This window comes from Neoaquamicrobium sediminum (assembly GCF_013240295.1).
Lineage (GTDB): Bacteria > Pseudomonadota > Alphaproteobacteria > Rhizobiales > Rhizobiaceae > Aerobium > Aerobium sediminum.
On sequence record NZ_JABETK010000001.1, the window covers coordinates 2166464 to 2255000 of the forward strand.

112 protein-coding genes and 6 pseudogenes (2 of these 118 cut by a window edge) are annotated in these 88537 nt (G+C 62.4%); 57 read left to right on the plus strand and 61 right to left on the minus strand.

Annotation, left to right across the window (positions count from 1 at the left end; all coding sequences use genetic code 11):
• The 15 genes from HK436_RS10625 to HK436_RS10695 all read left to right on the plus strand — a co-directional run.
• Window positions 1-690, plus strand: partial view of a phage tail protein gene (locus tag HK436_RS10625; RefSeq protein WP_173189475.1) — the end only. The gene continues 2079 nt to the left of window position 1, outside the view; only the last 690 of its 2769 coding nucleotides appear in the window; the start codon falls outside the window, past its left edge; the stop codon is at window positions 688-690.
• A 14-nt stretch (window positions 691-704) separates the two neighbouring features.
• Window positions 705-1376 (plus strand): hypothetical protein, encoded by a 672-nt coding sequence (locus tag HK436_RS10630; protein ID WP_173189477.1) that lies wholly within the window; start codon window positions 705-707, stop codon window positions 1374-1376.
• Complete coding sequence (locus tag HK436_RS10635; protein ID WP_173189479.1) at window positions 1376-2137, plus strand: hypothetical protein; 762 nt, start codon at window positions 1376-1378, stop codon at window positions 2135-2137. The genes HK436_RS10630 and HK436_RS10635 overlap by 1 nt, the downstream gene beginning before the upstream one ends.
• Window positions 2134-3348 carry a WD40 repeat domain-containing protein gene (locus tag HK436_RS10640; protein WP_173189481.1) on the plus strand — a complete coding sequence of 405 codons (1215 nt, stop codon included), beginning with the start codon at window positions 2134-2136 and terminating at the stop codon, window positions 3346-3348. Before HK436_RS10635 ends, HK436_RS10640 begins: the two co-directional genes overlap by 4 nt.
• Entirely contained in the window at window positions 3345-5270 is a 1926-nt protein-coding gene (locus tag HK436_RS10645; RefSeq protein WP_173189483.1) for a WD40 repeat domain-containing protein, read from the plus strand. The genes HK436_RS10640 and HK436_RS10645 overlap by 4 nt, the downstream gene beginning before the upstream one ends.
• Before the next feature lie 60 nt (window positions 5271-5330).
• The gene (locus tag HK436_RS10650; RefSeq protein ID WP_173189485.1) at window positions 5331-5759 is read left to right on the plus strand and encodes a hypothetical protein; all 429 of its coding nucleotides are present in this window, start codon (window positions 5331-5333) and stop codon (window positions 5757-5759) included.
• Between the two features lie 4 nt (window positions 5760-5763).
• A complete protein-coding gene (locus HK436_RS10655) occupies window positions 5764-7194 on the plus strand; it encodes a WD40 repeat domain-containing protein (RefSeq protein ID WP_173189487.1) in 1431 nt (476 codons plus the stop codon).
• Between the two features lie 11 nt (window positions 7195-7205).
• Window positions 7206-7712 (plus strand): SMP-30/gluconolactonase/LRE family protein, encoded by a 507-nt coding sequence (locus tag HK436_RS10660; RefSeq protein WP_173189489.1) that lies wholly within the window; start codon window positions 7206-7208, stop codon window positions 7710-7712.
• Window positions 7688-8272: an SMP-30/gluconolactonase/LRE family protein gene (locus tag HK436_RS10665; RefSeq protein WP_173189491.1), complete on the plus strand. Its 585-nt coding sequence runs from the start codon at window positions 7688-7690 to the stop codon at window positions 8270-8272. The genes HK436_RS10660 and HK436_RS10665 overlap by 25 nt, the downstream gene beginning before the upstream one ends.
• A 13-nt stretch (window positions 8273-8285) precedes the next feature.
• The gene (locus tag HK436_RS10670; protein WP_173189493.1) at window positions 8286-9182 is read left to right on the plus strand and encodes a hypothetical protein; all 897 of its coding nucleotides are present in this window, start codon (window positions 8286-8288) and stop codon (window positions 9180-9182) included.
• A 6-nt stretch (window positions 9183-9188) separates the two neighbouring features.
• Window positions 9189-9455 carry a hypothetical protein gene (locus HK436_RS10675; RefSeq protein WP_173189495.1) on the plus strand — a complete coding sequence of 89 codons (267 nt, stop codon included), beginning with the start codon at window positions 9189-9191 and terminating at the stop codon, window positions 9453-9455.
• Between the two features lie 63 nt (window positions 9456-9518).
• Window positions 9519-9722 (plus strand): hypothetical protein, encoded by a 204-nt coding sequence (locus HK436_RS10680; protein WP_173189497.1) that lies wholly within the window; start codon window positions 9519-9521, stop codon window positions 9720-9722.
• 24 nt (window positions 9723-9746) lie between these two features.
• Window positions 9747-10832 carry an N-acetylmuramidase domain-containing protein gene (locus HK436_RS10685; protein WP_173189499.1) on the plus strand — a complete coding sequence of 362 codons (1086 nt, stop codon included), beginning with the start codon at window positions 9747-9749 and terminating at the stop codon, window positions 10830-10832.
• Window positions 10832-11161, plus strand: a complete 330-nt coding sequence (locus HK436_RS10690; RefSeq protein ID WP_173189501.1) for a hypothetical protein — start codon at window positions 10832-10834, stop codon at window positions 11159-11161. Before HK436_RS10685 ends, HK436_RS10690 begins: the two co-directional genes overlap by 1 nt.
• 135 nt (window positions 11162-11296) lie before the next feature.
• On the plus strand, window positions 11297-11758 hold the full coding sequence (locus HK436_RS10695; RefSeq protein WP_173189503.1) for a DUF1515 family protein: 462 nt from the start codon (window positions 11297-11299) through the stop codon (window positions 11756-11758).
• On the opposite strand, the gene HK436_RS10700 is transcribed toward HK436_RS10695, so the two are convergent.
• The 13 genes from HK436_RS10700 to HK436_RS10760 all read right to left on the minus strand — a co-directional run bounded on the left by HK436_RS10700 (window position 11714) and on the right by HK436_RS10760 (window position 17983).
• Window positions 11714-12028, minus strand: a complete 315-nt coding sequence (locus tag HK436_RS10700) for an EF-hand domain-containing protein (RefSeq protein WP_173189505.1) — start codon at window positions 12026-12028, stop codon at window positions 11714-11716. The genes HK436_RS10695 and HK436_RS10700 overlap by 45 nt on opposite strands.
• A gap of 352 nt (window positions 12029-12380) precedes the next feature.
• Complete coding sequence (locus tag HK436_RS10705; protein WP_312860540.1) at window positions 12381-13664, minus strand: DNA methyltransferase; 1284 nt, start codon at window positions 13662-13664, stop codon at window positions 12381-12383.
• Entirely contained in the window at window positions 13661-13867 is a 207-nt protein-coding gene (locus tag HK436_RS10710) for a hypothetical protein (protein WP_173189509.1), read from the minus strand. Before HK436_RS10710 ends, HK436_RS10705 begins: the two co-directional genes overlap by 4 nt.
• The gene (locus HK436_RS10715) at window positions 13867-14103 is read right to left on the minus strand and encodes a hypothetical protein (RefSeq protein WP_173189511.1); all 237 of its coding nucleotides are present in this window, start codon (window positions 14101-14103) and stop codon (window positions 13867-13869) included. Before HK436_RS10715 ends, HK436_RS10710 begins: the two co-directional genes overlap by 1 nt.
• Entirely contained in the window at window positions 14100-14369 is a 270-nt protein-coding gene (locus tag HK436_RS10720) for a hypothetical protein (RefSeq protein ID WP_173189513.1), read from the minus strand. The genes HK436_RS10715 and HK436_RS10720 overlap by 4 nt, the downstream gene beginning before the upstream one ends.
• Complete coding sequence (locus HK436_RS10725; RefSeq protein WP_173190108.1) at window positions 14369-14569, minus strand: DUF2312 domain-containing protein; 201 nt, start codon at window positions 14567-14569, stop codon at window positions 14369-14371. Before HK436_RS10725 ends, HK436_RS10720 begins: the two co-directional genes overlap by 1 nt.
• A 142-nt stretch (window positions 14570-14711) precedes the next feature.
• Window positions 14712-15038, minus strand: coding sequence for a hypothetical protein (locus tag HK436_RS10730; RefSeq protein ID WP_173189515.1), 327 nt, complete (start codon window positions 15036-15038; stop codon window positions 14712-14714).
• Between the two features lie 4 nt (window positions 15039-15042).
• Entirely contained in the window at window positions 15043-15474 is a 432-nt protein-coding gene (locus HK436_RS10735) for a DUF3310 domain-containing protein (protein WP_173189517.1), read from the minus strand.
• Window positions 15475-15484: 10 nt separating this feature from the next.
• Window positions 15485-15751, minus strand: coding sequence for a hypothetical protein (locus HK436_RS10740; RefSeq protein ID WP_173189519.1), 267 nt, complete (start codon window positions 15749-15751; stop codon window positions 15485-15487).
• Window positions 15752-15766: 15 nt separating this feature from the next.
• Complete coding sequence (locus HK436_RS10745) at window positions 15767-16648, minus strand: ParB/RepB/Spo0J family partition protein (protein ID WP_173189521.1); 882 nt, start codon at window positions 16646-16648, stop codon at window positions 15767-15769.
• 66 nt (window positions 16649-16714) lie between these two features.
• Window positions 16715-17086: a hypothetical protein gene (locus HK436_RS10750; protein WP_173189523.1), complete on the minus strand. Its 372-nt coding sequence runs from the start codon at window positions 17084-17086 to the stop codon at window positions 16715-16717.
• The gene (locus tag HK436_RS10755; protein ID WP_173189524.1) at window positions 17083-17823 is read right to left on the minus strand and encodes a DUF7168 domain-containing protein; all 741 of its coding nucleotides are present in this window, start codon (window positions 17821-17823) and stop codon (window positions 17083-17085) included. The genes HK436_RS10750 and HK436_RS10755 overlap by 4 nt, the downstream gene beginning before the upstream one ends.
• Window positions 17810-17983 carry a hypothetical protein gene (locus HK436_RS10760; protein WP_173189526.1) on the minus strand — a complete coding sequence of 58 codons (174 nt, stop codon included), beginning with the start codon at window positions 17981-17983 and terminating at the stop codon, window positions 17810-17812. Before HK436_RS10760 ends, HK436_RS10755 begins: the two co-directional genes overlap by 14 nt.
• Window positions 17984-18078: 95 nt before the next feature.
• On the opposite strand from HK436_RS10760, the gene HK436_RS10765 reads away from it, so the two are divergent.
• Window positions 18079-18246, plus strand: coding sequence for a hypothetical protein (locus HK436_RS10765; protein ID WP_173189528.1), 168 nt, complete (start codon window positions 18079-18081; stop codon window positions 18244-18246).
• Window positions 18247-18319: 73 nt separating this feature from the next.
• On the opposite strand, the gene HK436_RS10770 is transcribed toward HK436_RS10765, so the two are convergent.
• The 30 genes from HK436_RS10770 to HK436_RS10910 form a co-directional block, all read right to left on the minus strand.
• Window positions 18320-19198 (minus strand): hypothetical protein, encoded by an 879-nt coding sequence (locus HK436_RS10770; protein ID WP_173189530.1) that lies wholly within the window; start codon window positions 19196-19198, stop codon window positions 18320-18322.
• On the minus strand, window positions 19195-19368 hold the full coding sequence (locus HK436_RS10775; protein ID WP_173189532.1) for a hypothetical protein: 174 nt from the start codon (window positions 19366-19368) through the stop codon (window positions 19195-19197). The genes HK436_RS10770 and HK436_RS10775 overlap by 4 nt, the downstream gene beginning before the upstream one ends.
• Window positions 19365-19694, minus strand: a complete 330-nt coding sequence (locus HK436_RS10780) for a hypothetical protein (RefSeq protein WP_173189534.1) — start codon at window positions 19692-19694, stop codon at window positions 19365-19367. The genes HK436_RS10775 and HK436_RS10780 overlap by 4 nt, the downstream gene beginning before the upstream one ends.
• Window positions 19691-19894 (minus strand): hypothetical protein, encoded by a 204-nt coding sequence (locus HK436_RS10785; RefSeq protein WP_173189536.1) that lies wholly within the window; start codon window positions 19892-19894, stop codon window positions 19691-19693. The genes HK436_RS10780 and HK436_RS10785 overlap by 4 nt, the downstream gene beginning before the upstream one ends.
• The gene (locus HK436_RS10790) at window positions 19891-20076 is read right to left on the minus strand and encodes a hypothetical protein (RefSeq protein ID WP_173189538.1); all 186 of its coding nucleotides are present in this window, start codon (window positions 20074-20076) and stop codon (window positions 19891-19893) included. Before HK436_RS10790 ends, HK436_RS10785 begins: the two co-directional genes overlap by 4 nt.
• Window positions 20077-20154: 78 nt before the next feature.
• Window positions 20155-20289, minus strand: a complete 135-nt coding sequence (locus HK436_RS32360) for a hypothetical protein (protein WP_280515598.1) — start codon at window positions 20287-20289, stop codon at window positions 20155-20157.
• Between the two features lie 47 nt (window positions 20290-20336).
• A complete protein-coding gene (locus tag HK436_RS10795; RefSeq protein WP_173189540.1) occupies window positions 20337-20534 on the minus strand; it encodes a hypothetical protein in 198 nt (65 codons plus the stop codon).
• Window positions 20531-20869: a hypothetical protein gene (locus tag HK436_RS10800; RefSeq protein WP_173189542.1), complete on the minus strand. Its 339-nt coding sequence runs from the start codon at window positions 20867-20869 to the stop codon at window positions 20531-20533. The genes HK436_RS10795 and HK436_RS10800 overlap by 4 nt, the downstream gene beginning before the upstream one ends.
• Entirely contained in the window at window positions 20866-21120 is a 255-nt protein-coding gene (locus tag HK436_RS10805) for a hypothetical protein (RefSeq protein WP_173189544.1), read from the minus strand. The genes HK436_RS10800 and HK436_RS10805 overlap by 4 nt, the downstream gene beginning before the upstream one ends.
• Window positions 21117-21476, minus strand: a complete 360-nt coding sequence (locus tag HK436_RS10810) for a hypothetical protein (RefSeq protein ID WP_173189546.1) — start codon at window positions 21474-21476, stop codon at window positions 21117-21119. The genes HK436_RS10805 and HK436_RS10810 overlap by 4 nt, the downstream gene beginning before the upstream one ends.
• Window positions 21476-21946, minus strand: coding sequence for a hypothetical protein (locus HK436_RS10815; RefSeq protein WP_173189548.1), 471 nt, complete (start codon window positions 21944-21946; stop codon window positions 21476-21478). Before HK436_RS10815 ends, HK436_RS10810 begins: the two co-directional genes overlap by 1 nt.
• Window positions 21943-22497 (minus strand): DUF1643 domain-containing protein, encoded by a 555-nt coding sequence (locus HK436_RS10820; RefSeq protein WP_173190110.1) that lies wholly within the window; start codon window positions 22495-22497, stop codon window positions 21943-21945. The genes HK436_RS10815 and HK436_RS10820 overlap by 4 nt, the downstream gene beginning before the upstream one ends.
• 199 nt (window positions 22498-22696) lie before the next feature.
• Window positions 22697-22912 (minus strand): hypothetical protein, encoded by a 216-nt coding sequence (locus HK436_RS10825; protein WP_173189550.1) that lies wholly within the window; start codon window positions 22910-22912, stop codon window positions 22697-22699.
• A 103-nt stretch (window positions 22913-23015) separates the two neighbouring features.
• Window positions 23016-23303, minus strand: a complete 288-nt coding sequence (locus tag HK436_RS10830; protein ID WP_173189552.1) for an acyl carrier protein — start codon at window positions 23301-23303, stop codon at window positions 23016-23018.
• Window positions 23300-23680, minus strand: coding sequence for a hypothetical protein (locus HK436_RS10835; protein ID WP_173189553.1), 381 nt, complete (start codon window positions 23678-23680; stop codon window positions 23300-23302). The genes HK436_RS10830 and HK436_RS10835 overlap by 4 nt, the downstream gene beginning before the upstream one ends.
• Complete coding sequence (locus tag HK436_RS10840; protein WP_173189555.1) at window positions 23677-23955, minus strand: helix-turn-helix domain-containing protein; 279 nt, start codon at window positions 23953-23955, stop codon at window positions 23677-23679. Before HK436_RS10840 ends, HK436_RS10835 begins: the two co-directional genes overlap by 4 nt.
• Window positions 23952-24407 carry a hypothetical protein gene (locus HK436_RS10845; protein WP_173189557.1) on the minus strand — a complete coding sequence of 152 codons (456 nt, stop codon included), beginning with the start codon at window positions 24405-24407 and terminating at the stop codon, window positions 23952-23954. Before HK436_RS10845 ends, HK436_RS10840 begins: the two co-directional genes overlap by 4 nt.
• A 255-nt stretch (window positions 24408-24662) precedes the next feature.
• On the minus strand, window positions 24663-25178 hold the full coding sequence (locus HK436_RS10850) for a hypothetical protein (RefSeq protein WP_173189559.1): 516 nt from the start codon (window positions 25176-25178) through the stop codon (window positions 24663-24665).
• Between the two features lie 695 nt (window positions 25179-25873).
• Window positions 25874-26122 carry a hypothetical protein gene (locus HK436_RS10855; protein ID WP_173189561.1) on the minus strand — a complete coding sequence of 83 codons (249 nt, stop codon included), beginning with the start codon at window positions 26120-26122 and terminating at the stop codon, window positions 25874-25876.
• Window positions 26123-26419: a hypothetical protein gene (locus HK436_RS10860; protein ID WP_173189563.1), complete on the minus strand. Its 297-nt coding sequence runs from the start codon at window positions 26417-26419 to the stop codon at window positions 26123-26125.
• On the minus strand, window positions 26416-26874 hold the full coding sequence (locus tag HK436_RS10865; RefSeq protein WP_173189565.1) for a hypothetical protein: 459 nt from the start codon (window positions 26872-26874) through the stop codon (window positions 26416-26418). Before HK436_RS10865 ends, HK436_RS10860 begins: the two co-directional genes overlap by 4 nt.
• Window positions 26867-27109: a hypothetical protein gene (locus tag HK436_RS10870; RefSeq protein ID WP_173189567.1), complete on the minus strand. Its 243-nt coding sequence runs from the start codon at window positions 27107-27109 to the stop codon at window positions 26867-26869. Before HK436_RS10870 ends, HK436_RS10865 begins: the two co-directional genes overlap by 8 nt.
• Window positions 27110-27223: 114 nt before the next feature.
• Window positions 27224-27823 (minus strand): methyltransferase type 11, encoded by a 600-nt coding sequence (locus tag HK436_RS10875; RefSeq protein ID WP_173189569.1) that lies wholly within the window; start codon window positions 27821-27823, stop codon window positions 27224-27226.
• Window positions 27820-29157, minus strand: a complete 1338-nt coding sequence (locus HK436_RS10880) for a DUF3560 domain-containing protein (RefSeq protein ID WP_173189571.1) — start codon at window positions 29155-29157, stop codon at window positions 27820-27822. The genes HK436_RS10875 and HK436_RS10880 overlap by 4 nt, the downstream gene beginning before the upstream one ends.
• A gap of 670 nt (window positions 29158-29827) precedes the next feature.
• Window positions 29828-30028: a hypothetical protein gene (locus tag HK436_RS30525; RefSeq protein WP_206680501.1), complete on the minus strand. Its 201-nt coding sequence runs from the start codon at window positions 30026-30028 to the stop codon at window positions 29828-29830.
• Window positions 30029-30161: 133 nt separating this feature from the next.
• Window positions 30162-30467, minus strand: a complete 306-nt coding sequence (locus tag HK436_RS10890; protein ID WP_173189575.1) for a hypothetical protein — start codon at window positions 30465-30467, stop codon at window positions 30162-30164.
• Between the two features lie 387 nt (window positions 30468-30854).
• Complete coding sequence (locus HK436_RS10895) at window positions 30855-31076, minus strand: hypothetical protein (RefSeq protein WP_173189577.1); 222 nt, start codon at window positions 31074-31076, stop codon at window positions 30855-30857.
• A 989-nt stretch (window positions 31077-32065) separates the two neighbouring features.
• A complete protein-coding gene (locus HK436_RS10900) occupies window positions 32066-32611 on the minus strand; it encodes a hypothetical protein (RefSeq protein ID WP_173189579.1) in 546 nt (181 codons plus the stop codon).
• A 244-nt stretch (window positions 32612-32855) separates the two neighbouring features.
• The gene (locus HK436_RS10905) at window positions 32856-35201 is read right to left on the minus strand and encodes a bifunctional DNA primase/polymerase (protein WP_173189581.1); all 2346 of its coding nucleotides are present in this window, start codon (window positions 35199-35201) and stop codon (window positions 32856-32858) included.
• Between the two features lie 44 nt (window positions 35202-35245).
• A complete protein-coding gene (locus tag HK436_RS10910; protein WP_173189583.1) occupies window positions 35246-35521 on the minus strand; it encodes a hypothetical protein in 276 nt (91 codons plus the stop codon).
• A 149-nt stretch (window positions 35522-35670) separates the two neighbouring features.
• Here HK436_RS10910 and HK436_RS10915 point away from each other — a divergent pair, with 149 nt between their 5' ends.
• From HK436_RS10915 to HK436_RS10965, 11 genes are all read left to right on the plus strand, one after another.
• Window positions 35671-36159: a hypothetical protein gene (locus tag HK436_RS10915; protein ID WP_173189585.1), complete on the plus strand. Its 489-nt coding sequence runs from the start codon at window positions 35671-35673 to the stop codon at window positions 36157-36159.
• 139 nt (window positions 36160-36298) lie between these two features.
• Entirely contained in the window at window positions 36299-36553 is a 255-nt protein-coding gene (locus HK436_RS10920; protein WP_173189587.1) for a hypothetical protein, read from the plus strand.
• A 2-nt stretch (window positions 36554-36555) separates the two neighbouring features.
• Window positions 36556-37110 (plus strand): DUF2800 domain-containing protein, encoded by a 555-nt coding sequence (locus HK436_RS32365; protein ID WP_173189589.1) that lies wholly within the window; start codon window positions 36556-36558, stop codon window positions 37108-37110.
• Complete coding sequence (locus HK436_RS32370) at window positions 37107-37730, plus strand: DUF2800 domain-containing protein (RefSeq protein ID WP_173189591.1); 624 nt, start codon at window positions 37107-37109, stop codon at window positions 37728-37730. Before HK436_RS32365 ends, HK436_RS32370 begins: the two co-directional genes overlap by 4 nt.
• Window positions 37731-37780: 50 nt before the next feature.
• The gene (locus HK436_RS33505; RefSeq protein WP_173189593.1) at window positions 37781-38107 is read left to right on the plus strand and encodes a hypothetical protein; all 327 of its coding nucleotides are present in this window, start codon (window positions 37781-37783) and stop codon (window positions 38105-38107) included.
• Complete coding sequence (locus tag HK436_RS33510) at window positions 38095-38817, plus strand: ssDNA-binding protein (protein WP_446685677.1); 723 nt, start codon at window positions 38095-38097, stop codon at window positions 38815-38817. Before HK436_RS33505 ends, HK436_RS33510 begins: the two co-directional genes overlap by 13 nt.
• A gap of 94 nt (window positions 38818-38911) precedes the next feature.
• The gene (locus HK436_RS10945; protein ID WP_173189597.1) at window positions 38912-39577 is read left to right on the plus strand and encodes a hypothetical protein; all 666 of its coding nucleotides are present in this window, start codon (window positions 38912-38914) and stop codon (window positions 39575-39577) included.
• A 56-nt stretch (window positions 39578-39633) separates the two neighbouring features.
• Entirely contained in the window at window positions 39634-40812 is a 1179-nt protein-coding gene (locus HK436_RS10950) for a hypothetical protein (protein WP_173189599.1), read from the plus strand.
• Complete coding sequence (locus HK436_RS10955) at window positions 40778-41068, plus strand: VRR-NUC domain-containing protein (protein WP_173189601.1); 291 nt, start codon at window positions 40778-40780, stop codon at window positions 41066-41068. The genes HK436_RS10950 and HK436_RS10955 overlap by 35 nt, the downstream gene beginning before the upstream one ends.
• The gene (locus tag HK436_RS10960) at window positions 41065-42480 is read left to right on the plus strand and encodes an SNF2-related protein (protein ID WP_173189603.1); all 1416 of its coding nucleotides are present in this window, start codon (window positions 41065-41067) and stop codon (window positions 42478-42480) included. Before HK436_RS10955 ends, HK436_RS10960 begins: the two co-directional genes overlap by 4 nt.
• Window positions 42481-42768: 288 nt before the next feature.
• A complete protein-coding gene (locus tag HK436_RS10965; RefSeq protein ID WP_173189604.1) occupies window positions 42769-43461 on the plus strand; it encodes a helix-turn-helix domain-containing protein in 693 nt (230 codons plus the stop codon).
• Between the two features lie 165 nt (window positions 43462-43626).
• Here HK436_RS10965 and HK436_RS10970 read toward each other — a convergent pair whose 3' ends face one another.
• The gene (locus tag HK436_RS10970) at window positions 43627-43818 is read right to left on the minus strand and encodes a hypothetical protein (RefSeq protein WP_173189606.1); all 192 of its coding nucleotides are present in this window, start codon (window positions 43816-43818) and stop codon (window positions 43627-43629) included.
• Between the two features lie 381 nt (window positions 43819-44199).
• On the opposite strand from HK436_RS10970, the gene HK436_RS10975 reads away from it, so the two are divergent.
• Window positions 44200-45831, plus strand: a complete 1632-nt coding sequence (locus HK436_RS10975; RefSeq protein ID WP_173189608.1) for an AMP-binding protein — start codon at window positions 44200-44202, stop codon at window positions 45829-45831.
• 24 nt (window positions 45832-45855) lie between these two features.
• Here HK436_RS10975 and HK436_RS10980 read toward each other — a convergent pair whose 3' ends face one another.
• Complete coding sequence (locus HK436_RS10980) at window positions 45856-47136, minus strand: GNAT family N-acetyltransferase (protein ID WP_173189610.1); 1281 nt, start codon at window positions 47134-47136, stop codon at window positions 45856-45858.
• Entirely contained in the window at window positions 47137-48549 is a 1413-nt protein-coding gene (locus HK436_RS10985) for a lipopolysaccharide biosynthesis protein (protein WP_173189612.1), read from the minus strand.
• A gap of 173 nt (window positions 48550-48722) precedes the next feature.
• Here HK436_RS10985 and HK436_RS10990 point away from each other — a divergent pair, with 173 nt between their 5' ends.
• Window positions 48723-49493, plus strand: coding sequence for an SDR family oxidoreductase (locus HK436_RS10990; RefSeq protein ID WP_173189614.1), 771 nt, complete (start codon window positions 48723-48725; stop codon window positions 49491-49493).
• 33 nt (window positions 49494-49526) lie between these two features.
• Here the strand turns inward: HK436_RS10990 and HK436_RS10995 are convergent.
• A pseudogene (locus HK436_RS10995) lies at window positions 49527-50144 on the minus strand (FMN-binding negative transcriptional regulator); the annotation flags it as partial.
• Between the two features lie 273 nt (window positions 50145-50417).
• Between HK436_RS10995 and HK436_RS11000 the strand changes: the two are divergent.
• Complete coding sequence (locus HK436_RS11000) at window positions 50418-51449, plus strand: D-glucuronyl C5-epimerase family protein (RefSeq protein ID WP_173189616.1); 1032 nt, start codon at window positions 50418-50420, stop codon at window positions 51447-51449.
• Window positions 51450-51468: 19 nt separating this feature from the next.
• Here the strand turns inward: HK436_RS11000 and HK436_RS11005 are convergent, their stop codons facing one another.
• The 4 genes from HK436_RS11005 to secA form a co-directional block, all read right to left on the minus strand.
• Entirely contained in the window at window positions 51469-51942 is a 474-nt protein-coding gene (locus HK436_RS11005; RefSeq protein ID WP_173189618.1) for an SRPBCC family protein, read from the minus strand.
• A complete protein-coding gene (locus HK436_RS11010; RefSeq protein ID WP_173189620.1) occupies window positions 51939-52286 on the minus strand; it encodes an ArsR/SmtB family transcription factor in 348 nt (115 codons plus the stop codon). The genes HK436_RS11005 and HK436_RS11010 overlap by 4 nt, the downstream gene beginning before the upstream one ends.
• Complete coding sequence (locus tag HK436_RS11015) at window positions 52283-52975, minus strand: glutathione S-transferase family protein (protein WP_173190112.1); 693 nt, start codon at window positions 52973-52975, stop codon at window positions 52283-52285. Before HK436_RS11015 ends, HK436_RS11010 begins: the two co-directional genes overlap by 4 nt.
• 152 nt (window positions 52976-53127) lie before the next feature.
• Entirely contained in the window at window positions 53128-55857 is a 2730-nt protein-coding gene (gene secA / locus HK436_RS11020; protein ID WP_173189622.1) for a preprotein translocase subunit SecA, read from the minus strand.
• Window positions 55858-56108: 251 nt separating this feature from the next.
• Here secA and HK436_RS11025 point away from each other — a divergent pair, with 251 nt between their 5' ends.
• On the plus strand, window positions 56109-57008 hold the full coding sequence (locus HK436_RS11025; RefSeq protein WP_173189624.1) for a peptidylprolyl isomerase: 900 nt from the start codon (window positions 56109-56111) through the stop codon (window positions 57006-57008).
• Between the two features lie 59 nt (window positions 57009-57067).
• Here the strand turns inward: HK436_RS11025 and HK436_RS11030 are convergent, their stop codons facing one another.
• A complete protein-coding gene (locus HK436_RS11030) occupies window positions 57068-57694 on the minus strand; it encodes a TetR/AcrR family transcriptional regulator (RefSeq protein WP_244648871.1) in 627 nt (208 codons plus the stop codon).
• Between the two features lie 164 nt (window positions 57695-57858).
• Here HK436_RS11030 and HK436_RS11035 point away from each other — a divergent pair, with 164 nt between their 5' ends.
• The 6 genes and pseudogenes from HK436_RS11035 (at window position 57859) to HK436_RS11060 (ending at window position 61373) form a co-directional block, all read left to right on the plus strand.
• Entirely contained in the window at window positions 57859-58128 is a 270-nt protein-coding gene (locus HK436_RS11035; RefSeq protein ID WP_173189626.1) for a putative antibiotic biosynthesis monooxygenase, read from the plus strand.
• A 92-nt stretch (window positions 58129-58220) separates the two neighbouring features.
• The gene (argJ, locus tag HK436_RS11040) at window positions 58221-59462 is read left to right on the plus strand and encodes a bifunctional glutamate N-acetyltransferase/amino-acid acetyltransferase ArgJ (RefSeq protein ID WP_173189628.1); all 1242 of its coding nucleotides are present in this window, start codon (window positions 58221-58223) and stop codon (window positions 59460-59462) included.
• Between the two features lie 13 nt (window positions 59463-59475).
• Window positions 59476-60244 (plus strand): annotated as a pseudogene (locus tag HK436_RS11045) (GNAT family N-acetyltransferase); the annotation flags it as partial.
• A gap of 13 nt (window positions 60245-60257) precedes the next feature.
• A complete protein-coding gene (gene mutT / locus HK436_RS11050; RefSeq protein WP_173189630.1) occupies window positions 60258-60677 on the plus strand; it encodes an 8-oxo-dGTP diphosphatase MutT in 420 nt (139 codons plus the stop codon).
• 110 nt (window positions 60678-60787) lie between these two features.
• Window positions 60788-61111: a hypothetical protein gene (locus HK436_RS11055; RefSeq protein ID WP_173189632.1), complete on the plus strand. Its 324-nt coding sequence runs from the start codon at window positions 60788-60790 to the stop codon at window positions 61109-61111.
• Window positions 61112-61199: 88 nt separating this feature from the next.
• Complete coding sequence (locus HK436_RS11060; RefSeq protein WP_173189634.1) at window positions 61200-61373, plus strand: Flp family type IVb pilin; 174 nt, start codon at window positions 61200-61202, stop codon at window positions 61371-61373.
• Window positions 61374-61383: 10 nt separating this feature from the next.
• On the opposite strand, the gene HK436_RS11065 is transcribed toward HK436_RS11060, so the two are convergent.
• Entirely contained in the window at window positions 61384-62256 is an 873-nt protein-coding gene (locus tag HK436_RS11065) for a methyltransferase domain-containing protein (RefSeq protein ID WP_173189636.1), read from the minus strand.
• 75 nt (window positions 62257-62331) lie between these two features.
• Between HK436_RS11065 and HK436_RS11070 the strand changes: the two genes are divergently transcribed.
• From HK436_RS11070 to HK436_RS11085, 4 genes are read left to right on the plus strand one after another with little or no spacing between them, the layout of a single operon-like run.
• Window positions 62332-63117, plus strand: a complete 786-nt coding sequence (locus tag HK436_RS11070) for a ComF family protein (protein ID WP_376769158.1) — start codon at window positions 62332-62334, stop codon at window positions 63115-63117.
• A gap of 26 nt (window positions 63118-63143) precedes the next feature.
• Complete coding sequence (grxC, locus tag HK436_RS11075; protein ID WP_173189640.1) at window positions 63144-63410, plus strand: glutaredoxin 3; 267 nt, start codon at window positions 63144-63146, stop codon at window positions 63408-63410.
• 9 nt (window positions 63411-63419) lie between these two features.
• A complete protein-coding gene (locus HK436_RS11080; protein WP_173189642.1) occupies window positions 63420-64280 on the plus strand; it encodes a carbon-nitrogen hydrolase family protein in 861 nt (286 codons plus the stop codon).
• The gene (locus tag HK436_RS11085; protein WP_173189644.1) at window positions 64277-64702 is read left to right on the plus strand and encodes a DUF1178 family protein; all 426 of its coding nucleotides are present in this window, start codon (window positions 64277-64279) and stop codon (window positions 64700-64702) included. Before HK436_RS11080 ends, HK436_RS11085 begins: the two co-directional genes overlap by 4 nt.
• 12 nt (window positions 64703-64714) lie before the next feature.
• Here the strand turns inward: HK436_RS11085 and ubiG are convergent, their stop codons facing one another.
• Window positions 64715-65464, minus strand: a complete 750-nt coding sequence (gene ubiG, locus HK436_RS11090; protein ID WP_173189646.1) for a bifunctional 2-polyprenyl-6-hydroxyphenol methylase/3-demethylubiquinol 3-O-methyltransferase UbiG — start codon at window positions 65462-65464, stop codon at window positions 64715-64717.
• Between the two features lie 198 nt (window positions 65465-65662).
• Between ubiG and HK436_RS11095 the strand changes: the two genes are divergently transcribed.
• The 8 genes from HK436_RS11095 (at window position 65663) to clpB (ending at window position 76873) form a co-directional block, all read left to right on the plus strand.
• The gene (locus HK436_RS11095; protein ID WP_173189647.1) at window positions 65663-66589 is read left to right on the plus strand and encodes an ABC transporter ATP-binding protein; all 927 of its coding nucleotides are present in this window, start codon (window positions 65663-65665) and stop codon (window positions 66587-66589) included.
• Complete coding sequence (locus HK436_RS11100; RefSeq protein ID WP_173189649.1) at window positions 66586-67347, plus strand: ABC transporter permease; 762 nt, start codon at window positions 66586-66588, stop codon at window positions 67345-67347. The genes HK436_RS11095 and HK436_RS11100 overlap by 4 nt, the downstream gene beginning before the upstream one ends.
• 157 nt (window positions 67348-67504) lie before the next feature.
• Window positions 67505-68779, plus strand: coding sequence for an aspartate kinase (locus HK436_RS11105; RefSeq protein WP_173190116.1), 1275 nt, complete (start codon window positions 67505-67507; stop codon window positions 68777-68779).
• A 98-nt stretch (window positions 68780-68877) separates the two neighbouring features.
• Window positions 68878-71145, plus strand: coding sequence for a phosphoenolpyruvate--protein phosphotransferase (gene ptsP / locus HK436_RS11110; RefSeq protein WP_173189651.1), 2268 nt, complete (start codon window positions 68878-68880; stop codon window positions 71143-71145).
• 11 nt (window positions 71146-71156) lie between these two features.
• Window positions 71157-72233, plus strand: a complete 1077-nt coding sequence (gene prfA / locus HK436_RS11115) for a peptide chain release factor 1 (protein WP_173189653.1) — start codon at window positions 71157-71159, stop codon at window positions 72231-72233.
• A gap of 5 nt (window positions 72234-72238) precedes the next feature.
• Entirely contained in the window at window positions 72239-73093 is an 855-nt protein-coding gene (prmC, locus tag HK436_RS11120) for a peptide chain release factor N(5)-glutamine methyltransferase (RefSeq protein WP_173189655.1), read from the plus strand.
• A 304-nt stretch (window positions 73094-73397) separates the two neighbouring features.
• Window positions 73398-74045 carry a DUF4167 domain-containing protein gene (locus HK436_RS11125; protein ID WP_173189657.1) on the plus strand — a complete coding sequence of 216 codons (648 nt, stop codon included), beginning with the start codon at window positions 73398-73400 and terminating at the stop codon, window positions 74043-74045.
• A 221-nt stretch (window positions 74046-74266) separates the two neighbouring features.
• Window positions 74267-76873 carry an ATP-dependent chaperone ClpB gene (gene clpB, locus HK436_RS11130; protein ID WP_173189659.1) on the plus strand — a complete coding sequence of 869 codons (2607 nt, stop codon included), beginning with the start codon at window positions 74267-74269 and terminating at the stop codon, window positions 76871-76873.
• A 91-nt stretch (window positions 76874-76964) separates the two neighbouring features.
• Here clpB and HK436_RS11135 read toward each other — a convergent pair whose 3' ends face one another.
• Entirely contained in the window at window positions 76965-77879 is a 915-nt protein-coding gene (locus tag HK436_RS11135) for a LysR family transcriptional regulator (protein WP_173189661.1), read from the minus strand.
• A 105-nt stretch (window positions 77880-77984) separates the two neighbouring features.
• Between HK436_RS11135 and HK436_RS11140 the strand changes: the two genes are divergently transcribed.
• Together HK436_RS11140 and HK436_RS11145 are read left to right on the plus strand one after the other, a co-directional pair.
• A complete protein-coding gene (locus tag HK436_RS11140) occupies window positions 77985-78599 on the plus strand; it encodes a nitroreductase family protein (RefSeq protein ID WP_173189663.1) in 615 nt (204 codons plus the stop codon).
• The gene (locus HK436_RS11145; protein WP_173189665.1) at window positions 78596-79483 is read left to right on the plus strand and encodes an EamA family transporter; all 888 of its coding nucleotides are present in this window, start codon (window positions 78596-78598) and stop codon (window positions 79481-79483) included. The genes HK436_RS11140 and HK436_RS11145 overlap by 4 nt, the downstream gene beginning before the upstream one ends.
• Before the next feature lie 62 nt (window positions 79484-79545).
• Here HK436_RS11145 and HK436_RS11150 read toward each other — a convergent pair whose 3' ends face one another.
• From HK436_RS11150 to HK436_RS11170, 5 genes and pseudogenes are all read right to left on the minus strand, one after another.
• Window positions 79546-79737 (minus strand): hypothetical protein, encoded by a 192-nt coding sequence (locus HK436_RS11150; protein WP_173189667.1) that lies wholly within the window; start codon window positions 79735-79737, stop codon window positions 79546-79548.
• 43 nt (window positions 79738-79780) lie between these two features.
• Window positions 79781-80059 (minus strand): cell division topological specificity factor MinE, encoded by a 279-nt coding sequence (gene minE, locus HK436_RS11155; RefSeq protein WP_173189669.1) that lies wholly within the window; start codon window positions 80057-80059, stop codon window positions 79781-79783.
• Window positions 80056-80870, minus strand: a pseudogene (gene minD / locus HK436_RS11160) (septum site-determining protein MinD). The gene minE and the pseudogene minD overlap by 4 nt, the downstream one beginning before the upstream one ends.
• A gap of 34 nt (window positions 80871-80904) precedes the next feature.
• Window positions 80905-81639 carry a septum site-determining protein MinC gene (gene minC, locus HK436_RS11165; protein WP_173189671.1) on the minus strand — a complete coding sequence of 245 codons (735 nt, stop codon included), beginning with the start codon at window positions 81637-81639 and terminating at the stop codon, window positions 80905-80907.
• Window positions 81640-81763: 124 nt separating this feature from the next.
• Entirely contained in the window at window positions 81764-82741 is a 978-nt protein-coding gene (locus HK436_RS11170) for a nucleoside recognition domain-containing protein (protein ID WP_173189673.1), read from the minus strand.
• A gap of 119 nt (window positions 82742-82860) precedes the next feature.
• Between HK436_RS11170 and HK436_RS11175 the strand changes: the two genes are divergently transcribed.
• From HK436_RS11175 to HK436_RS11195, 6 genes and pseudogenes are all read left to right on the plus strand, one after another.
• The gene (locus tag HK436_RS11175; protein ID WP_173189675.1) at window positions 82861-83313 is read left to right on the plus strand and encodes an Lrp/AsnC family transcriptional regulator; all 453 of its coding nucleotides are present in this window, start codon (window positions 82861-82863) and stop codon (window positions 83311-83313) included.
• A 14-nt stretch (window positions 83314-83327) separates the two neighbouring features.
• Entirely contained in the window at window positions 83328-83687 is a 360-nt protein-coding gene (locus HK436_RS11180) for an MmcQ/YjbR family DNA-binding protein (protein ID WP_173189677.1), read from the plus strand.
• Window positions 83688-83789: 102 nt separating this feature from the next.
• A complete protein-coding gene (locus HK436_RS11185) occupies window positions 83790-84029 on the plus strand; it encodes a hypothetical protein (RefSeq protein ID WP_173189679.1) in 240 nt (79 codons plus the stop codon).
• A 682-nt stretch (window positions 84030-84711) separates the two neighbouring features.
• Window positions 84712-84966, plus strand: a pseudogene (locus tag HK436_RS33515) (L,D-transpeptidase family protein); the annotation flags it as partial.
• A gap of 83 nt (window positions 84967-85049) precedes the next feature.
• Window positions 85050-85223, plus strand: coding sequence for a L,D-transpeptidase (locus HK436_RS33520; protein WP_376769143.1), 174 nt, complete (start codon window positions 85050-85052; stop codon window positions 85221-85223).
• Between the two features lie 73 nt (window positions 85224-85296).
• Window positions 85297-86845: pseudogene (locus tag HK436_RS11195) on the plus strand (MFS transporter).
• A 342-nt stretch (window positions 86846-87187) separates the two neighbouring features.
• Here HK436_RS11195 and HK436_RS11200 read toward each other — a convergent pair.
• A pseudogene (locus tag HK436_RS11200) lies at window positions 87188-88537 on the minus strand (M23 family metallopeptidase) (its annotated part continues 288 nt past the right edge of the window); the annotation flags it as partial.

An 88537-nucleotide genomic window follows, 5' to 3' on the forward strand; every position in this document is an offset into this window, starting at 1 on the left:
CCAGTCGCTCCCGAACCGGGGCAAACGACTTCGGTGATCCTGCGCGAGGGTGAAGTCGAGTGGCACAACCTTCCCGACAACAGCTTCGACATCGACGTGATGGAGACCGGGCGCGGCGTCAACTTCAACGTGGAAGTGCCATCCTTTCGTGACGACTTCCGATCGTTGCAGAACATCGCCACCCCACTCCGATTGTATCCCAAGGGCTATGGCTGCGATTGGGGGTACTTCTACGGAGGCTGGCCGGGGACTCCGCTCGACCTCGTCGAAGCATGGGAGTTCCTTTACGAAGCGCATGACTGGACGGGGCACGATGCCATCGTCTCGGTCGAGGGTGACGGCTGGCTCAACTACCTTCCGGTTGCGGCGGACGCCGGTCTGAGGAAGGTCAACCTTGCGCATGACACTGCCGAGATCGAGGCCGTCGAAGTCGTTCTGATGCGTTTCAGCGGCGCTGGCGATTGGATCGGCGAACTCCGGTTCAGGATTGGCAGCGGGAACTTCGACGAATTTTCACCCGTGACGATCGTCGAGCCTCCTGACGCCGACAGCGACTTCGTGATTGCCCGTTGGGACATGACCGCGGCCCCCGGATGGAGCGGCACGTTGACTGGCCTCGAACTTCGCCTGTGGCTCCCCGAGACCGAGGCCCGCATCCAATCGATTTCACTGATCAAGGCTGAACAATGACACATCTTGCAGGAATGACGTTCGCGAAGTTCTCCCGATACTCCCACAATTGGGACCTCGGGATGAACCACAACTTCACCAAGCTCTCGATGCTGTTGCATCCGTCCGTGACTGCGCTGGTGACGAACTTGCCTGCATCGGCGGGCGAAAACGAGTGCTTCATCGAAACGTCGACGGGCCGTATCGGCATGTGGTCGAACGGCGAATGGTGGACCGTTGATCCCAAGATCGGCGTCCTGGCCTACGTCGCGGGGCTTGATCAATATTGGCAGTTCAGTCCCGACGAAGAATGGGTGCTGGCCTTCGACCTTAACGCGGACTTCGCTCCGATCGAGCGCAATCTGTCGTTCTACGCGCCGGGACTGGTGAGGCCGAATGCGCCGTTGTTCGCCTACGTCCCGACGATGGAGTTCACGCTTCCTGCCGGTGCGCCAGGCTCCCATGCAGTGCTCGACGTGGCCCCCGCAGGTGGCAATCTCATCCTCACGTTCGCCGGGGGCACTATCACTTTCCTTGACGGGCAGACCGAGGGAACGTTCTCGGTGGCCTCGGACTATGTGATCCATCCCGCCGAGACAGAAGGTATGTACGCGCAGCCGACAGTGCTGACGATCACGAGCGGTAGCACGTTCAACGCACAAGGGCTGTCGGTGTCCCTGCGCGGCAAGATCAGGGCTATCGACTGATGCCGGTTCTCATCCTCGAACGCGACTATCTCGACATTGATCGGCAGAATACCTCGTGGGAGCTTCGCAACCAGAACTACACTGGATGGGGCAACGGCGAGCACCTGTGGAACGTCGATGTCAACAACAACCTGACCTTCGCCTCGTGGTGGCAGTGGTTCGGCGTCCATAATCGCCGCCAGCCATGGGCTCCCTGGAACGTCATGTACCGCTGGTATGTGACGCCGGGGCAAGACCTTTATCATGCAGGCGGCGAGGGGGTGACACTCCCACCATTCGTCGGCGCGAAAGACTACGTTTGGGCTGACCGCACCTACATCGGATACTCGATCAGCGGGGCATGGAAGCCGATGGGCTACGTCTACCCGTGGCGTCCAATGGTCGAGGTCAGCCTGTTTTCGAGCTACCCGGTCGCGGGGGAGACGTGTTGCGCCTATGTCGTCGAGCGGGCCTTTTCGCTGACCAAGTGGGGGCCGCAGGGCGATGCTCGCTACAGCCGCTTCCGAAGCGACCGGGTGGATAGTGGCTCACGATCAATGTCGTTCGACGTGCTGGTCAACGGCGTGAAGTTCGGCACGGCAACCCATAATCGGCCAGCCGGTGCGCCACAGACATCGCGCCTTCGCCTCGACGGTCCCGCTGTCGTCGGTGACACAATCACCTTCAACGTCGGCGACGTGATCAGCATCGTCGCCCCGGCAACCATTTGGGGCACCCGATGGGCCTGCCTCTCGATCCTCGGAAAGGTCATCGTTCCATGAAGTACCTCGTCGGACGCTCGCTTCTCAATCCGCCCTATCTCGAAATCGTCGAGGTCGAGAACGACATTCCCGGCCAGTCGCTCGAAATGGTGCCGCCGCTTTTCGCACCCGCCGAGAAGCTGCGTTTCCCGCGCGACAACTCACAGATGATGGTTGCAACTAAGTTTCGTCGCGAGTTCGTGCAGGGCATCGGAAACCCGACCGAAGTCGTCCCGACCGAGGGTCTGCGCCTTATCGCACCGAACGACGCATTCGTGCTCTTCGGGGGTACAGCGACCATCGACCCGGTTCTCTATCAGCGGCGTGGCCCCGGCTACGAACGGTGGGGCATCGCCATCCCCACGGGCGAATACGTCATCACCGCCGCGTTCTCAGCGAGTAGCCGTTACCTCTTCGTCGTCACGTCCGATGACGACACAGAGGTCAAGGTTTTGCGCAGGGAGTCGACCGGCTTCGTCCAAATCCATGCGATCGACCTGGCCTTCGCTGTGGTCAATGTGTCGGTGACGGCGGGGGACGCCTACGTCATCATTGAGGGCGCTTCGGTCTTCGTGGCGCACCAGAACCTTGACTCGCAGTCGACGCCCTACCCGGCGATCCCCACCACCCCTGTCGGAAAGCTGATGGCGATCTCGCCTGACAACCGATGGTACGTGATGGATATGGGCGGCAGTGCTTCCGATCTTACTGTCTACGAACACTCGACCGGAACGTGGACCGCGCTTCTCGATCTGGACGACACAGACGGCAACAACCGCAAGGCCGCGTTCTCACCGGACGGGACGGTGCTTGAGGTCAGCTTCGCTCGCGCAGGGTCCAACTATAGCCCCGCCTTCTTCTCGGTGCAGGAGGGCACCTTTGCTGCCGCAGCCGGTCAGTTGCGGACGAACGCGGGGAACCGGGACTATCGTGGTGTGAAGTTCTCACCGGATTCCGAATACATGCTCCACGCATGGCGCGATGGGACTGGCGTCTCAACAGCCGAGCTTTTCGGCAAGACGCTGTTGCCGACGCCTCCGTTGCAGTCGCATATCAACCCATTCCCGAGAGCTTTTGCAGCAGTTGCAGCAGGGGCCTTTTCGCCGAATGGTCAGCATTTCTTGTGCGGCAGCGCCAACGTTTCGTCGGTCTTCCTCTACGACATCGTTGGTGACACGTTCGAGGAGCCGCTGCGAGCCCCATCGCACTCGGTATGGCTGGTGCCCGTGTGATCGCCTGGTCGCCAGACTCGGCGTTCGTCGCCGTTGGTTCAGCATCGTCCCCCTATCTGAAAATCTTCGAAGTTAACGCGGGGGTGTTCACCGATGTAACCCCGGCAACCGGCCTCCCGGCCAATTGGGTGAATGTCATCGAATGGTCCCCGGATGGTGAGTTCCTTGTTGTGGGAACCAATATCTCGGGCTCGTCCTACATGCACATTTATCAGCGCACGGGCAGCAGTTTCGCCGAGATTCCCGCACCTGTGACCCCGAGCACCATCCAAGGGGCAGCGTTCTCACCCGATGGCGTTCATCTTGCCATCACCGGAGCGGGGGTGGGGCACCTTGAAATATACAAGCGCTCGGGATCGACCTTCACCAAGCTTCCCGACCCCGCAGTGATGCCGACGCGCATCGGGTGGGAATGCCGGTTCTCCCCGGATGGGGAACATTTGGTCGTCACCGGAGGGACCGGCACGGGTGACTATCTCACGCTCTACACGGTCTCGGGCGACACGTTCACTCATCAGGCCGGGGCGTTCGACTTCATCCCGAACTCTCAGACGCGCCTTGCCGCCTTCACGTCTGACTCGCAATGCCTGTTCGTCTTCTCGGACACCGAGCGATTGAAGGCGTACCGGCGAAACGGTGACAGCTATGAAGTCCTGCCCGACTCCTCACCTGCGTCGGCAACGGCGCAGCCGAACATCCTGTCTCTCGATGGAGCGGACACCTTCCTTGCGGTGAATAGCTACGCCTCGTCGCACGAGATTATCATCTACAAGTATGTCGGCCTCGGCGATGCGTGGACCTACGAGCAGATTGCGATCCTCGGGACCGATGGGGCTTTTCATGAGCTTTGGGGCTTCTCGCCCGACAGCGCGATCATGCACTACGGCGCGGGAACCTCCTACGCCCACCGCGACCCTGAAAACCCCACTGTCGATCTGTCGACCGTACCTTTCGACACCGAGTATGCGGCCAGCCAGATCAACGATGTTATGTGGAGCCGAAGCGGCAATTTCGTGCTCTACAGCAACCCCGATGGCCCGAGCGTGTCGGTCAAAACTGGCGAGGCTGACGACTTCACGATGGCGAAGAACCTGAACGGGTTGTTTGTTTCGAAGTACGTTCGCGACGGGGACCAGTTGGTCGAAACCGAGTACGTGATGCACGACATCAATGCGGTTCTTACGAACCCGACCTACTCCGCAACCGGGCTGGCGTTCAGTTACTTCCTGATGGACGAGCCTGGCACCAGTGGCCGGTACATCTATGACAGTGCGGATGACAAGTTCGATCTCAAGGGGATCGACTACGACCCTCGGATGCAGGCGTCCTACATCGGTTTCTCGCCGCATGAAACGCACTTCGTCGTCACCTATCAGATGAGCGATGATGCTCACGAAATCAGGTTGTTTTCGTTCGGCAGCAACCGCGTTTACAACCTCCATGACACCGAGCTTACACCGTTCGGGCCGGTGGATATGTCGAAGTGCGATGATGTGCTCGTTGCCAACGGTGGACTGGTCAATCCCTTCACGCTGTTCTCGATTACGGACATGGAACTGACGCAGGAGCCTTTTCCTATCACGAATTGGGACAAGGAAGGCTTCATTTTCGACGTGCTGTGGATGGACGATTGCAGCGGCTTCTATGGTGTTCTCCCCGAGGAAATTATCGTGGTCGATGAAGAGGGGGAAATCATCGACGAAAGTCCCATCGAACCGCCTATCGACGAGGATGATGACCCGGAACTCGACTACATCGACGACGAGGAAGATGAGGATGATGAGCGCATCCGGTTTGACGACGGGGGCGATGGTGACGATGGGGGCGACGGCGGCGGAGTCTATCGCCCAACACCGGGCGGGCCGATCATCGACGTGACGTACCTGAACTACTCGACAGTTCATGTGAGCTATCGCCGTTAGCGTATTGAGAATTTCCACTTTTTAGGGTAGTGACCACATAGGGTTGAAAAGGAGACTCCTATGGCTGTCAGAATTTCTATTGCCGCAGCAATCGCAGCTTGCGATTCTATTGTGGCATCGATCGACGAGGGTGCGGGCGCAAACGGTACGCTGGTGATTTATGAGGGTGCGCGCCCCGCAACCGTCGACACGGCAATTGGCGCACAAGTCGCACTCGTCACTTTCGCCTTGGCGAACCCGTCCTTCGCGGCTGCACAGGACGTGTCCAACAGCGGCCATGCAACCGCCAACACTATCGACCCGGTTCAGGCCGACGCGAACGGCACCGCGCAATTCTTCCGTGTTTTCGACGCGGACGGCAACGCGGTCTTCGACGGCTCGGTCACTGACACGGGCGGCAACGGCGACCTCAAGCTGTCTTCGACGGCAATCATCGAGAACATCGACGTGACCGTGGTCTCGCTCACCGCCTCCATGCCTACGGCTTGATCCGATGGCGCAGGGCCGCACCCGACTCGCCGCCTGGTCGGCGGATGACACGCTCCGCTTCTATGAACTGACGGAGACAGGATTCTCCCAGGTCGGGGCGGTCGGCATGGCGCACGACGCAACGGCTGTCTCCGAGGGTCGTCCGCCGATCCTCGGTTTCATCAAAGACGGTCGGTTCCTCTCCGCACTGTGGCAGGTTGCCCCCACTTCGTCGGTGCGGCTCTCAGCCTTCAATATGGTTCCCGCCGAGGTCAGCAATTCCGCGTACTCGCTAAGCGGAATTTCGTTCCGAGTGGTGTCAGACTGGAATGAGCCATTCGGCTATCGGCCCTTGTTGCGTGGGGACAACACATCCGGCTACGGGTTCGCAATTGACGACGCCGCCGCCGTTACGAATACCGGCACCGAGTCCGGTTTCTCTGTCGCAAGCCGCCGCTCGCTCGCGTTCTCCCCGGATGGGCAGTTGGCGGTTCTCGGTGCCGACAGCGGGCAGAGTTCAATCCACATCGTGGATAGCCCGACTATTGGGAACCCGGCTTTCGTCCCCCTTACGACTCTGTCGGAACATCTTGCGCCGGTTGATGCCGTCTATTGGTCGGACGATGGAAACTTCTTTTTCGCGGTCGACCGTAGCGCAGGTGGGAAGGTGACGGTGTTCCGTCGTGGCACCGCAAACGCCTTCGACGCGGTGTGGGAAATCAGTTCCGCTCACGGCGATCCACACGCTGTCGCCGTGTCGAGGGACCGCCGCCACGTCGCCGTGTCGTTCGTCGGTTCCGGGGTTTATACGACGGTGGTCTATCGTCGCCTCGCGAACGTCTTCCAGCCCATCCAGACTCTCGCTCAGCCTATGGGACGGCTGCTCGGCTTCTCGGGTGACGGGGCATTGCTCATCGACGCAAATGCCAAGGTGGCCTATCGGAACGTCGAGGGCGTGTTCGAAGAACAAGTTGGCCTGTTTACCAACGTCGCGGGCACCGTCATGGCGCAGGCCGTCAGTCCGCACATGGATCAGATCGTCTCGACATCCTCGTTCTACGATGGTGCTCTTGCGGCGTTGGTGACTGACACAGTTGATCTTCAAGCCCTCAAGGTCGTCCTTCTGTCTGACGCCGCAGAGTTCGACCCCAACGCCAGCACTCTCGCTGAGGTCACGAACGGCGGCGCATACGAGGTTCACGGCAATGGATGGACCGAAGGCGGTGAACCGCTGACCTCAGTCGCGAATAGCGAAGTCAACGGAAACTTAGTTGCGCTCGTCGCGGACGACATTAGCCGGATCATTTTCGGCGGCGGGATCGAGTTCCGCTACGCGGTGATTGTGGAAGGCTCGACGCCTCGCATCTTCACCGATTTCAGCCAGCCGGTCATCGTCGGAGCGGACAAGGAACTCGGGTTCGACTTCTCCAACGGTCTCGTCGTCTACAGTCTATAGGGGGCGCGGCAATGCCGATCGAGATACGGAAGCAGGCGAACCCCGCAACGTTGCCTACCGCACAGGCTTACGTGGTCGCGGTCTCGCGCGACGGACAATATGTTGCAGTTGGGTTCGAGGCGGCACCCTACTTCCACTGCTACCGGAAGGTCGACGGATCGTGGGTGAAACTCGCCAATCCTGCGATCCTCCCTCCGGGGGTGTGCAGGGGAATATCCTTCTCGCCCGATGGTTCGCTGCTGGCGGTGTCCCACTCCCCATCGCCTCGGGTGTCGATGTATATCCTGTCAGGAGATACGCTCACCAAGACGAACGACCTCTCCCCGCTCCCGCCGAGCAATTGTAGGGGGTCCGCATTCTCCCCTGACGGGGCCTATTTCGGCGTGGCGCACGTCAATCCGCCCCGCTTCTCAGTCTATGCGATTGACGGGACCACGTTCACCAAGATTGCGGACCCGGTCGAACTGCCTCCGAACCACGGAGAGTCTTTCGCATGGGGGAAGCAGGCGACATCGTAGCTGTCGGTTCGGCGAACCAGAGCGGACAGGCGAACGGCTACGTCTACACGTTCGATCCGGTCTCCGACAGCCTAACCAAGATGGCCGACCTCGACACTCGCCTGTTTAGCTCGGGCTATGGGGCGGCTGTGCGTCCTGACAACGCGCACGTAGCCTTCTCCCATCCGGGAGTTCCCTACGTTTCCATCTATGACGTTACCAGCGGCTCGCCCACGAAGTTGGCTGACCCCGCCGTCCTGCCGACAACGAACGCTCGCGGTTGCGCCTATGATCCGAGCGGGCGGTTCCTTGCGGTGGCCTACGGGGCTGCACCATACGTGATTGTCTATGAGTATGACGGCGCGAACTACGTGAAGGTTGACGACCCTGACATCCCTCCCACGGGAAGCGGGATGGGTGTTGCCTTCTCGGCGGACGGAACGATTATGGCCGTCTCCCACAACACTGCGCCATACCTGTCGATCTATGAGGTAGGTGAGTCCATTAACGCCGAAGGTGCCCCCTATTCCCCGCATTCGTCGCGGCGGGCGAGGGGAGATTATCGAGCCTACGGAGTATGACATCGAAGGCGACTTGGCCTTCCCGAGATTCACGGTCTCAGGCGAACTTGCCGAGTTCGAGCTTGAGCCGATCTGGTCCCCTCCCGTCATCTTCGGTCCTGCGCCCATTCTGCTCAGCGGCCCCGACATCCCTGTGTCGATCAGCGACCCGCCACAGTTCGGATATGCGGAAATCGCGCTCCCGACGTTTGGAGTAGCGGGAACCGCAGCATTCCCCATCCCGGTCGATGGTGAGGCGGTTTTCCCCGCATTCACCGCTGAAGGTATTGCTGATCAGGAGCAACCCGAGCCCGTCGACGTTGAAGGCGCGTTCTCCTTCCCGAGTTTCAATGCGACCGGTGAGCTTAGCGCCCCCATCGGCGCGATTTTCGAAGGGCAGTTCCCGAGCCTCGCGGCTGATGGCCTCGTTTTCGTCGACGTTTTGGTCGAGGCGGACGCGCTCTTCCCCGCCTTCTCCGTATCGGGCCAGTTCGACATTCCGATCACCGTGGAGGCTGACGCGCGGTTCCCGGCGTTTGCGCTGCAGGGCTTCGCCGCGCCCGACACCATGGCCGATGGCAACCCCATCTTCCCACGCTTCGCCACGGCAGGTCTCATCGCCCCGGATACCGTGGTCGACAGCGGCTTCGTTTTCCCGCGCTTCACTGCCAGCGGTACGGCTCGCCGACCATTGGTCGTGGACGCGAATTTTGCCTTTCCGGGTTTCGGCGCTCAGGGAAGCGCCGCTGTTCAGTACCGGGCCAGCGGCGATCTGGCTTTCCCGCGATTCCGCGTCAGCGGCTACGACGAGGGCGGCGGATCGAGCTACGCCGGGATCTCAGCCGCAAGCCTCGGCGGCGGGATCAGCGCCACATTCCTGCCGATTGCATCCGTGCGGATCGGCTTCGGCAACAACATAACCATAGGATGAAGCATCATGGCGAGCACCCTGGCACACACGATCGACGAAGAATGGACCCTCGTGGCAACGGGTATGCGCAACGTTGCGATCCAGCTTTCCCGACAGGGGCAGTTCGAAGTCCACGTCGCCGATAGCGAACCCGACGAGAGCGCCGTTGGTATCGAAATTGGTAACACGCTCACGGGTATGCCTTCGACCTTCGCAATCGCCGCGCTCGGGGAATCCACAAGCGTTTGGGTTCGGAGCGTCAGGGGCGCGCAGATCGTGGTGCTTGCTTATTGAGTGAGTTTCCACTTTCTGTTATCAAGACCACAATAAATTGAATCAAATCGAAGGAGCACTACCATGTCGATGCGCGAAGTCACCGACCGTTTCGGTTTCGCCAAGTGGGTTTTCGGCTTCGTCAAGATGAAGCAGGCGTGGGAGCAGGCCGCTCCCGTGATCGACGCCCACCTTCTCCCACCTTTCACCGCCGACGACATCGGCAAGACGCTCGTGATCGAGGACGACGGCGAAGGTAATCCCGTCCTCGCGTGGTCTGCCGCTTAATCCCCTAGCGCCAGGAGAACGGCCATGCAGCTTACAGAGGCTGAAAAGAAGCTCATCGCGGGAATCGCGCAGATGCACAATCTGCCGACCGCGACCGCTATGGCCGTGATCGAGGTCGAGAGCGCGGGCCACACCTACACCGTGATCGACGGACGCAAGGAGCCGTTGATCCGGTGGGAAGGTCACTACTTCGACAAGCTCGTTGACCCCAAGAAGCGGGAACAGGCGCGCAAGGCCGGTCTCGCCAGCCCCAAGGTCGGCGGTATCAAGAACCCGTCCTCGCAGGCCAAGCGCTATGCCATGCTCCATCGTGCCATGCAGATCGACCGGGACGCCGCTATTATGTCCTGCTCGTGGGGCGTGGGGCAGGTGATGGGCTCCCACTGGAAGACCCTCGGCTACAAGTCGGCGGTCGACTTCTACAACAAGGTCTCCGAGAACGTCATCGGCCAGGTCGATGCGATGTTCCGCTACATCGTCAAGTTCGGCCTCGTCGACGAGTTGCAGCGCTACGATTGGGCCGGGTTCGCGCGCGGCTACAACGGCCCGCTCTATGCGAAGTACGGCTACCACACCAAGCTCGAACGCGCATTCTCGCGTTACAACGGTGCCGCAGCGCCAGTGTCGTCCGCCTCGGGGATGCTGCGCATGGGCTCGAAGGGCAAGCGTGTCCGCGAGCTTCAACAGCTTCTCGTGCGCTCGGGCGCGGCCATCAAGGTCGACGGTGACTTCGGTCCCGCCACGAAGGACGCCGTTCTCGCCTTCCAGCGTTCGCACGGACTCACGGTCGACGGTGTCGCCGGTCCTGAGACGTTGAACGCGCTCGCGCTCTTCCGCCCTGACCCTGAAGAGGATGTCGGCGCGATCCCGCCCACTGAGGTCAAGGAAGTGACCGACGCTGCCAAGGGCCTCGGCCCGGTCGCGGTCGTTATCGGCATTCGTGACCAGGTCGCCGAACTTGCCTACGGACTGCTCGGAGTCGAGTTCGAGACTGCGCAGACCGTCGCCAATGTGTTGCTGGCAGGATCGTCCGCCATCGGCGTCGGATTGGCCGTCTATGCCGCCTACGGGTGGTGGAAGTCGGGCAAGACCTACGAAGGCGTAAGCTGATGTTCGACTGGCTGCGCGAGAGCGTCATCTACTCGACCCCGTGGTGGGTGTGGGCGGCCCCTGCGATTGGGGCGGGCGCAGCCATGCTCGTGACAGTCAGCCGCGTCGTGGGGCTGCGCAACGCGCTCCTGGCAGGGGTTGCCTACGCGGTGGTCGTTCTGACCGCCATGAGCCACCTGAGAGGCCGTCAAGCCGGGTGGGAAGATCGCGCGAGGAAGGATGCCCGCGATGCTGAGAAGTTGGTTCAACGGATCAAAAACGCTCGCCGCAACAACGCTGCTCGTCCTGCTGGCAGGCTGCGCGACGACGACGGCTATAAGCGTCGATGAGAAGCTGCTTTGCGGCGACCCGGAGTCGGGGTTCGAGGGGCTTGTCAGGCCCTTCCACTGGCACGAGGACGATACCTCGGAGTCGATAGCGCAAGCTAAAGAGCGCAACGCCGAATACGAAGCGACCTGCAAGAAATGACCGACGAGAAGAGCATCGAGATCCACACGCAGCTTGCCTCACTCGGCGCTACGATCGAGGCCGTGGGTAAGCGCGTGGTGGAAAGCGACCAACAGCGCCAGGAGGCCGAGCGGCGGGCGCAGGAGAGCCGTGGCAGGCTCTATGAGAAGGTCGAGGATGTTGCGAAGGGGTTCCACGGCTTGCAGATCGTCAGCGCCCGCATGGAGGCGCAGATGGCCGCTCAGGCGCACGAGTTCAAAGCCTTCGCCAAAGACATGGAAACCCGTGTGGCAGCGGTCGAGGAAGAGCAGCGAGCCGCGAGAGCCGATCTGAACACCATGAAGCCCAAGGTCGACCTGTTCAGCAAATGGGAACAGCGGGGCATTGGCATCGGGATCGCTCTCACGGTTCTAGGCACCCTCTTCGGCGCACTGCTAGTGACGTTTCGGGACAAGCTGCTCAGAATGTTCGTCGGCTGATCCGACAATCATCGAAGCGATCCCCGACATAAAACCTACGCTGATACCGCTGAGGTCCGCCGAGGGCTCCATGTCGTTGAAGATGCGGCGCACCATCATCGGGCTACCGTCCTCACTCAGGTAATCACGAAGCTCAAGCGCCAGCTTCTTCCCGGCTGCGACATCGGCATCCCAATTGTCGGTTGGCGCTACGTTCCAGAATGATTTCTTACCCGGCCCACAGGCCGATACGAATGACAGGCCCTCGCGCCCCACTACCACTTTGCTCAACTTCTGCTCCTTACTCGCAAGCATTTCCTTACCCTCGGGCTTTCTGTTTCTCCGTTTCTCACCCGACGTTTCAGCCTGTAACATCTGCACAGGGGTTTCAACTTTTCTTTGACATGACCACAATTCCTTAACCATTGCCTGTGGATAACTTTCAACCACGTGTTGAGAGGACTATTTTCCTATTTCTCTGTCAACCCCTGGACCAATCCCGAATCTCTACGCTAGCAGCCCCATTAGGCACCGACCGGTGAGGGGGTGGATAAACCCCCGATGCACTTTTTGCGTCTGGCGTAACTAAGTTTCACATCCGTGCCGCTGCGTAAGGCACGTCGCCCCTCGCGGAGCCGTCCATCTAAATCAACTCTGATGAGTCTTGACTCGCGAAAGTTGAAATAATGGCGCGCAAATATTCGTCCGCGATCGACGGATCGACCATGGGAAGTTTGAACCGCCGCCTGATGTCATCAGCGTGGTCGGGCTCGCGCTCTACAAGCAGCGCATTCATTCCCTCGGCGAGTGCTGCCGCACCTGTCGTCCCCGAGCCAGCAAATGCGTCGAGGACCGTGCCACCGGCAGGCGTGGTGAGCCTTACAAAATGTCGAAGGAGACCGACAGGCTTTACCGTAGGGTGAGACGATCCGTCTCGGTCAGCCTTCTTTGCCTTGCCGTGGTAGGTGATCGCGTCGATGTCGGGCGGGAAGCAGTTGAAGAACCGAGCAGCCGATCCGGCGTCCGACCGCCTTGCCGAGGGCACTCGGCCCTTGAACTCGTTGTAGATGCCGTTGGTGACGCCCGAGGGCTCGTTGCCCTTCACGTCGCCTTTTTGCCCCTTGCTGGCGGGGAACAGCCCCACGACATCATCGCTACCGTCATGCAGGAGGTTCGCGGGCCAGCGTCCCTCGGGCTGAACAAATTCGAGGCCCTGATCGCGGCGGAAGCTGTTGTTCTCGCCCCATTCGTCGTCCCGTGCCTGGCCGCTCTTGGCGTAGGCACCGCCGTTCAGATCGTCCTCAGTCGGCACAAGGCACTTCTTGATGTTAAGTGCGCCGACGCCGTGCGTCAGAACGTTGCGAAAGCCGGTCTTCGTGTCGAACGGCTTCTGGCCGATGTAGACAGGTTCAATCGCAGGCTTCGTGCTTTGGGTGCCGTAGTACCAGCCTTCCCATGCAATCAGTTCAGCCTCGGGGACCCCCGCCTTACGTGCGAGCCGCGTTACGCTATGGGCCTTCGGGAAACCCGAGCCGTACACCCATCCGGTGAACGGGTGCATGATGAAGCCTGCAAGCTCCATTGCTGCCGCTTGCCAATGGCCGGTGCGCGGCGACGAGAAGGCGAGGCAGTAACCGCCAGGGAGCAGCAGATCGTAGACCAGTGACCAGAACTCGGGGTCATGGGCGATCCGGTATCCGCTCTCGTCGGCGGCGTCCCACACACGGCCCATGAACCCCTTTGACTGGCGGGTGAAGCGCCCGTCTGATCCCGCCTTCGCCGGGGCCGATCCACGTTTGCCGAAGCGCTTTGCCACGCTCTCAAGGTAGTAGGGCGGGTCCATGAGGGCCGTGTGGACCTTTCGGCCCTGCGCGACCAGTCGGCGCAGCACTTCGTTGGCGTCACCCTGATAGAACTCAACCGTCATTTCATGTCCCTTGCGGCGCGCCGTATCTGCGCTCGAATATTCAGATGGGCTCGGCGGTCGCGGTCGCTTGCGCGGTTGTTATGCGGCAGGATGCCTACGAGCCGTGCGCCGAGATAGAGCTTGATGTGCTTGGTGCCGACGCTCGTGCTCCAAGGGAGGCCGGTTGCGTCGAGTTCGGGCCGTAAGGTCGATAAGAGGCTCATCAGATCAAATCCTCGCTCGATCGACGAACGGGGCGGACTTCCTCCCGGCCCGTCTTCTGGTAGGTCGCCAAGACTGCGTCGAGTGCTTCGCCAGGTGTGTCGCCGTGCATGATGCGCCACGAGCCATCCGGGTTTTGGAAGTTGCCCTGCCAGCCCTTCGACTCGGTCTTCCAGATCGTGATGGCCTTGATCCGGTGCCGATGCGCAACGTGATCCAGGCGGTCGAAGTCGCTCATACGAGGTCGTCCACGGATCGGCGCTTCGACTTGACCTGGCGGGCGACGGGCGGCGGATTGTCCTTCGGCGGCTTCTGCCGCAGCGGACGCATGGCCTTTTCGATGGCGACGATGGGGTCTTCGTCCTCGACCGAGTCGTGCTTCCTGCCGCTGTCGTTGAGGTACGTGGCGATCCACATCTTCGGATTGGCGCTGCTCTTGTAGAGCGCGATGGATAGCAGCCCGCCGTGTTTGATGGCCGTGCGCAGCTTCTCTTCGAGGTCCATCAGACCATCCCCAACGCCGCCATATAGAGGTCGACGATGGCCTCTTCCTCCTGGCGCTCGGCGGCATCCTGTTTGCGCTTTTTCAGGATCGTGTTGATGGCCTTAAGGTCGAAGCCCGCCCCCTTGGCCTCTTGTTTGACCTCCTTGATGTCGTCGGACACCGTCTTCTTCTCTTCCTCAAGTCGCTCGATGCGCTCGATGAAGGATCGAAGCTGTCCAGCGGCGACCGTCTGTACGGATTCGCGGTTATGTCGTCACCGGAGTTGTGGCCGATCAGATCGTCATCGTCGCGCCGTGCCATGGTATCCCTCTTCTGTTGTCTAGATTGCCGGGGGTGGAAACTTAGTTTGCGCGAGCGCCGTAGCGCGCGGCCTCCTTCGCCCCGGAATGAGGAAGCCAACGGCTTCGCTCGAAGTAACGGTTGCCGCCGCCGTTGTAGCGGGGGTTCCTGCCGGGGTGAGACCCCCAATGATCGCGAAACGCCGGATCGTCCATCTTCGAGACGTGGCGCACAACCGCCTTGCTCCGCGAGCGCTTCTTCTTGGGCGCGGGATCAGGTGCCATCACGTCGGCGAACCGGCGAGAAGGCTCGGCCCCGCCGCCGAACACGGCACCGAGACCTGACAGCGCCGCCGTAGCAGCCATGGCGAGAGAAGTGGAAAGACGCATGGGATCAGTCCTGTGGAAAGAGGGAGTCTTCGGGGTAAATCTCGCGACGGATCATCGCGATATAGGCTTCGAGCGCGGACACGAACTCGGTGCGAAACTTGGTCGACTTGCCCGCGATAACCCACCGTTCAAGCGCCAGTAGAACGCCATGTAGGTCGTCGGGGATTTGGTTGACCGAGATGAACTCGACCATGGAGATTCCCTTCCGGCGATCCCGGTGGGGATGGTACTCTTCCATGTCCAGTTCGATCCGCTGACGGGCGTAGTGAAGGGACTTTTCGAGGTCGAGAAGGCCGTTCTTGTCACGCCAGCGGATCACGTATTTGAAGATGTTCTGCGCGAAGGCGTCCCAATTGTTCGCCGCGACGAAATGATTGGGCTGGATCGGGTACTTGACGTAGTGCCCACCGCCGACCTGATAGCTCAACGCGCTCATCGGACTGACCTCAGACGGCAGCAGCCGCGCCGGTCGCGGCGGGTCGCTGATAGACCGGCGTCCGCTTCGTCGTTTCCTCGGACTGCTTGTTGATGTCGATGGACTGGTACTCGGCCCAAATGCGGCTGATGCGCAGCGCGTCTTCGGCCTCGAACTTTGAGCCGCCCTTGAGCTTGGTGATGGCGCGCAGATCGTTGTTCAGGACTTCCGCGAAAATCTTTGCGGCGTCTGCGTCCTGGGCGATGGTTGCGTTGTTGAGAATGCTGGAAATGCTCATGGTCGTTCTCCGTGGTTACACGAGGTCGTCAGACGGTCGTGCCTTGCTTTGGTCGAGGAATTTGAGTTCGCTCAGGCCGGTGATTTCGAAGATGGCGGCGATGTCGGCTGGGCCGAAGTGGACAACCACGTTGTCGCCGTCCTGATGCGCCCACACCCGTTCGAAGATTTCGGCGACAGCCTGCTTCACTGACTTCGCCGGGGCCTTCGGCTGCTTCTTCTCAGCGGCCTTTCGGACGTGCTTGGCAGTCGCGCGATCCTTGCCCGACTTCTTCGCCTCCTTCACGGCCTCCTTGAGTTCCTTGGCCGCAGCCTTGGCCTCGCCCTTGTGCTTGTTGAGCGTGGTGATCGCGAGCGTCGACGAAACCTCGCCCGAGCGAACCAGATCGGTCAGCGTCTTCGGGGCCGCGACCAAGGCGATGAGGTTCGAGACGTGGACGCGGCTGATGCCCGCCTTCTTGGCGATGTTGGATTCCGTCCAGCCCAGGTCCGTGAGGCGCTTGAACACCTGCCCCTGCTCGATCGGCGTCAGCGGCTTGCCCGAATTTCGAACGATCATCGAGAACGTGCGCTCGGCCTCGTCGGCGTTGCGGTTCTCCGTCACGACAGGCACGAGCATTTCGCGGTCAGCGCCGAGGGTGTCGATGGCGTACATCGCGGCGGCGCGGCGACGGTGTCCGTCCGAGACGAACGCCTTACCGTCTTCCCAATAGGCAGTGAGGGACTGTTTGACGCCGATTTCGGCGATGGACTGCGCCAGCGCGAGGTCTTCGATGTCCTCGGGGTTGAAGTCGTTCTCGCGGGCGTTCCAGCCCTCTTTCGTATGCAGATCGAAGGGGCTCAAGCGGTACTGATCCGACCGCCCCTTCGCCAGTTCCTTAATGCCGGTTGCCATCATTCGTTCTCCTAAAATGATGGCGCACCGTAGACTCGTGTTTATGGTCGTGTCAACAGTGGGTTGAAACTAAGTTGACAGTTTATCGCCCTCGGTGATGCGAATCTGGTCCGCGATTGAACCCCGTGACGAGACCGACAACTCGAATGCGAGCCCCTGCCACGCATCGCCCTTCACGTCGTACTTGGCGGGGGTCAGGCGCACCTGGTCAATCTCGAAAGTGAACTGCTTCCCGACCGGGTTCTTCGGGACGAATTTGAAATCGACCTTCCGTTCGCCGCCGAAGAACATTTGCAGGTTTTCCATGCTGATGTTCTGGCAAATCATCAAAATCCGATACCGGGAATATTTGAACCCGAATTGCAGGAGGTCGGTGTTGCCGATGCAGCGCCCGTCAATCCAGACTTCGCCTCGCCCGATGGTGTAGTTGTTCTCAGTCATCTTCCAATCCTTCTATGGTCTTTGGCGCTGCCCTGCAGGGCACTGTTGAGGGAAACGCGGTCGACGGCGGGTCCTCCCTGCAGGGCGCTGTTGAGGGAAACGCGCTCGCCCGCGATGAGGCCGCTCAGGTAGTCAGACTCGAAGTCCCGGCTGGATCGCATGTCGCGCTGCTTGATCTTCACCGGCATGGCCGCGTCGATGAGCTGGCCCCGCAACACGATTAGGCCGGTGCCGGTGGGCTCGGGCTGCTTGAGGGCGCGGATGCGGCGGGCGAGGGAGTCCGCCATGCCGTCCATGAAGGGGATGATCTTGCGGCGCTTGGCCGACAGGGTGAGCAGCCCGTATTCACGGTGGAGCCGTTCGAGGTTGTCGTTCATTGCCCTGGCGCAGATCGCGAGCAGATACTTCGAGACATCGACCTCGTGGGCGAACCCGAAGAAGTTGATTTCGACCGGGCGGACGCCGATGGGCGAGGTCCAGTAGCGAGATCCAGTCAGATGCGCGATGGCGTCGGCCACCTTCCACAGCCGGTCGCCCACGAAGTCGTCATGGTGCTCGGTGTGGCGCTGGAACGGGGACTCGCGAAGCTGGACCTCGTCGACGGTGAGGTTGTATTTGGCGAGCATTTCCGCCGCCTTCGCGGCAGCGGCAACCGCCTCGTCCTCGGTGCATCCGTTCTCGACCGTCTTGGCGAGTAGGGCGCGGATGCGCGCCGCGATCCTGTCACGGTCGTTCACGCTTCAACATCCCCTCAAGCTTCTTTACGATCGAGGCGACGGTGATCCCATCATCATAGTCGTCGTCTTCGGCCCATCGTTTGATGTTCGCGATTTCGGCGCGGATCGCCTGAGCCTTGGTCTTCGCGAGCTTCGGGGAGGCTTCTCGCCGACCCGCCATTTCGTGCGCCACATGGGGTCGATACTTGGGAGCCAGCCGTAGTCGCCATGTTTCTTCGAGAGCTTGCCCCATGTGCAAATGCTCTTCTGGATCGCGTGGACATAGCCGCCACGGATCGTCCGAACGATATGCTGTTCGAACGTTACCTTGCCGGTGCCGTCCGCGACGAAGCATTCCAGATATATGTCACCCACCTTCGCCATGGTCAGTCCACCTTCGGTGCGACGACGAAACAGGCACAAGCGAAGAGCAAGGTCGGGTAGTCAATTGGGTGCCCGAAATAGTCCATGGCAACGGTTCCGCCGAGGACAATGGCGATCCAAAGGATATGTGGCATCACTCGCATGGCGCTGACCTCCCGCCGCCAAAGACGTAGTCACGCCAGGCGATCCAGCACCACTTGCCGTCACGGTTCTTGAGGAAGCCCCACGGGCGACCGCCCTTGCCCCGCCAAACCAGCGTGACGATAGCGCCGGGACCGTATGCGGCCCTGACCCCGTTCTTCTCGCACGGCTCGCCGCCGACGTATCGCCCGAGGACGCGATGCGTGTGCTCGGCGGGACGGAAGGTCCAGCGCCACGCACGAACGATCTGACGGCGCACTTCATAGCGCTCTTCGGTGTGGCCGAAATCAAAGGTTTCGTTGAGCGCGTCGACCGGCACCACATGATCGCTCACGCGAACGTTCCGGCGCTCCGTGACTTCCTCGACATATGGTGTCAGCGGGAACGTCCAGAAGTCCCAAGGATGGTCGTGCGGATCAGCGTCAAGGTCGCCCCGGTGGAAGATGTGGAGACGCAGCCGCCCGATCCACATGCGCGTCATGTAGGGCGAGCCGTCGTCACCGTGGATCGTGTGCCGTCCGAGGAAGCTTTCGCCCTTCTCCCTCTTCGCGCTGCGCCTGCTATCCCAATCCTCGGGTGGGCCAGGTGGCAAGTCTTCCAGGCTTTTGCCTTCTCGCATGAACTCGCGGATGTCCTCGGACAGCCATCCGCGCTTCAAAAGCTCGTCGACGAGAACCTTTTCCTTCCAGCAGACGCAGTCGTCAGGGTGGCGCGGACATCGTTCCTCGGGGTCGTCCTGACCCTCGCAAGTCAATGGGACGTGGACGGCGCTGCAAACCATGCAGACGTAGGAATCGATCCGCATGGTTTGGTGCCTGTAGTGCGGGAGCCAGTCGTGGTCCCGACCGAGTTCGGCGCAGTCGCGGGTCATTGTTCCTCACTCGCGCTGAGTAGGTCGAGAATTTCCGTCCGCATCAGCGACATGCGCGCGGCCAGTTCGAGCGGTGGCACCCGCTCGTCGCGGAAGTGGTTCGCCATGGTCTCGAAGCGCTGCGCGATCTTCTCGCGGACGTTTCGGACGGGTTCTGCTTGCTGTGTCATTGGAACCTCTGTCCGGTGATCTGCATCGCGCGGACTCGAGACTGTTCGAGCGCGATCATGGGTTCGAGCATCGACGACGGAACACCCGCCTGGACGAGTGAAATCACGTCGACATACTCTTCGTGAGCGTCGACCTCGACGAAGGCGAAGGTGGCGGGATCGCTATGGTTCGCCCAATTCTTGATGTGCTCCTGCGCCGCCGAAACGCTGCCGAAGCTGACCGCCTGGCTGTGTCCGACGCAGTCGAGCAACGAGAAGAAGCCGAAGCCCATGGCGTTGCCGAGGTAGACCCCCATCTGAGGGTGGGTGATGACGACACGCTTCATGCCTGAACCCCCGTCACGGCCTTCACAAGCCAATTGTTGTCATCCAAGAAGCGCCTCCGCAGCCTCCCTCTGCGGGTGGCGTAGTCGACGAGTGATCCGAGGTTTTCGCTCAGGTGGGTGCCCCGGTATTCGCCACGATAGAGCTTCGCGAGAACCCACCCCTTGTGCTCACGGGAATAGGAGATGCGGAACGGCTTCATGCCTTCACCTGCCGCAGCGGATTGTCGCGTTGGAAGCGCATCCGCGCCTCGTGTTCCTCGCGCCGGTCGCGGTTGTTGAGATACCTGCGACCGGCCTCCATAAGCATGAATGAGGCCATCAGGTTCATGGTCACGAGGAACACCACGAAGAGCATTCCGATCTTGTCGATAACTTCGATCATCGCTTCACCTGCAACTCAGTTTCAGGCTCGGACCCTAGCTCGGTTATCTTGGTAATGTCAACAGCAGGTTGAAACTAACTACCGCGAAATGACATAGGTGCCCGGTTGCGGGTTCGCCTGGGCGCGGTCGGGGGTGCCAGCGTTCGAGAAGATCATCATGCCGAGCACGACGGAGGCCGCGAGGCCAAACGGGATGAACGTGCGGAAAGTCATGGTGGTATCCTTCCTTTGAAAGGGAAACGCCCCACGCCCCGATGGGTTCAGCCCATGCCCTTCGACGGTTCGAGAAGGGCGAGCATTTCCTTTGCGCACTGGTCCGGTGCGTAACAGTCTACGGGGATGCTCAATTTCCATCCTTCGCCGCGTCTGTAGTTGGTCGCGCCGAGCGCCTTGCCACAGCGTTTGCAGGGCCAGTCTCCGTTCTTCACGGTGACGGTTACGGACGGAATCTCGTTCATCCTACCAACTCTCGGATCTCGGGAGCCCGTCGCTCTTGCACCTGTAGCAGAATCTCGCGTGTGCCCGACCAACGCTGCTTCTCGTCGAGCATCCTGGCCGTGTTGTCGATGTAGTCGGCCCGCGCAATTTCGCGCTCGCAGTAGGCGATGGCGTCACTGAGTTTCATAGCCGCCGTCCTCGGTCTCGACGTAGCCGAGCGGCTTGCCGATTGGCGAAGGCCGCACTTCCCCCATTCGACCGGGTGGCCCTTGCCGGGTCGACGCGGTGCCAGGAGGCTAGCGGCGACGACACAGGCAAGCAGCATGAGGAAATGCAGGATCAAGGTCAGCGTCATGTCGGCCACTCCGCTGTCAGTTGCTCCCACGGAACGTGGTAGGCCCGAGCGATGTCGCGCATACACAGTTCCACATATTCCGCCATGTAGTAGGGGGCAGAAGGGGTGCTGATCATCACCGTTGGGCCGGGTAAGGTTTCGATGTCGACGACCGCGCTTGCCGCCTCAGACATGCCGAGCTTTGCGGGCAGCGGGATCGTGCTGGCGGCAACGGTGGCCGCTGATCCAAGAAGAAGCTGACGGCGGTTCATTCTGACTCCTTCGGTCGATAGGCCGCGATTGCCTCGTGCGCCAACGTGCGGGGGTCATTGTGCCCATCGGCGATCTGCTCAAGCACCTTGAAGAACCGAGGCCCCGCCCATTCCAGACGCTGCTTGTTGTAGGCCGCTTTCTCTCGCTCGTCGGAAACGGCTTTGCGAGCCTCTACCTTCTCGGGGTCATGTTGTTTGCAATACGCCCCGTCTGGTCCGTGTCCGCGCTTTCGGGCGCACTGGCCGTAGTGGGGCCAGTTCCCGATATAGCGCGTGACCTCGACGCAGCAGCGCTCGAAGTCAGGGGCGGTTTTTCCATGGTCCCCATAGGCCGCTTTATAGCGCCCGTTGTCCATCACTCGACCTCTTCCGGCTTCACGCGCTCCATCTGGACCGGACGCCAACCATCGGGAATATGCGGTTGCAGCATGTAGAACTGGTCCGTCATCTGCTCGGCGTTCTCAAGCGCCACGATGTCGAATCCGTCGACGGAAATCCAGTGGGGCCCACCCTCGGTGCCCTCGCTCGGTGCGATCTTGATCCACAGCGTTTCGAGGGGCTTGCCGCTGTTCTCGGGCAGGAGCCGCGCGACTCGCTTCCCGCGCCCGGTGATTTCGTACTCCCGAACTGCAGGGCCATCCTGCCGGATCGAAGTGGCGTTGGTGTCGTCGAGCAGGCCCCTCTTTGCCAGATCGAGCGTGACGTTGTGCGCTACGGTGTCGGCCTCGACGCGAATGCGCCCGTCCTCATTCCGATAGGCGGTGATCAGCGCGTCACGGGCGTTGAGGTCCAGCTTGCGGACAAGGGCTTCATCAGGTGTCGTCATATCAAGTCGTTCTCCCGGCAGCGGCGAGCGGCCTCAGCCATTCCATGATCATATCGTAGCTCATCGTTCCGCCGCCACGACTTGAGGGCCGTTTCGTAGCTGAGCGTGAGAGGGTGAAGGGGGTCGCCCGATGCCGTGAAACCCCAAACCAACACTGGCTTGCCCGAGACAAAGAGCATGTCCGCGAGGTTGTCGAAATGAAACCGCAGCGGCGCGGGAACCTTGTTTCGGCTCCCCCAACACGGCACGAGGATGTCCGCCTCGGCGATGATCTGCGCAAGGTACCGAGCGTTCTCGTGACCGACTGGATCGCCAGCCTTGGCGAGTTCTCGCACGTCCGTCGCCCGGTAGGCGAAAGCATTGCCGACGATGAACCGGGAGCCGCCGTTCTGAGCGGTGAAGCCTCGCCACTTCCTGACCGTGTGGTCATCCTCGTCGGCGTCGGCAGTCGAGCCGTTGACGCCGAAATAGGCATAGACCGGCCCGCTGTGGGACACGCCACGTTCGAGGCGGTAGCGGTAGCGGAAGCACGGAGAAAGCACGGTTCCCATCACTCGACCCCGTCCAATCCGAGGGTGTGCATGGCGAGATGCGTCTGAACACCGACGACCCGATGCCGCCCTGTCAGGGGGTTGCGAGCCGGGAAGCGGATGTGCATCCAGAAGAACACCCAATTACCGGCTGGCGCTTGGAAAGGTGCCTTGGGCCGGTGGCCGAACAGGCGCAGTCGCGCGAAGTGCCAGGGCCTCATCATGCCTTCGCCCCTCCATCCCGATTGGCGCGCTTCTGGCGGCGGATGGCCTCTCGAAGCGCGGCCTGTTCGCTGCTCTTGTGGTCGAGGCGGCGACCGTCCACGGTCACGTCGAACCCGCCCGTGGCGCAAGCCTGAATGCCGAAGCAGGCGGCACCGTTGATCGCAACCGGGATGTCGTCGACGGTCAGTTTCTTCTCGGGGTGCTGGCTCATTAGTGAAACACCGCAATCAAAAGGCAGATGAAGATCAGCCCGATAGCGCCAGCACCGACCCCCGTGAGAAATGAGGGCATGTGTACCGCGAACTCAATCACGCTCATGACTCCGCTCCTGCGCTGCGCAGGGTTCGTGCCTGCGAATCCGTTGCCGCACGTCGCGCGTCCACCGCCGCCGCGATGAGCAGCCCGACCGTTGTGCATTCGTCCCACTTCTCGTCGGGCACCGTGACGCCGAACTCCCGCTCGACGTGGATGACCAATTCCGTGCGGTCGAGGCTGTCGATCTGCAATTCGTCGATCGGCGTTTCCTGCGTGACGGTGACGCCGACAGGGTCGCCATAGAACCGCTGGACGTGCTCGATGATTTCCTTGGTGATGCTTCTCATGGTCTGAAAACCCCGCCTGTGTGGAAGAACTTCCGGCCTTTTCGGCCTATAGGGAAAGTTGCCTCACCACGCTCCAATACGGCGACAGCTTCACGCTGATAGGGTTGCAACCCGAAGTGCCGAAGAGTGTCGTCTTCGAGCTTTTCTTTGAAGCGTTCGAGTATCTGAGCCTTCATGCGTTCGAGGATGTCCCCGAGGGCTGGCGGCAAGGGCTCGGCGCGCTCAATGTTCTCGATCATAGCGATGTATTCGGGAGTCCGCGGTGTCTTGCGGAATGCCGGTGAAACCCGGTCTTCTACCTTGATGTTGATCACCACCGGGCGGGCCTCCATATCGAGCTTCGCTCCCGGCATCAGGTGGGGAATGTATGTCGTCACAGTAGGCTCTCCTGGCGGGCCGGAAGCACGGCCTTGGGGTTGATCGACCAGACGGTCATGAACTGGCGGACGCTCTCGCCGCGCACGAACACGCAATTGCCAGTCGGGCGCTTCTCGCGCTTGACGACGCCTTCCTTGCGCAGGATGCCGAGGCTCGCGGACACCCGCGAGACGTTCACGTCGGAGAAGTGCGTCTCAAGCGAACGCTGGATCATCTTGGCCGTCGCAGGCTGCACGGCGAGTGCGTCGATGATGGCCCACTGCAACCGTGTCATTGCTCGGACCCTCGCGAGCGGATCGTGTGGTGCTGGCAGTAGCGCCCGTGCGCCGCGTGGCCGCAGAAGATGCCAGGGCGAACCGGCCAACGGCACTCTTGGTCCGTCACGTCGAGCGGATAGACACCTGGCGCTGCGCTGTCGTAGGCGTGTGCCTCGTCCTCGGTGAAGCCGACGATCTGGACCGTCACCGGCTTCAAGCTCGGCGGTGCGTCCTCGGCGGAACCCTTTTCACGGATTCGTGCCATGGACACGTTGAGCGGATGAGTGCGGTCGAGGACCGGGTTTGCCCGATAGACATCCGCGACTTCCTGTCGGCGGACCTTCTCGCCCGTCGTGAGGCTGATGGACTCAGCAAGGCCCGAGGCCGTGTGTCCTTCCTCGTAGTGGCTTCTGATCAGGTCACATTGGGCGACCCGTGAAGCGCCTTTCCATGTTGGTCGTACAAGCATCCCGCTTCCTCTCGATGAGGTCGGCACACTTACACGGGATATTGGTCATGTCAACCGCTTGTTGAAACTGGCTTTGCACTTGAAGAATCCGCTTCGCACTATTCGTTTTGAGAAATTCGTTTTCGTTTGAACGGATTCGTTTCGCGAGGAAGACATTCCTGGCTCAGTGCGGCAGGATCATTTTCCTAGGAAAAACATCCCATTCAAAGGCGCGGTCGTTTTGGGGTAAACTTAGTTGCAGCCCTCGATCGTCGATCAGTCGGTGAGCGATTGGCCGAGCTTGTTCATCCGGTATTGGTCATGCAGTTCGGCCCCGCGCTCTCGGCTGCAACGGAGCATCCTGTCCCAATCCGTCCCGCCTCGCATGTTGCGATCGCGGCACTCGATCACACTGTTGATAAGCAGCTTCGCCAACTCAGGCGATGCCCCGCCCTCGGCGAAGTTTCGGAGCCCGGTCATCACTTCCCGCATTTCCTTGACGGCACTCGTTTGTCTCGACGAACAACGCTTCCATAACCGCGAGCCTCGGTCATAGCGGTTGGCGCACATCGCCTGAGAATGAGTTGTGGGATTGTCGGTGGTCATCGCGAGCGAGATCCTGAGTTCCCGCAACGCCGCATCCAGATCGGCGGAACCTCGTCTGACCTCGGCGGCACTCGCACTCATCACCGGCAGTGCGTCCACCGGGCTCGGTGTCGATGGCGTTTGGTGTCCGATGAAGTAGCCGGTCAGCAACGCCAGGCCGACCGCTGGCAGGATCATCAGTCGCATTCGCGTTCTCCCCGCGCTTCTTGCAAGCTCTCGCGTTGTGTTCGCACACTCGGGTTAAGATGCGCTCAACCGCGCGCACCCGCGAAAATTCCAGAAATGAAGTTGGAGTTCCAAGGTAAGAACTGAAGTTCAAGAGCCAAGGTAAGCAAGGTAGTGTGGCGCGGCCAGGCGTTTTTGTTTTTCGGGAGAGCCGCCGCGTTCTCCTGCGCCGGATATGGTTAACATCAACTTCGATTCAAATACGGTCTATTAGGGTTAACCGTGCGGGCTGGACGGGTCGACGATCGACGACGGCGCGGCAACCGTGGCGACGATCCGCGCGCCGCTCAGGGAAGCTCAGGGACGGCAGTTAGAGCGCTGGACGGTCGACGGGTCGCGGGAAGCTCAGGCGCGGCGCTGGACCTCTTCCCCGTCGACGGGTCGCGGATCGTCACACGGTCGCCCAGGCGCGGCGCTGGCGTCCCTGCTAGGCCGCGTTGCGGATTGTCGCCACGGTCGCCCAGGCGGACGCCTAGACGCGGAAAAGCCGCGCCACGGGGAAACCGTGACGCGGCTTTGATTGAGTGTGCGAACGGGTCCCTATTCGTAAAGGAAATGCGAGAAAAGCCAGTAGAGCGCTAGGCCGATGGCGATTGCCGTTCCCGTCGCGCCGTAGGATATGACGCCAGCGGTTAGAGCTAGTGCGAAAAGCCCTTTCATAGGCCGAAACGCTGCAACGCGACCAATGCGCCCACGCCTACCAGAACGAGTCCGCCAAGCCGCACGGTAAGCACAAGCGTTTGACGCTCTATCGTGTGCTTTAGTTCGGCGATGTCGGCTTTTGTCGCAAGTTCCGGCATGACAAATTCCCGAACGGCTTCCGCGTGTGCTTCCGCTTGCCGCTCATCAATGCCAGCGGCGCGAAGATGCTTCGTAAAAGCTAATGTATCCATTGCATGTGCCATTTACCAATCCTTTCCAGCCTGAATCGCCGCGACCATGTCCGCGCCATCTGAGCGCGCCGTGTAACCGTGCGATTGAATGTCACTGACAAGCGCGACCAATGCCGCGCCGTCGAAATCTTGCGTATCGAGCGGACCCCCGTCGTCGCGGAAGGCTTCCAAGTCGACAAGGTCGCCGCGCGCGTCGAAATGTGCGACCACGCAAGCCAGTTCATCGGGGAAACGGTGGCATGGCCATTGCGCTTTGAAAGCTTCGATCATGTCGACGCCAGCGCCGAAAACTCCCGTGCGGCGGATCATCCGTGAATCCTCCCGTCGTCGCCGAGATACAAATCTACGTTGCCGAAGGCTTCCGCCGCTTTGTCGAGCGCGGACGCGGCAGGTTCCGGCCAATCGCCATCCCAAAAGCCCGCGCCATGGCCGCACCTGGTTAGCCAGAAATCATGTCCAGCCATTGCAGCCTCTCGCGCCGCTATCGAGCCTTCAAACTCACGGGAAAGCGGTGCGCCGTCGCAATGGATATGCTCGGAATTGGCGACATAGAACGCGGCGCAATCCCTAAGCATGGCTTGTGCGGTCCACGGGGACAGGTCCGAAATATCGTGGTTCCTGTCCAGCGGTTCCCCGCCGCTTTCGTCCGACTCGTCGTTTGTGGACCAAAGCGCGGCCCCGACATAGGCGCGGAAAAAATGCCATTCGGCGCTATGCCCAGGATGCGGCGAGTCCGCGCGCATAAGCTCGATAACCTCAGCCATTGTCGGACTCCAGATATGAAAGGATGGCGGTTTGCGTGTCGCGCGGAAGGTCCGCCCATGCGACACGCTTGCGGCGGTTGCGTTCCCGATAGGCGCGCATCTCGTGCGGCTTCAAAAAGAAATGACATCCGCGCGCGCCGTCGCGGTCGAAATCGAGACCGGACATTTCCCCGCAATCAACGTCACGAAAGCACACGTCGAAATCTAGCGGCGCTGGCGGATCAATGCGGATCATGTCGATTATGCTTTTCCGCACTATCGACGGCGCGCCTTCCATAAACCGCGCTGGCATTCCCCGTGGCACATAAGACATTGTGATAACCTCTTTCGGTTGACTGTAGGCGCGCGCCTACAGCCGGATTCGGATTAGCTTCGTGTGAACGCGAGCCGTTGCGAATGTGTCGACGGGCAACGTCTCTAAGGTCTCGGCGTCCCCGTGCTGGAATGTCACGGGGACAAGCGCGACAAGAGTCGGCGCTTCCGTGTGACCATTCCGCCCCATTAAGGAAACTGCCGCCGCGACGTGTTTGCGAACGTCGCTGAAAGGCGGGTTCATGATGACGCGCGGAAACTGGACCTTTCCAGCAACTTCGGCGGACCATTCCAAAAAGCAGCGGTTCACAACTGAGCCGAACTTGTCGAGACCAGCGGCGAGTCGAATATGTCGCTCAACCTGGACAAGCTCAAAACGACTGTGGCCCGCAACTAGAAGAGCCTTCGAAAGCTGACCCGTTCCGGCGCTCGGCTCTAGCGTCAAGAAATCGCCTTGCCGCCCTAGATAGTCGACCATTCGCGCGGCCACGTCGTCAGGCGTGACGTGGCATTCCGTTGCACGGTCGACCCGCACGGGTTCGGCAATCTCGACCTTTTCTAAGTCGCCGAAACGTTCCCGCCGCTGGACCGTAAGCACCATTGGCTTATTCGGTCGACGATACACCGCGCGTTTCATTCTGCCGCCTCCGGCATGGCGTCTAGAACGCAATCGCTATCCGGCTTCGGATGAACCTTTGAGTCGGTCAGGAAAACCGCGCACCATCCCGCCATATAGCGCGGAACATCCGTGCGCGGGTTCGGGCAAACCTTGACGCGGAAAGTTCCGTCAGCGCTGAAAAACGTGCCGCGCTGCTCAGAATAGATTTTGCCGTATTCGGCTTTCGTCATCTCGACAACGGGCAGAATTTGCCGCTTGCCAAAACGGTTCACCATGATTCCGGCCGCCTTGACGTTGACGATTGACGGCTTTTCGTTCCGCTTCACGTCGGGAATCGAATAGCCACAATCGCGCATCAGGTCGCGCCATTCGTCGGGCGATAGCTCTAGCGTTTTTCCGCTGGCGATATGGGCGGGAAGCGGAACGGAAGACTCGAGCACAAAGCCCATATCCGTTGCCGTCGCCTTCGGCTTGTGTGCGCCGTGCTCGCGAGCGAACATCTGAATTGCGGTCTCTCGCAACTCGCCTTCGTGGCGCGCGACCGTGCCGAGCAATTCCCTTTCATAGGAAAGCCGGTTGAGCGTGTGCGAGATCCAGCGTTCCCAATAACCGGAGTCGAGCGCCTTTTGATAGGCTTCGATACGCTCGGCACGGAGTCCTTGCGGCGTCTTTTCGCCACTCTGCAAAGCACCATAGTCGCCGAACTTCGTAAACTTGCCGTAGTTTGCGGCCTTCACGATTGTTGCGTCATCTGTCACGCGGTCCCAAAACGCAAGCGCCGCGTGGCAATCGTTCAACTTGCCTTGCAGGTCGCGAAGTTCGGCGAGTAGCGTTTTGATCCGCCGCGCTCTCACCTTCGGATCGTTCTTGCGGTTTGCGTGGCGCTCGACTCCTTCGGCTCGATAAAGCCAATAGTCGGCGAGCTTCGCGGCCTTGTTTGCCTTAGCCTGCGCGGAGTCCATCCGCTCTTTTGTTTTCATGGCTTTGCGCTCGGAATGGTGTCCGACAAGAATCGGCTGACCATGGGAAAAGGCTTCCGATAGTTGCTGCGCGGCGCGGTTGAATGCGTTCGCTTCCCGATGGCGCTTGTGTGCCAGGTCGTCGAGACGTTCCGCCTTTGCCTGCGCGCGCTCGGCAATCGTCATTTCTTCCGGCTCGATTTCGCCCGCTAGCTCAATCAACAAATCTTCACGGCGCGGCGACCATTTCGGCGCAACAAAAAGCTCTTGCTTTGGAGCCCATACGAAGCCCGTAGCTTTCACGCGGGCGAATGTTTCCGCGTCGAGACGCGAAGAGGCGTAGAGCCTGAGTTTGTTATCTTCCGGGCTGTAAGTGGCGGTATAGGTGATCATTGCGAGACTCCTTGAAACTTAGTTGCAATGGCAAGTTTTGGTTGATTGTTAGGCCGCGCGCTTGCGGACGGATTGCGCCGTCTCGCGAAACACGATTGACATTCCCTCTCCGAATCCGCGTCCCGTGTATTCCCGCTCAGCTATCCGCGCGCGGAATTGGTACATGGTCGAGCCGATAAAGGACGCGACTCGCCATTTGGACGTGATGAACGCGCGGCCTAGCTCTAAGCCCGTCCAAACCGTGACAGGATGCGGGACTCCGCACTCATAGTTGCAAGCCTGCCGGTCAGCCTTGCCGATATACGCCACGAAAGCGCTAGGCGGGTTTGTCAGGATTTCGAATTGCTCGACACGTCCGCGTGTCGTTATTGCAAGCCGCATAGTCAGGGTGCGCGGCCTCTTCCGCAGTCAGATAATTGCGGACGCGCTTCCCGTTCGGCGACATGATGGACTCCGCGTAAGCGTGTGCCTTGTCGCAAATCGCCCGCTCTATCGCGTAGGTCTCAGCGTCAAGCCGTGGGTTGAGTAGCATTCTCAGACTCCTTGATTGTCAACTGATAGTGGAAAGTGTGCGCAAGCCACGGCGCAAGCTTTGGCGTTCTGTCCAGCTTCGCGCGGCGCGGATCGTCGCGGTAATGGGACTCCGCGTCCCGTTGCCAAAGGTCGCCGCTCATCCGTCCGACTCCCAGGAAAAGCGAAACCACGCATAGACGGACTCGCCATCGTTCGCGCCGTCGCTCTTGTCGGGTCGACCTTTGAAGGCCGCGCGCTTGTCAACATCGCTAAAGCAATATTCAACGGCGCGGCGGACGGCTTGCGCGGTCACGCATTCGGGAAGCTTGTCGCCATAGGCGCGGACCTCATCAAGCACGGCGCGGAAAACGTCGCCATTGCGTGACGTGTGGTCGACGGGAACGCCGCAAAGCCATTCAGAGTCCCCGTTGCAATGGTCCGCCACATAGTCGGGCAAGCACGTGTCGACGTGGCGAACACTCAGGCGAAACTTACTTTCCATCGGACGACTCCACGTTCAAGCGTTCGCAAAGCGCGTCGATTGCGTCCGCGTCCAGTGAGACCACGGAGTCGCCATTCGTCGCTATCTCGTGAATTGCGTTCGAACGGTTCCCAGGGTCGCCCATGCCGGACTCCTGATAGAACCTGAGCGCGGCAAGCACGGTCGCTAGTTCCTGAGCGTCCAGCGGCGCGCGCTTCACCATGTCCGCAAGCTTTGCCATGCGCTGCAATTCAACGCGCGCAATCCGCTTTCCCTCTTCCGTGCCGTTCTCAATCGCAAGCAAGAGCAACGGCAACGTGCCTTCCCAGGAAAGGGATATGGCAAGCGTTCCCGCCTGGACGGCTCCGGCTCTTCCGTGGTCGACGGGGACTCTTTGGTGCTGGCGTTGATTGCCTCTTGAACGTAGTTCGTGAACCAATCGGCAGACTCGCGCGCCTCAACTCTTGCGCGCTTCCCCATGTGCGACACGTTCTCTTGATCCGTGAAGGCATTCCAGCGGAGAATAACGACGGTCGCGCCTTCACAGACTAGCGACACTTGCGGGCGAAACGTCGCGCCGTGGTCATCCGTATAAATGCCCGACTCGGCATAGATCAAACGATCATGCTGGCGTGACACGTCGACCGCGTAAGCCGTCATATCGGCGAGATTGGCAAACCTCTTGAACATATCCCCGACTCCCTTACTCAATCACAAGTTCGCACTGGACCGTGTCGCCACGGCGCAAGGCGCGAAGCTCTGTCCAATCGTCGCCGCGACCTTCCGTCACGATCAGCGACCCGACGCGGTAGGTCTCGATTGCGGCCATGCACTCGGAAGCCGTGAGTCCCTCATCGACGACGTAGGCGTCTCCCGCGCCGTCCGCGCCGAACATAACCGCCACAATTGCGAAGCTCTTAAGCATGGTCATACCTCATCAAAGTTGAAACTTAGGCCGCAAGAGCGGAAAGGATGGCGAACGCGGACAAGCCAGATGCGACAAGCATCAAAAGCGATTGCGCAATGCCGTCGACCGTCTCACCTACGCTAGGGCGGACAGGCGCAAACATCGCCTTAGCCGCGCGTTCCCGAATGATCGTCTCTAGCGCCGTCGCTTTCGCCTTGCTCGTGTGCATCGTCATGCCTTCCGTTACCTCAAATCGCATTTCCTATATGGCACACTAAACGGGACATATCAACAAACAGTTGAAACGCAAACTAAGTTTCAAACGGTCCCGACCGTCCAGGCTTGCGCCTATCGCTCGACGATCGTCGATTGAGTGCCAGCACGAAACCAAATCAGCGAAACGCTATCGCCAATCCCTATCCGTCTAGCCTGGTAGGCGCGCGGTCCCCTGCAGGTCGATTGACTGAGACTAGGCGGGACAGTGTGGCACGGCATGACATGCACTGAGACTATACGGGACGCCTTGCCATGCGTTGCCGTCATCATGCGGCGGACTAGGCGGGACCAACTCACACAACATGGGACTAGGCGGGACAGGGACGCTCTAGCATATGGGAATATATGCCTATGGGGGTCGCTCCGGGTCCTTCCCACGGTATTTGTGTGACGCGGGGGCGCTGAGCGCGGTGAGCAAGAGTTTTCGGAAATTTTTTCAAAAGTGTTTAGGGGTGCCGCACTATAGCACGGGACAACCTGGGACACTAGTTCCGTAGTCAGGGTGACTACGGAACTGACTACGGAACTGACTACGGAACTAACAGGGAAAAAGATAATAAAAACAACAACCCTCTCTCTCCTTTACCAGTTTCGTAGTCACTTTTCCTAGACCCCCCACACCCCTCGGATTCTACCTCGAAAAGCCAAGAGAGGGGGTGGTCGAAAAAGTGACTACGGAACTGCCTCAAATCCTTAGCGCGCAAGGGTTTTATGCGTAGTCAGTTCCGTAGTCATTCCGTAGTCACCCCGTCGACGGAACCCGCATCTCGAAAATGCAGGTCGAACGATGGGTAGCGGTCGACAAAGTGGTGGTGCATTGCCTGCAACTGATGCACCACTGCGTTGCTAAGAGTGTCGACAAGGACGCTCGCCTGTTCAAATTCGTTCCGCGAAAGAAGCGTACCTTCTTGGAACCTCGGCGGCACTAGCACGGTGAACGGAAGTCCCGTGGTGTCCGTCCCGCGCATCACCCTGGGTTCGGAATGCTCAATCGCTGTGACATCGCTATGTGCAAATATCTGGTTCCGCTTGTCGATCAGGCTATCATGCAGCTTTCTCACGAAAGGCGTTGGCTTTACCCCGAGCGCTCTGAAAGACAGTCGAGGAAGGCCACCTGTCGATTCGGAAAATGGACGGCAATAGGCGACGATCAGCGTGGTCTCGTAGCAAATGAAGCGGCGTAGTTCTGCGAGTGGGTACTTCGCGTCGAAATCGACATCCTCCCGAACGAAGACGATGGAACTGCGAGCATGGGAAAAATCGCGAAGTGACAACATGAGCCGTTGGAACAGGGCGAAATCTTTCAGGCGGCTCTCGGGAAATTTTGTCAGGTCGGGGGTGGAAAGGCCCTAATGCTGTAGCTGACGAGTGATCCGTTGGCCTCCGAATAGAACCATTCTTCAGGAAACCCGTAGGGATGTGGCTGAGCGTTCTCGTTCACTGTCTGCCCCGTCATTGATAGGGCATATTGATAGAATGTTCGCCAAAGAAAAACCCCGCCGAAGCGGGGCTCTGTCTCAATCAGTCTCGCGTTCGAGGCGCGACGTAGGCTTTTCGTTTTCGCCCGTTGTTGTCGCGGCCCTCTTTCACGATGTCGATGAAGGCGACACCATAGTCCGTCTTGAGGCGTGAGAGCACTTCGTCGCGGAAACGACGATCGAGGCGCTTAAAGCCGCGACAATGAAGGACGATGTCCCGTTCCGTCGCGCCCTGTTTGCCTCCCTTCTTGACCACGTCGAACGCAGCTTCGGCAACGGCTTCCAATTCGCTGCGACCGATGTTCGCCGAGAAGTGTTCGGCCATCTGCCGGTGATAGAAGAACACGTAGTCCCGCGCCCATTCCAGATGCTTGGGCCGGATACGCCGCGCGCCGTCACTGACTGCCACGATCAGTGCCACGCGCATTGCGATTTCGATCGTGCGTCCGAAAAGCTCGGCCATGCCGTGCGCGTCGAGCGCGTCCATGTCCTTGAGGATTTCGATTTCCATTTGACGCAGGATCTCGTCACACTCGGGCGCGAACGGCACGGTGATCGGTTCCGTCACCATCTGCGGTTCGAGCTTGGCTCGGACATCGCTCATGTCGTCCTCTTCGGACGCAGCGTTCAGCCAGGCGTGGTCCTTCACCCACTGGATCAGGCGCGACGGCGGCTTCGACAGATGGGTGCCCCGGCTCAACTGGCGCTCGACCGGGCTGTTGACGATCAGGAAGCGATTCAGGAAGCCGTCCTTAACGTCGATGCCGCTCAGGGCCTCGTAGAAGGTCGTCGGCGTCGTCATGCCGAGGATCGTGAGTGCGGGCCGGATGATCTTCCGGTCCTTCACAGCCTTCGCCTGATCTGCGGTCATGCCGTGTGTCGAGTAGCCGGTGCCACGATAGATGCCGTCGAGCCGACCGAAGATTTCCATGAACGCGCTCTGCACGTCCTGCTTGTTCGCGTTGCCCGACGCGCGCGATGAAGCGAGGTAGCGGCCCAACTCGTCGGCAACGCTGATGTGACGCGGCTGCATGAGCAGCGCTGACATGACACCAGCTTCCGACGTGTACGCCTTCGGGCCGACCAGATCGGCTTCGCCCGACTCTTCGAGAATGCGTTCGACGACGCGCTTCGAGTGCTCCTTACCGCTGGATGTCGGCGCGATGTTCAGGAGGTAGAGCGAAGTGAAGTTGTCGCGGTCGGTGCGCCAGTTACGTCCGAGAACGACGGAGCCGAGCGCCAGGGCGGTTTGCACGGCGAACTGTGGCTGCGGCTTCTTGGCGGTCTTGTTGTAGTAGGCGACAGCGTCACCGAGGACGCCGTCTATGTCGAGCAGGTGCCTCGGGACACCCTTGAGCTTCGGTGCCGCGTTCTGCAGGGGCGGGAGGTCTTCAAATTCGTCCGCGATGTTGGCTTGTTGAGGCACCGCGGATTCGGGCTCATCCTCTACGTCGTCGAACTCATCAGGGATATGCTCCCACTCGCGCGCTCGGATTTCTTCGTTGGCGACATCGACGACGGTGCGGAACGTGACGGGCCGTCCGGTCATCTTCCGGTCGAACGACTTCCACTGGTATTTCAGGTCGGCGAGGTCGAACTTGCGGCTCTGCTTCGAGAAGTCGCGCCACACGGCGAGAGCTTCCTTGGAGCCTTCGAACTCATGATGCAGCGCCATGCCGACCGTGATCCATCCTTCACGGTCTTCGCACCAATGGTCGAGGTCCAGTTCTTTCAGGTAGTCTTCGGCTTCCTTGTAGCTGATGCCGAGCGGATCAACTTCGGCGTCCTCGTCGACCGCTTCTTCCTCGCCATAGATCAGGTCGGCGATGAGGTCCGCGTCGACTTCCGGGTAGCGACCCGACAGGTCGAACTCGCGTTCCCACTCATAAAGCTTGCCGGTGTCGGGATGCACGGACGGCGGGATCGCCACCTGCTTGCCGGTGCCGAATAGCTCGATTTCCCACGTCCAGTGCTTCTTGCCGTCATCGCCGACGAACTTGCGCCCGCTGTTGGCGAGCTTCTTCGACTGGAACGGCTCCGTCGTGACGAAGTAGATATGCCGGGACGCGCCGCCCGAGCCGGATTTGACGCGCGGGAATTTCCAAATGTCGATGCCTGAGAACAGGTCTTCTAGCGCCGCTTCCGCGTCGTCGGCTTCCTCGGCCACGCGGATGTCTAGATCGAGCACATGCAGATAGAAGCCGTCCACCTGCGACCATTTGCCGAGGCGGACGCCGATGTTGTTGCCGTCGCGGTATCGCTTCTCAAGCTGTGCGAGAGTGGCGACCGGCTGCTGCGACCAGTCATCACCAATCGGTCGTTTTGACCGTGGGTGGAGCCAAAGCAGCGCAAAGCCTGCCATGGCGAGTTTCTTGTTGATAGAGTCCAAGGTCGCGCCTCGTGATCTGGAATGGCAGGTGAGCCGAGGCCGACTCAGTCTTCCAGAACGAAGGCGAGCAAAGCATCCATCGTAAGGGTGGAACCGGGCAGGCCCATCAGGGGCTTGACCTTCTTGGGCGGGACCGACTGACGGTCGAACCAACGGTAAATCGCCTTGTCGCTGATCCCGAGGTCGTCCCCGAGCTTGCGGCAGTCGAGAACGCCTTCGTTCGTCTGGCTGCGGTGCGCGGGGAGCCCGTCATGCAGAACCTTGTAGAGTGGTGTGGATCGGCTCGTCTCGCCGCCGACGAGATCGCTGTTGTCGCCCATTTTTCTGCCCTCGTGGATGGAAGCTAAGGAGCCTGGACCTTATCGGTCTCCCCAAATAGTTTCAACCCACTGTTGACACTGCCAAGTGAAAGTGGTCTTTTCGCCGACAGCCGAAACGGCACCCACTTCACCCAAACAGGAGAACCAGCATGTCCCTCGAAGAACGTCTTGACGCTCTGACCACCGCCCTGAACCGCAACAGCGACCTTCTGGAAGGTCTGACGGCCAAGGCGAAGGCCGGTGCCGCCGCTGCCGCCGACAAGGGCGACGACAAACCGGCGCGCGGGAAAGACAAGGACGACGACAAGCCTGCTCGCGGCAAGGGCAAGGCCACCAAGGAGAAGGCTCCGACCGTCGCCGAAATGAAGAAGCTGGCGGAAGACTATCTCGATGTGTCGGACGAGGACGAATACAACGAGCGCCGCACCCTGATCCGCGCCATCGTCGACCACTTCGGCGCTGAGAAGTTCACCGCCATCGAGAGCAAAGACCGACTGGTCGCTTCGAAGCTCGTTTCCATGGCGGCGGACGGCGAGAACGTCGATCCCGAAGACATCGCAGGCGCGATCGAGGAACTGGACGGCGGCTCGAACGACGAGGCCGAGAAGCCCTCGCGCCGTCGCTCCGACGACATCTGATCCAGGCGGACCTCTGGAAGCCTCGGCCTTCGGGCCGGGGTTTCTGGCGATCAGCGTGTTCGGTGAACCCCAAGCCCCCGCTTACCTCGCCGCCGAATGCGCTGATCACCCGAAACCCCGAGCGAAAAGGAGAACTGCAATGGGTACGAAGATTGAACTTGGCCTGACCTACAAGGACTCGATCACCGGGTTCGAGGGCGTGGCTACCGGCCACTGCGAATACATCAGCGGGTGCAATCAGACGCTCTTGGTGCCGAAGGTCGACGAGAAGGGCGCACATCGCGACAGCTATTGGTTCGACGATCAGCGGATGGTGCTCATTCCCGACGCCACGAAGATCGTCCTCGACAATGGTGCAACCCCCGGCTCGGACAAGCCTGCTCCGATCCGCTGACCATGGCCCCTACGTCCCACGCTCGTCTTTCTCCATCCTCGGCGAGCCGGTGGCTGCGATGCCCCGGCTCGGTGAATTTCCTTGCGGATGTAGAAGACGAGGGTGGGATACCGGCTGCTGAGGGAACCATCCTTCACAGCTTTTGCGAAGACTGCCTGCGCGATGACCGCGAGGCCCACGAGTTCGTCGGCGAGGTACGTGAGCACGACGGCTACAAGCTCGAACTCACCGAGGAACTGGCCGATCTGATCCAAGACGGCCTCGACGAAATCGACACCATTCCCGGCAAGCTCTACATCGAACGGCGGGTCGACCTCGGGCGCTGGATGCCCGGTCAGTTTGGCACCCTCGACGTAGGGATCATCGGTCGACGGATCATCCACATTTGGGACTGGAAGTGGGGATACCTGCCGGTCAGCCCCGTGTGGAACGAGCAAGAAATGCTCTACGGCCTGGGCTTTTGGGACAAGATCGCCCGCCATATCACCGACGCCACCGACTTCCGGCTCCACATCTTCCAGCCCCGTGCGCCAGGCGGCGGGGGTCGTGGGACGTGACACTCGACCAACTTCTTGAGTTTGGTCGCGAGGCGAAGAAGAAGGCCCGCGCAACCTATGACGAAGACGCACCGCGCATCCCCGGCCCGAAACAGTGCATCTACTGCGACGGCGCGAAGTCGCTCACCTGCCCCGAATACAACGAATACCACCTGAAGCTCATCGTTGACGAGTTCGACGAAATGGACGAGCGGATCGAGCTTGGCGTTGGCCCCCGACTCCCCTCGTCGAACCAGATGACCCCCGAGCGGCGCAGCTTCATCCTTGAGAACTGGCCCTCCCTCGTGAAGTGGCACGAACGTCTTCACGCGGACGCCCTCGACGACGCGATGAAGGGTCTGCCGGTGCCGGGGCTCAAGGCGGTGATGGGACGCAACCCGCCGCGCAAATGGAAAGACGCCGAGGCCGTGCAACCGGCATTGGTGCGCGCCCTCGACGACGACGCCTATACCAAGAAGCTCGTGTCACCGACGCAAGCAGAAGCCCTCCTGCCGCCGAAGCTCTACTCGAAGCTGGCGAATGAGCACCTTGCGAAGCAGGAGCCCAAGCCCACGCTCGTTTCCGAGCACGACAACCGGGAGCCGGTCGCCACCATCATCGACCTGTTTGACGACGACTAAGTGTCAACCAAAAGTTGACATTAACAATGATGCCGTGAAAGGAGATTCCAATGGCTGATAACGAACGTGATCCCCGAAGGGTCCAACTCAAGGATGTCCGTATCGGCCATCCGCAACTCTTCAACGCCCGAGGGTTCGGCAAGAGCAACAGCGGTGAGAAGGCATACAGCGCGCAGTTCTACATCGACCTGTCCACCAAGCAGGGTAAGGCGCAGGAAGACGCCATTCTGGACGCCGAAGAGGCCGCAATGGAGCGGGAGTTCGGTGAGGACCGGAAGAAGTGGCGAAGATCAAGAAGGACAACAAGCCATATTTCTACGGCGACGATGTCGACGAGGACGAGCGCAAGCCCGAGTGGGAAGGAATGCTCGTCGTGAAGTCGCGGAACAAGAAGCGGCCCCGCGTCCTCGACCGTGACAAGACCGACCTCGACGAGGCGGACGGCCTGCCCTACGGCGGCTGCTACGTCGACGCTATCGTGCAACTGTGGGGCCAGACCTACGAGGGCATCCCCCGACTGAACAACGCCCTCGAAGCTGTTCGCTTCCGTCGCGACGGTGAGGCGTTCGGCGCTGCCCCGGTCGACCCTGACGAGTTCGACGACCTGGATGACGAGGATGATGATCGCGGTTCCCGTCGCCGTGGCCGCGACCGTGATGACGAGGATGACGACCGAGGCTCGCGCCGCCGTGGCCGTGACCGCGACGATGAGGACGATGATCGCGGATCGCGCCGCTCCCGCAGCCGCGACGATGACGACGATGACCGTGGCTCGCGTCGGGGCAGGGGTCGGGACCGGGACGACGAGGATGATGATCGCGGCTCCCGGCGCTCCCGAGACCGCGATGACGATGATCGTGGATCTCGCCGTTCGCGCGATCGCGATGATGAGGACCGGGATGATGATCGCGGTTCCCGTCGTGGCCGAGACCGGGATGACGATGACGGGGACCGCCGCTCGCGCCGTAGCCGCGACAGCGAGGATGACGACGTGGACCGTCCGAGCCGGAACAGCCGAGCCCGCGACCGCGACGACAGGGACGATGACCGCCGTTCCCGCCGTCGACGCGACCACGACGACATCTGAGCCAAGGGAGGGCCGGGGAAACCCGGCCCTCACCACCTATGCGCCGCACCCTCGTATTCGACATAGAAGTCTACAGGAATTTTTTTTCCTCATCGTGTTCATGGATGTGAACACGGGGAAGTTCTTCTCGTGGGAAATGGCCGAGGGTGAAAAACTCGAAATCGCCAGCCTCAAGCGGTTCGTTCGCAAACATCTGATCATCGGTTTCAACAGCCGGAATTACGACCTCCCGGTCCTCTTCGCCGCCCTGGCGGGCTTCTCGACGAGCAAGATCAAGGACGTCTCGGACGACATCATTCAGGGCAACATGAAGCCGTGGGACATCGAGCGGGAGTACCGCTTCTCGATCCCGCGCGATCTGGACCACATCGACCTCTACGAGCTTCCCAAGGGGCAACTCAGCCTCAAGCTCTATAACGGCAGGCTCCACGGCAAGCGGATGCAGGACTTGCCGATTGAACCTGACGCGATCCTCACGCCTCGTCAGATGGACGACATCTACGACTACTGCTGCAACGACCTGTCGGCGACCAAGCTTCTCTACACGACGCTGCTCCCGCAGATCGAGCTTCGTAAGAAGATGAGCAAGGAATACGGCATCGACCTCCGCTCGAAGTCGGATGCTCAGGTGGCCGAGGCGGTCATCAAGTCGGAAGTCGCCGACATTCTCGGGCGCGACGTAAAGCGACCGGAAATCACCCCGGCACCGCCTATCCGTACAACATCCCTGATTTCATCCAGTTCAAGGACAAGGGCCTGAACGACATCCTCGACACGATTGAGGAAACTAAGTTTCGCATCGGCAACAACGGCGCGATGATCCTGCCGAAGGCTCTGTCTGAGGCCAAAATCAAGATCGGTCGCGGCGTCTATCGCCTCGGGATCGGCGGGCTGCATAGCTCCGAGAAGTCCACATGCCACGTTGCCGGGGATGATTATATCCTCGTCGACCGCGACGTGGCGTCCTACTACCCCGCCATCATCATCAACCAGAACCTTCACCCCAAGCAGATGGGGTTCGCCTTCCAGAAGGTCTACCGGAGCATCGTCGCGCGCCGCCTCAATGCGAAGAAGGACGCGAAGCTCGCCAAGGAGGAAATTAAGCAGCTTAAGGAAGCCCTCAAGGGCTCCAATAGCAATGGCGGGCCGTCGCTCATGGAAGAGCGCCTGGCCGAACTCTTGGCAGTCGCCGACGAGGCTACGGTCAGCGCGGACTCCCTCAAGATCACCATCAACGGATCGTTCGGCAAATTCGGCAGCAAGTGGTCAGCGCTCTATGCGCCGCAACTGCTGATCCAGACGACTATCACCGGACAGCTTTCGCTCCTGATGCTGATCCATCGCCTTGAGCGCGCGGGGATCGAGGTTGTCAGCGCCAATACGGACGGCATCGTGATCAAGTGCCATCGGGACGATGTAGAACTGATGGAGCGGATCATCCGCAAATGGGAGGCGGATACCCGCTTTGAAACGGAGGCGACCGAATACGCCGCGCTCTATTCGCGCGATGTGAACAACTACATCGCCGTCAAGCCCGATGGATCAGCGAAACGGAAGGGCGTCTACGGCACCACCACCCTCGATAAGAACCCGCAGAACGAAATCTGCGCGGACGCGGTGGTCGCATTCCTGACCAAGAAAACACCCCTTCACAAGACCATTCGCGACTGTCGGGACATCACCAAGTTCGTGACTGTGAGGACCGTTCAGGGGGAGCGATTAAGGGCCGTGCGTACCTCGGCAAGGCGATCCGCTGGTACTACTCGAACGAAGCCGAGGGGATCATCACCTATCGTAAACCCACGGCCAAGGGGACGCTCAAAAAGGTCCCCCGCACCGAGGGCGCTCGCCCGCTTATGGGGCTTCCCGACGAGTTTCCCGATGACATCGACTATCAATGGTATGTCCGCGAGGCGCGCTCGATCCTCGAAGACATCGGCTATCAGAAGGCACTCTTCTGATGCTCGAATCCTACATCGAGCGGAAGGTCTGTGAATACGCGAAGAAGCTAGGATGGCTCGTCCGCAAACTGCAATGGGTGGGCCGTCATGGCGCGCCCGACCGGCTTTTCATCCGCGCTGGCCGTGTCGTCTTTATTGAGTTCAAGGCACCTGGCAAGAAGCCGACCGAGCATCAGCGTCTAGAGCTTGAACGCCTTCGTGAGCAGGGCATGGAAGCCTACGTCGTGGACGACATCGACGAGGGCAAGTTTATCCTGTCGAGCGGGCGGAACCACGAGGCGCTGATATGAGCGCCGTTCTCGACCTCTACGGGATCGGCCACAACGGCGGACCCTCGATCGACGATGACGTGCTGCCGCCAGCCAAGCGCAAGCGGTCTGATCTGAGGCGCTACCAGCGCATCTTCGTCAACAAGATCAAGCGGCTCCCCTACCTGATCTTGGCGCTCCCGATGGGGTCGGGAAAGTCCGCTACGACGCTGACCGCGATGCTTGATCTTCTCGACGATCGAGAGGTCAAGCGGGTGCTCATCGTTGCGCCCCTGCTTGTGGCCTCGGCGACGTGGCCCGATGAGATCGAAGAATGGGAGCACACCCGGCTTCTCGACTGGACTCTCATCCGCGCCGAGGACGATGACGACGACATCTCTGATGCCAGGCACCGGGCCTACCGCACCGCTCGCGATCTGATCGGCCTCGATCCGAAGGAGTCGCAGCGCTTCGCCGGTCGCCGCGCCACCGTCGCGAAGGAGTGGAAGCGGGTCCGCCTGGCCAGGACCGACAGTGAAGTTCACATCATCAACCGCGAGGCACTTCCTTGGCTGTGGGACTTCTTCGGAAAGGGCAAGCGGTGGCCCTATGACATGATCGTCGTCGATGAGGCGTCGATGTTCAAGAACGGTAAGATGCGGACGCCGAAGAAGCAGCTTACCCGCTTCGGTGTCATGGCGAAGGCTCGCAAATACGCCGACCGCGTCGTGCTGCTCACCGGCACCCCCGCGCCGAAGGGTCTGCAAAATCTGTGGGGCCTTGCGTACATCGCCGACCTCGGGGACCGGCTCGGCTCCAAGAAGAAGAACTTTGAGGACCGCTGGTTCAACAAGGACTTCATGGGCTGGAACCTTGAGCCAAAGCCGAAGGCCAAGGCGCAAATCATGGATCGCCTCGGCGACATCATGTTCAGCCTGGCCGAAGAAGACTGCGTCGATCTTCCGCCGATGAACCCGGTCGAAGTGAAAGTTAGTTTACGCCCACGAGTCCTTGCCGAATATCGGCGGTTCGAGGAAACGCTGTATTCCGAAACCTATGACATCGAGGCCGTCAACAAGGGGGTCCTTCACGGGAAGCTGCTGCAATTTGCTAACGGCAGCATGTATAATGAGGACGGCAAGGACGTATGGATTCACGACGAGAAGCTTGAGGCACTTGAGCAGATCGTCGAGGATTCTGAATGGCGCGCCGGTCCTTGTCGGATACACGTTTCAATTCGACATGGCACGAATCCTTCGCCGCTTCCCGAAAGCGGTCATCTTCGGTCGTGGCGACGTTCGGAAAACAAAGGCGTCATGGAATCGTGGGGAAATCGACCTCATGTTGGCGCACCCGGCGTCGATAGGCCACGGACAGAATATTCAAGACGGCGGAAACATAAGCGTTTGGTATGGGCTGACGCCCGACCTCGAACTCTATCAACAGTTCAATAAGAGGCTTCATCGGTCTGGTCAGAAGCTCACCGTTTGGAACCACCATATCATCGCCCGTGGAACCTATGATGAGAAGCTACTTCCGTTGCTGAGCAGCCGGGATGCCGACCAAAGCGAAATCCTTGAGTCAGTCCGCGTCCACCTGCAACGAAACTAAGTTTCGGGGAGCACCGGAACGAATCCTTTAACCCATTAGGAATTGAATCCTTTGGGCCAGATTGACAGTTCCACTGCAAAACCTTACCTCTTCAACATAACGTTGACATTGCAAGGTTTGGGGTGAAACAAATGAGCAGGCCGAAAACGGCAAATAATCCGATCATCGAGAAGGCGCTTGCCCGCCGCATCGAAGAGGCTTGCAACCTCGCAGATCACATCCCCGAGTATAATTTCGGTCGCATCCGGTGGATGGTGGACGAACTCGCCAAACACGGCGTAACGGCCAGCAAGGAGTCGGTGCGTAAGTGGTTCGCGGGTGAATCCCGTCCACGACCCGACAAGCTTCGAATCCTTGCCAAAATTCTCAAGGTCGATGAAGCATGGCTGGCCTTCGGCAGCAAGCCCGCTATGACCACTGAGAAAGAGCAGCTTGCCAACGTCGATGGTGCGGTGAACCTCGTTGCGGGCCTGTTCGCAATGAACGGGATCAACTACGGGTGGGCCAACGGTAAGGACAACGTCCACTTCCACGCCATCGTTAAGGGGCAGTCGCGCGCCATCTTCGTGGCCTCGGGCACCGTTACTAAATCCGGTGTCACCTTTGCCCTGCCGATCCAATCGGAAGAGAGCATCATCATTGGTGTTGTGAAGCGGGGGATGTTGAGTTACGACCTCTATCGACTTCCCTACGCCATGATTTCGAAGAGCGGCCTCAGCAAGGGCGGCTATGTCGAACTCACCGCTACTGACCACGGGGATTGGCTCCTGGCGTCGGGCAATCGGGCACCCAAGCTCAGCGATCTTGCTGAACTGGATCAGTAACTTTGTCAGTAACTGCCGCAGGGGCGTCCTGATTCCGTCATATAAATCAACCGCTTAAATGACGGATTCGATCCCGGCCAGGGGCACCAACGGTCTCGCAGCAGCCTGATCTTTTGAGATTGGCACGCTTCGAACTCCGCTTCGTCAGTGCCTGTTTCAGAAGTGTCAGGTCTTGGCGCCCTTGCCGTTGGCGCTTTCCGCGCGCTCCTCAAACCGGTCGGCGCCCTTTTTGAGGTCACTTCCTTTTCGAGCTTCTACCTTGCGCTCCTCCTTCGCCGCAGCGGTGCGGAGATGCTTGCCGGCTTCGCTTCCCTTCTTCGAAAGTGCGTCCTTCCCACCTGCTTTAGTCGTTGCCATGGTTTTGCTCCTCATGGATATCGCCCTCCCGACTAGAACGGGCCGCGAGGCGCCCGGTTGCGCGCCTCGGAATGTATTTTCGCTCCGCCGATTCAGGTTGCGTGCCCGAAATCCAAGAGAAAGCACCCAGGCAAGGTTGCAGGCCGACATCTAATGTCATGGGTGCCGGCAGGAACCGCGGCGGCGCTGGTGCATTTTGTGGCGCATCCCCTGCGGATGTTCTCAGGTGACTGCCCGTCGTCTGCCATCAGGCGGCGGGCTCACTTTGCTGTTTTTTCAGCTCTGCGTCAGGGCACTGGAAATCATGCCGCTTTTTTGCATGATGCAGTGCAATACAGCCATCGTCTGGTGCGCTGGTGGATCCGGCCGGAGCGCGACCTCATGCTAGAACGAAACGATAGCTACGAAGCTCTGGCTTCCGGCTTCCGCTGGGAAATTCCAGCACGTTTCAATATCGGCGTTGCGGTCTGCGATCGCTGGGCGCAGGCGGAGCCGGATCGTGCCGCCCTCTTCGCCTATCGGCCCGAAGGCAAGCCCGACGTTCTCACCTATGGCGAAATGGAGCGTCGGTCGAACGCCTTCGCCAATGCGCTGCGCAAACTGGGCGTCATGCGCGGCGACCGGGTGGCGCTGCTGCTGCCGCAGGGTTTCGAGACGGCCATCGCCCACATCGCCATCTACAAGCTCGGCGCGATAGCGGTGCCACTGGCCCTGCTGTTCGGCGTCGAGGCGCTGGAATACAGGTTGCAGACCGCCGGCGTGAAGGCCGTGGTGACGACCGAGGCGGGTGCCGTGAAGCTTGCCGGCATCCGCGCGCGCCTGCCGCTGCTGGAGGCGGTCGTGTCGATTGACGGTGCGGGTGCGGGCGCGCTCGGTTTCGATGCCCTGCTTGCCGATCACGCCCCGGACTTCAAAGCGGAATCTACCTCGCCCGACGACCCGGCGATGATGATCTTTACCTCTGGCACGACCGGCCCGCCCAAGGGCGCGTTGCATGGGCATCGCGTGCTGCTCGGCCACCTGCCGGGCGTGCAGATGCCGCACGAGTTCCTGCCGCAGCAAGGCGACAGGCTGTGGACGCCTGCCGACTGGGCATGGGCCGGCGGGCTGCTCAACGTGCTTTTGCCGGGCCTCTATTTCGGCGTGCCGGTGGTAGCCGGCCGCTTCGAGCGTTTCGAACCCGAGGCGGCGCTGGGGCTGATGGAAAAGATGGCGGTCCGTAACGCCTTCATTCCACCGACGGCGCTGCGGATGCTGAAATCGGCGAGCGGCATCGCCAGCCGCTTCGACCTGAAGCTGCGCACGATTGGTTCCGGCGGCGAGGCACTCGGCCGCGAGACTTATGACTGGGCGAAGGCCGAGCTGGGGCTGACCATCAACGAGTTCTACGGCCAGACGGAATGCAACCTGGTGCTCGCCTCCTGTGCCGCGCTGGGGGTCAGCCGCGGCGGTGCGATCGGCAAGGCCGTGCCGGGCCACGAGGTGGCGGTGATCGATGGTGACGGCCGGCGGCTCAAGACCGGAGAGCCTGGCCAGATCGCTGTGAGGCGTCCCGATCCGGTGATGTTCCTCGAATACTGGCGGAACCCGGAGGCCACGGCCAGGAAGTTCATCGGCGACTGGATGGTGACGGGCGATCAGGGCATCGAGGACGGCGACGGCTACGTGCATTTCTTTGGCCGCGACGACGACGTCATCACGTCGGCCGGCTACCGCATCGGCCCCGGCGAGATCGAGGATTGCCTGACCGGGCATCCGGCGGTGGCGCTCGCAGCCGTCGTCGGCAAGCCCGATCCGCTGCGCACAGAGATCGTCAAGGCCTATGTCGTGCTGAAGGATGGCGTCGAACGCAACGAGGAGCTGGCCGGCGACATAAGCCTGTGGGTGCGTGAGCGGCTCTCCGCCCACGAATATCCGCGCGAGGTGGAGTTCGTCGATTCCATGCCCCTCACGACGACCGGCAAGGTCATCCGCCGCATCTTCCGCGACCGGGCGAGGGCCGAGGCGGGGTAGCCGGCAGACAAGGAATCGACCGCCTCAAGCCTTACCGAACGCCTTCTTGACCTTGTTGCGCAGGATGCGCGCCATGTTGCGCGTCTGGCGGTCACGCAGGAGCTGCGAGGCAGCGCGACGCGTCAACGCTTCGGAGCCGGGCGTCAGGCCGATGACCATGGTGCCCAGCGAGCGCCGTTCGCTCCACAGACGGCTGAGAACCGGATGATCCGGCACCGCGCAGGAATCGGTCGCGTCGATGTTCGGGTCCTCGAGATGCGTCTTGGTGGTCTCTATCATCAGCAGCATGCCGGGCGAGAAACGCGCGTATTCCTCGTCATAGGCGGTTTTCCAGGTATAGGCGCAGCCGGATTCGACGAAGACCACAAGGCTCGCGATCGGTCGGCCGTCGAGATAAAGCGCATGCACGCGGCACAGGTCCTTTTCCGCCAGCCGGTGCGCCGCCTCGCGCGCGAAGGCCGCCCGGAAGCGATCGATCGCCATGGCGGTACGTGCCCGACCCTTCCAGCCCGAGGCCTCGAGTGCGAGGAATTCCTCAACCCCGCGCCGGACCTCGTCGGGCTGGCGGGCGATGCGGTATTCGAGCTGGCCAAGATCGGAGAGCCGCCTGCGCAGGCGGCGGAATTCGCCGGCATGGTGATTGCTGAGCGTGGACTTCACGTAGTCGTCGCCGCCGAGATCGCTGTGCAGATATGGCCGCTCCATCCTGTTGGTGATCTCCAGCGGCAGGTTGCGGCTTTCGGCAAGCGCGTTGACCATTGCCGCGAACGGGCCGTCGAGGCGCACTTCGGGCATGACGAACACCTTCGGCAGGTTCAGATGCGGGCGCGCCAGCATGCCGAAGAAGTCCTCGATCACCCCGGCCGGATCGTCGCTGTCGACGAGCGGTGTTCCAAGGGGGCCGAACGGGTGCGACCAAGTGCGCAGGATTGGCACGCCGAAAGGCGTCGTGGGCTTCTCGATGGTGAACGGCACCAGAAGGCGCAGGCGGCTGCGATATTCGGTGCCGTCGCGGATCACCGCGAGGCGGACGTCGCGATCCTCGAGGCGCGGCATGGCCGGCGCCAGGAAACGCGGATTGAAGAAGATGTTCGGCTCGACCGAGCGCGCGCAAAGATAATCGAGTTCCTCGACCAGTTCGAACCCGGCGGAAGCGGGGTAGATCGCCAGCTTGCGCGGTGGACGGCTGTCCATCTGCTCGATGAGGGCAGCGGGAACGCCTTCGGGTGTGTACTCGGCGAACTCCCCGATCATGCGGCCGGATGCGCTGCCGCTCAGTTCTTCAAGCAGGGGGACTGCGGCCATCTAGGCGACTCCCATATTGTTTCGTCCCGGAAACGGAACGATCATGACGATTCCCAGCCTGCGCCAGACGGTGAATGACAGCATCGCCGCCTCGCACGCCATGGCGACCGCGGTGGAGATCGCCGCGCCCCACAAGCCGTAGAGCGGGATCAGGAACACGTTGAGGATGACGTTGAGGGCTAGGGTGGCGCCGTAGACGACGGCGCAGATGTTCTGGTTGCCGCTCATCGTCAGCAGGCTTTCCGCCGGGCCTACGGAGGCGCGGGCAACCACGCCCGCCACTAGCACGAACAGCAGCGGGTAGCCGGCATCGAAGCCCGGGCCGAACAGGGCCAGCATCGGCTTGCCGATGACCAGCACCGCCGCGCCCATGGCCAGCGACGGCCAGAAGGTCCACGCGACGGTTTCGCGGGCGAACGCCGCCAGCTTCTCGGGGTTGCCGCCATGTGCGTACTGCGCATAACGTTGCGCGACGCCCGCCTTGACGGCGAAATAGACGAAATGAACCAGCGCCAGCGTCTTGACCGTGGCGAAATACACGGCGACGTCGTCAGGGTTCATGAACCAGCCGACCATCAGCACGTCGGCATTGGTCAGCATGAAGAAGAAGCCTTCCACGAGGAAGATCGGCAGCGACACCACCACCCATTCGCGGATGCGGAACAATGGCGGCACGTCGCGCACTTCGCGGCCCGTCTGCGGAGCGATGGCGGCAAGCTGGAACAGGGTCGTCGCATAGGTCGCGACGATGGCGACGACGATGCCCGTCTTTGCGTCGGGCAGATAGCCTGCGAAGATCGCCGCGCCCATCAGCGCGAGGATCAGCACTGGGCGCAGCAGGTAGATCGGCGCCAAAGCCAGTATGGCCCAGGAGTTCGCGCGCGCGGTGCCCTCGAGCGTATCTGAAAGCGCGATCATCGGCAGGCAGACGATGCCGAGATAGAACGGCACGACGTAGTAGCTCTCGACGGCGTCGGAGAACAGCCACAGGCCGATAAGGCCGGCAGCGGCGAATAGCGTCGAGGTGGCGAGCACGAAGGCGCGGCTTGCCGCCATCACGCCGCGCAGTTCGCCGAGGCGACCGCGCTCCCGGTATTCGGGTATGTAGCGCACGATGGAGGTGTGGAAGCCGAGGCACGAGAGGTTGCCGACGATGATCATCGTCGTCCAGACCAGCACGAAGATGCCGTATTCGAAGCCACCCATCCACCGGGCCATCATGATCTGGCTGATGAGCGCTATCGCTGCACTGACAATGCGGATTGCAAAGGCGGTCAGCGAGGTACGGCTTGCCTGACCGCGGTCGTCTGCGGTGAAGACCACGGAATCGAGCCGATCAAGGAACGGGCGTGCCCGTGCAGCCAGAGGCTCCGGCAGTAGCCGGTCGGCCGTCGATGCAGCGGAAAATCGCAACCCGATACACTCCGTCTCTTCGCGATGGTCACGGAACCCATAGCGCGGAGTCTTTAAGAAACGGTGAGACGGCGGCCGTCGAGCCCGGGCCGGAGGTGCTGCAACCGCTTCGAATCACGCCGAATGCCTGCTATTGGTTGCATCTCGGTACAACCTCCCGACGAGCGCCCGGTATGAACATTCTGGACAGGTTCACCCTCAAGGGGCAGATCGCGATGGTTACCGGCGCAGGGCGCGGTCTCGGCTTCGAGATGGCGCGCGCATTCGCAGACGCCGGTGCGCATGTCTTTGTGACCGGCCGCACCACTGAAACCCTTGAAGCGGCGGCTCATTCAATCGTAGAGGCGGGCGGCAGTGCGGAGGCCGTAGCCTTCGACCTTACGGATGCGTCCGCGCGCGGCTCGGCCATTGACAGGATCGTGGGCAGGCATGGACGGCTCGACATCCTCGTGAACAATGTCGGTGCGCGGGACCGTCGCCCTCTCACCGACTTCGAAGACAGGCATATCGCGGCGCTGCTCGACACGGATCTGCTTGCCGCCATCTCGCTGTCGCGCGATGCGGTCAAGGTTATGGCTGCACAGGGCAGGGGCAGGCTGATCTTCGTCACCTCCATCGTGGGCGAGATGGCGATGCCGGGCGATGCCGTCTATCCGGTCGCCAAACAAGGGCTGACCGGGCTGATGCGCAGCCTCGCGGTCGAATGCGGGGCGCACGGCATTACCAGCAATGCTATCGCGCCCGGCATGTTCGCCACCGAGACCAACGCAGCGCTGGCCGAGAACCCCGACATGGTCGCCTTCGCACGTCAGCGCGTGCCGCTGCAACGATGGGGGCGGCCCGACGAGATCGCGGGCGCCGCACTCTTCCTTGCCAGCGATGCAGCTTCCTTCGTCAACGGCCATGTGCTGACCGTGGACGGTGGCATGTCGGTGCGGATGTAGCGATCGCTTCAGGAGGTTCGGGGCGGGGCCGGTAGGGATCATCGCGGCGACAGTGCGGTCGCCGGCTTTCTCGCTCTCAGCAAGGCCCGCCGCGACGCCGATACGATCGGTTTCCGGCCGATTTTGGCTCATCTTGCGTTTGCCCTGCAGACGCGCGATCGGCAGGCGCAGGCCAACGATGCCGCGAAGCTGCGCACCGATGAAGGCGTCCGGCGCGTCTGTCACCGCCCATGGCTGCTCGCGCGATTTTTCGTGAAGCACCGTCAGGCGGGTTACCACGTCGCGCAGACGCGCCTCATCCTCGAAGAACTCTACCGGCCCATAGGCATGCACGGCCTCGTAGTTCCATGTCGGCACGACCTTGCCGTGTTCCTGCTTGGTCGCATACCAGGAGGGGGTGACGTAGGCCTCGGCCCCGGAAAAGACGACCAGGGCGTCCTGAGCCGTGGGCAGCTTCCACTGCGGATTGGCTTTGGCGACATGGCCGTAGAGCGTACCCAACTCGCCTTCGGTTTCGGCGAGCAGCAAGGGCAGGGGCGTTGCGACGAGCCCTTCCTCTGTGGCCGTTATCAACGTCGAAAGCCGCGCGTCGCGTATGATCCGGCGGAGGGTTGCGGGGTCGTCTTCGCGAAAAGCTGGTGGCGTATACATGAGGCCAGACTATCAGCCTCCCGCGTGTCAGCATAAGGCGGCTGCGCGGAGGCGTTGATGGGCCAGCTTCGGGCTTAGACCGCGCGGTCCATCCCCGGACCAAGCGCCTCGGGGATTTGTCTCGGGCCTTCTGCGCGCGGTCCTTGATGTCGCCGTCGCGACAGACGCTCTGCGGTGCGACAGGATTGCCCGCTGCGGTTGTATCAACTATAACATGTACCCATGGGGTTTTTGGGGCGAGTAGCGATCACGCTTCTGGTGCTGGTTTTTGCGATGTCCGCGCGGGCGGACACGTATCGGCGCGATTCGATTGCGTTCGACCGCGCCGGGCTCAGTTACGATCACTGGAACAAGAAGCCGCCGGAAGACTGGACACCGGTTTTGAGCAGTGAGGCACGGCTGGGGCTTCGCCTTCCGCTCGACTGGGACGAGCACTACAGGGTCCGGTTCGAGCAGTATTTCCAGCCCAACGTCTTCTACATGAACTCGTCTCTCCTGTGCAATTTCGCGCGCAGGAACCGGGATAAGAGACGCGAAGCCGGGCGGCTGTTCCACGCCATGTATCTGCGGATGATGGAATTCGCCGAGAACGAGGATGGCCTGATCTTCATTCGCAGCGACTTTCCCTTTTCGCCCGGCGGCAACGCGCTATCCGGTACCGAGCAGGCTTTGGAAAGCGTGGCGAATTTCTTCGGTAAGACTCTCGTGCGCGATCACATGGAGGCGGGCTGGTCCAGCGCGATCGTCAACGGCTTCGTGATGGCGGGGCTCGTCAAGGCGCTCGATTGCTTCGACCGACCGGAATATCGCGAGACGCTCAAGGGGCTGGCGGCAGCCTATTCCCGTTTGCGCGTGGCGGGCCAGCCGGCGCCGGAGCGCTGGATTTCCTATGTCGATGGAGACGGATATCTGTGGTTCGAGGAATACCCGCTGACGGATGGCCGCCCCACGCTTGTTCTCAACGGACACATTTTCGCATTATTCGGCCTCGTCCTGTATGCTGACAAGATCGGTGACGAGAGCGTCGTTCCCCTGATCGAGGGCGGCCTCACCACCTTGCGCGACAATGGCGAACGTTTTCGCCGCGAAGGCCAGATCAATGCGTATTCGCTGCGGATCAAGGACTATGCCGACTACTCTCCCGATCGCACAGTCAGGCAGCAGTGCCAGCTCTATGCGATGACGGGAGAAGAGACCTTCCGCCGCCTGGCCTATGCATTCCGCACCGACATCGAGGCGTCCGGCCGCCCGGTGTCCGATTGGACCGTACGTCTTTGCGTGCAAAGCGCTGAACTCGCCGACTGAGTGAACGCACTCGCTATCGCTATCCAGCTTCCAGCCCGATTTGGCTGGCAATCACCTCGACCAGCCGGTCGAAGCCCGAGCCTGTGCCGACGACGCGCTGGTGTCTGTCCTCCGCGCTGCCCAGAAAGGCAAGTTGCTCGGTGTAGAGCATGAGCGTCTTCGCGCCGGCGGGTTGAAACTCGACGGTGGCCAGTGAGACGGATTGCCGGGTGCCGCCAAAACTCATCTCGAAAGCATAGATGATCCGGCGTTGCGGCTCGATGTCGAAATAGCGTGCGGCGAAGGTCTGTTCGTGGCCTTCTAGCGTGCGCCAGCGGCGCGCTTCGGTGCCGCCGACATGGAACTCGAAGACGTCCTCCAGCACGGTCCAGTCCGGATGGCAGGCGTTCCAGCGCTGCTTCATCTCCGGGTCCGACCAGAAGCGGAACGCATGCTTCGGCCCGGTGGGCAACTCGCGCTCGACCACGAAGGTGGAATGGTGTGCTGCGCTCATGCCCCGTCTTCTCCTTCCGGGTTTTCGGCTATCGCCAGGACGAGGCGATCGAAGGCGGCGTTCATGGCGGTTTCGCGCTGGCGGACCCATGCGTTTATCGCGCCGAATGCCGCCGGATCGATGCGATAGGTCCGTGTTCGGCCGGCCTTTGTCGAGACGACGATGCCGCCCTTTTCGAGCACGCGGAGATGCTTGAGCGCCGAAGGCAGGCCCATGCCCGCCGGTTCCGCCAGTTCCTTGACCGTCGCCGGGCCGACGCTCAGCCGGTCGACCATCCCGCGCCGGCCCGGATCGGCCAACGCGGTGAAGATGTCGTCCAGCTTTCGTTCGCCCGTCCCCGTCATGCTTTCCACTCGCCACGCAGGAAGTGCGCCGGCATGGCGTCGCGATAGGGGAACATCGAAAAATAGGGCAGGGCTCCGTCCAGCGTGCGGCTTACGGAGGCGCGCGCCAACAGCCGTTCGAAATAGGCTTGCAGGTTCGTATGGCCGGGCTCGAAGGGATGCACGATCGAGGCGAAGAATAGCGCAGGTGCAGCCGCGCAGTCTGCCATGGTGAAGCTGTCGCCGGTCGCCCACTCCCTTGCGGCCAGATGCGCGTCGGCCATGGCGTAGGCCGTATCCAGCGACTGCCGCGCATCCGCAACGCCTGTGGGGTCCGTCGCGCCATGCGGGCGGATGCGGTCGAGGACGATCTTCTGCATCGGTACGCTGACGTAGAGATCGAAGAACCGATCCCACAGCCGCACGTCCAGCGCACCTTCAGTGTCAGCCGGCAGAAGCGCTACCCGACCGGGATAGTGTTGCTGCAGATATTCGGTGATGATGCTCGTTTCCGGCACGACACGGTCGCGTGTCTGGTCGTGCAGCACCGGAATCTTGCCGACCGGCCACCGCGCCAGCAGCTCGGCTGCCGAGCCCGGATCGCCCAGATCGACAGTGACTGGTTCGAAAGCCGTACCGTTCTCGTAAAGCGCGATCAGCACCTTGTGGCAGAACGAAGCCAGCGGATGAAGATAGAGCGTCAGACCCATGGAGTACCTCGATAGTTTCTGCTTGCGGAAACTATCGAGGTAGAGATGTTCAGGCAAGCAGAAAGTTTCCGCAGATGGAAACTTTCATGCCGCTCTATCCGACGCGACGAACCGGGTGGCCCATTCGGTTACGCCGGAAAGCCGGTGCGTCGCTAGGCGAACGCGCCGTGGCAGTGCTTGTACTTCTTGCCCGAGCCGCAGGGGCAGACCTCGTTGCGGCCGACCTTGCCCCAGGTAGAGGGATCGGCTGGATCGCGCTGCTCGGCCGGCACGATGCGGTTGTCGGCAGGTGCGAGCGCCAGTGCGGTCTCGCCGAAATCGTCCTCGCCGGTGGTGGCGTCGATGTGTTCGCCGCGCATTGCGGCAGGTGCCTGCGGCGGCGGGGCGTCGGCTGCCTCGCGCACCAGTTCCACGCGCATGAGCTGCGAGGTGACGACCTGGCGCAGATTGGCCAGCATCGCCTGGAACAGCTCGAAGGCCTCGGTCTTGTATTCCTGCAGCGGATCGCGCTGCGCATAGCCGCGGAAGCCGACGACCGAACGCAGGTGATCGAGATTGACCAGATGCTCGCGCCACAGGTGGTCGAGCGTCTGCAGCACGATCGACTTCTCGACATAGGCCATGATGTCGGGGCCGAACCGTTCCGCACGCTCGGCGGCGGCCTTGTCGGCGGCCTCCATGATGCGCTCGCGGATCTGCTCCTCGTCGATGCCTTCTTCGGCCGCCCATTCGGCAACCGGCAGGTCGAGGTTGAGGTAGGCGGTCACGCCTTCCTTCAGCCCGTCGAGGTCCCACTGTTCGGCATATGCGTTTTCGGGGATGTGCTTTGAAACGAGTTCCTCGACGACGTCTTGGCGCATCTCGGCGACGGTTTCGCCGAGGTTCTCGCCGTCCATCAGCTCGATGCGCTGCTCGAAGACGACCTTGCGCTGGTCGTTCATCACGTCATCGAACTTCAGCAGGTTCTTGCGGATGTCGAAGTTGCGCGCTTCGACCTTCTTCTGCGCCTTTTCAAGCGCCTTGTTGATCCAGGGATGGATGATGGCCTCGTCTTCCTTGAGGCCAAGCTTCTGCAGCATGCCGTCCATGCGGTCGGAGCCGAAGATGCGCATCAGGTCGTCCTGGAGCGACAGGAAGAATTTCGACCGGCCGGGGTCGCCCTGACGGCCTGAGCGACCGCGAAGCTGGTTGTCGATACGACGGCTTTCGTGGCGCTCGGTGGCGAGCACGTAGAGCCCGCCGGCGTCCAGCGCCTGCTGCTTGAGCTTCGCGATGTCCTCGCGGATCGCCTTTTCCTTCGCGTCGCGCTCTGGGCCCTCGGCCATGTCGGCGAGTTCCTGCGCGATGCGCATGTCGGCGTTGCCGCCAAGCTGGATGTCGGTGCCGCGGCCGGCCATGTTGGTGGCGATGGTGATCGAACCGGGACGGCCCGCCTGTGCGACGATAACGGCTTCCTGCTCATGGTGGCGGGCGTTGAGCACCTGGAAGTCCTTGAAGCCCTCAGCGCGCAGGCGTTCGGCCAGATGCTCCGACTTTTCGATCGACGTGGTGCCGACCAGGGTCGGCTGGCCCTTGGCGTGCGCCTCGCGGATTTCACGCACGATCGCCTTGTATTTTTCCTCGACCGTCCGGTAGACCTCGTCGTCCTCGTCGATGCGGGAAACGGGGAGGTTGGTCGGAATCTCGGAGACTTCCAGCCCATAGATGTTGCCGAACTCCTCCGCCTCCGTCAGCGCCGTGCCGGTCATGCCGGCCAGCTTGTCGTACATGCGGAAATAGTTCTGGAAGGTGATCGAGGCCAGCGTCTGGTTCTCGGGGTGGATCTTGACGTGTTCCTTGGCCTCAAGCGCCTGGTGGAGGCCTTCCGAGAAGCGGCGGCCAGGCATCATGCGGCCGGTGAACTCGTCGATGATGACCACCTCGCCGTTGCGGACGATGTAGTCCTTGTCGCGCTGGAACAAGCGATGCGCCTTCAGCGCGTTGTTGACGTGGTGCACGATGGCGACGTTCTCGACGTCGTATAGCGACTCGCCCTTGAGCATGCCGGCTTCGCGCAGCATGTTTTCGAGCTTTTCGGTGCCGTCCTCGGTAAAGGTTGCCGTGCGCTGCTTCTCGTCGATCTCGTAGTCGCCTTCGTCCAGCTTCGGGATGAAGGTGTCGATCGAATTGTAAAGTTCCGATCGGTCATCGAGCGGGCCGGAAATGATGAGCGGCGTGCGCGCCTCGTCGATCAGGATCGAGTCCACCTCGTCGACGATGGCGTAGTTGTGGCCGCGCTGCACCATCTGGGCGCGATCGTATTTCATGTTGTCGCGCAGATAGTCGAAGCCGAGCTCGTTGTTGGTGGCGTAGGTCACGTCGCAGGCGTAGGCGGCCTTGCGTTCCTCGTCGGAAAGGCCGTGGACGATGACGCCGGTGCTCAGCCCGAGAAAGCCATAGACGCGGCCCATCCATTCGGCGTCGCGGCTGGCAAGGTAATCGTTGACAGTTACGACATGCACGCCTTTGCCCGACAGCGCGTTCAGATAGACGGGCAGGGTGGCGACCAGCGTCTTGCCCTCACCGGTGCGCATCTCGGAAATGCCGCCGTCATTAAGAACCATGCCGCCGATAAGCTGAACGTCAAAGGGGCGCAGTCCGAGGGCGCGCCTTGCAGCTTCGCGGGCTACCGCGAAGGCCGGCACCAGAAGGTCGTCGAGCGACTTGCCGCCGGCGATTTCCTGCCGGAACTCTTCGGTCTTGGCCCGGAGCGCCTCATCGGAGAGGGCTTCCATCTCCTTTTCCAGCGCATTGATCGCCTCTACGCGAGGCCGGAAGCCCTTGATGCGACGGTCGTTGGACGAACCGAAAATCTTGCGGGCGAGAGAGCCAAAGCTGACCATCAAAGGTCCTTTCAGAACGGATTGCCGGGCGGTGCCTCGGCAAGGCCCGCTACGGACGGTGCTGGCGGGCCGGAAAACGGAGGAAAGCGCCTCAAATAGCTTCTGGACGCCAAGTCGAAGGACAGATAAGAGGGGCCACAACCGATGTCAACGTTGCTTCCCCGGCATGGAGCAAGCGGAAAATCGCCACATTTTGGCTGGTTGAAGGGGCAACGCCCCATACCTTCATTCCCCTCACTGGAGAGTTTCTGATGAAGCACACGTCCCGTCGCCTGTCATTCGTTCGCCTCGGCGCGGCCGCAGCCATTCTGGCCCTTGCCGGCACTGCCGCCATGGCCCAGGAGAACGCAGTCGTTGCAACGGTGAACGGACAGCCCATCACGGAGACCGATCTGGAGATCGCGATTTCCGATCTGGAGCAGCAGTTCGCGCAGCTGCCCGCCGAGCAGCGTCGCGCCGCCGCACTCTCCGCCGTGATCGAAATCAGGCTGCTGGCGGCAGAGGCCGAGGGCAAGGGCCTTGCAGACGGTGATGATTTTGCGCGCCGCATGGACATGCTGCGCCAGCGCGCGCTCCACAGCGCCTATATTGAGCAGGAAGTTGCCGCGCTCGTCACCGATGAGGCAGTCCGCGCCCGCTATGACGAGGAGATCGCCAAGATCCCGGCCAGCGAAGAAGTGCGCGCCCGCCATATTCTCGTCGAGACCGAGGAAGAAGCCCGCGAAATCATCAAGCAGCTCGACGAGGGTGGCGATTTCGAGGCGATTGCCAAGGAGAAGTCGACCGACGGCGCAGCCGCCCAAGGTGGCGACCTGGGCTATTTCGGCGCCGGCCAAATGGTGCCCGAATTCGAGACGGCCGCGTTTGCGATGGAAGTCGGCGCGCATTCCGCCGAGCCGGTCAAGTCGCAGTTCGGCTGGCACGTCATCAAGCTCGAGGACAAGCGCGCCAAGCAGCCGCCGGCATTCGAGCAGGTTTCTGGCCAGCTCCGCTCGGTGCTTTTGCGCGACGCCTATATGAAGGTCGTCAACGACCTGCGTGCTGCCGCCGATGTCGAGATCGAGGACGAGGCGTTGAAGGCCATGCTCGAGCCCGCCGCGGGTGAAGATGCTGCCGAGGGCGCCACGCCTGCCGAAAAGCCGGCCGAATAGCGCGCAAGCGGATCTGATCTGAAATGAGGTGAGGGGCGCATTGAGGCGCCCCTTGCTGCTTAAGGCAGCGTTTCCGCTGAGGATTGGCTGCCTGACTTGACGATTCCGCAGAGCATCACCCTCGCGGCGGCGCGCACGGCCTCGTCCGTCTCGTCCAGCCTGCCGGTCAGGAGGTGTGACCAGGCGTATGCGGAGATCAGGTCGGCCACCACCAGCGGGTCGACCTCGCTGCCGACCTCCCCACGGCGCTGCGCGCGCGCGATCATGCCTCCGGTCTGCACGCGGCGATCCCGCGCGTAGCCGGCAAGCGCCTCGGCTGCCTTCTCGTCGGACTGGGCCTCGGCGATGATGGATCGAAAGATGCTGCCCGACGGTGTGTCGCGCCAGTGGCTCAGAAGCCGCTTCAGGAAACGCACGATGTCCTCCTCAACCGAGCCTGTATCGGGATAGACGACATCGCGCTTCTGCCGCTGGTAAACGTCGAGCAGCAGCGCGGCCTTGCTCGGCCACCAGCGGTAGATAGTCGGCTTGCCCGCCCGCGCCCGACGCGCCACGGCCTCGATCGAAAAGCCGCGATGACCTTCCTCCATGAGCACGCTTTCAGCTGCCTCCAGAATGGCCTCGGCGCTTTTCGGGTTTCTCCTGGCGCCTATCGAACGGCGCACTTCGTCTTCGGTCACTGGCAGTCCTCCTGCACGCAGGATAGCAGGCCTCTTGACAAAACGAAACGGCCCGTTTTATATAACGGAACGTTCCGTTCCTATTAAAGCGCTCCAAAGTTGCCCGCCGTGTCACAGGCGGGGTCTTTCAATCGTCTTCCATCGACATCCGCAAAACCCGGAGAAATGACATGACCTTGACCGCCGATAACCCTGCATCCATCCCAACCGCCACGCAGGCGGCTTCGCGCTTTTCCCGTCCGCGCTTCGCCGTTCTGGTTGCGCTCGGCGTCTATCCGCTCATTACGGGCCTGCTCTACCTGATCTTCCCGCTTACGGACGGCTGGCTGCTATGGCAGCGCACCCTCCTCATCGTCCCGATCATGGTGACTACCATGGTGTGGGGTTTGATCCCCGGCGTGCAGAAGCATTTCCGCGGCTTTCTCAACCCGCAAAGTTAGCGCGTCGGGACCTGCGGCGGTGCAAAACGCCTTGCGCCGCCGGGACATATCAGGCAAACGACGCCTTTCTCACCCTTGCTCATCGAGTTGCCATGTCGGACACCGTTTCGCCCCTCGCACCCCGCAAGCAACCCAGGATGCCGGCGGTGTCCGGCGTTCGTATCGCGACCGCCCAGGCTGGCATCAAGTACAAGGGTCGTACCGATCTGCTGGCCATGGTGTTCGACGAGGGCACGACCGCGGCGGGCGTCTTCACCCGCTCCAAATGCCCGTCCGCACCGGTGGAATTCTGCCGCGCCAATCTGCCCGGCGGCAGCGCTCGCATCCTCGTCGTCAATTCCGGTAATGCCAACGCCTTCACCGGCAAGCGCGGCCGCGAGACGACGGCGGCGACCGCCGCGGCGGCCGGCAAGGCCACGGGCTGTTCGGAAAGCGAGGTGTTCCTCGCTTCGACCGGCGTGATCGGCGAGCCGCTCGATCCGGCTAGGTTCGCCCATCTTCTCGGCGACCTCGTCGACCGGGCCGAGCCAGCCATGTGGGCCGAGGCCGGCAAGGCGATCATGACCACCGATACCTATCCGAAATATGCCACGGCCAAGGTGCTGCTGGGCGATGTCGAGGTGACCATCAACGGCATCGCCAAGGGTGCCGGCATGATCGCGCCCGATATGGCGACGATGCTGTCCTTCGTCGCCACCGATGCGCCGATCGATGCGCCGGTGCTGCAGGACATGCTGTCGAAGGGCGTCGGCAAAACCTTCAACGCGGTGACAGTCGACAGCGATACGTCGACCAGCGACACGCTGATGCTGTTTGCCACGGGGGCTGCCGAGAAGTCCGGTGCGCCGCGCATCAGCGATCCCAAGGATGCGCGGCTTTCGCAGTTCCGCCGCGCGCTGAACCGCATGCTCAAAAATCTTGCGCTGCAGGTGGTGCGCGACGGCGAGGGCGCGCGCAAGCAGGTCGAAGTGACCGTTACCGGGGCTAAGTCGGCGCGCTCGGCCAAGCGCGTGGCGCTGTCGATCGCCAATTCGCCGCTGGTCAAGACGGCGATTGCCGGCGAGGACGCCAATTGGGGCCGTGTCGTCATGGCCGTCGGCAAGGCCGGCGAACCCGCCGACCGCGACCTTCTCGCGATCTGGTTCGGCGACATTCGCGTTGCGCACGAAGGCGAGCGCGATCCTGCCTATTCAGAGGCGGAGACCTCCGCCTACATGAAGCAGGACGAGATCGTGATCCGCGTCGATCTAGGGCTCGGGCGCGGCAAGGCCACGGTGTGGACCTGCGATCTGACCAAGGAATATGTCGCCATCAACGGCGACTACAGGAGCTGAGGCACGCCGCTTGATGGAAACCGGACGCCCATCCCCGGCAGACCTGCCCACCGTGCGGCGGTTCGAGGCCGCCGGTTTCAGGGCCTGGCCGGCGACGACCGTCTATTACGACGGAGCGTGGGCGGTAAGGCTGACCGGCGGGCATCCGGCCAAGCGTCTCAATTCCGTCAATCCGCTGGACCCGGGCGACGATGCACGTGTTCCCGAACGCGTCGCACGTGCGGCACGACGCTTCGCCGCCTACGGCCGGCCGCTGACGTTCCGCATGTCGCCACTTGCCGGTCGGGAGGTTACGAAGCATTTCGATGACGAGGGCTGGAGCAGCTTCTCCACTTCGCTTGTCATGCGGGCAAAGCTTGAAGACCGTTTGCTGCGCGACGCCATGCATCAGATTCCGCTGAAGGACATCGGCCGGTTCATCAATGCGGCGATCGCCATTCGCAATCTCGATCCGGTGCTGCAAGCCGGGGCTGTCCGAAATCATAGGTTCGATCCAGCCTCAGGTGGGATTGTTCGTGCTCGAAGAGAACGGGACGCCGGTCTCGACCGCAATCTGCGTGCGAGATGGCGATCTTGCCGGCCTGTTCGAGGTGGCGACCGAGGAGAGCCAGCGCGGCAAGGGTTACGGCCGGCGCACACTGCTGTCGGCACTGAAATGGGCGCGCGCGCAGGGTGCCCGCAGCGCTTGGCTGCAGGTCGAGGCGGATAACGACCAGGCCATCGGGCTCTATCGATCGATGGGCTTCGGCGACCTCTACAGCTATCATTACCGCCAGCCCCCGCGTCGGAGACCGCATGAGCCAGCCGGAGGAATCGAAGCGGCTGCTGCTGGTCGCGGCCTGCGCGCTGGTCGATGGCGACGGGCGGGTGCTGATAGCGCAGCGCCCGGAAGGCAAGCAACTCGCCGGCATGTGGGAATTTCCCGGCGGCAAGGTCGAACCGGGCGAGACGCCCGAGGAAACTGTCGTGCGCGAGTTGCGCGAGGAGCTGGGCATCGAGACCAAGGTCGCCTGTCTCGCGCCGCTGACCTTTGCCAGCCACGCCTATGAGAGCTTCAACCTGCTGATGCCGCTTTTCGTCTGCCGCCGCTACTGGGGCATTCCGCAGGCGCAGGAAGGGCAGGCGCTGAAATGGGTGCGCCCGAACAAGCTGCGCGACTATCAGATGCCGCCGGCGGACGAGCCGCTCATCCCCTTCCTGATCGACCTTCTTTAGCTGACCGCCTCGCCGCGGATCGTTAATCAATCCTTCAGAGCCATATGAAATTTTGAGTAAACGGGCGGGCTTTCCGTCCCGTCACCTGGCCTTTGGCAGGAAGGAAAGCGATGTCGTTTCGTGACGATTGGGAAGCGCCGCGCCAAGCGCGTGGATGGAACATCGGTCCGGCGGGCATGGGCGCGCTGCGCGTCGCGCTGCTGTTCGGGTCGGCTGCTGTCGCTCTCGCGCTCATCCTGACACCGATGCTCGAAGACCGGACGCGCAACATGGCCTATTCGGCCTATCCCGGCGGCCTCGACATGATGCCGACAGGCTCCATCGGCCAGCGTTCCAATCCAGGCGAATATACGATCCGCCGCAGCGTCCTGCAGCCGTCGCCCAACGCCGTCTGCATCATTCGCGGCAACGGCATGCGCACGGGCGATTGTTGATCTGCCGTTAACCCTGCCGGTTAACGGTTTGGTTCAAGCCCCGACGTATAGTGACCGCATCGACCCCCAGCCAACTGGACACGAGGCGATGCTGGTCAGATTTATCAAGGACGAATGCGGCGCGACCGCAATCGAATACGGCCTCATCGTGGCGGTTCTGTCGCTCGCGATTGTGGGCAGCCTCGGCTTGTTGATGAACAACATCGAAAACAACTTCGATTACATCAGCAATATCGTCACCGATTCCAGCAGCGGCAATTAGCCCCTAACGCTCAGCCATCCTTTTCTTCGCCAAGCACCTTTGCCAGCGAAACCGTCGCGCTGCCGGGTTTCAGGGGCTTCTGCTGCGATGAATGCGGCGCCCAACCTGAAAGCCAGATCGTCGAGAAGGTCGCCCGAATGCGCCCGTCCGGGTCCGAAAACCGTTCCGCGTAGATTTCGGCCGCGCGCATGAACAGCGCGCGCGTTGCCGGCTTGCGGCTGCGTCCAGCAAGTGCATTGGTCGCGCCCATAGCCCGCAGGTCGCGCATCAGTGCAAACATGGAATCGTAGCGCACCGTCACCGTTTCGAGGTCTGCGACCGGCAGCGCGAAACCGGCCCGCTGCAATAAAGCGCCGGCATCGCGGACATCGGTGAAGGGAGAGACCCGCGGGCTCGCGCCGCCGTGAAGCTCGGTCTCGGCCGCCAGCAGTGTCTCACGCAGTTCGCCCAGCGTCCCGGCGCCCGCCATGCAACCCAGAAACAGCCCGTCGGGCCGCAACGCCCGGCGGATCTGCACCAGCATGCCAGGCACGTCGTTCATGTCTTGCAGCGCATAGAGCGAGACGACGAGGTCGAGGCTTTCAGGTTCGAAGGGCAGGGTCTCCTGCGGAGCGACCTCGCCCGCGCCCTGCGCGAGCAGGGCCGCGTCGGCCTCCACACGTCCGATCGTTTCGGCCTTGCCGCTTGCCGAGACGGCGTCCGATGCCTCGGAGGTCATCGAGAAAAGCGACACGGCGCGGTCGAAACGGCGTTCCACGGCCGCCAGCCGGTCTTCGAGATCGCCCGCCGCGCGTTGCATCAGGAAGCCGGCGCCCGCATCGGCGATGCGCAGCGCACGGCGCTTCTTCGCCAGCAGGCTGTCATGATCGAAGATCGGTTCCATGAAACTCCTCGGTGCAACCGGATGGTGCCGGATCGCCGGCATCTCTGATATGGTGCCGGCGGGGTGGGATTTCTCGTGGCCGATCGCGGGGCGGAGTTCAAGAGGTGGAAGGAAGTGCTGGCGAATTTGCCGGCGCGCATCCTGTTTCCGCCCGTATGCGCCGGCTGCCGAAGGCTGGTCGCCGCGCCTGGCACGCTGTGCGGCCAGTGCTGGCCGACGCTTCGCTTCATCGAGCGGCCATGGTGCGAGGTACTTGGAACACCGTTCTCGCACGAGATCGGCGAGGGCATCCTGTCTGCGGACGCCATCGCGAATCCGCCGCCATTCGCGCGCGCCCGCTCGGCGGTCGTCTATGAAGGGGCGGCGCGGCAGATGGCGCTGGGGCTCAAGTTCCGCGACCGCACCGAGCTCGGTCCCTGGATGGCGCGCTGGATGATGCGGGCCGGCGGCGAGCTTGTCGCCGATGCCGATGTCATCGTGCCGGTGCCGCTGCATCGCAGGCGCTTCTTCTGGCGCCGCTTCAACCAGTCGGCCGAGCTTGCGCGTGCGATCGGCGTCCAGTCCGGCAAGCCGTTCGCGCCCGACGCGGTCATTCGCGTGCGGCCGACGCGCCAGCAGGTCGGGCTTGGCGCGCGGGAGCGCGAAACCAATGTGCGCGGTGCATTTCGTGTGCCCACGGAGGCCGAGATTCTGGTGCGCGGGCGCAGGGTCCTGCTGGTCGACGATGTCTATACGACCGGGACCACGGTTTCAGCCGTCACCCGCGCGCTCAAGCGCGGCGGTGCCGCCGAGGTCGACGTGCTGACCTTCGCGCGGGTTCTGCCGGGGGACTTCCGGCCGGACGAAGCCGGGACTATATGAAGGTTACAAGACAAACAGGACCGACCATGGCCGAAGTCACGATCTATACGCGCATGATGTGCGGCTACTGTGCCGCCGCCAAGCGCCTGCTCGACAACAAGGGCGTTGCCTATACCGAACACGACGCAAGTTTCTCGCCGGATCTGCGGCAGGAAATGATCAGCCGTGCCAACGGGGGCAGCACGTTTCCGCAGATATTCATTGGCGATACCCATGTCGGCGGCTCCGACGATCTTCATGCGCTGGAGCGCAGCGGCCGGCTCGATGCGCTTCTCGCAGGTGGGCAGGACTAGGAGGGCGGCATGGAGACTGTGAGGGTTGCAGCGTTGCAGATGCGCTCGGGCATGGACCCGGCGCGCAATGCCGCGGATTTCGAGGCGCTTGTGCGCGAGGCGGCTGGCAAGGGCGCGGTCTATGTGCAGTCGCCGGAGATGACCGGCGCGCTAGTGCGCGACCGGGCAGCGCTGGAGGTGCTGCTAAAACCCGAGGCCGACGACATCATCGCACGCAAGGCCGCGGCACTGGCTGGCGAACTCGGTATTTTCGTCCATGTCGGCTCGACCGCGATAGCACGGCCGGACGGCAAGGTCGCCAATCGGGGCTTCGTCTTCGGGCCGGATGGCTCGAAGCTCGCCACCTATGACAAGATCCACATGTTCGACGTCGACCTCGACAATGGCGAAAGCTGGCGCGAGTCGGCCACCTACGAGCCGGGTAAGGTCAGCACCGTTGTCGACCTGCCCTTCGGCCGGCTCGGCATGGCGGTGTGCTACGATCTGCGCTTTCCGCAGCTTTTCCGCGCCCAGGCACTGGAAGGCGCGCAAATCCTCACCGTGCCGGCCGCCTTCACGCGACAGACGGGCGAGGCGCACTGGCATGTGCTGCAGCGGGCGCGGGCGATCGAGAACGGCGCGTTCGTCATCGCCGCCGCGCAGGGCGGCGTTCACGAGGATGGCCGCGAGACCTATGGCCACTCGCTCATCGTCGATCCGTGGGGCCGCGTGCTTGCCGAGGCCGATCATGACGAGCCCGCCGTGGTGATTGCCGATCTCGACATCGCGGCGTCCGCCGCGGCGCGCGCCAAGGTGCCCAATCTCAAGAACGGGCGCGAGTTCCGCGTCGAGGCATCGGGTGCGCAGACGCAGCAGAGGCAGGCGTCATGATCCGCTTCCAGCTCTGCTGCGACGCCGATCACGAATTCGATGGCTGGTTCCGCAACGGCGACGATTTCGACGTCCAGAAGAAGCGCGGGCTCGTGTCCTGTCCGGTTTGCCACTCGGCCAAGGTCGAGAAAATGCTGATGGCGCCTGCCGTCTCGACCGGCCGCAAGAAGGAAACCATGGCGCTTGCCATGGGCGAGCAGCAGCGCAAGGCGATCGCGCAGCTCAAAGCGCTGGCCGAGAAGGTGCGCGAGAACGCCGATTATGTGGGCGACAAGTTCGCCGAGGAGGCCCGCAAGATCCATTTCGGCGAGACCGAGGCGCGCGGCATCTATGGCGAAGCGACGCCGGACGAAGCGCGCGAGCTGGTCGAGGATGGCGTAGAGTTTATGCCGATCCCGGTGTTCCCGGACGACCAGAACTAGAGTGCAGCGACCCTACTGCGCCGTCTTCTCGGCTAGCACCATGTAGTTGACGTCCATGTCCTTCGAGCGCTGCCAGCGGTCGGAGAGGGGGTTGTAGGTCACGCCGGTGCGGTCGATCACCCCCATGCCGGCGGCGGTCAGCGCGCGTTCCAGCTCTTCCGGCCGCACCAGCTTGCCATATTGGTGGGTGCCGCGCGGCAGCCAGCGCAGCACGTATTCCGCGCCGACGATGGCCAGCCCCAGCGCCTTGAGCGTGCGGTTGATGGTGGCCACGAACATGATGCCGCCCGGCTTGACGAGATCGGCGCATTTGTCGACGAAAAAGTCGACGTCGGTGACGTGCTCGACCACTTCCATGTTGAGCACGACGTCGAACTGCTCGCCGGCATCCGCCAGAGCCTCGGCTGTGGTGGCACGATAGTCGATCGTCACGCCGCTTTCGGCCGCGTGCAGCTTCGCAACCTCGATATTGGTTTCCGACGCGTCCGCGCCGACTACCTCGGCCCCCAGCCGCGCCATCGGCTCGCACAGGAGCCCGCCGCCGCAACCGATGTCGAGGATGCGAAGGCCGCTGAAGGGCTTTGCGGCGCGGGGATCGCGGCCAAATCTGGTCGCCACATGATCGCGGATATAGGCGAGGCGGACGGGATTGAACTTGTGCAGCGGACGGAACTTGCCGTTGGGGTTCCACCATTCCTGCGCAAGCGCGGAGAAGCGCTCCACTTCGGCGGAATCAATGGTCGTTCGTCGGGCTTCTGGCATCGGTTGGTCTCCCTCTCGAGGCAATCAAGTCGGGCGCAAGGGCCAGAATGTCAAGCCGCGATGACGTCACGCAGGGGCTCCCGCCATATCCATGGCGGTTCATGTCAGTAGGGTGGCCGGGGCGTGCGGCGAAGGATTGCGCTCGCGCGGTACGAACCTATATGCGCAGTTCCCGCCTGCCTTATTTGAGGCTTTTTCATGACCGCCGCCGTTTCCATCACCAATCTTTCCAAGACCTATGCGACCGGTTTCACCGCGCTCAAAGGGGTCGACCTCGAAGTCCGCAAGGGCGAAATCTTCGCGCTGCTGGGGCCGAACGGCGCCGGCAAGACGACGCTGATCGGCATCGTCTGCGGCATCGTCAACGCCACCGGCGGCACGGTGCTCGTTTCAGGCCACGACGTCGTTTCCGAATACCGCAAGACGCGCTCGCTGATCGGCCTGGTGCCGCAGGAAGTGTCGATCGACGCGTTCGAGAGCGTGTGGAACACGGTTTCGTTCAGCCGTGGCCTGTTCGGCAAGGGGCCGAACCCGGCGCACATCGAAAAGGTGCTCAAGGCGCTGTCCCTGTGGGACAAGAAGGACGAGAAGGTACTCAACCTCTCCGGCGGCATGAAGCGGCGCGTGCTGATCGCCAAGGCGCTGTCGCACGAGCCCGAAATCCTGTTCCTCGACGAGCCGACGGCCGGCGTCGATGTCGAGCTGCGGCGCGACATGTGGGAAATGGTGCGCGGCCTGCGCGAGACCGGCGTCACCATCATTCTCACCACCCACTATATCGAGGAAGCCGAGGAGATGGCCGACCGCATCGGCGTCATCAATCATGGCGAGATCATCCTGGTGGAGGAGAAGCGCACGCTCATGCGCAATCTCGGCAAGAAGCAGCTTCGGCTTGAGCTCTTGTCTCCCGTCGATGCCCTCCCCGAGACGCTTGCCGGGCGCGGGCTGGAGCTCGCCGACGGCGGCGCCACGCTTGTCTATTCCTACGACACCCACGGCGAGCGCACCGGCATAACCGCGCTCTTGGGCGACCTCAATCAGGCCGGCCTGCGCTTCCGCGATCTGGAGACGCGCCAGAGCTCGCTCGAGGAAATCTTCGTCAATCTGGTGAAGGAGCGGGCATGAACCTGCACGCCGTCAAGTCGATCTACATGTTCGAGATGGCGCGGACGTTCCGCACCGTCATGCAGTCGATCATCTCTCCGGTCATCTCGACCTCGCTCTATTTCGTCGTGTTCGGGGCGGCCATCGGCTCGCGCATCGAGCAGATCGGCGGCGTCAGCTACGGCGCCTTCATCGTGCCCGGCCTCATCATGATGTCGCTGCTGACGCTGTCGATCTCCAACGCGTCCTTCGGCATCTATTTCCCGAAATTCACCGGCACCATCTACGAGGTGCTGTCGGCGCCGATCTCTTATGGCGAGATCGTGCTCGCCTATGTGGGGGCGGCGGCTACCAAGTCGATCATGATCGGGCTGGTGATCCTGGCCACCGCCGCGTTCTTTGTCGATCTGCGCATCGAACATCCGTTCATGATGCTGCTTTTCCTGGTGCTGACGGCCGTCACCTTCTCGCTGTTCGGTTTCATCATCGGCATCTGGGCCGACGGGTTCGAGAAGCTGCAGATCGTGCCGCTGCTGATCGTCATGCCGCTCGCTTTCCTTGGCGGCACCTTCTATTCGATCGACATGCTGCCGCCCGTCTGGCAGACGATTTCGCTCGGCAATCCGGTGGTCTATCTCGTCAGCGGCTTCCGCTGGAGCTTCATCGGCACGTCGGACGTCAATATCGGCATCAGCCTGGCGATGACGCTGTTCTTCCTCGTCGCATGCCTCGCGATCGTCGCGTGGATATTCCGGACCGGATACAAGCTGAAGACCTGATCGGCCGCCGCCGCTCCAAGGGGCGGCATGTCCTTGCGCGGCAACCCGCTTTTCGCTATGGAACGCGCGCACTTCCAGCCCTTCGTTTCCGGGGCTCTCATCTTGACGGCGAGGGGCATTGCCGCCCCGCGTCACTTCGCAGGGACTGATCGCTTCCATGGCGCGCATCGTGATGAAATTCGGCGGGACTTCGGTCGCCGACATCGCCCGCATCCGCAACGTGGCGCGGCACGTCAAACGCGAGGTGGAGGCCGGCCATGAGGTCGCGGTGGTCGTGTCGGCGATGTCCGGCAAGACCAACGAGCTCGTCGGCTGGGTCAAGGATGCCTCGAAGGCCGAGGGCTCCAACTTCAACATCTACGATGCGCGCGAATACGACACCGTGGTCGCTTCCGGCGAGCAGGTCACGTCGGGCTTGCTGGCGCTCGTGCTGCAGTCGATGGGCGTGCATGCGCGCTCGTGGCAGGGCTGGCAGATCCCGATCAGGACCGACAACGCGCATGGTGCTGCCCGCATCGCCGACATCGACGGGTCGTTCCTCGTCCAGCGCTTCGGCGAGGGACAGGTGGCCGTCATCGCCGGCTTCCAGGGCATCGGCCCCGACAACCGCATCGCGACGCTGGGGCGCGGCGGGTCCGACACCAGCGCCGTGGCGATCGCGGCGGCGGTGAAAGCCGACCGCTGCGACATCTACACCGACGTCGACGGCGTCTATACGACCGACCCGCGCATCGAGCCCAAGGCCCGGAGGCTTGCCAGGATCTCCTTCGAGGAGATGCTTGAAATGGCCTCGCTCGGCGCCAAGGTGCTGCAGGTGCGGTCGGTCGAACTGGCGATGGTGCACAAGGTGCGCACCTTCGTGCGGTCTTCCTTCGAGGATCCGGACGCGCCTGGAATGGGCGATTTCGACAATCCGCCCGGAACCCTCATTTGTGACGAGGATGAAATCGTGGAACAGCAGGTCGTCACCGGTATCGCCTACGCCAAGGACGAAGCGCAAATCTCGCTGCGACGGGTCTCCGACCGTCCGGGTGTCGCCGCCGGCATCTTCGGGCCGCTGGCCGAGGCCGGCATCAATGTCGACATGATCGTCCAGAACATCTCCGAGGACGGCTCGTTCACCGACATGACCTTCACGGTACCGTCCGCCGATGTCGGCAAATCGCTTTCCGTGCTCGAAAAGGTCAAGGAAACGATCGGCTACGACGCCGTGCAGCACGACGACGGCATGTCCAAGGTCTCCGTCATCGGCATCGGCATGAGAAGCCATGCCGGTGTCGCCGCTACCGCCTTCAAGGCGCTGTCGGAAAAGGGCATCAACATCCGTGCCATCACCACGTCCGAGATCAAGATCTCGATCCTGATCGACGGTCCTTATACGGAACTCGCCGTTCGCACTTTGCATTCCGTCTACGGTCTCGATAAGCAGTAGACGACGATACACCCCGGCACCGCGTGTCGGGACGGCGGCCCCTGGCGGGGCAGGTGCCGTCTTCGCGGAGTCGGTCCGGCGTTGGAGAGAGAAGCCCGATGCGTGACACGGCCGCAGGCCCACGCCTATTGCTGAGACGGCTTCGCGAGCTCATGGCGGAAGCTCTCGAGCCGCAGGCCAGGCTTGACCGCATCGTGCACCACATCGCCCAGAACATGGTCGCTGAGGTCTGCTCTCTTTACGTGCTGCGGGCCGATTCGGTTCTCGAGCTATACGCCACCGAGGGCCTGAACCCGGGATCGGTCCATCTGGCGCAGCTTCGCCTCGGGCAGGGCCTCGTCGGCACCATTGCCGCGAGCGCGCGGCCACTCAACCTGCCGGAAGCGCAGAAGCATCCCGCCTTCGCCTATCTGCCGGAGACCGGGGAGGAGATCTACAACTCCTTCCTTGGCGTGCCGGTTCTGCGCGCCGGCCGCACGCTCGGCGTGCTGGTGGTACAGAACCGGACGATGCGCCAGTACCGCGAGGACGAGGTCGAAGCGCTGGAAACCACCGCCATGGTGATCGCCGAGATGATCGCCACCGGCGACCTGTCGCGGTTGACCCGGCCGGGCCTCGAACTCGACCTGTCACGACCGGTTACCATCAACGGCATGTCCTTCAACGAAGGCGTCGGCCTGGGCCACGTCGTACTGCACGAGCCGCGCATCGTCGTCACCAACCTGTTCAACGAGGACAGCGACGAAGAACTGCGGCGTCTGGAGACCGCGCTCGGTTCGCTGCGGCTTTCCATCGACGACATGCTGTCACGCCGCGAGGTGGCTTTCGAGGGCGAGCACCGCGAGGTGCTGGAAGCCTATCGCATGTTCGCCAACGATCGCGGCTGGGTGCGCCGGCTGGAAGAGGCGATCCGCAATGGCCTGACGGCGGAAGCCGCGGTCGAGAAGGTGCAGAGCGACATGCGCGCGCGAATGCTGCACATGACCGATCCCTATCTGCGCGAGCGGATGAGCGACTTCGACGATCTCGCGAATCGCCTGCTGCGCATGCTGCTCGGCCACGGCCCGGAGGCGATGGCCAACGCGCTGCCGCGCGATGCGATCGTGGTGGCACGCACCATGGGAGCAGCCGAACTGCTCGACTATCCGCGCGAGAAGCTGCGTGGCCTAGTGCTCGAGGACGGGGCGGTCACCAGCCATGTCGTCATCGTTGCCCGTGCCATGGGTATTCCCGTCACCGGCCAGATGAAGGGCGCCGTCTCCATGTCGGAGAATGGCGACGCGATCATCGTGGATGGCGATGACGGTGTCATCCATCTGCGGCCACAGTCCGACGTCGAGGCGGCCTATGCGGAGAAGGTCAGGTTCCGCGCCCGCCGGCAGGAGCTCTACCGCGAACTGCGCGGCAAGCCTTCAGTGACGAAGGACGGTGTGCAGATCGACCTGATGATGAATGCTGGCCTTGCCGTCGACCTGCCGCAACTGTCGGATTCAGGCGCGGCCGGCATCGGCCTGTTCCGCACCGAGCTGCAGTTCATGGTGGCGTCCACATTCCCGCGCGCCGAGGCGCAGGAGCGGCTCTATCGCGATGTTCTAGAGGCAGCGGACGGCAAGCCGGTGACTTTCCGCACCATCGACATCGGCGGCGACAAGGTGCTGCCCTATTTCAAGGGCGTTGGCCAGGAGGAGAACCCGGCGCTCGGATGGCGCGCGGTGCGCCTGACGCTCGACCGTCCCGGGCTGCGCACCCAGATGCGCGCTTTGCTGAAGGCCGCCGGCGGCCGTGAGCTGCGCGTGATGCTGCCGATGGTGACCGAGATTTCGGAGATCAGGCAGGCGCGGGAGATCATCGACAGAGAAGTGCGGCACCTGTCGCGCTTCGCGCATCATCTGCCCACCAAGCTCAAGCTCGGCGCGATGATCGAGGTGCCGTCGCTGATGTGGCAGCTCGAGGAGCTGATGAGCGTCGTCGATTTCGTCTCGGTCGGCTCCAACGACCTGTTCCAGTTCGTCACGGCCACCGACCGTGGCAACACCCAGCTTGCCGGCAGGTTCGAGCCGATTTCGGTTCCGTTCCTGCGCCTGCTGCGCCAGATCGCCGAAGCCGGCAACAGGACCGGCACGTCGGTGACGCTCTGTGGCGAGCTTGCCGGTCGGCCGATCTCGGCGATGGCGCTGCTCGGGGCCGGCTACCGTTCCATCTCCATGTCTCCGGCGGCGATCGGTCCGGTGAAGGCGATGCTGATCGAGCTGCCGCTCGAGCGCCTGACCCGACTGATGAACGAGACGCTCGACGCTCATTCCAGCGAGGCGGACGTGCGCGCCATGCTGCACGCCTTCGCGGCCGAGCACGACATTCCTCTTTGACGAGTACCCACATGATCGAACTGCCGCGCGACCGGATGGACCAGGTCCTGAAACGCTTTGAAATGCTCGAAGCGCAGATGGCCGCCGGGCCGGATCCGGACGCCTATGTGAAGATGGCGTCGGAATATTCCGATCTGGAGGAGATGGCGCAAAAGATCAGGGCGCTGCGCGCGGCGGAAGCCGAATTTGCCGATCTCGAGGCGATGCTGTCAGACAAGTCCACCGATGCCGAGATGCGCGAACTCGCCGAAGCCGAGCAGCCCGAGATCGAGGCGCGGATCGAGGCGCTGCAAAAGGACATCCAGATCCTGCTGCTGCCGAAGGACGCGGCAGACGAAAGAAGCGCGATCCTGGAAATCCGCGCCGGCACGGGCGGCGACGAGGCGGCGCTGTTTGCCGGCGATCTCTACCGCATGTACGAGCGCTACGCCGCCTCGCGCGGCTGGCGGTTCGAGCTGGTTTCGGCGAACGAGGGCGAAGTCGGCGGCTTCAAGGAGGCGATCGCCACCGTTTCGGGCAAGGGCGTCTTCGCGCACCTGAAGTTCGAATCCGGCGTGCATCGTGTGCAGCGCGTGCCGGAAACCGAGGGTGGCGGGCGCATCCATACATCGGCAGCCACGGTCGCGGTGCTGCCGGAGGCCGAGGACGTCGACATCGACATTCGCAACGAGGACATCCGCATCGACACGATGCGTGCCTCGGGGGCGGGCGGGCAGCACGTCAACACCACGGATTCGGCGGTGCGCATCACCCATATCCCGACCGGCATCATGGTCGTCTCGGCCGAGAAGTCGCAGCACCAGAACCGGGCGCGCGCCATGCAGATCCTGCGGGCGAGGCTCTACGACATGGAGCGCGAGAAGGCCGCGGGCGAACGGTCCGAGGCGCGCCGGCTTCAAGTCGGCTCGGGCGACCGCTCGGAGCGTATCCGTACCTACAATTTCCCGCAGGGCCGCGTTACCGACCACCGCATCAACCTGACGCTCTACAAGCTGGACCGGGTGATGGAGGGCGAGCTCGACGAAATCGTCGACGCGCTGATCGCCGACCACCAGTCTAGGCTGCTTTCGGAGATGGGGCAGGATTGACCGGCATGGCGACGCTCGGCCCGCTGCTGCGGCATGTCCGGACGTCCCTGGAGCAGGCCGGAAAGCCCGAGGCCGCGCTCGACGCTCGCGTGCTGGTCGAGCATTTCACCGGCACCAGCCGGACCGATGCGATCACCGATCCCCAGCGTTCTGTGTCCGAGGACCACGCCGAAGCGGTCCTCGCGGCACTGGCGCGGCGGATCGGTGGCGAGCCGGTTCACCGCATCATCGGCGCGCGCGAATTCTACGGCATGCGGCTGACGCTGTCTCCGGGCACGCTGGAGCCGCGCCCCGATACCGAAGCGCTGGTCGATCTTGTCCTGCCCTTCGTGCGAGCCGCCGCAGACCGGCACGGGACTTGTCAGATACTTGACCTCGGCACCGGAACCGGCGCGATCGCGCTGGCGCTGCTGTCTCAGGAGCCTCGCGCGCAGGCGGTCGGCGCGGATATTTCCGGCGATGCGCTTGCAACCGCCGCAATCAATGCCGATATGACCGGCAACACCGGACGTTTCCAGGCGGTGCGCTCGCACTGGTACAGCGAGATCGAGGGGCGGTTTCACATCATCGTCTCAAATCCGCCTTACATAACGTCCAAGGATGTATTGTCGTTGGAGCGCGAGGTGCGGGACCATGATCCGCTTGCCGCGCTCGATGGAGGGCCGGATGGCCTGGCGGCATATCGCGTGATCGCCGCGGGCGCGGCTCAATATCTGGAAGAGGGCGGCATTGCCGCTGTCGAGATCGGGCATGACCAGAGCGACGCGGTTAGCGGAATTTTCGCGGCTGCGGGCTTCCGTTCGGCGGGCCGGGCGCAAGACCTCGGCGGTGTGGTGCGAGCCCTTGCGTTCAGCCGTTAGAGCCGGACTGGCGCAGTGCAGAAAACGCTTGGCAAGGATGGATATTGCGGATAGTTTCCGGCTACCGGATGAGACGAAGCAGGCAGTGCTGTTATCGATTCGGTTCCCAGGGAACAAGCTGCCTTCTTGCGTAAACGACGCCTCAAGCTTCGTGCGGGGATCGTCCGGCAACTGACATGGATCGGGACAGGGATCGACGTGGCGGCGGCGCGAACCTAGCGGCTGATCGCCAACACCAAACCTGAAGACGGCGGCTCCGTCCGCGTCTCCGGAACGGACAGCATTCTCAACAGAAGAGAGAAGAATGAGGCCACAGCAGAACAGGCGCATGCGCGGACGCGGCGGGAACGGCAACAATCCCAACCGTAAAGGTCCCAATCCGCTGACCCGCAGCTATGAAAGCAACGGGCCGGACGTCAAGATCAGGGGCTCCGCGCAGCAGATCGCGGAGAAGTACACCACGCTGGCGCGTGACGCGCAGAGCGCAGGTGACCGGGTGATGGCGGAAAACTATCTGCAGCACGCCGAGCATTACAACCGCATCATCATGGCTGCGCAGGAAAACATGCCGCAGCAGCAGATGCGCAACCAGCGCGACGAGGATGACGAGGACGAGGAGGGCAACGGCTCTTCCGCCAACGAGCAGCCCACGCAGCCGCATCAGCACAACCAGCAACAGAATCATAACCAGAACCGCAACAACGGCTCCGGTCCGCAGCCGGTGATCGAGGGCGTTCCCGCCGAGGTCGCGTTGAAGCAGGGTGGTGGTTCGGAAGCGTCCGCCGAGGCCGCGCCGGAAGGCGAGACCAAGGGCGAGGAAGCGTCTGCCGAGGCTGCGCCACGCAAGCCGCGCCGTCCACGCCGTCCCCGCGTGAAAGCCGGCGAAGAGGGCGCGCCGAACGGCGACCAGCCTGCTGGTAGCGACGAACCCGTCACCGAAGCCGCGCAATAGGCGCGCCTTGCGATGACGAACGATGAAACGGCGGGCTTGTCCCGCCGTTTTTCGTTTGCGACCCCGCGTTGCGATCTTGAGGTCATGGGAAAACATACCCATATCCGCTAAAGCTGGACCTGCCGCAGCGGTCTTTGACATTGGTCATTGTCCAAGGGGGTCCGTCACCTGAATACTGACCCGGTGCCGCGAAGCGGGCCGGCGAGGGAATGGAGACGCTTATGAACATCGAGAAATACTCCGAGCGCGTTCGGGGCTTCATCCAGTCTGCCCAGACGATGGCCCTTTCGCGCAGCCACCAGCAGTTTACGCCCGAGCACATTCTCAAGGTCCTCATCGATGATGAGGAAGGCCTTGCAGCGTCGCTGATCGAGAGCGCCGGCGGGCGCCCGCGCGACGCCAGGCTCGGCGTCGATGCCGCGCTCGAGGCAATGCCGAAGGTCGAGGGCGGCAACGGCCAGCTCTACCTTGCGCAGCCGCTTGCCAAGGTGTTTTCCACCGCCGAGGACCTCGCCAAGAAAGCCGGCGACAGCTTCGTCACGGTCGAGCGCCTGCTGCAGGCTCTGGCGATGGAAAAATCCGCGAAGACCGCCGACATTCTCGCCAAGGCCGGCGTAACGCCGACCGCGCTCAACCAGGCCATCAACGATGTCCGCAAGGGCCGCACGGCCGATTCGGCGTCCGCCGAGCAGGCTTATGACGCATTGAAGAAATATGCGCGCGACCTGACGGCCGACGCGCGCGCCGGCAAGCTCGACCCGGTCATTGGCCGTGACGACGAGATCCGCCGTACGATCCAGGTTCTGTCGCGGCGCACCAAGAACAACCCGGTTCTGATCGGCGAGCCCGGCGTCGGCAAGACGGCGATCGCCGAAGGCCTTGCGCTGCGCATCGTCAATGGCGACGTCCCCGAATCGCTGAAGGACAAGCAGTTGATGGCGCTCGACATGGGCGCGCTGATTGCGGGCGCTAAATATCGCGGCGAGTTCGAGGAGCGGCTGAAGGCCGTCCTCAACGAAGTCACGGCAGCCAACGGCAACATCATCCTGTTCATCGACGAGATGCATACGCTTGTCGGCGCCGGCAAGGCCGACGGTGCGATGGACGCCTCCAACCTGCTCAAGCCGGCGCTGGCGCGCGGCGAGCTGCACTGCGTCGGCGCGACCACGCTCGACGAGTACCGCAAGCATGTCGAGAAGGATGCCGCGCTTGCACGCCGCTTCCAGCCCGTCTTCGTCGACGAGCCGACGGTCGAGGACACGGTGTCGATTCTGCGCGGGCTGAAAGAGAAGTACGAGCAGCACCACAAGGTGCGCGTATCCGATTCCGCGCTGGTTTCTGCGGCGACCCTCTCCAACCGCTACATCACCGACCGCTTCCTGCCCGACAAGGCCATCGACCTCGTCGACGAAGCGGCCTCGCGGCTGCGCATGCAGGTCGATTCGAAGCCGGAAGAGCTCGACGAACTCGATCGCCGCATAATGCAGCTCAAGATCGAACGCGAGGCGCTGAAGGTCGAGAAGGACGAGGCGTCGAAGGACCGGCTTGTCCGCCTTGAGAAGGAACTGACCGACATCGAGGAGCAGTCGACCTCGCTGACGGCGAAGTGGCAGGCCGAGAAGGAAAAACTCGGTCTGGCTGCCGACCTCAAGAAGCAGCTCGACGAGGCGCGCAACGAACTGGCGAGCGCCCAGCGCAAGGGCGAGTTCGCCAAGGCGGGCGAGCTTGCCTATGGCCGCATCCCCGACCTCGAGAAGAAGCTGGTGGAAGCCGAATCGGCCGAGGCGCAGGGCTCGATGGTCGAGGAGACCGTCACGCCCGCCCATATCGCGCATATCGTGTCGCGCTGGACCGGTATTCCGGTCGACAAGATGCTCGAGGGCGAGCGCGAGAAGCTGCTGCGCATGGAAGACGAGCTCGCAAAGCGCGTCGTCGGCCAGGGCGAGGCGGTTCAGGCCGTGTCCAAGGCGGTGCGCCGGGCGCGCGCGGGCCTGCAGGACCCCAACCGGCCAATCGGCTCGTTCATGTTCCTCGGGCCCACCGGCGTCGGCAAGACCGAGCTCACCAAGGCTCTCGCGAACTTCCTGTTCGACGATGAGAGCGCGATGGTTCGCATCGACATGTCGGAGTTCATGGAGAAGCACTCGGTCGCCCGGCTGATCGGCGCGCCTCCCGGCTATGTCGGCTACGAGGAGGGCGGTGCGCTGACCGAAGCCGTGCGCCGCAGGCCCTATCAGGTCGTGCTGTTCGACGAGGTCGAGAAAGCGCACCCGGATGTCTTCAACGTGCTCCTGCAGGTGCTCGATGACGGTCGCCTGACCGACGGTCAGGGCCGCACAGTCGACTTCCGCAACACGCTGATCATCATGACGTCGAATCTCGGCGCCGATTTCCTGGTCTCGCTGGGCGAGAACGAGGACGTCGACAAGGTCCGCGACGAGGTCATGGGCGTGGTGCGGGCGTCGTTCCGGCCGGAGTTCCTCAACCGCGTAGACGAGGTGATTCTGTTCCACCGGTTGCGCAGGCAGGACATGGGGCAGATCGTGGCGATCCAGCTCAAGCGGCTGGAGGCGCTGCTGGCCGATCGCAAGATCGAGCTCGACCTCGACGCCGACGCGATCGAGTGGCTGGCCAACAAGGGTTACGACCCTGCCTACGGCGCTCGCCCGCTCAAGCGCGTAATCCAGAAGGAGCTTCAGGACCCGCTGGCCGAGAAGATCCTGATGGGCGAAATCCTCGACGGCTCGACCGTCAAGATCACGGCCGGTTCCGACCGGCTCAACTTTCGTGCCAAGCCGCGCGTGGTGGAAGACGCCGAGGCGGCATAAGCGACACGAAATCGAAACCAGAAAGGGCCGGTCATCTGACCGGCCCTTTTCTCGTCTGGGCTTCACGATTGCAGGCCGGATTTGCGGCACATCACCGATCGGTTGTTGTCTTGCGTGGTTCAGCGTTGAACTCCTCTACGAGGAAATCGAGAAACACGCGGATCTTCGGGGCGATGTGCTGTCGTGACGGGTAGATGGCGTAGAGCGTGGTCTCCACAGTCTTCCAATCGTCCAGCACCGTTTGCAGCCGGCCGGCCGCGGTGTCCGCCTCGACATAGGGGCGGGGTATCAGGCTCAGCCCGAAGCCGGCCCGTAGCGCGTCGCGCACGGCGAGGCTCGACGTCACTGAATAGCGGCTTTCGACGGAAACGCGCTCCGTCTTTCCGTTTCTGGTGAATTCCCACACATCGGCGTGGCCGGAGAGGCTGAACCGGACGCAGCTATGCGCGCGCAGTTCGGCTGGCGTGGCTGGCACTCCGCGCTCGGCGAAATAGGACGGTGCGGCGCAGACGACATGGGGCATGACACCGAGCTTTCGCGCGATCAGGCTCGAATCCTCGAGATTGTCGCTGCCGCGAATCGCCATGTCGAACCCGTCCCGGATGAGGTCGACCCGCCTGTCATCCAGGTGCAGGTCGAGTTTCAGGTCGGGATAGCGTGAGAGGAAGGCGGGGACGGCGGTTGACAGCCGGGTCAGCGTCACCGTCATCGGCGCGCTTACCCGCAGCGTGCCGCCCGGTTCCGACTTGATCGGACAAAGCGCCCGGTCGGCTTGGGCCAGCGCGTCGAGGGCGCGCTCGGCATGTTCGAGGTAAATCCTGCCTTCCTCGGTAAGCGCCATACGGCGCGTCGTGCGGTTGATGAGCCGCGCACCGAGATGCGCTTCAAGCTCGGCAATGTTCTTGCTGACTGCTGGCGCAGACAGGCCAAGGCTCTTGCCTGCCTGCGAGAAACTGTTCAGTTCCGCCACCTGACGGAATACCTGCATGGCCGTGAGCCGGTCCATCCGATATTTTCCTCACTGTGAATTATATGTTGCTATTTGCGATTATTATCATTCCTTGGTGAATTGAATAGGTGTTGTCCAAGCAACCCATTGCCTGGAGACACCATGACCAATCCGACCCTCGCCCTGATCGAAAAACGCGTATCGGCGAATCTCTTCGACGATACCCACACGCTCTCGGACCGGGAAATCGAAGAACTCATTCGGCTCGCGACGCGCGCGCCATCCGCCTACAACCTGCAGAACTGGCGCTTCATCGCCGTGCGGACGCCTGAGAGCAAGGCGCGGCTGCGCGCGCTGGCCTATGGCCAGGCCAAGGTGGAGCAGGCCGCGGTGACCTTCATCGTCTGCGGCACGCTGCCGGACCATGCGGCGGTGCCCGTCCGTCTGCGTCCCTTCGTGGAGGCCGGTTTCATGCCGTCCGACATGGTATCGGGCTGGCTGGAAGGCGCGCGCGGCCAGTATGCCGATCCGCAGTTGGCGCGCGACGAGGCGGTGCGCTCGGCAACGCTGGGTGCTGCGACGCTGATCTATGCGGCCGAAGCGCTAGATCTCGCCTCGGGTCCGATGGTCGGCTTCGATGCCGGTGGGGTCGCGCGCGCCTTCGGCCTTGCGGCCGATGAGGTTCCGGTCATGCTGGTCGCCGTGGGGCGTGCAGCGCCCGGCAACTGGCCGCAGAAGCCGCGGCGCCCGCTCATCGACGTTCTGGAAATCTCATGAAAACGCCCGGCTCCGACCTGCTTTTCACCGCGGTCACCCCGATCGTCTGGGGCAGTACCTATATCGTTACCTCGCAGTTTCTGCCGGAATTCTCGCCGATGACGGTGGCGATGCTGCGCGCTCTGCCGGCCGGACTGTTGCTGCTTCTCATCGTGCGCCAACTGCCGGAAGGCATCTGGTGGGCGCGTGCCTTTCTGCTCGGTGCGCTCAACATCTCGTTGTTTCTCAGCCTGCTTTTCGTTGCAGCCTACAGGTTGCCGGGCGGCGTCGCCGCGACGGTCCTGTCCGTGCAGCCGCTGATCGTCATCTTCGTTGCAAGGCTGCTGCTCGGCAGTCCGATCCGCGCGCTGGCGGTTCTGGCGGCAGGCGCCGGTGTGGCCGGTGTGGCTCTGCTCGTGCTGTCGCCCGGTGCCGCGCTCGATCCGCTGGGCGTCGCTGCGGGGCTGGCCGGTGGCCTCTCCATGGCGTTCGGCACGGTGCTCAGCCGCAAATGGCAGCCGCCGGTTTCGCCGCTCGCGTTCACTGGCTGGCAGTTGACGGCCGGCGGCCTGCTGTTGGTTCCCGTGGTTCTGGCCTTCGAGCCGCCGATGCCCTTGCTAACGCCCACCAACCTGCTGGCGCTTGGCTGGCTCGGGCTGATCGGCGCAGCGCTGACCTATGTGCTGTGGTTCCGCGGGATTGCCCGACTACCGTCGGCTGTCGTGTCGTCGCTGCTGTTCCTCAGCCCGCTGACGGCCGTGGTGCTCGGATGGTTGTTCCTGGGACAGGCGCTAAGCGTGCCGCAGATGGCCGGCTTCGTCCTCGTCATCGGCAGCATCTGGCTAGTCCAGCGTGCCGAAGGCATCACGCCGCCGTCGTCACGCATTGCGGAAAAGGCTGCATGAAGCCGGCACCTGAAAAGACGAAGCCCCCGCGCATGGCGGGGGCCTTTCCGTGGGCTTAGGCTTCAGGCTCTGCCGGCGATGCCGGTGTTGCCGGCGAGGCGCGAGGTCGCGCCGGCCGCCTGTTCGCAGAGTTCGAGATGCTTCGCCAGGGCCTCGTTCGACAGCACCGCGCTGATCGTGGTGATGTCGCGCCCCTGATACCTAGGCATCTGCTGGACTTCCTTCAGTCTTTCGAGAAGTGCTAGCCGGGTCATGATGGCCCTCCTTTGCTGATGTGACAGGGGTTGCGGCGGCCGGTCAGGCCGCCTTCTTGCGTGTGCCCTTGCCTGCCTCGAACGGTATCTCGATGTCGACGGCAAGGGTGGAGACCTGGGCGCCGCGCTCCATCTTCACGCTGACCTTCTCGTCGTCGATCTTCATGTGCTTGGAGATCACGGCGAGGATTTCGTCGCGCAGCTTGTTGACGAGGTCGGAGCCGCCGGTGGATGCGCGCTCGTGGGCGAGCAGCACCTGCAGGCGCTCGCGCGCGGCCGGCGCCGATTCCGGTGAACGGGAAAAGAAACGAAGCAGGTTCATGCCGCCTTCCTTCCGAAGATCTTGCCGAAGAAGCCCCGCTTCTCGCCCGGAACGGTAATCGGCAGCGCATCACCCTTGAGCCTGCGTGCTGCCTCGAAATAGGCCCGCGCCGGCGCGCTGGCGCCGTCTGCGAGGGTGACCGGCGAGCCGAGGTTGGAGGCGCGCAGCACGTCCATGCTCTCCGGCACGATGCCCAGCAGCGGGATCGACAGGATTTCGAGGACGTCGTCGACCTTGAGCATGTCGCCGCGCTCTGCGCGCGCCGGCTCGTAGCGGGTCAGAAGCAGGTGCTTTTCCATGCGCTCGCCCTTTTCCGCCTTCACGGTCTTGGAATCGAGCAGGCCGATGATGCGATCCGAATCGCGCACCGAGGAGACTTCCGGATTGGTCACGACGATGGCGACGTCGGCATGGCGCATGGCCAGCGTCGCGCCGCTCTCGATGCCGGCGGGGCTGTCGCAGATCACCCAGTCGAAGGCGGTCTTCAGCGCCGCGACGACCTTCTCGACACCCTCGGGCGTCAGGTTGTCCTTGTCGCGCGTCTGGGAGGCCGGCAGCAGGTAGAGCGTTTCGACACGCTTGTCGCGGATCAGCGCCTGGGTGAGCTTGGCCTCCCCTGGATCACGTTGACGAGGTCGTAGACCACGCGCCGCTCGGCGCCCATGACGAGATCGAGATTGCGCAGGCCCACATCGAAGTCCACGACCACGACCTTGTCGCCGTTCTGCGCAAGCGCGGCGCCTAGCGCGGCGGTGGAGGTCGTCTTGCCGACGCCGCCCTTGCCCGATGTGACCACGATTACCTTGCCCATTGACCTCTCCTGTTCTTCTGGGACGCGCCCCGGCTCAGCCGAGAATTCCGGTATTGACCTTTTCGCCATCGAGCCAGATCTGCACGGCCCGCCCGCGCAGGTCCGGCTCCATGTCCTCGGCCGTCTTGTAGAAGCCATCGATGGCGATCAGCTCGGCTTCGAGCTTGCTGCAGAAAATGCGCGCCGCACCGTCACCGCGGGTGCCAGCCATCGCGCGTCCGCGCAGCGTGCCGTAGACGTGGATCGAACCGCCGGCGACGACTTCCGCGCCGGATGCGACCGAGCCCACGATCGTCACGTCGCCTTCGGGAAAGAAGATCGACTGGCCCGAACGGACCGGCTCTGTCACCACGATCGACGGCACGACGCTTCCGCTCAAAGGCTGGGCGGGCGCCGCTTCCAGCTGAGCCGCAGCCTCCTCAACCTCGTCACCGTCCGGTTCTTCGAAGTCCGATGCAGGCCGACCGTCGGTCATGGCAGGCGGCATGTCCGATCCCAGCATGGACGGGCGCGCGCCCTCGATGCCCATGATGCGCACGTTGCGCTTGCTGAGTTCCTCGATCAGCTCGCGCAGCTCAGCCCGGTTCGTGTCGAGCCCGTCGACGTCGAGCACCACGGGGCGGCGCAGGAAGAAACCTGCGGATCGCGCGGCGAGATCGTCGAGCCGTGCGAGCCAGTCCTCGAAGGGCAGCTCCGGGGTCAGCGCGAGGGCAAGGAAGGACCGCCCCTTGAGGCGGATAGGCCTGGGTTGAGTTAACACGTTGGTCATCTTGGTAAATTTTCGGTTGACCCGATCTACCGAAAAAATGGTTAACAAGTGGTAAACACAACCGCTCCCAGTGGGGCGCGGCTGAAAATGTGATCGGCTGTAATATGGCCGGTTCGCCGCGTGATTACCGGCCTTCTGGAATCGTCTTCGTCGCCCGGAATGCCCACGTAAAGAAGGTCTCGTCGGAAAGGCTTCTGAGAAGGGCGGCAATCAGGGCTGTTGCCGCCACCGCGAAAGCCAGCCTGCCGAACAGAACACTGCTCATGTCCGCGCCGAGCGCCATTACGACCAGCGTGTCCTCGATGATACTGTGGGCAAACCCCATGAAAACGCAGGACAGAAAGACCTGGCGCGGCGGTACTGCGCCCGACCGCGCCTCGCGAATCAACAGACCGCCTCCATAGGAAATTCCGAGAAACAGGCCGACCGCGGTGAAGTGCCCGGCTTCCTCACGTATGCCGGCCAGCCGCAGCAGGGGCGCGAGCCCCTTCATCATGAGTTTCAGGATGCCGGTGACGCGCAGGATCTCCAGGCCCCACGACAGGACCAGTAGGATGACGAGCATGGTGATCATCATCTCGAGCAGGCCGACGAAGAAGCCGGGCCAATCCTGTGTCGCGCTCATCGGGATCAGGGCCGGGTTCACCGGTGCCGAAAGCCAGCCGGTGGCTGCAAACAGACGATGAAGGATGAATGCGTAGAGCACGCCGCCCGCGATGCGGAGCAGTGTGGTCGCGATCATGCCGGGACCGGCCTTCTGGATGATCTTCTGCTCGATCGGCAGACCATGCGCGAATAGGAGCAGTGCGGAGAAGATGGTCACATCCGCCACGCTCAACGACGACACCGGAACAAGCGTGAAGACCAGGGGAATGGCGCCCCATATGCCGACCAGCATCCCGCTGAGCCATGCCAATCCCAGTTCCGGCGGCATGCCGACGATTGCCATCACTGGCGCGAATGCAGGTGCAACGGCCTCGACGACACCCATGCGCGACAGGACTTCCGCGGCGATCGTGATCGGAACCATGATCCGCGCGAGCACCCAATAGATTTCGAGGGTTTCGCGCGTTTTGCGCAGAGCGGTGGTTAAGACGGGCATTCGAGGGGCTCCTGTTGCCTTTGCCCTGATCTGCTAGCGGAATCGGTTTCGCATTTGTGGTCAAAGATTGCATTTGTGTGCAATTTTATTGCACTCTTTGTTCATCAAGGAACCTGCGCATGGACCGGATCGACAAAAAGCTTCTGAACCTCCTGCAACGCGACGCCTCGAGGACAAATGTGGACATGGCCGAAGAGGTCGGCCTGTCCCCGTCCAGTTGCCTGCGCAGGCTTCGGCGGCTTCGCAAGACGGGCGTCATCGACCGCATCGTGGCTATCCTGAACCCCGCCCGGGCCGGCCGCGTGCTAAAGGCTCTGGTCACGGTCGAGCTCAAGCTTCATGGCGAGCAGCACATGCGCCGCTTTCTCGACCTGGCGACGGCCGAGGAAGCCGTCTCGCAGGCCTATGCGGTGACAGGCGAGACAGATGTCGTGCTGATGCTGCGCCTGCGCGACATGGACGAGTACGACGCGCTTTGCGACAGGCTCTTCCGTGACAGGACCAACGTGGCCCGCTTCTTCACCATGGTGGTGATCCGCACCGCCAAGGACGAGACGGCTATTCAACTCTAGAGACGGCTTGGATCATGACCCTCGACGACTACAACGAATTCTGTGGTTCACTGCCGTACACCACGCATGTGGTGCAGTGGGGCGGCGCCCATGTCTGGAAGGTCGCCGGCAAGGTCTTTGCGATTGCCGGCTGGAGCGACGGCGGTACGCTCGGCGTAACCTTCAAGGTTTCGGAGGTGGGGTTCGACATCTTGCGCGAGCAGCCCGGTTTGCGGCCGGCACCTTATCTTGCCTCGCGCGGCATGACATGGATCCAGTGCGTTGGCGACGAATCGATGGACGATGCGGCCCTTGCTGATTATCTGCGCGAGAGCCACAGGCTGATCGCGTCGAAGTTGTCGCTGAAGCAGCGGCGAATGCTCGGTTTTGACTGATTATCGGTCCCGATGTGCCATGCGATCGCCATCTTCATGTCCCGTTCATGTCGCATCGTCGAAGGATATAAGCCTGATTGCGGGTATGCGGGACAAAAGGGAATGAACGGCAGACTTCTTTCATTGGCAGCGGTGATGGTTCTTGGGCTATCGGCGGAAGCGGCGGCGCAGGCCCGCGAAGTCGAGATCTTTTACGATCGCTACGGCCGCGAGGTGATGCTGGATCCTTATACCGGCGAGGTGCTCGGCGTGCGTGAGCCACGGGATTCGCTCCCTCGCTACGAGGACGAGCCAGCCTATCGTCCGCGTTATGATGATGAACCGGTTTCGGCCGCGTTATGACGATTATCCGCGACGCGATCCCTATGATGCGCGCGCGCGCCGCGAGGAGCGGATGCGGGAGCTGGGCCGCGAGCCTTTCCCCTCGGTGGACCCGCTGCCCGAATATCGCGACTACCGCGCTTTGCCCGCGCCGGACGATCGCGAAAGTGAATTCGCGCGCGAGCAGCCGGGCTACGGACAACCCCGGCCCGGCGTACCCGAGCGCGAGCAGGTTGAGCGCGCGCCGCTCGACCGGTCGCCATCGATTGTCACCGTTCCCGATTCGCAGCAGCCGGGCACGACCATCGAAGGACCGCCGCAACAGGGAACGATTCCCGACGTGACGGAGCAGCCCGAGATCGCGCGTTCAGGCGCCACGGAAGAGATCGCCAAGATTCAGGTGCTTCTCGACCGGGTTGGGGCGTCGCCCGGCGTGATCGACGGCCGCATCGGCGACAACGTCAACAAGGCGATCGCCGCCTATCGCGAGCTGACGGGAGAAACGCTTCGCACTTACGATGTCGATTATGTCGAAGCGCAGCTTCAGGCGACCGGCGGCGATGCTTTCACCACCTATGAGATCACGTCGGTTGACGTGGCCGGCCCGTTCGTCGCGTCGATCCCAACCGACTACGCCGAGAAGGCGCAGATGGAACGTATGGGTTTCGTCTCGGTGGCCGAGATGCTGGCCGAGCGTTTCCACATGGACGAGAAATATCTGCGTGCGCTCAATCCCGGTGTCGCGTTCGACCGGCCCGGCACGATCATCAAGGTCGTCAACACCGGCAAGCTTCGCACTGGCACGGTCACGCGCATCATCGCCGACAAGGGCAAACGTCAGGTGCGGGCCTATGGCGAGGATGGCAGCCTGATCGCCATCTATCCCTCGACGATCGGCTCCGCAGCGACGCCGTCGCCCACGGGCACGCATTCGGTGGAGCGGATCGCGACCGATCCCGAATATACCTACAATCCCAAGATCAACTTCCAGCAGGGCAACAACACGAGCGTGCTGAGGATTCCGCCCGGGCCGAACGGCCGGTGGGCACGATCTGGATCGCGCTGTCGAAGCCGACCTATGGGATCCATGGCACGCCGGACCCTTCCAAGATCGGCAAGACCGAATCGAACGGCTGCATCCGCCTGACCAACTGGGACGCGCAGGAACTGGCGAAGATGGTCAAGGTCGGCGCGAGCGTCGAATTCGTGGAGTAGGTCAGTCGCGGGTGCCGTGTTTGGCGTCGCCCGAACGATTGTCGAGCCCAGCCAACTCGATTAGCAATGGGCGATGCAGTCACCCTGCGAAGCCGGAAGCGAGCCCGCCCCACAATCCGTTCCGCACACCAACGGAACGTTTTGCCCGCAGTCGCGCCGGCGGTATGTGCTCATCTCGGCTATCCTTGCTTCTGCACTGGGTTTCATCGACGGTTCCGTCGTCTCCATCGCCCTGCCGGCTATCCGCGCCGATCTTGGCGCCTCGCTTGTCGATGCGCAGTGGATTTCCAACGCTTATGCGTTGACGCTATCTGCCCTGATTCTCGTCGGGGGCGCCGCCGGTGACCGGTTCGGCATGCGTCGCGCATTCATCGCGGGCATCAGCTTCTTCATCGCGACGTCGCTGCTGTGCGCCTTCGCGCCCAACGCGCCGTTTCTGATCGGCGCGCGAGCCTTGCAAGGCGTCGGAGCGGCGCTGATGGTGCCGGGTAGCCTCGCCATTATCGCCAAGGCCTATCCGAAGGCGGAACGTGGCCGTGCAATCGGCATCTGGGCTGCCGCCTCGGCACTGACGACCGCGCTTGGACCGGTGGTCGGCGGGATGGTGCTTTCGGCGTTCGACGATTCGGTCTGGCGTGCGATCTTCGCGGTGAACCTGCCGCTGGGCGGGCTGGCCATCTTTCTGTTGATCGCAAAGGTCCCAGACGATTCGCCGGCCGAAAAGCGCAAGCTCGACATTGGCGGCGCCGCGCTGGCGACCGTGGCGCTCGGCAGTCTCGCTTATGGACTGACCTCCGGAGCAAGCGGAGCCGGTCCGGTTGCGTTCATCGCAGCGGGCCTTTTCGCTCTGGCGGTCTTCCTGTGGTGGGAGGCGAGGGCGGAGGCGCCGATGATGAAGCTTTCGCTGTTTTCCATTGCCGCCTTTTCCGGCGCCAACGCCGCCACTTTCTGCCTGTATTTCGCCCTGTCGGGGATCCTGTTTTTCCTGCCGATGCTGCTGATTGCGGGGTGGGGTGTCGACGAGGCACAGACTGGCTTCATCTTCCTGCCGCTCTCCGCAGCGATTGCGCTGCTTTCAGGCTTCGTCGGCAGGCTGGCCGACCGGATCGGCCCGCGCGTGCCCATTGCCGGCGGCAGCCTGGTCGTGGCGCTGGCGTTTGCCGGCCTTGCCTTGCTGGTCGGTTCAGGCATCCGGCACTTCTGGACCGGGGTCTTTCCATTGATGGTTCTGATGGGGCTTGGCATGGCGCTGGTTGTCTCGCCGCTGTCGAGCGCGGTGATGACCGCGTGAAGACGACGATACGGGCGCTGCCTCCGGCATCAACAATGCGGTCTCGCGAATCGCAGGCCTGGTGGCCGTCGCGGTACTGGGCGTCGTCGTTGCGGGACGGTATGCGGCTGTGCTCGACGGAGCGCCGGACATGCCGGGCTTCGGTGAGCCGGGCAACCTGCCTGGCGATGCCGAGGCGTTGAGGATTGCCGCAAGCGATGCGGCATTCGCGGCGGTCGCATGGGTTACGGCGGCCCTCAGCCTTGCGGCGGCATTGATCGCCTGGGCGACGACGCCGGGAGCGGGTGACGCGGCGCAGGCCAACGATATTCATGAAAAGGTTGCGGCGTAAGACCCGGAACGGCGCGGCCGTCAGCCGCCGTTGTTGTCTGCGCTCGCCATCTTCAGCGCGGGTGTTTCCTGCTCTTTTAGCAGGTCGTCGATACGTTCGCGCTCCTGCAGGAACACTTCCAGCTCCTCGCCCTTGAGGGCGCGCTCGACGGGCAGGCGCACACGCATCGGGTCGACCTTGGTGCCGTTGACCATCAATTCGTAGTGCAGATGGTTGCCGCTGGAGAGACCTGTGGAACCGACATAGCCGATGACCTGGCCCTGACGAACCCGCCCCCTCGACCACGCCCTCGGCGATCGCGCTCTGGTGGCTGTAAGACGTCTTGTAACCGTTTGCGTGACGAATCACGGTCTGCCGCCCGTAGCCGCCGGTCCAGCCGGCCTGCTCTACCAAGCCGTTGCCCGACGCGATGATCGGCGTGCCGCGCGGTGCAGCCCAGTCGACACCGGTATGCATGCGCGTGTAGCCGAGAATCGGGTGGCGGCGACCGCCAAAGCCCGAGGTGAAGCGGCCGTTGGGGACGGGGTTGCGGAGCAGGAACTGGCGGGCGCTGCGGCCTTCCTCGTCGAAATAGTCGACGACGCCGTCCTCCATCTGGAAACGATAGAAGGTGCGGGTGTGTCCACCGAAGGTCGCCTGCACGTAAAGCAGTTGCGAATCTTCGGTCGCCTGGTCTTCGGTGTCGGGCTGGGAGAAGAAGACCTCGATCTCGTCGGCCGGATTCAGCTTGGCCTGGAAATCGACGTCGGATGCGAGGAGCTGGATGAGCTGGCGCGTCATCGGCCTCGACATGCCGTAGGAGAATGCCGCGCGATAGATGCCGTCATATACGGTCGGCAGGTCGCCACGCGGGCGGATCACTGCCGGCTCAAGATCGAACGCGGCCAGCACCGCCGGGTTGGGTTCCGGTTCGCTACCCTTCACATATTGCCGTTTGTCGTTCAGCGCGATGGTCAGGATATGGCGGCGGCCATCATAGAGGCTTGCACGAACGATCCGGCTCAGGTCCTCACGCGTTTCGATGCCGAGGCGCAGCAAGTGGCCTTCGCCGACATCCTCGCTCTTCAGCAGCGTTGCGAAGGCCGATGCCATGCCTTCCGCATCAGGTCCGGTATACCCTGCTTCCTCCAACGCCTCTGTGAGCTTTCGCTCGGCGGGGAAGAGGACCATATCCTCGGCATAGCTGTCGGCCGTCCCGCCTTCCGTATCGCGTGTCGCGACCGACACGTTCTCGGGCACGATCCGGATGCCGAACGAAGCGCCGAGCGTGCGGGTCACCGGCGTTTCGCCGAAACGCTGTGGATCGACGTAGTGCAGCGCGGCGACCTGCACGTCGCCGTCGGTCAGGATCGCGCTTGTGTTGCGCACCACGCCTTCGACCTCGTCGGCAGACAGCGCGCTGCTCTCGTCGAAGGCGGCGGTCTGGATCGGGAAGTCGACAGTTCGGAGGCTCACCTCGCTCTCGACCTTGGCACCATAGATGACGCCTGTGGCCATGCTGGCGCTCGCCTGGGCGGCGCCATCTTCGGCAAACACCTCGAGCGGGTCGAAAGGCGGATAGCTGCGGTTCGTCGTGTGACCGGCTGCCAGCGCCATCTTCACCTGGACGAAGGGAACCATGCGTACCACGTCGCGATCGCCCGAGCGCGTCATGGTGGAAACTTCCATGCGACGCTTGTCGCTGGTGTTGCC

Excerpts from the sequence above, each read along its gene's own strand:
- HK436_RS10920 (WP_173189587.1), top strand. The coding sequence starts at position 36,299 with ATGGGTACGAAGATTGAACTTGGCCTGACCTACAAGGACTCGATCACC.
- HK436_RS11185 (WP_173189679.1), top strand. The coding sequence starts at position 83,790 with ATGAACGGCAGACTTCTTTCATTGGCAGCGGTGATGGTTCTTGGGCTA.
- HK436_RS10775 (WP_173189532.1), bottom strand. The coding sequence starts at position 19,368 with ATGACACAGCAAGCAGAACCCGTCCGAAACGTCCGCGAGAAGATCGCG.
- HK436_RS10860 (WP_173189563.1), bottom strand. The coding sequence starts at position 26,419 with ATGATCCGCCGCACGGGAGTTTTCGGCGCTGGCGTCGACATGATCGAA.
- HK436_RS10675 (WP_173189495.1), top strand. The coding sequence starts at position 9,189 with ATGGCGAGCACCCTGGCACACACGATCGACGAAGAATGGACCCTCGTG.
- HK436_RS10870 (WP_173189567.1), bottom strand. The coding sequence starts at position 27,109 with ATGATCCGCATTGATCCGCCAGCGCCGCTAGATTTCGACGTGTGCTTT.
- HK436_RS10830 (WP_173189552.1), bottom strand. The coding sequence starts at position 23,303 with ATGAGAAGCATCACCAAGGAAATCATCGAGCACGTCCAGCGGTTCTAT.
- HK436_RS10795 (WP_173189540.1), bottom strand. The coding sequence starts at position 20,534 with ATGAACGAGATTCCGTCCGTAACCGTCACCGTGAAGAACGGAGACTGG.
- HK436_RS10695 (WP_173189503.1), top strand. The coding sequence starts at position 11,297 with ATGACCGACGAGAAGAGCATCGAGATCCACACGCAGCTTGCCTCACTC.
- minE (WP_173189669.1), bottom strand. The coding sequence starts at position 80,059 with ATGAACCTGCTTCGTTTCTTTTCCCGTTCACCGGAATCGGCGCCGGCC.
- HK436_RS10815 (WP_173189548.1), bottom strand. The coding sequence starts at position 21,946 with ATGACGACACCTGATGAAGCCCTTGTCCGCAAGCTGGACCTCAACGCC.
- HK436_RS32365 (WP_173189589.1), top strand. The coding sequence starts at position 36,556 with ATGGCCCCTACGTCCCACGCTCGTCTTTCTCCATCCTCGGCGAGCCGG.
- HK436_RS11105 (WP_173190116.1), top strand. The coding sequence starts at position 67,505 with ATGGCGCGCATCGTGATGAAATTCGGCGGGACTTCGGTCGCCGACATC.
- HK436_RS10735 (WP_173189517.1), bottom strand. The coding sequence starts at position 15,474 with ATGAGCGCGTTGAGCTATCAGGTCGGCGGTGGGCACTACGTCAAGTAC.
- HK436_RS10760 (WP_173189526.1), bottom strand. The coding sequence starts at position 17,983 with ATGGCGGGTCGGCGAGAAGCCTCCCCGAAGCTCGCGAAGACCAAGGCT.
- HK436_RS10800 (WP_173189542.1), bottom strand. The coding sequence starts at position 20,869 with ATGACGCTGACCTTGATCCTGCATTTCCTCATGCTGCTTGCCTGTGTC.
- HK436_RS11100 (WP_173189649.1), top strand. The coding sequence starts at position 66,586 with ATGAACCTGCACGCCGTCAAGTCGATCTACATGTTCGAGATGGCGCGG.
- HK436_RS10715 (WP_173189511.1), bottom strand. The coding sequence starts at position 14,103 with ATGAGCGACTTCGACCGCCTGGATCACGTTGCGCATCGGCACCGGATC.
- HK436_RS10975 (WP_173189608.1), top strand. The coding sequence starts at position 44,200 with ATGCTAGAACGAAACGATAGCTACGAAGCTCTGGCTTCCGGCTTCCGC.
- HK436_RS10820 (WP_173190110.1), bottom strand. The coding sequence starts at position 22,497 with ATGGGAACCGTGCTTTCTCCGTGCTTCCGCTACCGCTACCGCCTCGAA.
- HK436_RS11065 (WP_173189636.1), bottom strand. The coding sequence starts at position 62,256 with ATGGAACCGATCTTCGATCATGACAGCCTGCTGGCGAAGAAGCGCCGT.
- HK436_RS10720 (WP_173189513.1), bottom strand. The coding sequence starts at position 14,369 with ATGGACCTCGAAGAGAAGCTGCGCACGGCCATCAAACACGGCGGGCTG.
- HK436_RS10710 (WP_173189509.1), bottom strand. The coding sequence starts at position 13,867 with ATGAGCCTCTTATCGACCTTACGGCCCGAACTCGACGCAACCGGCCTC.
- HK436_RS10730 (WP_173189515.1), bottom strand. The coding sequence starts at position 15,038 with ATGCGTCTTTCCACTTCTCTCGCCATGGCTGCTACGGCGGCGCTGTCA.
- HK436_RS11015 (WP_173190112.1), bottom strand. The coding sequence starts at position 52,975 with ATGGGTCTGACGCTCTATCTTCATCCGCTGGCTTCGTTCTGCCACAAG.
- HK436_RS10990 (WP_173189614.1), top strand. The coding sequence starts at position 48,723 with ATGAACATTCTGGACAGGTTCACCCTCAAGGGGCAGATCGCGATGGTT.
- HK436_RS10950 (WP_173189599.1), top strand. The coding sequence starts at position 39,634 with ATGATCCTGCCGAAGGCTCTGTCTGAGGCCAAAATCAAGATCGGTCGC.
- clpB (WP_173189659.1), top strand. The coding sequence starts at position 74,267 with ATGAACATCGAGAAATACTCCGAGCGCGTTCGGGGCTTCATCCAGTCT.
- HK436_RS10875 (WP_173189569.1), bottom strand. The coding sequence starts at position 27,823 with ATGAAACGCGCGGTGTATCGTCGACCGAATAAGCCAATGGTGCTTACG.
- HK436_RS10865 (WP_173189565.1), bottom strand. The coding sequence starts at position 26,874 with ATGGCTGAGGTTATCGAGCTTATGCGCGCGGACTCGCCGCATCCTGGG.
- HK436_RS11005 (WP_173189618.1), bottom strand. The coding sequence starts at position 51,942 with ATGAGCGCAGCACACCATTCCACCTTCGTGGTCGAGCGCGAGTTGCCC.
- HK436_RS10960 (WP_173189603.1), top strand. The coding sequence starts at position 41,065 with ATGAGCGCCGTTCTCGACCTCTACGGGATCGGCCACAACGGCGGACCC.
- prmC (WP_173189655.1), top strand. The coding sequence starts at position 72,239 with ATGGCGACGCTCGGCCCGCTGCTGCGGCATGTCCGGACGTCCCTGGAG.
- HK436_RS33510 (WP_446685677.1), top strand. The coding sequence starts at position 38,095 with ATGCTCGTCGTGAAGTCGCGGAACAAGAAGCGGCCCCGCGTCCTCGAC.
- HK436_RS10895 (WP_173189577.1), bottom strand. The coding sequence starts at position 31,076 with ATGCTTAAGAGCTTCGCAATTGTGGCGGTTATGTTCGGCGCGGACGGC.
- HK436_RS10780 (WP_173189534.1), bottom strand. The coding sequence starts at position 19,694 with ATGAAGCGTGTCGTCATCACCCACCCTCAGATGGGGGTCTACCTCGGC.
- HK436_RS10655 (WP_173189487.1), top strand. The coding sequence starts at position 5,764 with ATGGCGCAGGGCCGCACCCGACTCGCCGCCTGGTCGGCGGATGACACG.
- HK436_RS11150 (WP_173189667.1), bottom strand. The coding sequence starts at position 79,737 with ATGACCCGGCTAGCACTTCTCGAAAGACTGAAGGAAGTCCAGCAGATG.
- HK436_RS11135 (WP_173189661.1), bottom strand. The coding sequence starts at position 77,879 with ATGGACCGGCTCACGGCCATGCAGGTATTCCGTCAGGTGGCGGAACTG.
- HK436_RS10630 (WP_173189477.1), top strand. The coding sequence starts at position 705 with ATGACGTTCGCGAAGTTCTCCCGATACTCCCACAATTGGGACCTCGGG.
- ubiG (WP_173189646.1), bottom strand. The coding sequence starts at position 65,464 with ATGCCAGAAGCCCGACGAACGACCATTGATTCCGCCGAAGTGGAGCGC.
- HK436_RS10965 (WP_173189604.1), top strand. The coding sequence starts at position 42,769 with ATGAGCAGGCCGAAAACGGCAAATAATCCGATCATCGAGAAGGCGCTT.
- HK436_RS10915 (WP_173189585.1), top strand. The coding sequence starts at position 35,671 with ATGTCCCTCGAAGAACGTCTTGACGCTCTGACCACCGCCCTGAACCGC.
- HK436_RS11140 (WP_173189663.1), top strand. The coding sequence starts at position 77,985 with ATGACCAATCCGACCCTCGCCCTGATCGAAAAACGCGTATCGGCGAAT.
- HK436_RS10980 (WP_173189610.1), bottom strand. The coding sequence starts at position 47,136 with ATGGCCGCAGTCCCCCTGCTTGAAGAACTGAGCGGCAGCGCATCCGGC.
- HK436_RS10680 (WP_173189497.1), top strand. The coding sequence starts at position 9,519 with ATGTCGATGCGCGAAGTCACCGACCGTTTCGGTTTCGCCAAGTGGGTT.
- HK436_RS11170 (WP_173189673.1), bottom strand. The coding sequence starts at position 82,741 with ATGCCCGTCTTAACCACCGCTCTGCGCAAAACGCGCGAAACCCTCGAA.
- HK436_RS10770 (WP_173189530.1), bottom strand. The coding sequence starts at position 19,198 with ATGACCCGCGACTGCGCCGAACTCGGTCGGGACCACGACTGGCTCCCG.
- HK436_RS10640 (WP_173189481.1), top strand. The coding sequence starts at position 2,134 with ATGAAGTACCTCGTCGGACGCTCGCTTCTCAATCCGCCCTATCTCGAA.
- HK436_RS10740 (WP_173189519.1), bottom strand. The coding sequence starts at position 15,751 with ATGAGCATTTCCAGCATTCTCAACAACGCAACCATCGCCCAGGACGCA.
- HK436_RS10855 (WP_173189561.1), bottom strand. The coding sequence starts at position 26,122 with ATGGCACATGCAATGGATACATTAGCTTTTACGAAGCATCTTCGCGCC.
- HK436_RS11180 (WP_173189677.1), top strand. The coding sequence starts at position 83,328 with ATGACCCTCGACGACTACAACGAATTCTGTGGTTCACTGCCGTACACC.
- HK436_RS11025 (WP_173189624.1), top strand. The coding sequence starts at position 56,109 with ATGAAGCACACGTCCCGTCGCCTGTCATTCGTTCGCCTCGGCGCGGCC.
- HK436_RS10970 (WP_173189606.1), bottom strand. The coding sequence starts at position 43,818 with ATGGCAACGACTAAAGCAGGTGGGAAGGACGCACTTTCGAAGAAGGGA.
- HK436_RS11010 (WP_173189620.1), bottom strand. The coding sequence starts at position 52,286 with ATGACGGGGACGGGCGAACGAAAGCTGGACGACATCTTCACCGCGTTG.
- HK436_RS10745 (WP_173189521.1), bottom strand. The coding sequence starts at position 16,648 with ATGATGGCAACCGGCATTAAGGAACTGGCGAAGGGGCGGTCGGATCAG.
- HK436_RS10790 (WP_173189538.1), bottom strand. The coding sequence starts at position 20,076 with ATGATCGAAGTTATCGACAAGATCGGAATGCTCTTCGTGGTGTTCCTC.
- HK436_RS11095 (WP_173189647.1), top strand. The coding sequence starts at position 65,663 with ATGACCGCCGCCGTTTCCATCACCAATCTTTCCAAGACCTATGCGACC.
- HK436_RS10910 (WP_173189583.1), bottom strand. The coding sequence starts at position 35,521 with ATGGGCGACAACAGCGATCTCGTCGGCGGCGAGACGAGCCGATCCACA.
- HK436_RS10705 (WP_312860540.1), bottom strand. The coding sequence starts at position 13,664 with ATGACGGTTGAGTTCTATCAGGGTGACGCCAACGAAGTGCTGCGCCGA.
- HK436_RS10955 (WP_173189601.1), top strand. The coding sequence starts at position 40,778 with ATGCTCGAATCCTACATCGAGCGGAAGGTCTGTGAATACGCGAAGAAG.
- HK436_RS11060 (WP_173189634.1), top strand. The coding sequence starts at position 61,200 with ATGCTGGTCAGATTTATCAAGGACGAATGCGGCGCGACCGCAATCGAA.
- HK436_RS11125 (WP_173189657.1), top strand. The coding sequence starts at position 73,398 with ATGAGGCCACAGCAGAACAGGCGCATGCGCGGACGCGGCGGGAACGGC.
- HK436_RS10845 (WP_173189557.1), bottom strand. The coding sequence starts at position 24,407 with ATGCTTGTACGACCAACATGGAAAGGCGCTTCACGGGTCGCCCAATGT.
- HK436_RS10840 (WP_173189555.1), bottom strand. The coding sequence starts at position 23,955 with ATGACACGGTTGCAGTGGGCCATCATCGACGCACTCGCCGTGCAGCCT.
- HK436_RS11080 (WP_173189642.1), top strand. The coding sequence starts at position 63,420 with ATGGAGACTGTGAGGGTTGCAGCGTTGCAGATGCGCTCGGGCATGGAC.
- secA (WP_173189622.1), bottom strand. The coding sequence starts at position 55,857 with ATGGTCAGCTTTGGCTCTCTCGCCCGCAAGATTTTCGGTTCGTCCAAC.
- prfA (WP_173189653.1), top strand. The coding sequence starts at position 71,157 with ATGATCGAACTGCCGCGCGACCGGATGGACCAGGTCCTGAAACGCTTT.
- argJ (WP_173189628.1), top strand. The coding sequence starts at position 58,221 with ATGTCGGACACCGTTTCGCCCCTCGCACCCCGCAAGCAACCCAGGATG.
- minC (WP_173189671.1), bottom strand. The coding sequence starts at position 81,639 with ATGACCAACGTGTTAACTCAACCCAGGCCTATCCGCCTCAAGGGGCGG.
- HK436_RS11145 (WP_173189665.1), top strand. The coding sequence starts at position 78,596 with ATGAAAACGCCCGGCTCCGACCTGCTTTTCACCGCGGTCACCCCGATC.
- HK436_RS10750 (WP_173189523.1), bottom strand. The coding sequence starts at position 17,086 with ATGACTGAGAACAACTACACCATCGGGCGAGGCGAAGTCTGGATTGAC.
- HK436_RS10825 (WP_173189550.1), bottom strand. The coding sequence starts at position 22,912 with ATGAGCCAGCACCCCGAGAAGAAACTGACCGTCGACGACATCCCGGTT.
- HK436_RS10685 (WP_173189499.1), top strand. The coding sequence starts at position 9,747 with ATGCAGCTTACAGAGGCTGAAAAGAAGCTCATCGCGGGAATCGCGCAG.
- HK436_RS10880 (WP_173189571.1), bottom strand. The coding sequence starts at position 29,157 with ATGATCACCTATACCGCCACTTACAGCCCGGAAGATAACAAACTCAGG.
- grxC (WP_173189640.1), top strand. The coding sequence starts at position 63,144 with ATGGCCGAAGTCACGATCTATACGCGCATGATGTGCGGCTACTGTGCC.
- HK436_RS11175 (WP_173189675.1), top strand. The coding sequence starts at position 82,861 with ATGGACCGGATCGACAAAAAGCTTCTGAACCTCCTGCAACGCGACGCC.
- HK436_RS10900 (WP_173189579.1), bottom strand. The coding sequence starts at position 32,611 with ATGTTGTCACTTCGCGATTTTTCCCATGCTCGCAGTTCCATCGTCTTC.
- HK436_RS33505 (WP_173189593.1), top strand. The coding sequence starts at position 37,781 with ATGGCTGATAACGAACGTGATCCCCGAAGGGTCCAACTCAAGGATGTC.
- HK436_RS10660 (WP_173189489.1), top strand. The coding sequence starts at position 7,206 with ATGCCGATCGAGATACGGAAGCAGGCGAACCCCGCAACGTTGCCTACC.
- HK436_RS10805 (WP_173189544.1), bottom strand. The coding sequence starts at position 21,120 with ATGAACCGCCGTCAGCTTCTTCTTGGATCAGCGGCCACCGTTGCCGCC.
- ptsP (WP_173189651.1), top strand. The coding sequence starts at position 68,878 with ATGCGTGACACGGCCGCAGGCCCACGCCTATTGCTGAGACGGCTTCGC.
- HK436_RS10635 (WP_173189479.1), top strand. The coding sequence starts at position 1,376 with ATGCCGGTTCTCATCCTCGAACGCGACTATCTCGACATTGATCGGCAG.
- mutT (WP_173189630.1), top strand. The coding sequence starts at position 60,258 with ATGAGCCAGCCGGAGGAATCGAAGCGGCTGCTGCTGGTCGCGGCCTGC.
- HK436_RS10810 (WP_173189546.1), bottom strand. The coding sequence starts at position 21,476 with ATGGACAACGGGCGCTATAAAGCGGCCTATGGGGACCATGGAAAAACC.
- HK436_RS10665 (WP_173189491.1), top strand. The coding sequence starts at position 7,688 with ATGGGGGAAGCAGGCGACATCGTAGCTGTCGGTTCGGCGAACCAGAGC.
- HK436_RS10785 (WP_173189536.1), bottom strand. The coding sequence starts at position 19,894 with ATGAAGCCGTTCCGCATCTCCTATTCCCGTGAGCACAAGGGGTGGGTT.
- HK436_RS11000 (WP_173189616.1), top strand. The coding sequence starts at position 50,418 with ATGTCCGCGCGGGCGGACACGTATCGGCGCGATTCGATTGCGTTCGAC.
- HK436_RS11085 (WP_173189644.1), top strand. The coding sequence starts at position 64,277 with ATGATCCGCTTCCAGCTCTGCTGCGACGCCGATCACGAATTCGATGGC.
- HK436_RS11035 (WP_173189626.1), top strand. The coding sequence starts at position 57,859 with ATGACCTTGACCGCCGATAACCCTGCATCCATCCCAACCGCCACGCAG.
- HK436_RS10850 (WP_173189559.1), bottom strand. The coding sequence starts at position 25,178 with ATGCGACTGATGATCCTGCCAGCGGTCGGCCTGGCGTTGCTGACCGGC.
- HK436_RS10650 (WP_173189485.1), top strand. The coding sequence starts at position 5,331 with ATGGCTGTCAGAATTTCTATTGCCGCAGCAATCGCAGCTTGCGATTCT.
- HK436_RS10690 (WP_173189501.1), top strand. The coding sequence starts at position 10,832 with ATGTTCGACTGGCTGCGCGAGAGCGTCATCTACTCGACCCCGTGGTGG.
- HK436_RS32360 (WP_280515598.1), bottom strand. The coding sequence starts at position 20,289 with ATGACTTTCCGCACGTTCATCCCGTTTGGCCTCGCGGCCTCCGTCGTG.
- HK436_RS11055 (WP_173189632.1), top strand. The coding sequence starts at position 60,788 with ATGTCGTTTCGTGACGATTGGGAAGCGCCGCGCCAAGCGCGTGGATGG.